Below are 101,892 nucleotides of genomic sequence, written 5' to 3'. Positions count from 1 at the left end.
CTGGTGCACGAGCAGGGTGGCGTCGCCACCGTCGTCCAGGATCATGTTCGGGCCGCCGGTGGGAGTGTTGGGCCAGGTCAGGGCCTGTTCCGTGCACCACCAGTACTCTTCGAGGCTTTCGCCCTTCCAGGCGAAGACCGGGACACCGCTCGGGTTCTCGGGCGTGCCCTCGGGGCCGACGGCGACGGCTGCCGCCGCGTGGTCCTGGGTGGAGAAGATGTTGCAGGACGCCCAGCGGACCTCGGCGCCGAGGGCGACCAGGGTCTCGATGAGGACGGCGGTCTGCACGGTCATGTGCAGCGAGCCGGTGACCCGGGCGCCGGCCAGCGGCTGCGTGGCGGCGTATTCGCTGCGCAGCGACATCAGGCCGGGCATCTCGTGCTCGGCGAGGGTGATCTCCTTGCGGCCGAAGGCGGCAAGGGAGAGGTCCGCGACCTTGAAGTCGGTGGCGGTAGTGGTCATGCGGGCTGCTCCTCGGTGCGATCGAGGCGGACAGGGATGTGGCGCGGCGGCAGGGCGGCGGGCACGACCGGTTGCGGGCGTACCTGTCCCCTAGCGGCAGCGCAATCCGTCGGAGGCCCTCTCTCCCTCGGCCGGTCAACCTGGGGCGACCGCCCGACCGCCATCAGCAGCGACGTCTGGCTCGGTACGAATCTACACCGGTCCGCTGATCGGCCGCAGTTCCTGAGGTCAGCGGCCGCCGGGCGTCTGGTCGGGGTCGGGGCCGGCCGCGGCCGCGGCTTCGCTGTAGATGTCGGGTTCGAGGTAGATCACGCGGGCGAAGGGTTCCGCGGCGCGGATGCGTTCCTCGGCGGCGTCGATGGCGCGGGCCACCTCGGTGGCGGTGTCGTCGTGGTCGACCGCGATCTTGGCGGCGACCAGCAGTTCCTCCGGGCCCAGGTGCAGGGTGCGCATGTGGATGATGCGGGTGACGGTGTCGCCGTCGAGCATGGCCGCGCGGATGCGGGCGAGGGATTCGGGCCCCGCGCCCTCGCCGAGCAGCAGGGACTTCGTCTCGGCGGCCAGGACGAGGGCGATGCAGATCAGCAGGGTGCCGATGCACAGGGTGCCGATGCCGTCCCAGACCCCGCTGTCGGTGGCCAGCGAGATGCCGACACCGAGCAGGGCGAGGGCGAGGCCGATCAGGGCGCCGAAGTCCTCAAGCAGGACGATCGGGAGTTCCGGCGCCTTGGCGCGGCGGATGAATTCGGCCCAGGAGAGCGTGCCGCGGGTGTGGTTGGACTCCTTGATGGCGGTGCGGAAGGAGAAGCCCTCGGCGCCGATGGCGAAGATCAGAACGCCGACCGGCCAGTACCAGTGGTCGATGGCGTGCGGGTGGCGGATCTTCTCATAGCCCTCGTAGAGGGCGAACATGCCGCCGACCGAGAAGAGGACGATCGAGACGAGGAAGGCGTAGATGTACCTTTCCCTGCCGTAGCCGAAGGGGTGTTCCTCGGTGGCCGCCTGCTTGGCCTTCTTGCCCCCGATGAGGAGCAGGCCCTGGTTGCCGGAGTCGGCGAGGGAGTGCACGCCCTCCGCGAGCATCGAGGAGGAGCCGCTGAACGCGAATGCCACGAACTTCGCGGCGGCGATGGCGAGGTTGGCGCTCAGTGCCGCGACGATCGCCCTGGTTCCGCCTGAGGCGCTCATATGTGCTGGGTGTCCCTTCCGTCGGCCCTGGCGGCTGCCTCGCCATGGCGGGCGTTGCGGTCGGACATTCTTGCAGCCCGGATCGCGGTCGGTGAGTCAGGCCGCCACGGTGGCACGGAAGACGGTGCCTTCGCCGATGAGTTCGCTGCGTTCGCCGGCCGGGATCCAGCAGGATTCGCCCCGGTCGAGGGTCAGCGCGGTGCCGTCCTCGGCGCGCAACGAGGCCTGGCCGGCGGTGCACAGCAGGATCTGCGGGGTGCCCGGGTCGAGGGTGCGGGGGTCGGCGCCGGGGGCCAGGACGTAGCGGGAGAGCCGGAATTCGTCGATCGGGGCGGCGTACACCTCCTCACCGTCGGGGGCGGCCTCGGGGCGCAGGACGCCGGGGTCGCCGGCCTCGAAGCGGACGACGCGCAGGAGTTCGGGGACGTCGATGTGCTTGGGGGTGAGGCCGCAGCGCAGCACGTTGTCGGAGTTGGCCATGATCTCGACCCCGAGGCCGTCGAGGTAGGCGTGCGGGACGCCGGCGCCGAGGTAGAGGGCTTCTCCGGGCTGCAGCCGCACGTAGTTGAGCAGCATCGCGGCGATGACGCCGCGGTCGCCGGGGAAGCTGTGGGCGGCCTTGGCGTAGGCGGCGTAGTCGGCCGCGTGCGGGGTGTCGGGGGTGGCGGCCAGCCGGGCCGCGGCTTCGGCGGCGGCCTGGACGGTGTCGGCCATCGCGGCGGGTTCGGCGCCCAGGACGGCGGCGAGGACCTCGCGCAGCGCCCGGTCCTCAGGATGGGCGCGGAGGATGTCGGCGTAGGGGGCGAGCGTGCCGACCCCGAGCGCGTCGATGAGGTCGGCGGCCTCGGTGGGCCGCCGGAAGCCGCACAGCCCGTCGAAGGGGGTGAGGGCGACGATCATCTCGGGCTTGTGGTTGGCGTCCCGGTAGTTGCGGTCCGGGGCGTCGAGGGGGGTGCCGCGGGCTTGCTCGTCGGCGTATCCGGCCCTGGCCTGGGCGAGGTCGGGGTGGACCTGCACGGACAGCGGTGCGCCGGCGGCGAGCACCTTGAACAGGAAGGGCAGCCGCGGGCCGAAGCGCTTGACGGTGGCGTCACCGAGTTCCGCGGTGGGGTCGGCGTCGATGAGGGTGTCGAGCGGGACGGGCCCGGCGCCGCGGTCCACCCGGGAGGGTGCGCCGGGGTGGGCGCCCATCCACAGTTCGGCCTGGGGTTCGCCGGTGGGCGGGGTGCCGAGGAGTTCGGGGATGGCGGTGGTGGAGCCCCAGGCGTAGGGGCGCACGGTGTTGAGGAGGCGGTTCATGCCGGTCAGGGTCTCTCGGTCGAGGCGACAGCCAGGTAAACGGCGGCGAAGTCGGTCAGGGCGAGGAGTTCCGCCGCGATGTGCAGATCGCTGCCGCCGGGGGCGGCGATCTCGCTGAGCGGGGTGTCGTGCGCGTAGGCCTGTTCGCGGGCGGCGGGTGCCGCGGAGCCGGGCTGGTCGGGGGCTTCCTGGAACAGCACGATGCGCATCCGCAGGCCGTCGGATTCCTCGACGCGGTCGCGGAAGAAGTCGTCGGGGTCCGCGGTGTGGGCGTGCACCCCGGCCTGGAGCGGGCCGTGGGCGGCCAGGGCGGCGGGCAGTTCGGCGCTCAGCGCGGGGCGGCCGGCCCGGGCGGCCAACACGGTCGCGAAGCGGCGGGCCGCGGCGGCGGCGACCCGGCCCTGGCTCCACAACAGCGGGAGGGCGTCGTCGAGTTCCGCGGCGAGGGTCTTGGCGGGGTTGGTGTAGGTGGCGACCGCCGGTCCGCAGCGGGTGGCCACCTCGTCCAGGGTGTCGGCGAGCGCGTGCAGTTCGCTGCTCGGCGCGGTCAGCAGCCCGAGCCGGCCGGTCAGGGCGAGCAGCGGGGTGAGCAGTGCCCAGAAGGCGCCGGTGTCGGCCGCGGTGTCGGCGGTGCCGTTGCCCTCCGGCGCGGCGAAGGGCAGGGCGAGGCCGCGGACCTGGGCGACGGCTTCGGCCAGCGGCGCCTTGGCCGGGGTGACGGCGGCGGCGGTGCAGCCGCGGCGGTAGGCCTGCTCGACCAGGTCGGTGAGGCCCTGCTCGGTGCCGTGCGGCGAGATCAGGAGGAGCAGGTCGAGCGACCCGACCCAGCCCGGCAGCGTCCAGCGCGCCTGTTGCGCGGTGGGGCCGGTCGGGGTGAGCAGTTCGACGGGGCAGCTGCCGGAGTCGAGCGCGGTCAGCACGTCGGCGACCGCGGTCGCGTCGGGCCCGCTGCCGGCCACCAGGAGCGTGCGGGGCCGGCCGTCGGGCTGCAGGCCGGTGACGCCCGCTTCCTCCGCGAGCCGCAGTGCGGTGCGGACCCGGGCGCCGGAGGCGGCGACACCGCGGAGCAGTCCGCGGCTGTCGGCGCGTGCGAGCCTTTCCGGGTCCTCCAGCAGCGACTCGTCGAACAATGCGACCTCCGGTCGTGACGTCGTGGGGCGCGGTCGGACGGGGTCCGGGTGCGGTGGCTCTGTGGTGCGGTCGGCAGGTCAGCCGGGGCGGCGGGCCTCGTCGACCAGCAGCACCGGGATGTCGTCCTTGACCGGGTAGGCCAGGCCGCAGCTGTCGGAGGTGCAGACGAGCTCCGCGGCGTCCACGTCCTCGCGCAGCGGGGCGTGGCAGGCCGGGCAGGCGAGGATCTCCAGAAGGCTGGGTTCGACAAGCGGCATGAGCGGTGTCCTCCGGGCGGTGTGCGGCGGGTGGCCCCGGCCGCCTGTGCGTGCCAGCCTATCGCCGCGTCCGGCGCCGGGTCACAGGGCGGGTGGCGGGCCCTGGCTGCGGGCGGGCGCCCGGCCGGGGCGGGGTCCCGGCGGCAGGCGCGGGGTCAGCCGCGGACGAGGGCGAGGACCTGGTCGCGGATGCGGGCGACGGCGTCGTCGTCGGCGGCCTCGACGTTGAGCCGCAGCAGCGGTTCTGTGTTGGAGGCCCGCAGGTTGAACCACCAGTCGGCGGCGGTGACGGTGAGCCCGTCGAGGTCGTCGAAGGTGACGCCGGGCCGCCCGTCGAAAGCGGCGCGGACCGCCGCGGTGCGCCCGGCCTGGTCGGCGACGGTGCTGTTGATCTCGCCGGAGGAGGCGTAGCGGTCGTAGCCGGCGACGAGCGCCGACAGCGGGCCGTCCTGGCGGCCGAGGGCGGCCAGCAGGTGCAGTGCGGCGAGCATGCCGGTGTCGGCGTTCCAGAAGTCGCGGAAGTAGTAGTGGGCGGAGTGTTCGCCGCCGAAGACCGCGCCGGTGGCCGCCATCTCCTGCTTGATGAAGGAGTGCCCGACCCGGGTGCGCACCGGGATGCCGCCGTGCTCCTTGACGACCTCGGGCACCGCGCGCGAGGTGATCAGGTTGTGGATGACCGTGGCGCCGGGGTGCGCCGCCAGCTCGCGGGCGGCGACCAGCGCGGTGACCGCGGACGGCGGCACTCCCTCGCCGCGCTCGTCGACGGCGAAGCAGCGGTCGGCGTCGCCGTCGAAGGCCAGGCCGAGGTCGGCGCCGGTCTCGCGCACCCGGGCCTGCAGGTCGACCAGGTTCCTGGGGTCGAGCGGGTTGGCCTCGTGGTTGGGGAAGGTGCCGTCGAGTTCGAAGTACATCGGCACCAGGTCGACCGGCAGGCCGGCCAGCACGGTCGGCACGGTGTGCCCGCCCATGCCGTTGCCGGCGTCGACCACGACCTTCAGCGGCCGCATCCCCGACAGGTCCACCAACGAGCGCAGGCAGTCGGCGTAGTCGCCGAGCACGTCGCGGTCGCCGATGGTGCCGGGGGTGACCGCGGCGGCCGGGACGCCGGTCTCCAGCCATTTCTCGGCCAGCGCGCGGATGTCGGCGAGACCGGTGTCCTGGCCGACGGGTGCCGCGCCGGCCCGGCACATCTTGATGCCGTTGTACTGCGCCGGGTTGTGGCTCGCGGTGAACATGGCGCCGGGCAGGCCGAGCCGTCCGCTGGCGAAGTACAGCTCGTCGGTGGAGCACAGCCCGATACGGGTGACGTGCGCGCCGCGGGAGGCGGCGCCGCGGGCGAAGGCGTCGCACAGGCCAGGGGACGAGGGCCGCATGTCGTGGCCGACGACGACGGCGTCGGCCCCGGTGACGGTGGCGAAGGCCGCGCCGAAGATCTCGGCGAGCGGGGCGTCCCACTGATCGGGTACGACTCCGCGGACGTCGTAGGCCTTGACCAGCTGCGACAAATCGGCCACTGCACACCTCTGCTGTACGGGGTCGCGGAGTTCGGACGGAAGGGCGCGGCAATCGGCTGCGGTTCCGGGCCACAACCTACCCCGGGCGGGCACGTGCCCGTCCGGTACGGGTGGCAGCCGGAAAGTGCGGGGTGCCGCTCGGGCAGGAGCCGGTCCTGACCGGGGCCCTACTCGGGCGAGCGCAGTACCCGCAGGTGGCCGCGGCGGGCGACTTCCATCGGGTCGATGTCACGGGCGCCGGGCCGGCTGCGTTGCTGCGGGCGGGCGGCCTCGCGTACCGCGTTGGCCAGCGCCTCCAGGTCGTCACCGCTGGGCCGCACGGGACCGGTGTCGACGGCGAGCCTGACCACTTCCCAGCCGCGGGGTGCGGTCAGCCGCTCGGAGTGCTCGGAGCACAGGTCGTAGCAGTGCGGTTCCGCGTAGGTGGCGAGGGGGCCGAGGACGGCGGTGGAGTCCGCGTAGACGTACGTCAGCGTCGCGACGGCGGGGCGGCCGCAAGCGGTGCGCGAACAGCGACGTACAGGGCTCACGAGGTTGGACGGTACCGCACTCTTGAGCGGGCCGCGACGACTCTCCGCAGGCTCACCCGGTCGTGTCGTCCGAGGGCCGCTTTCCGGTGCCGCACCTCGGTCGTGGCGTCGACCTGCGGCGATGCGGGGCAGTTGGCGGTACGTACCAAAGCGGCGTGTGCGGTCATGACGGCGGCACGTGACGCGTTCGCTCGCCAGGTGGCGCGTTTCCGTCGTATCTGTGGCCGGATGCGGTCTGAAACTCGGCGCGGGATGACGATAAAGGGGCGGCGTTCACGCGGGTCGCGACACTCCTGCGGGGCGGGAGCTAGGCTCACGCTGATGGACAGCTCGGCACCACCTCCCTCCGACCCGCGTCCACGACACCGTGACCGGCACGGCCGTGGCATGCGTGGCCCCATCGCGCCGCCGCAGGTGCCGCTCGCGGTCAGCCGAGCGGACGCCTTCGACGACCTGGTCAGGGATGCCGCCGACCGGCTGGAGCGGCGCTGGCCGCAGCTGGCCGACGTGGAATTCGCGGTGCAGGAGGTGCCCTGGCCGCAGGACGCGACCGCCGACGGCGACGCGGTGCCGCTGGGGCGGCTGGTGGGGGCTGGCAAGGGGCGGCCCAGCCGGATCGTGGTCTACCGGCGGCCGGTGGAGATCCGGGCCAAGAGCCGGGACGAGCGGGCGCTGCTGGTCCACGAGGTGGTGGTCGAGCAGGTCGCCGAGCTCCTCGGCCTGTCGCCGGAGAACGTCGACCCGAAGTACGGCGAGGACTGACGCCTCCCGGCGCCCGTCCCCGCCCCGGTCTCCCGCAGGCAGCCTTCCGCTACTTGTTGAGGATCGTCAGGTCGGAACCGGCCTGCGGCACCTCGACCATGCCCCGGTCGTCCGGCATCGGCTGGATGGTGAACATCGGCACGCCGCCCAGCGGCAGCGACAGCATCCGTGAGGCGTAGAGGGTGCCGCCGGAGAGCCGTTCCACCGTCACCGCATACGCGCCCTTGCTCCCGGAGGGCGGCGGCGGCTGCAGGGACATGGTGGAACCCGCCTTGACGATGACGGTCCTGTTCACCGTGGTGCCGCCGGACGCGCCCGGCGACGAGCTGATCTTCACCCTGGCGTCCTTGCCGACGGCGATCAGGGCGAGGGTCGAGGCCTCGTCGCGGTTGTCCGCGACGGTGGCCCTGGTGTCGATCGACGGCGTCGCCGGCAGGAAGGCCATCTCCTGCTTGGTGCCCTTGCCGCGGGTGATCCGCAGCCCCACCACGACCGGTACGGGGGAATGCACGCTGCTCGATCCGACGACCAGCGAACCGGCGTCGTCCTTGGTGATGTCCCCGAGGTCGGCGGTCGCGGTCATCCCCGCCTTGACGTGCAGCGTGTCGTGGCCGGCCGGGGAGATCAGCCCGGTGGAGGTGGCGAGCTTCAGCGTCAGGTCGGCGTCGTCGGAGCCGGTCGCGTAGGCCACCAGGTGCACCGCGGAGGCGTCGGCCGGGATGCCCGGCATGACCAGCGAGGTGGCGGGGTCGGCGGCGGGCGGCAGCCAGTCCGTGCCGGTCTTGGCGTCGGTGGCCTGGACGGCGGCGCCGACCCGGCCGCTGCGTACCACGACGTGCACGGTCAGGTCGGCGACCTTGTCGGCGACCAGCGTGGACAGCAGCACCGGCTTGGCGCCCTTGCCCGGGACGGTGATGCCGTCGCCTGTCGACGCCTTGAGCAGGCCGTCCTTGCCGTACAGCTCGATGTCGACGACGGCCGGGGCCTCGTCGGGGTCCACCAGGTGCAGATAGTCCTGGCGGCCGGTCGCGGTGCTCGCGCCCGGGAACCAGAACTCGCTGTCCGGGGTGATGCAGGAGGTGCCGAGCACCCCGCGCCCCGGTCCCGAGTCCACCACGGTGGTCTGCTGGACCGTCCAGCCCGGTGCCAGCGGCCCGTCGGCGGTGCCGATCAGGGCGGGTGCGTCGGGGTCGTCGGTCGTGGCGGTGGCGCCCTTGCCTGCCTCCTTGAGCGGCGCGAGCGGCTTGGCCCTGCCCGCGGTCGGGACCAGTTGCGCGCTGCCCGCGGCGCCGCTGTCCACGCCCGACATCAGCGGGGTGAACGAGGTGTAGGTGGTGTCGGCGAACTCCGACGAAGAGGGCGCGGGGCACACCACGGTGCTGCGCTGGACCGGCAGCCGGGTCACCGCGCCCGTGGGAGCGGCGGCCGAGTCGCTGCCGCCGCCCATGGTCGCGGCCCCGGTCAGCACGGCGAGCACGACGACGGCGCCGCCCAGGGAGAGGGTGCTGCGGTTCACTGGTGGTCGCTCCCGTCGCGGCGCTGGTCGCCTTCTGCGTAGTACGCCCCGGCGTCGCCGTATGCCGCGGGGTCGGTGTAGCCGCCCTGGTCGACGTAGGGCGCCTGGTCGCCGTATCCGGTGACCGTCCCGTCGTGCGGTGCCTGTTGCCCCTGCTGCGCGTAGGGGTCGTAGCCGGGCTGCGGCGGGACGTAGCCGTACTGGTCGCCGTAGCCGCCCTGCTGGTCGTAGCCGCCCTGTCCCGCGGGGTAGGGCTGCTGCTCCCACTGCTGGTCGGGGTAGGGCGCGTAATACGGGTCCGCGCCCTGTCCGGCGTCGGGGGCCGGGACCGCGTAGGGGTCGTAGCCGCCCTCCGCGGGGTCGTAGCCGGTCTCGGGCTGCTCGTAGGCCGTGCCCACCGGGTCGAAGGGGTCGGGCTGCTGCTCCAGGTCGCCCGCGGCCACGTCGGCGCCGTCCGGCTGGGTGCCGCTCGCGGCCGCCTCGGCGTCCGCGGCGGCCTGCAGGCGGCGGGCCCTGCGGCCTTCCCCGCCGGCCTGGGCGGGGATGTCGGCGGCCACCGCGCCTTCGGCCTCCGGGAGGTCGTCGTCGACCTCGCGGCGGCGGCCCGGCAGCGCGAGCACGATCGTGACGAGCAGCAGCAGGGCCTGCACGCCCAGCCAGCCGATGTGGGTGACGGGCTCCTTGAAGGTGACGTCGAGGCGTCCGCCGGAGGCGGGCAGCTCGAAGCCCTGCGCCCAGCCGTCGACCGTGGTGGGCGTCAGCCGGGTCCCGCCGAGGGTGGCCTGCCAGTCGCCCGACGCGGTGTCGGCGAGCCGCAGCACCCGGCCCTGCGGTCCTGCGGGCAGCGTGGTGTGCGCCTCGATGCGACCGGAGGGGACCGCGACGGGCTTGGCGCCCTTGGCGGTGATCATCATCCGGGAGACGGTGGTGTCCACCCGCCACAGTTCGCTGCCGTCGGCCTGGCTGACCCGGGACAGGCCCGGGGTGCTGTCCATGACGCGGCCCAGGGCGCGGGGCGCGCCCTTCTGCGCGAGGACGTAGCGGACCGCGTATCCGGCGAGCCGGCTGCCCTGGTCGGCGCCGGAGCCCGCCACCAGGTTGGCGACGAGGGTGTCCAGGTCGGCGTCGCCCGGGGACTGCGCGGCGAGTTCGGCGTCACCTATGCGGACGCCGGCGCCGCGCACCAGGGCGTAGGCGACATGGCCGTCGGTACCGCTGAGGACCAGGGTGCGGGCCTGGTCGCCGCTGGTGCTCTCCTCGGCGACGAAGGCCGGCACCTGCTGCGGATCGCGGCGGTCCAGCGGGCCTGCAGCGCCGTGCGCGACCCAGGTGAAGGCGGCGAGCAGCGGCGCGGCGGCGGCGGCCAGCGCGATCAGGCCGGCCACCGGCTGCCGCCAGCCGAATCCGCTGGCGGCGATCCGCTCGTTGGCGTTCTCCGCGCCGACCGCGGCGGCCGCGAGCAGGGCGAGGCCGTAGACGAGCGTGGCCGGTCCCGCCCAGGCCTTGCCGTTCTCGATGCCGGCGAAGAGCAGGCCGGTCGCGGCCACCGTCCAGGCGGCGAGGATCGCCGTGCGGCGGGTGTCGCGCAGCAGCGCGGCGAGCGCGGCAAGCAGCAGGCCGACCAGCAGCACTCCGCCGGAGGCCTTGGGGCCGCCGGGGCTCAGCAGCAGCAGGTCGACGCCGGAGGCGCCCTTGGTGCCGTAGGGCAGGCCCACTTCGTGCAGCAGCCGTCCGGGGTGCGAAAGCAGCGTCAGCGACCAGGGCGCGAGCAGCACGATCGGGGTGACGACCAGCGCGGCGAACCGCAGCAGCTGCGGTACGAGCAGCGCGCCGCGGCCGGTGGCCATCCGCCAGGCAAGGGTCGCCGCGGCGAGGACCAGGGCGATGGGCCAGGTGATCGGGGTGAAGGCGGTGGTGAAGGTGAGCATCAGGGCCAGCGCCCAGGTGGCGCGCCAGCCGGGCCGGGCGCCGCGGTCCAGTGCGGCCGCGCCGAGCTGGAGCCCGGCGGAGGCGACCGCGGCGCGGGCCATCAGCGGCAGCAGGATGGCCAGCACGGCGGTGCCGAGCCTGCCGGTCGCCAGGGCGCCGGTCGCGGCCGGCAGGAAGGCGTAGGCGACCGAGGCCCAGGCGCGCAGCAGCCGCGACTCGACCAGCGGGCGGGACGCGAAGTAGGCGGTGAAGCCGGCCAGCGGCACCGAGGCGACCAGCAGCAGGGTCAAGGTGAGGCCGGTGGAGCCGAACAGCACGGTCGAGAACAGCCCGAGAACGGCCAGATACGGCGGCGCGGACTCGGTGCCGCCGGCGCCGAGGGCGTGCCAGCTGCCGGCGTAGCTGCTCCACAGGTCGGAGGCGCCGGGGTCGGCGGGCAGCAGGGCGCCGCCGGCCAGCGCGCCGCCGCCGAGCAGCGAGCGGCAGGCGGCGAGCGAGACGATCAGCAGCACCGCGAAGAGGACAGGACCCGGTTTGCGGGCGATCCGCTTGAGGCGGGCGAACTGCTCGATCTCCAGGAACTCGCCGCTGTCGTCCTCGCCGGGCCCCGACTCGACGGCCCCGCCGTGGCGTCCGGCCGCCGCGGAGGCGGCGTCGGCGCGGCCGGAGAGGTTGCTGACGACCTGGTCGACGGTGGCCCGCACGGTCGCGCCGGGCGGCGGGAAGAGCGGGCGCAGTTCGGAGGGGGCGACGGCGCCGGCGCCGCGCCGGCGGCGGGCCCCGAGCAGCCGGCCGGGGCGCAGCAGGACGCCGAGCAGGCCGACGATCTCGTCGACGGCCTGGCCCGGCACCTTGCCGACGAGGTAGGCGAGGGTCCGCAGCAGCGTGCCGAGGACGATGCGGAGGGCCACGTACGGCAGCAGCGGGCCGCGGGTGTTGGCCAGCAGCGTGTAGACGGCGCCGGACTTGTCGACCCGGTGCGGGTTGACGGCGGAGCGGCCGGCGCAGTCGACGGGGCGGCGCTCGCGGGAGGCGGCCTCGGCGTGCCAGAGCACGGCGTCCGGGGCGACGAGTACGGTGTGGCCCGCCGCGTGGGCGCGCCAGCAGAAGTCCACGTCGTCGCGCATGAGGGGCAGCCGGCGGTCGAAGCCGCCCAGTTCCTCCCACACGTCGCGGCGGACGAGCATGCCGGCGGACGACACCGACAGGACCGGGCGCACCTGGTCGTGCTGGCCCTGGTCCTGCTCGCGGCGTTCCAGCGCGGTCCAGCGGCGGCCGCTGCGGGCGATGCTGACGCCGACTTCGAGCAGCTGCCTGCGGTCGTACCAGCTGCGCAGCTTGGGGCCGACGATCGCCGCGGACGGCGAGCTGTCGGCGACCCGCAGCAGGCCGGCGAGGGCGCCGGGGTCCGGCTCGCAGTCGTCGTGCAGCAGCCACAGCCACTGCACGGGTTCGCCGTGCGGCTGGTCGGGCTCGTCGTAGGAGTCGTCGTTCCAGCTGCGGCTGACGGGGTCCCAGCCGCTGCGGCGGGCCAGGTACGGCAGCTGGTCCGCGGTGAGCGGCGCGGCGGCGCGGGCGGCCTCCTCGACGGCGGCGCCGAAGCTCGTACGGCGGGCCAGGTGGAGGACGCGCTGGTCGCCGAGTGATTCGGCGAGCAGCCGGGCGGAGTCGTCGGCGCTGCCGGTGTCGGCGGCGATGACGTCCTGGACCGGGCGGTCCTGGGCGAGCAGCCCTGCGAGGGACTTGGGCAGCCAGCGCGCCCCGTCGTGCGCTACCAGCACGGCGGTGACGACATGGCGCGGGAACTCAGGGATGCCGGCCGGGTGGGCGGCCGGTGCTGGGCTGTTCACGGACATCGAGGTTCGGGCCCCGGTTCGCTGGACTGCGGTGGACGCTGGCGCCCGCTCGCGGCGGGGGTTGCATCTCGGACGGCCCCCCACACTAACGGCTTACGCGGACACCACCGCCCTGACGTGTGCCCGGTGTGAGAACAACAGCAGCCCGCCGGCCGTGTCGGGGGACGCGGCGGGCGGGCTGCGAGGCGGGCGCGCGGCGGGTGGCCGGCGGTCCGGCGGCCGCTGGTCAGGGGGCCGGCCGGGGTCCCGGGTGGATGTCGTGACGGGGTCAGACGACGCCCTTCTTCAGGCGGCGGCGCTCCCTTTCCGACAGGCCGCCCCAGATACCGAAGCGTTCGTCGTTGGCGAGGGCGTATTCAAGGCAGTCGGAGCGGACTTCGCAGGCGAGGCAGACCTTTTTCGCCTCGCGTGTGGAACCGCCCTTTTCGGGGAAGAACGACTCGGGGTCGGTCTGCGCACACAGCGCGCGCTCCTGCCAGCCGAGTTCCTCGTCGGCCTCTTCGGCCAGCAGCAACTGGAACTGCTCGGTCATGCGCGCCCCTCGTCTGTCGTGCTTCCCCGTGATGTGGGCCGTCACCATGTGCGGCTGAACGACACGAGTGAAATTACAAGTGCGCCGATCCGGGCCAGTCAAGCCGGGATCTGCTATTGGGTCCGTTATTCACTCCGCTGAACCAAGGGGTGACGGAAAGTGTTCTTATCGGCCTAAAAGCCTGGAACCGTCAACCGTGGTCCGGTCGGCCCACCGCTCACACCTCGTCAGACGCTGCGGCGACATGCCGCGTTCCGCCCGTACGGATGAAGCGTTGTGGATCACATTTCGATCACAGAAACACGCATCGAGGGGGAACGGTCGGACGCGTGCGCGACGTCGTTCTGCGCGGCGCACGGGCGCTCCCATCTCGGTGCGTCAGGTAAGCGGAATGCTGCGGTGTACGGATGTGGCTGCACCTATCCGCACATCTCTGCGCACAAACCTTTCAGCAACTCGCCGTGCCGGATCAGGTGAAAGAAGACCGACATAACGGACTTCCAGTTGACACGGGCTCGCCTGAACCGGTCTGCTGGTGCTCATGCCCGTCGAGCATCACGCGCCCTACCGGACCCGCCGTCGCGAGTCCTGCTGCGTCGCGCTCGCACAGAGCTGTTGTTGTCCCTGCCGCTGTCGCTGAGCCCCCTGCTCGGGACCCGTCCTTCCGGTCCCGGCACCGCCCGCCACTCGCGCACACCCCCAGGGACACACCTTCATGTACTCCGACGTCTCCATCGCCGGTGACCCGCTCGCCCTGCCCCACCTCCTCCCCCCGGTGCCGCAACACCCGGCCACCGTGGCGGAGTTCGCCGGACTCGCCCGCTCCATCGCCGCCGACCACGGGCGGTGGGCCCCCCTGGTGCGCTACGACGCCACCACCCGCTGGTACGCCCGCCTGCAGACCGGCCCCGGCTACGAGGTGTGGCTGCTCAGCTGGCTCCCCGGCCAGAGCAGCGGCCTCCACGACCACGGCGGTTCGTCGGGCGTGCTCACCGTCCTGCGGGGCGCGCTGCGCGAACGCGCGCTCGGCTCGCACGGCGAGACCGTCCGCGGCCTCGCCGGCGGCGGCCAGCGCGCCTTCGCACCCGGCTACGTGCACGAGGTCGTCAATGACAGCCTGGAGCCCGCGGTCAGCCTGCACGTGTACTTCCCCGGCCTCACCGAGATGACGCCGCACGCCTGCACCTCCCCCGCGAGGGCGGCGGCCGAGGTCCCGGCGCGCTCGGCGAGGTAGCCGCACGGCGGGGAGCGGCCGCAGGGGCCGCCTCAGCGGCTGACAGACTGGGACCCATGCGAATCGTGGTTCTGGCCGGAGGAATCGGCGGGGCGCGCTTTCTGCGCGGCTTGCTGGCAGCGGCGCCGGAGGCGGAGATCACCGTCATCGGCAACACCGGAGACGACATCCATCTGTTCGGCTTGAAGGTCTGCCCCGACCTCGACACCGTGATGTACACGCTGGGCGGCGGCATCCACGAGGAGCAGGGCTGGGGCCGGGCCGAGGAGACCTTCACCGTGAAGGAGGAGCTGGCCGCGTACGGGGTCGGACCCGAGTGGTTCGGCCTGGGCGACCGGGACTTCGCCACCCATATCGTGCGGACCCAGATGCTGGCCGCCGGCTATCCGCTCAGCGCCGTCACCGAAGCGCTGTGCGCCCGCTGGAATCCCGGCGTCCGGCTGATCCCGATGTCGGACGACCGGATCGAGACCCATGTGCTGGTCGAGACCGGCGGCGAGCGCAAGGCGATCCACTTCCAGGAATATTGGGTACGGCTGCGCGCCGCGGTCCCGGCGCACGCCGTCGTACCGGTCGGGGCCGAGGCCGCCAAGCCCGCGCCCGGGGTGCTCGAAGCGATCGGCGCGGCCGACGTCATCGTCTTCCCCCCGTCCAATCCGGTGGTGAGCATCGGCACGATCCTGGCCGTGCCGGGGGTGCGCGAGGCGATCGCCGAGGCAGGGGTGCCGGTCGTGGGCCTGTCACCGATCGTCGGCGACGCACCGGTGCGCGGCATGGCGGACAAGGTGCTGGCCGCGGTCGGCGTGGAGTCCACCGCCGCCGCGGTCGCCGCGCACTACGGCTCGGGGCTGCTCGACGGCTGGCTGGTGGACACCGTCGACGCGGGCGCCGTCGAGGAGGTCGAGGCGGCCGGCATCCGCTGCCGGGCGGTCCCGCTGCTGATGACCGGCCTCGACGCCACCACCCGCATGGCGCAGGAGGCGCTGACGCTGGCCGAGGAGGTGCGCGCGTGAGCGCGGCACGCTTCGAGGTCTTCGCCCCCGAGGGCATCGGCGAGGTGCAGCCCGGCGCGGACCTCGGCAAGCTCATCGCCGCCACCGGGGTCGAGCTGGCCGACGGCGACGTCCTGCTGGTCACCTCCAAGATCGTCAGCAAGGCCGAGGGCCGGCTGATCCGCGCCGACGACCGGGAGGCCGCGATCGACGCCGAGGCCGTACGGCTGGTGGCGCGCCGCGGGCCGACCAGGATCGTCGAGACCCGGCACGGCTTCGTGATGGCCGCGGCCGGCGTCGACGCGTCCAACACCGCGCCCGGCACCGTCCTGCTGCTGCCCGAGGACCCCGACGGCTCCGCCCGCCGGATCAGGGCGGCGCTGCGCGACGACCTCGGCGTCAATGTCGGGGTCGTCGTCACCGACACCTTCGGCCGGCCGTGGCGCGAAGGGCTCACAGACGTGGCGATCGGCGCCGCCGGGGTGGCCGTGCTCGACGACCTGCGCGGCGGGCAGGACTCCCACGGCAATCCGCTGCAGATGACCGTGACCGCCACCGCAGACGAGCTGGCCGCGGCCGGCGACCTGGTCAAGGGCAAGGCGACCGGCCGCCCGGTCGCCGTGGTCCGCGGCCTGCCCGGCGTGGTACTCCCCCGGGACACCGATGACGCGGCCGACCCCGGGGCCAGGGCGCTGGTGCGCAGGGCCGCCGACGACATGTTCCGGCTCGGCACGTCGGAGGCCGTACGGGAGGCGGTGTCGCTGCGGCGCACCGTGCGCGACTTCACCGGCGAGCCGGTGGACCCCGCGGCCGTACGGCGGGCCGTCGCCCTCGCGGTGACCGCGCCCGCGCCGCACCACACCACGCCCTGGCGTTTCGTGCTGCTGGAGACGCCCGAGGTGCGCGAGCGGCTGCTCGACGCCATGCGTGACGCCTGGGCGGCGGACCTGCGGCGGGACGGCTTCTCCGAGGAGAGCGTCAGCAAGCGGCTGCGGCGCGGCGACGTCCTGCGCCGGGCGCCGTATCTCGCGGTGCCCTGCCTGGTCGCCGACGGCTCCCACAGCTACCCCGACGCCCGGCGGGCGGCGGCGGAACGCGAGATGTTCGTGGTCGCCGCCGGCGCCGGGGTGCAGAACTTCCTGGTCGCGCTGGCCGGCGAGCAGCTCGGCTCCGCCTGGGTGTCGTCCACGATGTTCTGCCGGGACGCGGTGCGCGCGGTGCTCGACCTGCCGCCGAACTGGGACCCGATGGGCGCGGTGGCCATCGGCCGCCCGGCCTCCACGCCACCGCCGCGGGCGCCGCGCGGGGCGGACGCCTTCATCGCGGTGCGCTGAGGTGCCCTGGCCGGCGGCCTGCGCCGGCCAGCGGTCCCCCGGGCAGCGCGGCCAGCGCCCGGGCGGGCCGGGCGGATCAGGAGTGGCGGGTCGGCGGGTTCGGGGCGAGGCGGGGCCCGTGCCGGGGCGGGCTCGGGGCGGCCAGCAGGATCAGCCTGGCGGCCCGGTGGCGCTGGCCCGCGTAAGGGGCGAGCAGGTCGAGCATCGTGGCGTCGTCGGACCGCCGCGCGCCGGTCAGCGCGTAGCCGATGTGGTGCGGCAGGTGCAGGTCGCCGACCGTGACCGCGTCCGGGGCGCCATGGCTGCGCTGCAGCGTCTCCGCGGCCGTCCACGGGCCTATGCCGGTCACGGTCTGCAGCCGGGTCGCCGCCTCCTGCGCGGGCAGCGACGTCAGCGCGTCCAGCCTGCCGCCCAGGCGCACCGCCCGCATCACCGTGGACGCCCGCTTGTCGTCCACGCCGGCGCAGTGCCAGTCCCACGACGGCACCCGCGCCCACCCGCGCGCGTCGGGCATCACCCGCATCCGGTCGGCGGGACCGGGCGCCGGCTCGCCGTGCTGGAGCAGCAGCAGCCGCCAGGCGCGATAGGCCTCCGTCGTGGTCACCTTCTGTTCGAGCACCGAGGGGATCAGCGCCTCGAGTACGAGCCCGGTCCTGGTCAGCCGCAGGCCCGGATGGCGCCGGTGCGCCGCGTGCACGACGCGGTGCCGCGGGGTGAACGCCGACGGGTCGTCGTCGCCGCCCAGCAGCGCGGGCAGCGCGTCGAGCAGCCACTCCGCGCCAGGACCCCACGCCTCGGCCTCCAGGGCCGCCGCGCTGCCCCGCAGCCGCAGGGTGCCGGCGCCCGCGGGCGTACGGCTGGCCCGCCACACCGTGCCGTCGGCGTCGACCCGGAACGCCGGGTCGCCCGGGCCGCGGCGCAGCGGCATGAGCGTCCGGCGGACGTCCAGCGGGCCTTGCGGGGTCCAGGTGCGGATACGGCCCCGCTCCGGCCGGGGGGCGGGGATCCCGCCGGTGAGGCGCGGTCGAGGTGTGGGCACCCGCACGAGGGTAGTCGCCGCGGTCCGCGGGCCGGCCGGTAGCCTGGCCGGCGTGACCTCACCCGCCCTGGACACCCCCGCCGGCCTGCTCGCCTCCGCCCTGCGCGGCGACCCCGGGCGGCCGCTGATCACCTTCTACGACGACGCCACGGGTGAGCGGGTCGAACTGTCGGTCGCCACCTTCGCGAACTGGGTGGCGAAGACCGCGAATCTGCTCCAGGACGAGTTGGGGGCGCAGCCCGGCGACCGGCTCGCGCTGCTGCTGCCCGCGCACTGGCAGACGGCCGTGTGGCTGCTGGCCGGCTTCTCCACCGGCGTGGTGGTCGCGCCCGGCGCGGACCCCGCGTCGGCCGACCTGGTCGTCAGCGGCCCCGACACGCTGGAGCAGGCGCGGGCCTGCGGCGGCGAGCGGGTGGCGTTGGCGCTGCGCCCGCTGGGCGGACGCTTCCCGCAGGCGCCTGCGGGCTTCGTCGACTACGCCGTCGAGGTGCCCGGGCAGGGCGACCGCTTCGTGCCGTACGCGCCGGTCGGGGCGGGCTCGCCGGCGCTCGAACTCGCCGGCGAGGGCACGATGACCGCCGGGGCGGTGGTGGAGCGTGCCGTCGCCGCGGCCGAGGCGTACCGGCTGGCGCCGGGGGCGCGGGTGCTGTCCCGGCTCCCCTTCGACGACTGGACCGGCCTGGCGGCCGGGCTCTTCGCACCGCTGGCGGTGGGCGGGTCGGCGGTGCTGTGCCGGAACGCTGCGGCTTTGAGTGCCGAAGGCCTCGCGGCGCGTGAGGCGACTGAGCGGGTCACCCTCACGGTGTAGCCGGCTTTCCCGGTCGGCGCCCGGGGGTTGTCGCGCGGTTCCTCGCGCCCCTGACGGGGTGCCACTTGCGGTGGGCTTCGGCCTCCCCGCCGTCGGGGCTTGTCGCGCAGTTCCCCCCCTCAGGGGGTGCCACTTGCGGTGGGCGGCCTCCCCGCCCTTGGGGTTGCGCGCGCGGTTCCCCGCGCCCCTGAGGGGGTGCCCCCTTGGCGTGAGCCTTCGGCCTCCGCGGCGTCGTGGCTTGTCGCGCCGTTCCTCGCGCCCCTGACGGGGTGCCACTTGCGGTGGGCTTTCAGCCTCCGCGCCGTTGGGGTTGCGCGCGCAGTTCCCCGCGCCCCTGAGGGGGTGCCCCCTGGCGTGAGCTTTCGGCCTCCCCGCCGTTGGGGCTTGTCGGGGTGGGGAGGCAACCAAGCGGCGGAATCGACTGTCTGAACGAGTGGCGTGCGGGCAGACGAGCTCGGGGCGCCGCACGGATGAGGGATGGGCGGAGACGTGACGACGTCAGCAGAGCCTCCGGAGGAGGAACCTACGGATCCGGTGCCGCCGCAGCGGAACTACCGGTGGCTCAAGATACTTTCGGCGGCCACCGCCCTGCTCGTGCTGGCGCTGGCCGGTGGCATCTGGTTCCTGTACCACCGGCTCGACGGCAACATCACCACGGACAGGACGACCGAGACCGAGCTGAAGGTGCACGCGTCGGAGCGGCCGACGGAGGGGCCGACGTCGGCGGAGAACATCCTGCTGCTGGGTTCGGACAACCGCGGTGACGGCAACGAGAAGTACGGCGAGGACAGCGGCACGCAGCGCTCGGACACCGCGATCCTGCTGCACCTCGCCGCGGACCGGCACAGTGCGACGGCGATGAGCATCCCGCGCGACCTGATGGCGCACGTGCCGAGCTGCGCCAAGCCCGGCGGGGGCAAGACCGAGCCGCGGTTCGAGCAGTTCAACTGGGCGTTCGAGTTCGGCGGCGCCGCCTGCACGATCCGCACGGTCGAGGACATGACCGGGATCCGGATCGACCATCACCTGATCGTGGACTTCTCCGGGTTCAAGAAGATCGTGAACGCCGTCAACGGCGTCGACGTGTGCCTGGCCGAGCCGGTGCACGACACGAAGGCGCATCTCGATCTGCCGGCCGGGCGCCAGACGCTGAACGGCGAGCAGGCACTCGGCTACGTACGGGCCAGGCACGGCTTCGGCGACGGCAGCGACACCGAGCGCATGGACCGCCAGCAGGGCTTCCTCGGCTCGCTGTTCTCCAAGGTCAGCAGCAACGGGGTGCTGCTCAACCCGACGAAGGTCTACCCGGTGCTGTCCGCCGCGACCTCCTCGCTGACCGCGGACCCCGGCCTGGACTCGCTCAGCGAGCTGTACGGCCTGGCGCGGGACATCCAGCGGATCCCCGCCGGGCAGCTGCGCTTCCTGACCGTGCCGCGGGAGCAGTACACGCAGGACCACAACCGCGACCAGCTGGTGCAGCCCGACGCCGACCGGCTCTTCGCGGCGCTGCGCGACGACGCGGCGGTGGCCGTGACGCCGGACGGGCACCCGGACAGCGGGAAGCCGGGCGCCACCGGCACCCCGGCCCCGGGCGGTACGAAAAACACTCCGGCACCCACCTACCGGGGGACGACCGCCGATGCCGACATCTGCGGCAATGCCTGATGAACTATGGTGAGCCCTCCGCCAGCACCGTGGATGGAGGGGCCGATCGACCGTGGACACCGAGGAGTCCGGCTACGTCGACCCGGCCGACCAGTGGGTCCTTGACCCGGTGACCGGCCGGTACGAGCTGCGTCTTGACGCGCCGTCGGAGCCGGTGCAGGTGTCTGCGCCGCCCGATCCCGTACCGGCGCGGCCGGCGAGGGCGGCCCCCGTTCGCACGCCGGCCGCCCGCGGTGGCCGCGGCGGGCGGCGGGCCGCCGCCCCGGCCGCGGGTTCGCGCCGCCGCAAGGCCAAGCCACACAGGCCGCCCGCCGTGACGTGGGGCGTCGGGGCGACCTGCGCCGTGCTGGTCGCGGGGGTGATCGCGGGGATCGTCGCGCAGCGGCAGGGCGACGGTCCCGCGATCCACACCGTCGACGTCGGGGCCGCCGGCAGCAAGGACCCGGTGCACGCCGGTGCGATGAACGTCCTGGTGCTCAGCAGCAAGCCCACCGACGCCGCCGTCCTGCTCCACCTGGCCGCGGACCGCGGCAACGCGACGGCGCTGGGCATCCCGCCGGCACTGGTGACCGACATCCCCGACTGCCCGGTCGGGGGCGCCACGGTCAAGGGCGCCTCCGGGCAGCCGTTCTCCGCCGCGCTGACCGGGCGCGGCCCCGGCTGCGCGCTGCGGGCGGCCAAGCAGCTCACCGGGCTGCCGGTGGACCATGTGGTGCTGGTCGACTACGCGGCGGCGAAGGCCGCGTCGAGCGGGGTCACGTCCGCGGACCTGTGCGTGGACCGCACCCTGGCCGACCCGCGGACCCTGACGGCGCTGGCACGTACCGCTCCTTCCACGCTCACCACGGACACCCCGATCGGCACGCAGAAGGCGCTGGGCGCGCTCGCCGACGCCATGGGCACCGCCGATCCGGCGCATGTGACCTTCGTGACGGTGCCGGTCAAGAGCGGCGCCACACCGCCGGTCGCCGACACGGCCAAGGCCGCGCAGCTGTACGCCCTGATGGCGCACGACGTGTCGCTGTCCCCCGACCACCCGCCGGCGGTCGATCCGAAGCTGGTCGGCCCGAGGGCGACCCATCACGACACCCGGGTGCTGATCTACAACGGCACCGGGGTCTTCGGCGCCTCGCAGGACGTGCTGGGCTGGTTGCAGAACGCCCAGGGCGCCGACCGCACCACCAACGGCGGCGACGCCCATGGCAGGGCGGCGAGAACCACCCTGCAGTACGCGCCGAACCAGGCCGACCAGGCCCGCTCGCTGGCCGCCATGATGGGCCTGCCCGCCTCCGCGCTGATCCCCGGCACGAAGGACGCGGCGCCACGGGCGAACATGACGCTGACCCTGGGCGCCGACTTCACCGCGCCCGGCGTCCCGGTGGCCCCGCCCACCACACCGCCCAAGGGCGTGACCCTGACACCCGCGACCGGCGTCCACTGCTGAGCACCGCGGTATCCGCCGGCGGTCCCGGAGCCGGGCTCCGTGGCAAAGCATGGTGAAAGCCTGCTGAAAAACCGCACCAATTGCGGTGGGAATTGAGGGCTTTGTCCGGCTACAGCGGGGTGAATCCCCTGGGATCGCGTATCGGCGACGGATCGGGCGACTACTGTAAGCGATCCGACGGTTACCGGATGGAGGACCCGAGCGACCGTGGACACGCAAGGCCGAGACGACATCGATCCGGCGGACCAGTGGGTCCTCGACCCGGCGACCGGCAGCTACCGGCTACGGCAGGACCAGACGCGGACCGGCGGACTGCCGCGGCAGACCACCCGGGGCGCCACCGACGCCGTTCCCCCGCCCCGGGGCCGCCGTACGGCCGGCGCCGGCTGTCCACCCGGCCGCCGGAAGGGCAGGCCGGTCAGGACGCCGGGCAGGGGGCCGTCCCGGCGCAGGAAGGCGCTGCTGTGGACCGCGGGCTCGATGGGCCTGGTCCTGGTCGCGGTCGGCGTCGGCGGCTACCTGGTCTACGAGCACTTCAACGGCAACCTCACCACGGTGGACGTCGGCGACGCGGGCAGCAAGAACGTCGTCGGCAAGGGTCCGGTCAACCTGCTGGTGATCGGCACCGACAGCCGCCAGGGTCTGGGCGGCCGCTACGGGGACGCGGACAACGTCGGGCACGCGGACACCACGATCCTCTTCCACGTGTCGGCCGACCGCACCAACGCCACCGCGATGAGCATCCCGCGGGACATCGTCACGAGCATCCCGGCCTGCCCGACCGTGGGCGAGGACGGCGCGACCACGACGATCCCCGGCATCCCCGCCGGACTGACCACGCCGAAGTTCAACGAGAGCCTGGGGGTGGGCGGGCGCGACCCGGGCTGCACCATGCGGGCCGTCACCGCGCTGACCGGGATCTCGGTGGACCACTTCATGATGGTCGACTTCGAGGCGGTCAAGGCGCTGTCGACGGCGGTCGGCGGGGTCGACATGTGCCTCGCCAGGCCGCTGGTGGACCCCAAGTCGCACCTGGACCTGTCCGCGGGTCAGCACCGGATCGAGGGTGAGCAGGCGCTGGAGTTCGTCAGGACCCGGCACGCGCTGCGCAACCAGAGCGACCTGGACCGGATCAAGCTGCAGCAGCGGTTCATCGGCGCGATGATCCGCAAGATCAAGTCCAGCGGCACCCTGACCAACCCCAGGAAGCTCTTCTCCCTGGCGGACACCGCGACCCGGGCGCTGACCGTGGACAGCGCGATCGGCAGCGTCTCGAAACTGAGCAGCCTGGCCAAGGACATCAGCAAGGTCGACGCCAAGCACATCACCTTCACCACCCTGCCGGTGGTCGACAACCCCAACGAGAAGGTGCACGCCACCGTGGTGGTCGACCAGGGCAGGGCGCAGCGGCTGTTCACGCTGATCAAGGACGACGTCTCGCTCAGCGGGCGCAGGAAGCGGCCGCGGAGCGAGACCCGGCTGCGCGGCCCGAGGGCGGCGGCCGGCGACGTCCGGGTGCGGGTACTCAACGGCAGCGGCATCCTCGGCGCCGCCCGCGGCACGGTGGCCTGGCTGCGCGACACCCAGGGTGTCGGCGCCCCCGCCAATGGCGGCAACGCCCCGGCTCCGGCCGCGCGGACCACCCTGGTCTACACCCGGGAACAGGCCGACCAGGCGCGTGCGCTGGCCGCGATGATGGGCCTGCCGGGCTCGGCCCTCAGGCCGTCGTCCGGCAGCGGGGGCGCCCCGGGGGCGGACATGGCGCTCACCCTGGGTGCGGACTTCACCCGGGCCGGTGTGCCGATCGCGGACCCCGACGCGGACCCCGACGACCTGGACAGGACAGAGGCGGACAATTCCTCCTGCGTGAGCTGACTCACGAAACCTCCCGGTGATCCACGTCGTGTTAAGTCGAGGCCGCGGAATGCAACTCCGCGCGGCTGACGGCCGTCTGACAGGAGGACGGCCGAGGTTCGGCCGAAGCAGGGGGAGGGTTCCTGATGCGGGACGGGGCAATGGGAGGTGGCCAGGGGGCCGCACCTGACCATGGTGACCTCGGCTGGGACGACGGGCTCCACCGGGACGACGCGCGCCCGTACGCCCCGGGGGCGCCGGGCCGGGGGAGCGGCCAGGTGCCGGGGCCCAGAAGCCCGCACGGGGGCGGGGACGGCCCCGACCCGATATCCGGCGGACCTGGCGCGGGCGGCGCCGACACCCGCGGCGCGCGGCACGGCGGCGGCGGGCACGGCGGGGGACACGGCGGCGGCCACCGCAGGGGCGGCCGGCGGCAGCAGCGCCCCCGCCGGCGCAAGGCGCTGCGCTGGGTGGCGATCGTGGCCGCGGTCGGCGTCCTGGGGACGGCGGGGGCCGCGTACGGCTACTACGAGTACCTGTCCGGCAAGATCCGCAAGGGCGAGCGGGTCAGCGGCAACACGACGGTGGCCAAGCCGAAGGCGAACGCCAACGGCACCACGGCGATGAACATCCTGATCCTCGGCTCCGACAGCCGGCTCAGCGCGGACGACAAGAAGCTCGGCGGCGCCGCCGACAGCGGGGGCGCCCGGGCCGACGTGATCATGATCGCCCACCTGTCCGCGGACCGCAGCAACATGTCGGTGGTGAGCATCCCGCGCGACACCCGGGTGGACATCCCGCAGTGCGAGGACCCCAAGACGCACCACCTCTACCCCAAGACCAACACCATCATCAACGCCTCGCTGGGCCGCGGCGGCCCGGGCTGCACGCTGGCGACGGTGCAGAACCTCACCAACGTCTACATCGACCACTGGCTGATGATCGACTTCTCCGGCGTGGTGGAGATGGCGGACGTGCTCGGCGGCGTCCAGGTGTGCGTCGAGCACAGCGTGTGGGACCGCCCCACCAAGTACATCAAGCACGGCGGCTCCGGGCTGAAGCTCCCCAAGGGCAAGAGCATCATCAAGGACAAGCAGGCCCTGCAGTGGCTGCGCACCCGTGACGCCTTCGGCGACGACTCCGGCCGGGCCAAGGCCCAGCACATGTACATGAGCTCGCTGATCCGCACCCTGCGCAGCCAGAACCTCTTCACCAACCCGGCCCGGCTGAACAAGATCGCCACCACGGCGATGGGCGCCTTCGAGGTCTCCTCGGAGATCGGCACCCCGAAGAAGCTCTACAACCTCGGCATGGAGCTCAAGAGCATCCCGCCGTCCCGGATGACGATGCTGACGATGCCGCACGACGCCGACCCGCAGGACGAGAACGCCCACTACGTGCCCGCCGCGTCGGCCGGCACGGTGTGGGCGCTGATGCGCAACGACGTGGCCATGGACGCGGACGGCAAGGCCAAGCCCCCGGGGTCGGCGAGCTCGTCGCCGAAGCCGAGCACTCCCTCCGGACCGCCCGCCGCGGCCGCCGCGACGATCCCGGTCACCGTGGTGAACGGCACCGCGGGCACTGCGGCCAACCCGGCGGTGCCGCACCGTGCCACCGACATCGCCACGGCGCTGAAGACCGCGGGCTTCACCAAGGCCGAGCCCAGCCAGACCTCCGCGCCCAGCCCGGGCACGTCGGTGGTCTACCCGGCGGCCTCCGGTGACCAGGGCAGGGCCGACGCCACCTCGGTGGCCAAGGCGCTGAAGATCCCGGTGAGCAACGTGAAGCCGTCCACCACGACGCAGGCCCTCACCGTGACCGTCGGCGCGGACTGGAAGTCGGGCACCGACTACAGCGCGACGCTGCCGAAGGCGGGCGGTGTGCCGAAGAACGCCGACGCCATGAACGGCGCCGACACCACCGGCTGCATGCCCATCCAGCCGATCTACCGCTGGGCGGGCTGACCGGCCCGCGTCACCCACCGCGGCAGCAGGGGTCCGCCGGAGCTTCCGGCGGACCCCTGCTGGCGGGTACGGCTGCGACCTGACGCTGCGGCTACCAGCGTACGGTCACACGTCGGCGGGCGCCGACTCCGCCGCGGCCGCCTGGACGGCGGGGCGGCGGCTGGCGATGACCGTACGGGCGAGCGAGCGCGGGCTGGTCAGGAAGCCGTAGCCCCAGCACATGTGCATGGTGGCCAGCGCGAGCGGGATCCGCAGCCGGGCGCCGGCGCCCAGGCCGCGGCCGGCCGGCAGCGAGCCGACGGTGATGCCGGCGAGGTAGGCCGCCGGCACCAACAGCGCCCACGGCGTCAGCGCGGCGCCGACGACGATGCCCACCGCGTTGGCCAGCAGGGCGCCGGGCGCCGCCAGATACCGCAGGTTGACCGAGCCGCGGTGGTAGCGGGTCACCACCCGGCGCCACCGGCCGTAGTCCTTGTACTGCTTGGCCAGGGTGCGCACGCTCGGCCGCGGCCGGTAGGAGACCTTGAGCTCGGGCGAGAACCAGATGAGGTGCCCGGCCTCGCGGATCCGGTAGTTCAGCTCCCAGTCCTGGGCGCGGACGAACTCGATGTTGTAGCCGCCCTGCTGTTCCAGCACCTCGCGGCGGAAGACACCGAGATAGACGGTGTCGGCGGGCGCGGCCGCGCCACCGGTGTGGAAGGCGGCGTTGCCGACCCCTATCTTGGCGGTCATCGCCGCGGCGACCGCCTTCTCCCAGGCGTTCTCACCCTCGGCGTGCATGATGCCGCCGACGTTCGCCGCGCCGGTCTCGTCCAGCAGGCGGACGGCCGTGGCGATGTAGTCCGGCGAGAGCATGCCGTGGCCGTCGACCCGCACCACCACCGGATGGCGGGAGGCGTTGATCGCGGCGTTCAGCGCGGCGGGCGTGCGCCCGGTGGGGTTGGGCACCGTATGGACCCGGGGGTCCTCGGCGACCAGCTCGGCCGCGATCGCGTCGGTCCGGTCCTTGGAGGGACCGAGCGCGATGACGACTTCCAGCTCGCCCGGATAGTCCTGTTCCAGGATGTGCCGGACGGAGTTACGCAGGTGGCGCTCCTCATTGAGCACCGGCATGATCACGGAGACGGCCGGGAGCGCGGAGTCATTGGCGGCGTTCATTGCGGGAAACGTTACCGCCAATGGGGGACCCCAGCGCGTGGGGGCAAGGCTGACAGTCCTATTTGTCTCTAGCCTGAACGGGTCTGCCTGCCTGCACCACTGCGGAGGGAATCCCGTGCCGCTGACCAGCCGACGTCCCGTCAGCCCACAACGGCCGCAGCCAGGGCGACGGCCGGCGCCCGGCCGGCGCCCGCCGATCCGGCTGAGCACCAGGATCGTCGGCGGGGTCGCGCTGCTGGTGATCACCGCCAGCGGCATCGGCCACGCGGTGGTGACCGGGGTGAACGGGGCGATCGGCCGGGTCGACGCCTTCGGCGGCATGCAGGGCCGCCCCGACGGCAGCAAGGGCACGAATTTCCTGCTGGTCGGCACCGACGGGCGGGAGGATCTCGCCCCGGCGGAGAAGAAGCTCTACCACCTGGGCGGGGCGCCCTGCCACTGCACGGACACGATCATGCTGGTCCATCTCTCGCAGGACCACGCGCGGGCCAGCGTCGTCAGCATCCCGCGCGACACGTACGTGCTGCTGCCCGCGAGGCCCGTGCCGGCCGGCGCGACCGCGGCCGCCAAGGCCGCGGGGAAGGCCGCCGCCGCGCCCACCGCGAAGCCCGGCGCGAAGGGCGCGGCGACGCCCGCCGCCGCGACCCGGCCCGCCAAGCTCAACCAGGCCTACGCGCTGGGCGGCCCCAAGCTCACCGTGCAGACCGTCGAGCAGCTGACCGGCGTCCACATCGACCACTACCTGGAAGTGGACTTCACCAGCTTCATGAAGACCGTCGACGTGATCGGCGGCGTCCCGGTCTGCACCTCCCGGCCGCTGAAGGACTCCTACAGCGGGCTGAACCTGCCGGTCGGCACCACGACCCTGAACGGCGGCCAGGCGCTGCAGTACGTACGCTCCCGGCATCTGGACCCGGCCGCCGACCTGGGGCGGATGCAGCGCCAGCAGCGCTTCCTGGCCCAGGTCATCCACAAGGTCACCAGCGGCGGCATGCTCGGCGACCCGCTGCGGCTCCGCAGGGCCGTCTCCACCGTGCTCGGCTCGGTCCGCGCCGACCAGGGCCTGGACAGCAAGGACATGCTCACCCTGGCCCGCGCCATGAAGGGCTTCTCGCCCGCCTCGTCGGAGTTCGCCTCGGTGCCGCTGAGCGACAACAGCGTGAACGTCCACGGGGTGGGCTCCACCGTGAAGTGGGACGCGCTGAAGGCCGGCCGGCTGTGGGCGACCATCCGCGCCGACAAGCCGCTCACCGCCCCGCGCCCGACGCCCACCGGCAGCCCCGCACCGGCGCGCGTGCCCGTCGCGGTCGACCCGGCGAGGATCCGGGTACGGGTCGAGAACGGCACCGCCGTCGGCGGGCTCGCCGCGGACACCCAGCAGGCGCTGCGCGCCACTGGCTTCGTCACCACCGGCACCCCGACCACCGCGCGCCGGCACGTGCCGCACACGGTCATCCGCTACGACCCGCGCTGGGACACCTCGGCGAAGGCGCTGGCCGTGGCGCTGCCGGGGGCGCAGCTGGTGCCGGCGGCCAAGCAGGGCCCGGTGATGCGCGTCACGCTCGGCCCGGACTTCACCACCGTCCGGGTGAAGCCGGTCGCAGCGCCGCTGCCGGACCCGGGGACGCGGCCGGAGGAGGGCGCGCTCACCGGCGACCAGGTCGGCTGCCCCTGAGACCGCGAGCCGTTCCGGGGGGCCGGGCGGGACGGCGCCCCGGACGCGGGCGCGGTCAGTCGTGCAGGCCCTCGGCTGCCCGCTCCCTGCGCAGCGCCAGGATCGCCCGGCGGCGGGCCAGCCGGTGCGTGCGGCGGATCTGGGCCTCCTGCCAGCGCCGCCGGTCCTGGGCGGTCTCCGGCAGGACGGGCGGCACCCGGCGCGGGCGGCCCTCGGCGTCCACCGCCACGAAGACCAGATAGGCGCTCGCCACCTGCTTGGCGGGCCGCCCCGCCTCGTTCCAGCGCTCGGCGACCACCCGGACGCCGACCTCCATGGAGGTCTTCCCCGTCCAGTTGACCTGGGCCTTGACCTGGAGCAGGTCGCCGACCCTGACCGGTTCGAGGAAGGCCATCTCGTCCATGGCGCCGGTCACCGCGGGACCCTCGCAGTGCCGCCCCGCGACCGCCCCGGCGGCGTCGTCCACCAGTTTCATCACGACGCCGCCGTGCACGGTGCCCAGCAGATTGGTGTCGTGGGCGCTCATGATGTGCGAGAGGGTGATCCGGGCGGCGGACGTCGGCTTGCCCGGGATCACCGGGAGCTGCGGGATGTCCGGGGCTTCCTGGGCCTCTGGCACGGCGGACGTTCCGGGGGTGCCGGAACCTGCGGATGATTCGATCATGACAGCCACTTTATGTCCGTTACGAAACCGCTGCGGCCGGTGGCCGAATGCATCGGGTCTGCTACAGAACCGCCCTGGATTCAAGGTCCCACGCCGTGGCCGGGCACACTGACGGACATGAACGGTTGGAGCGATGACACCGAGCAGCGCAGGCTCTCCGAGCCTCCGCTGCCCCCAGAACTGTCGCCGCGCCGGGCCGCTGCCTCGGGTGGAGTCCCGCCGCAGCCCACTCGACGCCCCGCCCCGGGCGACCGCCTGCCGCCCGGCGCCATCCCGCAGCCCGGCGGCGGATCGGGCGACGGCTACGGCCCGCCGGTCACCGGCGGCCCCGGCGGTCGCGGACCGCGCACCCCGCGCTGGAGCACCCGCAGGAAGATCGGCTACACGGCGCTCGGCCTGGTCGTGGTGCTGCTCGTGGTGTCCGTGTCGACCTACTTCTGGGCCGACTCCAAGGTGCGGCGCGAGGTCGACCTGAGCAAGGTCGAGGACCGCCCGGCGACCGGCAAGGGCACCAACTACCTGATCGTCGGCTCGGACAGCCGTGAGGGGCTGACCAAGCAGGACGAGAAGGACCTGCACACCGGTGCCGCCGCGGGCCAGCGCACCGACTCGATGATGATCCTGCACACCGGCAGCAACGGCAGCACGATGATGAGCCTGCCGCGTGACTCCTACGTGACCATCCCGGCCTTCACCGGGCAGCAGTCGCACAAGCGGTACGCGGCCTCCACGCACAAGCTGAACCGTGCCTACGCCGACGGCGGCCCCGAGCTGCTGACCAGGACCATCGAGTACAACACCGGCATCCACATCGACCACTACGCCGAGATCGGCTTCGCGGGCTTCGTGAACCTGGTCAACGCGCTCGGCGGCGTGAACATGTGCCTGGACAAGCCGCTGCACGACAAGGCGTCCGGCGCGGACTTCGCCGCGGGCTGCACGAAGATGAACGGCCAGCAGTCGCTCGCCTTCGTCCGGCAGCGCCACCAGGAGGCCGACCAGGACCTGGGCCGGATGCGCAACCAGCAGAAGTTCCTGTCGACGCTGGCGCACCAGGCGGCCTCGCCCTCCACCGTGCTCAACCCGTTCAAGCTCTACCCGGTGATCGGCTCGGGCCTCGACACGCTCATCGTGGACAAGGACATGAGCCTGCGGAACCTCGCGTCGATGTTCTGGGCCATGAAGGGCGTCACCGGCGGCAGCGGAAACTCCATCACCGTGCCGATAGCCAGCGCCAACTACCAGACCCCGAACGACGGCGACGCCGTGAAGTGGGACATGACCAAGGCCAAGACGCTCTTCGGTCAGCTCAAGGACGACGACAAGGTCACCGTCACCAAGTAGTGCCGGGCGCCCGCCGCGCAACGCCGGACGGCCCCGGCTCCCCCGCGATCACGCGGTGGGAGCCGGGGCCGTCCGGCGTGTGGCGCCCCTCGGCCGTGAACGTCAGTGACGTCCGGCGGGGTTGCGGCGGCGCAGCATGAAGACCGTGCCGCCGCCGGCGGCCAGGAGCACTGCCGCGACACCGGCGATCATGCCGGTGTTGCTGCCGCCACCGGTCTCGGCGAGGTCGGACGTACCGCCGGCCGGCGAGGGCGCGTTGGTGTCGTCGACAGCCGCAGCCGGGCTGGTGGTGGACGGGGACGGAGCGGCCGTCGTGGGCGACGTCTCCGGCGTGGTGGGCGTCGACGACGGGGTCGTCGGCGTCGAGGACGGCGTCGGAGCGGTGCACGCCTCGGCCGGCGTGGTCACCCCGCCCTTGATGTCCTGGTCGACGATCGGCTTCTTGTTCGGCTGGCCGGCCGTCACGTGCACGGTGTACGTCGTGCTGGGCTTCCAGGCGACGTCGATGGAGATCGTGACGCCCTCGGCAGTCGGGTGGTCGATCGAGCCGGAGCCGACCTGGGCACCGTTGTCGAGGATCGTCACGGTCGCGGGCGTACCCGAGCCGTCCTTGTCCGTGATGCTGATCGTGGTCTTGCCTGTGGCCTGGTCACAGACGGGGGTGGCGGCGAAGTCGCCGATGCTGCACGCGAACGCGCTGCCTGCAACGCCCAACGCAAGAGCGGCTGCGGCGGAGGCAACGCCGATGGAACGCACCGCAAATGCGGTACGGCGGTTTATGGACACGTCTTCCCTTCACGGGATCGGATCACAAGCGGAAAGGGCCGGTCAGCGGACGCGAAGGCCCCCCGCCCCGCTGATGACCCTCACACCTCTACAAGCCCCCGCGTCTGCTTGTCAATTGATCGCAAACCGACCATTACACGACCCCACACGCACAAAGAGCACCCGCTCCGGGTGCTCTTCGCGCGGCGGTGTTACAGAGTTGCTACGCGGGCAGGTTGCGCGCCATGACGATCCGTTGGACCTGGTTGGTGCCCTCGTAGATCTGGGTGATCTTGGCGTCGCGCATCATCCGCTCGACCGGATAGTCGCGTGTGTACCCGTATCCGCCCAGGAGTTGGACCGCGTCGGTGGTGACCGACATGGCCACGTCCGAGGCGTAGCACTTGGCGGCGGCGCCGAAGAAGGTCAGGTCGGCGTCGGAGCGCTCCGACCTGGCCGCGGCGGCGTAGGTGAGCTGGCGGGCGGCCTCCAGCTTCATGGCCATGTCGGCCAGCATGAACTGGATGCCCTGGAATTCGGCGATGGCCTTGCCGAACTGCCTGCGCTCGGCGACGTATCCCTTGGCGTAGTCCAGCGCGCCCTGGGCGATGCCGATGGCCTGGGCGGCGATGGTGACGCGGGTGTGGTCCAGGGTCTTCATCGCGGTGGCGAAGCCGGTGCCCTCCTCGCCGATGATGCGGTCGGCGGGGATGCGGACGTCGTCGAGGTAGACCTCGCGGGTGGGCGAGCCCTTGATGCCGAGCTTCCTCTCCGGGGCGCCGAAGGACACGCCCTCGTCGCCCTTCTCCACCACGAAGGCGGAGATGCCCCTGGAGCGCTTGTCGGGGTCGGTGACCGCCATGACGGTGTAGAAGTCGGAGACCCCCGCGTTGGTGATCCAGCGCTTGACGCCGTTGAGCACGTAGAAGTCGCCGTCGCGTATCGCCCGGGTCTTCATGCCCGCCGCGTCCGAGCCCGCCTCCGGCTCGGACAGCGCGTAGGAGAACATCCCCTCCTTGCGGGCGAGCGCGCCCAGATACTTCGTCTTGAGCGCCTCCGAGCCGGACAGCTGCACCGGGAGCGAGCCGAGCTTGTTGACCGCGGGGATCAGCGAGGAGGACGCGCAGACCCGGGCGACCTCCTCGATCACGATGACGGTGGACAGCGCGTCGGCGCCCGAGCCGTCGTAGGCCTCGGGGACGTGCACCGCGTGCAGGTCGTTGGCCTCCAGCGCGTCGCGCGCCTCCTGCGGGAAGCGGCCCTGCTCGTCCACCTCGGCGGCGAAGGGGGCGATCTTCGCCTCGGCGAGGGAGCGCACGGCGTCCCGCAGCATGTCGTGCTCTTCGGAGGTCCGGAAAAGGTCGAAGTCGGAGGATCCGGCCACAGAGTCTCACTCCCGATGCTAACTACCGTTAAGTAACCGTACAATCCTAGGGCCGCGCCCATGATCCGGCGTACGTGACGTTCCCGACAGCACGGCCTGAGGCGGCCGCCCCGCGCCGACTATGCTCTCCCGCATGCCTCTCAAGCTCACCGTCATCGGCACCGGCTACCTCGGCGCCACCCATGCCGCCGCCATGGCAGAACTCGGCTTCGACGTACTCGGGCTCGACATCGAGCCGCGGAAGATCGAGATGCTGTCGCAGGGCCGGGTGCCGATGTTCGAGCCGGGCCTTGAGGAGCTGCTTGCCAAGCATGTGGCGGGGATCGAGGGGTCCACCGGTCGGCTGCGCTTCACCCGGTCCTGGGAGGAGGTCGCGGACTTCGGCGACGTGCACTTCGTGTGCGTCAACACCCCGCAGAAGCAGGGCGAATACGCCTGCGACATGAGTTACGTCGACCGCGCCTTCACGGCGCTCGCCCCGCACCTGCGGCGGCCCGCGCTGGTGGTCGGCAAGTCCACCGTGCCGGTGGGCAGCGCGACCCGGCTGGCGGCGCTGCTGGCCGAGCTGGCGCCGGCGGGCGCGGAGGCGGAGCTGGCGTGGAATCCGGAGTTCCTGCGCGAGGGCTTCGCGGTGCAGGACACGCTGCGCCCGGACCGGATCGTGGTGGGCGTGACCAGCGAGCGCGCGGAGACCCTGCTGCGGGAGGTCTACGCCACGCCCGTCGCCCAGGGTACGCCGTTCATCGTGGCCGACTACCCGACCGCCGAGCTGGTCAAGACCGCGGCGAACGCCTTCCTTGCCACCAAGATCTCCTTCGTCAACGCCATGGCCGAGGTCAGCGAGGCGGCCGGCGGCGACGTGGCCAAGCTCGCCGAGGCGATCGGCTACGACGACCGGATCGGCCACAAGTTCCTGCGGGCCGGCATCGGCTTCGGCGGCGGCTGCCTGCCCAAGGACATCCGCGCCTTCATGGCCAGGGCCGGCGAGCTGGGGGCCGACCAGGCGCTGACCTTCCTGCGCGAGGTCGACTCGATCAACATGCGGCGCCGCACCCACATGGTGGAGATGGCCCGCGAGGCGCTGGGCGGCGGCTTCCTCGGCCGCCGGGTCGCCGTGCTCGGCGCGACCTTCAAGCCGGACTCCGACGACGTACGGGACTCCCCCGCGCTCAACGTGGCCGGCCAGATCCAGCTCCAGGGCGGCCAGGTCACCGTCTACGACCCCAAGGGCATGGACAACGCCCGCTCGCTCTTCCCCACCCTCGGCTACGCGCCCAGCGCCCTGGACGCGGTCCGCGGCGCCGACATAGTGCTGCATCTCACCGAGTGGCGCGAGTTCCGCGAGCTGGACCCGGCCGTGCTGGCCGACGTCGCCCGCGGCCGCGCGGTGCTCGACGGGCGCAACGCCCTCGACCCGGCGCTGTGGCGCAAGGCGGGCTGGACGTACCGCGCGATGGGCCGCCCGCAGGCCTAGCGCGGCGCGCCGGGGTCAGCCCGGCTGCGGCAGGCCGGCCCTGCCGTTCTTCCGGTAGGTCCGCATCTTCGCCCGGCTGCCGCAGATCGCCATCGTGCACCAGCGGCTGCGGCCCGCCGGGCTGCGGTCGTAGTAGACCCAGCGGCAGGTGTCGGCGGCGCACGCCTTGAGGCGCTGCCAGCTGCCGTCCACCGTCGCCTGGGCGATGGCCGCGGCGACCGCGGCGGTGAGTTCGGCCGCGCCGGTGAGCCCGTCGGCGGGGCGTACGGCGGCGGCGCCCTCGGCGTCGACGGCCAGCCGCAGCGGCGCGGCCGCCAGCAGCCGGTCGAGGGCCGCGACGGCGGCGGCAGGGACGCCGGGGCCCGCGTGGGCGGTGCAGGCGTCCCGCAGGGCCTCGCGCAGGGTCAGGACGTCCGCCAGCGCGTCCTGGTCGAATCCGCGCCCCGACAGGCCCTTCCCGCGCGCCCAGCCGGCCGCCTCCGCGGCGGTCCGCAGGTCGTCGCTGCCGCCCTCCAGGTCCACGGTGTTGACCAGGTCCTGGACGAGCCGCAGCGGTTCGGGCGCGGGATCGCGTACTCCGGGCTGCTCCACTCTTGCCACGTTACCGCTGCCCCGGGATGATGAAGTAACGGTTACCGCCAGCCCCCACCAAGCCGGTAACGCCACCCGACGAGAGGACTTACCATGATCGGCCGGCTGAGCGCCGTCGTTCTCGACTGTCCCGACCCCGCCGCCCTCGCCGCGTTCTACGCCGAGCTGGTGGGCGGCACCGTCGAGGCCGACGACGGGACCTGGGTGGACCTCGACCGGGCGGACGGCCAGAAGCTGTCCTTCCAGCTCGCCCCCGCGCACCGGGCGCCCGTCTGGCCCGACCCGGAGCGCCCGCAGCAGTTCCACCTGGACATCGCGGTGCAGCGCGCCGAGATGGACGACGCGGAGAAGCAGGTGCTCGCGCTCGGCGCGACCCTGCTGGAGGGCGACCTCGACGGCACCCGCAACTGGCGGGTCTACGCCGACCCGGCCGGTCACCCCTTCTGCCTCTGCGCCTGCTGAGCGGCGGCCGGCCCGCCGCCCAGCAGGGGCGGCGGGTCAGCCGGCCGGCAGGGGCGGCGGGTCAGCCGGCCGGCAGGGGCGGCGGGTCAGCCGGCCGGCAGCACCATCACCGACGGGCCGCTCTTGAGCCGGATCGCGGCGGCCGCCGACTCCGCGTCGCGCAGCACCCGCACCGCGTTGTGCCAGGTCAGCTTGGCGAGGTCGGCGTCGGACCAGCCGCGGCGCAGCAGCTCGGCGATCAGGTTCGGATAGCCGGCCACGTCGTCCAGGCCCGCGGGCGTGAAGGCCGTGCCGTCGAAGTCGCCGCCCAGCCCGATGTGGTCGACGCCGGCCACCTCGCGCATGTGGTCCAGGTGGTCGGCGACGGTCGCCGCGGTGGCGACCGGCCGCGGGTGCGCCGCCTCGTACGCCCGCTGGACGGCCATCCCCTCGGGGGTGGTGTCCAGGTGGTGCAGGCCGTGCGCGCGCATGTTGACGTCGGCCGCCCCGGTCCACTCGATGGCGGCGGGCAGGATGAACTTCGGCACGAAGGTGGCCATGGCCACGCCCCCGTTGGCGGGCAGCCGGGCGAGCACGTCGTCGGGGACGTTGCGCACGTGGTCGCAGACCGCGCGGGCCGAGGAGTGCGAGAAGAGCACCGGCGCCTCGGCCACCCGCAGCGCGTCGCGCATGGTGTCGGCGGAGACGTGCGAGAGGTCCACCAGCATGCCCAGCCGGTTCATCTCCCTGACGACCTCCTCGCCGAAGGCGGTCAGGCCGCCCGCGGCGGGCTGGTCGGTGGCGGAGTCGGCCCAGGGGGTGTTGTCGTTGTGGGTGAGCGTCATGTAGCGCACCCCGAGGTCGTAGAAGGCGCGCAGGACGGCGAGCGAGCCGTCGATGCTGTGGCCGCCCTCGGCGCCCATCAGCGAGGCGATACGGCCTCTGCCGCGGGCTTCCTCCATGTCGTCGGCGGTCAGCGCGAGCGCGAGGTCGTCCGGGTGGCGCTCGGTCAGCCGGCGGACGACGTCGATCTGCTCCAGGGTCGCGGTGACCGCGTCCGCGCCCGTCAGCTCCACCGACACGTAGACCGACCAGAACTGGCCCCCGACGCCGCCGGCCCGCAGCCGCGGGATGTCGGTGTGCAGCCGGTCGCTCTGGTCGGCCGCGATGTCGAGCCGGTCCAGGTCGTAGGCGACCTGCTTGCGCAGCGCCCACGGCAGGTCGTTGTGCCCGTCGACGACGGGATGGGCGGCGAGCAGGTCGCGGGCCCGGGCGAGGAGGTCCATGCAGGCCAGCCTATGCGGCGGTGCCCCTCGCGAAGGCGCCGTACGGGGCGGCGCCTTCGCGGTGCGGGCGGACTACTTGGCGAAGCCGAAGCCCGCCGCCCCGGTGACCTTGGCGCGCAGCCGCCGGCCCTTCTCGGTGGCCTGCTCGTTGAGCGAGGCCTGGAACTCCCGCATCCGCGCCCGCAGCTCCGGATCGTGCGCGGCCAGGATGCGGACCGCCAGCAGACCGGCGTTGCGCGCCCCGGCCACCGAGACGGTGGCGACCGGCACACCGGCCGGCATCTGCACGATGGACAGCAGCGAGTCCATGCCGTCGAGGTACTTCAGCGGCACCGGCACCCCGATGACCGGCAGCGGGGTGACGGACGCGAGCATGCCCGGCAGGTGGGCGGCGCCGCCGGCGCCCGCGATGACCGCCTTGAGCCCGCGGTCCGCGGCCTGCTCGCCGTAGGCGATCATCTCGTGCGGCATCCGGTGCGCGGAGACGACGTCGACCTCGAAGGTGACGTCGAACTCCTGCAGCGCGTCGGCCGCGGCCTCCATCACCGGCCAGTCGGAGTCCGACCCCATGACGATGCCGACCGCGGGTGCGGCCGCCGCCTCGCGCGCGTCACTCATCGATCGTCCCTCGCAGGTAGTCGGCCGCGTGACGGGCGCGCTCGCGCACGCCGGGCAGGTCGTCGCCGTAGGTGGTGACATGGCCGACCTTGCGGCCGGGCTTCACGTCCTTGCCGTACATGTGGATCTTCAGCCCGGGGTCGCGGGCCATGCAGTGCAGATAGCCGGCGTACATGTCGGGGTAGTCGCCGCCGAGCACGTTGGCCATCACCGTCCAGGGGGCCCGCGGCCGCGGGTCGCCCAGCGGCAGGTCGAGCACCGCCCGCAGGTGGTTGGCGAACTGCGAGGTGGCGGCGCCGTCGATGGTCCAGTGGCCGCTGTTGTGCGGGCGCATGGCCAGCTCGTTGACCAGGATGCGGCCGTCGGCGGTCTCGAACAGCTCGACCGCCAGGTGGCCGACGACGCCCAGCTCGCGGGCCACCGTCAGCGCCAGGCGCTGCGCCTTCGCGGAGAGCGCCTCTGACAGGCCGGGCGCGGGCGCGATCACCGTGTCGCACACGCCGTCGACCTGCACCGACTCCACCACCGGATACGCCACCGCCTGGCCGTGCGGCGAGCGCACCACGTTCGCGGCCAGCTCGCGCACGAAGTCGACCTTCTCCTCGGCGAGCACCGCCACACCGGCGCGGAAGGCGTCGGCCGCGTCCGCCTCGGCGCGCACGAACCACACGCCCTTGCCGTCGTAGCCGCCGCGCACGGTCTTGAGGACCAGCGGGTATCCCCCGGTCTCCGCGGCGAAGCGGGAGACGTCCGCCGGGTCGGCGACGATCCGGTTGCGCGGGCAGGGCACGCCGATCTCGGCCAGCCTGGCCCGCATCACGCCCTTGTCCTGGGCGTGCACCAGGGCGTCCGGCCCCGGGCGTACCGCGATGCCCTCCGCCTCCAGGGCGCGCAGGTGCTCGGTCGGCACGTGCTCGTGGTCGAAGGTGATCACGTCGCAGCCCCGGGCGAAGGCCCGCAGGGTGTCGAGGTCGCGGTAGTCGCCGACGGTGACGTCGGCGACGACCTGCGCCGCCGAGTCCTGCGCGGTGTCACTGAGAATCCTGAACCTGATGCCGAGCGGGATGCCCGCCTGGTGGGTCATACGGGCGAGCTGGCCGCCGCCGACCATGCCGACTACGGGGAATGTCACGTTTTTTCCTGCCGGTGGTACACGGGGGCCGGTCCCCCGGTGATGGCTCTACCAGGGTATCGGCCGGACGGCCGGAGTAACGCCGGGCGGCCCCCCGGCGACTTCCGGGGGCCGGTTAGCATGAGGGACACCGAAAACCCGCTTCCCGGCAACCTGCGCCATCGTCCCCGCCACCCACAGACAGGGCCCCAGCGATCACCATGACCGGAATCCACGCCCTGCGGGCCAAGCTGGCCCTGATGTACCGCGAGATCGCGAAGTTCGGGGCGGTGGGCGGGGTCGGCGTCCTGGTCAACATCGGGGTGTTCAACCTGGTCCGGCACAACACCGGGCTGCAGACGGTACGCGCCAGCGTGCTGGCGACGCTGGTGTCCATCGCGTTCAACTACGTCGGGTTCCGCTACTTCACCTACCGGGACCGCGACAAGGCCGGCCGCACCAGGGAGCTCGGGCTCTTCCTGGTCTTCAGCTGCGTCGGCCTGGTGATCGAGAACGGCGTGCTGTTCGTGGCGACGTACGGCTTCGACTGGGACAGCCAGCTGCAGAGCAACGTGTTCAAATTCCTCGGCATCGGCGTGGCGACGCTGTTCCGCTTCTGGTCGTACCGCACCTGGGTCTTCCGGGCGCTCCCGGCGGGGGGCGCGGTGGAGCAGGCCGAGGCGTTCCTGGCCACCGACGGCGGCGCGCCCGAGGACCAGGGCAAGCCCAAGAGGGCCGGCGTCGAGCGGCGCGGCTGATCAGCTCACGATGTCCTCGCGGGGTGGCGGTGGCGGCTGCATCTCCCGGGCGAGGAAGAGCGCGAAGACCGGCGGGTGCTGCTGGAGCAGTTCCAGCCGTCCGCCGTCGGCCTCGGCCAGGTCGCGGGCGAGCGCCAGGCCGAGACCGGTGGAGTTGCGGCCGCTGACCGTGCGCTCGAAGACCCGCGCACCCAGGTCGGGCGGCACCCCGCGGCCCTCGTCGGTGACCTCGACCACCGCCTGGTTGCCGGTCACCCGGGTCCGCAGGCCCACCGTGCCCGAGCCGTGCATCAGCGCGTTCTCGATCAGCGTGGCCAGCACCTGCGCGACCGCGCCCGGGGTGCCGACCGCCCGCAGCGCGGGGGTGCCGGAGCGGACGATGGCCCGGCCCTCGTTCTGATACGCCGGGCGCCACTCCTCGACCTGCTGCTTGATCACCTCGTCGAGGTCGAAGTAGACCGCCGAGCCGGTCCGCGGGTCCCGCGCGTTGGTCAGCAGCCGCTGCACCACGTCGGTCAGCCGCTCGACCTGGCCGAGCGCGATCGTCGCCTCCTCCTTGACCGTCTCCTGGTCGTCGGTCGCCACGATCTCCTCCAGCCGCATCGACAGCGCGGTCAGCGGGGTCCGCAGCTGGTGCGAGGCGTCCGAGGCGAGCCGGCGCTCCGCGGTGAGCATCCGGCCGATCCGTTCCGCGCTGGCGTCCAGCACGTCGGCGATCCGGTCGAGCTCGGGCACGCCGTAGCGGCGGTGGCGGGGGCGCGGGTCGCCGGAGCCGAGGCGTTCCGCGGTCGCGGCGAGGTCGCTGAGCGGGCTGGCCAGCCGTCTGGCCTGGCGTACGGCCAGGCCCACCGCGGCCAGCACGGCGAGCAGCGCGACGGCCAGGATCACCAGCAGATTGCGGCCGATCTCCTCGCTGACGGTGGAGCGCGGCTGCTCCACGGTGACCGACTCGCCGTGGTCGCCGCGCTGGGTGGAGGTGATGGCCTTGCCCTTGGGGCGGCTGCCGAGGGTGACCTGCGCACGGCCCGGCACCCGCACCACGGCGTAGCGGTCGGCGGCGATCTGCCGGTCCAGGCCCTTGGCGTCGACGCTCTCCCCGGCCAGGATGCGGTTTTCCACGATACCGACCAGCCGCACCGCCTCGGACTCGACGCCGTCGCGGGCGCTGCTCTCGATGGTCCTGCTCTCCACGAAGATCAGGGACAGCCCGAAGACAGCGATGACGACGAGCACCACGGCGAGCGTGGAGGAGATCAGGCGGCGGCGCACGGCGTGGGCGGGTCAGTTCTTCTCGAACCGGAAACCGACTCCGCGCACGGTGGAGATGTACCGCGGGTTGGCCGCGTCGTCGCCGAGCTTCTTGCGCAGCCAGGAGATGTGCATGTCCAGCGTCTTGGTGGAGGACCACCAGGTGGTGTCCCACACCTCGCGCATCAGCTGCTCGCGGGTGACGACCCGGCCCGCGTCCCGCACCAGCACCCGCAGCAGGTCGAACTCCTTCGCGGTGAGCTGTAGTTCGTCGTCGCCCATCCAGGCCCGGTGCGACTCGACGTCGATCCGCACCCCGTGGGTGGAGGGCTGCGCGGGCTCGGTGGTGCCGCGCCGCAGCAGGGCGCGCACCCGGGCCAGCAGCTCGGCGAGCCGGAAGGGCTTGGTCACGTAGTCGTCCGCGCCGGCGTCCAGGCCGACGACGGTGTCGACCTCGTCGGCGCGGGCGGTCAGCACCAGCACCGGGAAGGTGTGGCCCTCGGTGCGGATCCGCCGGCACACGTCGAGGCCGTCCATCCCGGGCAGGCCCAGGTCCAGCACCACCAGGTCGACGGCGCCAAGCAGCGCCGCCTCCAGCGCGGTGGGTCCGTCCTCGCGCACCTCGACCTCGTACCCCTCGCGGCGCAGTGCGCGCGCGAGGGGTTCCGAGATGGATGCGTCGTCCTCGGCCAGAAGTACGCGGGTCATGGGCTTGATGGTAGTCCGCACCCCCGGGGTGCGAGGTGGTGGTACGCCACTGTCGGTCCACGCCCCCCGGGCCGTCACGCGCCGCCGCTCCGGCGGCCCCCCGCGGTCAGGACAGCGGCCAGGGACGGGCGGTCGCGCCCAGCCTGTTCCAGGCGTTGATGACGGTGATCGCCCAGATGAGTTCGGCCAGCTCCTTGTCGTCGAACTGCGCGGCGGCGCGGGCGAAGACGTCGTCCCCGACCTGCCCGTCGGCGAGCCGGGTCACGGCCTCGGTCAGCTCCAGGCCGGCCCGCTCGCGTGCGGTGAAGAACGGGGTCTCGCGCCACACCGGCAGCGCGTGGAGGCGGCGTTCGCTCTCGCCGCCCTCCCGGGCGTCCCGCGTGTGGGTGTCCACGCAGTAGGCGCAGCCGTTCAGCTGGGAGGCGCGGGCGCGGACCAGTTCCAGCAGCGGCGCTTCCAGGCTGACGTCACGGGCGGCGGCGTCCAGCGCGTTCATGGCGCGGTTGACGTGCGGGACGAGCTTGTCCACGGCGAGGCGGACGGCGGGGACGACGAGGTCCTGGTCGGTGGCGGCTGCGGGGGTCGCGACAGCGGTGGTCTCAGTGCTCATGACTGCGAGGCTATGCAGCGAGTGGATCGTGGGTAAGGTCCACTTTCATGGACGATTCCTGGCCCACTTCGCCCGCGGCGGCCGCGGAGGAACACCGGGAGACCGGTGTCGACCTGCACCTCGACCTGCCGCCCGGCACCTCGCACGGCCGCCGGGCGGCCCTGGAGCGGGCGCTGCGCGACGCCGTGCGCCGCGGGCGGCTCGCCCCGGGCAGCCGGCTGCCGTCCAGCCGCCGGCTGGCCGCCGAGACCGGGCTGTCCCGCGGCACGGTCAAGGCCGCTTACGACCAGCTCACCGCCGAGGGCTATCTGACGGCCCGCCAGGGCTCCGGCACGGTGGTGGCCGACCGCCCGCAAGGGGCGTCGCCCCCGGCGCCCGGCCGTTCCGCGGCCGCCCGCCCGCCGCGCCACGACCTGCGCCCCGGCAGCCCGGACGTCACCTTCTTCCCGGCCTCCGGCTGGCTGCGTGCCGCCCGCCGCGCGCTGGCGGCGGTCCCGTCCGCGGCCTTCGACTACGGCGACCCGCGCGGCACGCTCCAGCTGCGGACCGCGCTGGCGGAATACCTCGGCAGAACCCGCGGGGTGGTCGCGGAGCCGGACCGGATCGTCGTCGTCTCCGGTTACGTGCAGGGCCTCGCGCTGCTGACCCGGGTGCTGGGCGAGGCACGGGGTAGCGGGCCGGTGGTCGGCATGGAGGACCCCGGGCTGCCCTTCCACCGCGAGGTGGTGCGGCGGGCGGGCGGCACGGTGGTGCCGGTGCCGGTGGACGAGCGGGGCGCGGGCGCGGATCTGCCGGAGCTGGACGCGGTGGTGCTCACCCCGGCACACCAGTACCCGACCGGGGTCCCGCTGCACCCCGCCCGCCGCCACGCGCTCACCGCGTGGGCGCGGGCGAGCGGCGGCATCCTGGTCGAGGACGACTACGACGGCGAATTCCGTTACGACAGGCAGCCGGTGGGCGCCTTGCAGGGCACCGCTCCCGACCAGGTGGTCTACCTCGGCACCGCGTCCAAGACGCTGGGGCCCGCGCTGCGGCTCGGCTGGATGGTGCTGCCGCCGCGCCTGGTGCGGCCGGTCGCGGAGGCGAAGCTCTACAGCGACTACCACACGGGCGCTGTGGGCCAGTTGACGCTGGCCGAGCTGATCGCCGAGCACGGCTACGACCGGCACGTCCGGGCTGCCCGGCTGCGCTACCGGCGCCGCCGCGACCTGCTGGTCGAGCGGCTGGCCGGCCCCGCGGGGCGCCCGGGGGTCGAGGTGCGCGGGATCGCGGCCGGCCTCCAGGCGCTGGTGAGCCTGCCGGCGGAGGGTCCCGACGAGGCGGCGGCACTGCGGCTGGCGGCGGCCGAAGGGCTCGCCGTCGGCGCGCTGGGCGGGCACTGGCACACCCCGGACGGCGCGGCCGGCCGCCCGCAGGGCCTGATCGTCGGCTACGCCACACCCGGCGAGGGGGGTTACCCCGCGGCCCTCGCCGCGCTCACCCGGGTACTGCGGGCCTGACCCGGCACCGCCGGCCTGCGAACAGACCGGCGCCCGCACGCGGACCTGATGGCGTACGGGCGAGGGCGCGGCGCGGGGCCGCTGGCGCGAGGGCTGAGCCTCAGGACGGTGCGGCGAGTTCCGCCCAGACCGTCTTGCCCGGCTGGTCGCCGTGGCGGATGACGCCCCAGTCGAGGCACAGGCGCTGGACTATGAACATGCCGTGGCCGCCCGGGCGGCCGGCCCGGTGCGGGGTACGGGGTGCGGGTTCACCGGCGCCGCTGTCGACCACTTCGAGGCGAAGGGACTTGGGGCTGCGGCGCAGCCGCAGTTCCTCGGGGCCGCCGGCGTGCAGGCAGGCGTTGGTGACCAGTTCGGACACCACGAGCAGCACGTCCTCGGCCGCGGCCTTGCGGTCGGCCGTGGCGGCGGGCAGCCAGCCCCAGTCACGGAGTGCCTGCCGGGTGAAGTCCCTCGCGCGCGGCACGATGCCGCTCTCGCCGGTGAGCTGGAGCCGTCGTGCCGACTCCGGTTCGACCGACTCGGTCTCGCCGTTGGCGGCGGGCTCGCCCGATTCCGGGCCACGGTCATCCGCGGCGAAGGGCCGGGTGGTGCTCATCTAGGCCTCACCTCACGGATGTACGACTGGGTCCGACCTTCTTCTGCCCGAAGGATCTCCCGGAACACGTCCGGGCGACCACGAAACCTCGGGTGCCGCGCGGCACCCTTCACGCCTCCCGCCCCCGTCACCATCCGGCTACTCCCGGAGTGCCTGGTCAAGGGTGTCGTGCAGGGTGAAGACCGCGTCCGCGCCGGTGATCTCCAGCACCCGGGCGACGGTCGGCCGCATTGCGGCCAGGTGCACTCCGCCGCCGCCGGCCTCGGCCCGCAGCCGCGCGCTGAGCAGGACGTTGAGCCCTGTCGAGTCGCAGAACTCCAACTGCGAGCAGTCGACCACCAGCCGGTTCGCACCACCGTCGAGGGCGGCGTCGAGCGGTCCGCTCAACAGGTCCGCCGTGTGATGGTCGAGTTCACCCGCCGGCGTGAAGACCGCGGTGTGGCCATGCTGCGCGACCTCGACGTGCAACCGGCCGAGACCGGCTGTGTCGACCGCTTCGCGGTCCATTCGCACTCCTTAGCCCTTCGTGCCGACGCGGTTCCAGACATTACGCGTTTCGCAGGTACGAGGGTAGTCGTCATGATGCCGTAGCCGTGCGGTCACGAAGCGCAGCCGGCGGCCGTTCTCACTCACGATCACATGTCGGATACGTCATGTGAACGAGGAAATGGGGTAAAACGCCCATGGCGCCCCCAGAACTTGCGACGCCCCCGGCAACAGGCGTAGGGGTGGAGGTACGGCATTGGCACAGCCAACCGCCGCTCGAAAGGGAGGACCATATGGCACCCCGGCTCGGCCTGGAGCACCACCACCATGCGCTGGAGCAGTTCGAGGGGCTTGAGGGGCTCCCGGAGATTCCCCCCTACGACGAGATCGGGCCGGTCGACGCGCGTGCCCTGTCCAAGACCCTCTTCGCCCGCCTGCACGGCCTGGAGGAGGGTACCGAGGAGTACGCCTACGTCCGCAACACGCTGGTCGAGCTCAACCTCGCCCTGGTGAAGTTCGCCGCCTCCCGGTTCCGCACCCGCAGCGAGCCGATGGAGGACATCATCCAGGTCGGCACGATCGGCCTGATCAAGGCGATCGACCGGTTCGAGCTGAGCCGCGGGGTCGAGTTCCCGACCTTCGCGATGCCGACGATCGTCGGCGAGGTCAAGCGGTTCTTCCGCGACACCAGCTGGTCGGTACGCGTTCCGCGGCGGCTGCAGGAGCTGCGGCTCGACCTGGCGAAGGCCGGCGACGAGCTGGCCCAGCAGCTGGACCGCACGCCGACCGTCCGCGAGCTGGCCGCCCGGCTCGACCTGCCGGAGGACGAGGTCATCGAGGGCATGGCCGCGAGCAACGCCTACACGGCCAGCTCGCTGGACGCCCAGCCCGCCGAGGACGACCCGGAGGGCGCGCTCGCCGACCGGATCGGCTACGAGGACCACGACCTGGAAGGCGTCGAGTACGTCGAGTCGCTCAAGCCGCTGATCGCCGGGCTGCCGCAGCGCGACCGGGCCATCCTCTCGCTGCGCTTCGTCGGCAATCTCACACAGGCCGAGATCGGCGACGAGCTGGGCATCTCGCAGATGCACGTGTCGCGGCTGCTCACCCGGACGCTGTCACGGCTGCGCCGCGGCCTGCTCGTCGAGGAGTAGTTCGCTGGTGCCGCGGAACTCGCGCAGCACACCGTCCTTCCACACCGCCGCCGCCAGGGGCACCCCCGGGCGGTAGGCCAGGTGCACGTGGCTCGGCGCGTCGAGCAGCAGCAGGTCGGCGCGGGCACCCGGGGTGATCCGGCCGATGTCCCTGCGGCGCAGCGCCTGCGCGCCGCCGTAGGTGGCGGCGTGCACCGCCTCGTCGGGGGTCATCCCCATGTCGCGGACCGCCACGGCGACGCAGAACGGCATGGACGTGGTGAAGGACGATCCGGGGTTGCAGTCGGTGGACAGCGCCACCGTCGCGCCGGCGTCGAGCAGCCGGCGGGCGTCGGGATAGCGGGCCCGGGTGGAGAACTCGGCGCCCGGCAGCAGCGTCGCCACGGTGGTGTCCGCGGCGCTCGCCAGCGCGTCGACGTCGGAGCCGGTCAGGTGGGTGCAGTGGTCGGCGGAGGCCGCGCCCAGCTCGACGGCGAGCTGCACACCGGGGCCGGGGCCGAGCTGGTTGGCGTGCACCCGGGCGATCAGGCCGCGGGACATCCCCGCGGTGAGCACCGCGCGCGCCTGGTCGCCGTCGAAGGCGCCGCGCTCGCAGAAGACGTCGACCCAGCGGGCGTGCGGGGCGCAGGCGTCCAGCATCGCGCCGGTGACCAGGGCGACGTATCCGGCCGGGTCGTCGGCGAACTCCGGGGCGACGACGTGCGCGCCGAGATAGGTGACCTCGTCGGTGTGCCGGGCGGCGATCTCCAGGGCGCGGGCCTCGTCGTAAGTGGTCAGGCCGTAACCCGACTTGGTCTCCTGGGTGGTGGTGCCCTGCCTGAGCGCCTCGGCCAGGAGGCGGGTGAGGGTGGCGTCGATCTCCGCGTCGGTGGCCGCGCGGGTGGCCTCGACCGTGGTGCGGATGCCGCCGGCGCTGTAGGGGCGGCCGGACATCCGGGCGGCGAATTCGGCGCTGCGGTCGCCGGCGAAGAGCAGGTGGGAGTGGGAGTCGACGAAGCCGGGCAGCAGCGTGCGGCCGCCCGCGTCGACCCGGTTGTCAGTGGGGGGTGCTTCGCTGGACTCACCGATCCAGGCGACGCGGTCGCCGTCGATGACGACGGCCGCGGGGCCCTGGATCAGCCCGAGGGGGGCACTGCCGGCTGCGGAGAGGGAGGGATCGTTGGTGACCAGGCTGCCGATGTGGGTGATGACCGTGCTGGTCGTCTTGCCGGTCGTCGTCATCGTTCGCGCCTTCGCTGGCCGGTGTCGGGGGGCCGGACCGGGGCCGGGGCGCGGACGGGGGGACGCGCCCGGCCCCGGCGCCGGGTCAGGGGTGGGGGTCAGGGGCGCAGGGCGCCGATCGCGGCGGCCAGCGCCGCGGGCACGTCCTGGACCAGCTGGTGCTGCCCGTCCCGGACGATCTGCCGGCCGCCCACCACGGTGTGGCGTACGTCGGCCGCCGTCGCCGCGAATACCGCGGTCTCGCCGGCCAGCCGGGCCGGCGGCCCCGCGGTGCGTACGGAGTCCAGCGCGACCGTGGTGAAGTCGGCGAGCGCGCCCGCCTCCAGCCGGCCCGCGTCGGGCCAGCCGAGGCTCGCGTGGCCGTCCTCGGTGGCCGCCCGCAGCAGCTGGGCCGCGGTCCAGTGGCCGCGGGTCCTGGCCCGCAGCCGCTCGTTGAGCTCCACCGCCCGCGCCTCCTCGAAGAGGTCGATGACGGCGTGGCTGTCGCTGCCCAGGCTCATCCGGCAGCCGGCGCGGCGCAGTTGCGGCGCCGGGCCGATGCCGTCGGCCAGGTCCCGCTCGGTGGTGGGGCACATGCAGACGGTGCTGCCCGCGCCGCCGAGCAGCGCGATGTCGCCGGCGGTCAGGTGGGTGGCGTGCACGGCGGTCGTGTTGCGCCGCCAGAAGCCCGAGTCGGACAGCAGCCGGGTCGGGCTCCGGCCGTGCAGCGCGAGGCAGGCGTCGTTCTCCGCGGTCTGCTCCGACAGGTGGACGTGGGCGGGCACCTCGGCGGTGCGCTCGGCGAAGACCCGGTAGCCGTCGCGGTCGGAGAAGGCCCGCACCGAGTGCACGGCCGCGCCGACCTTGGCGTGTCCCTCGCCCTTGAGCTGCGACCAGCGGTCGTACCAGCGGTCGGCGGTGCCGTCGCCGAAGCGCAGCTGCGGCCCTTCCAGCGGGCGGTGGCCGGTGCGGGTGAAACCGCCGTGCAGGTAGGCGGTGTCCAGCAGCGTGATCCGGATACCGGCCTCGCCGGCGGCCGCGATCAGCGCCTCGCCCATCGCGTTGGGGTTGTCGTAGGGCGTGCCGTCGAGCTGGTGGTGCAGGTAGTGGAATTCGCCGACGCCGGTGATGCCGGCCAGCGCCATCTCGGCGTAGACGGCGCGGGCGAGGGTGAAGTAGCTGTCCGGGTCGAGGGCCGTCGCGACGTCGTACATGACGTCGCGCCAGCTCCAGAAGGACGTCGGCGCCGACAGCGCGCCTGCGGCCCGCCCGGCGCCGGGGCGCGCGACGGCTCCCGGGTCCGAGCCGATCTGCGCGCTGCCACGGAGTGCCCGGTGGAAGGCGTGGCTGTGGGCGTTGGCCAGGCCGGGCAGGGTCAGGCCGCGCAGCACCACGGCGTCGGCGGGCGGGTGTTCTACTCCAGCGCGGACCTCGGCGATCCGGTCGTCGGCCACGGTCAGGACGATGCCCGGTTCGGCGTGTGTGCCGAGCCAGGCGTGTTCCAGCCAGTACGTCACCTGCACGCGAGACCTTCCAATACGTCGGCGAGCGCGGACACTCCGGCGAGACAGTCGTCCTCGGCCGCGCTTTCTGCCGGGGAGTGCGAGACGCCGGTGGGGTTGCGTACGAACAGCATGGCGGTCGGAACGGCCGCGGAGAGGATTCCGGCGTCGTGTCCCGCGCCCGTCGGCAGGACGGGTGCAGGCGCACCCGCTCCGAGCAGGGCGGCAATCCGATCGCGCAGGTCATGGGCGAATTCCACCACCGGGGTGAACGACTCGCGGACGACCCGCACATCGACCCCGTCGCGGGCGCCGCGCTCCCTGGCCGCCAGCTCGATCGAGGCCACCAGCCCGGCCAGCGTGTCCTCGTCCGCGGCCCGCGAATCCAGCCAGCCGCGGACCAGCGAGGCGATGGCGTTGACGCCGTTGGGCTCCACCGCGACCTTGCCGAAGGTCGCCAGCGCGCCCGCCAGCCGGGCCTTCTTCCTGGCGGCGAGCACCGTGATGGCGTAGGTGAGCATCGGGTCGTGGCGGTCCTGGAGCCGGGTGGTGCCCGCGTGGTTGGCCTCGCCGCGGAAGTCGAAGCGCCAGCGGCCGTGCGGCCAGATCGCCGAGGCGACACCGACCGGCCGGCCGAGCAGGTCCAGGGCCCGGCCCTGCTCGACATGCAGCTCGACGAAGGCGCCGACGCGGGCCAGCCGTTCGGGGTCGGGGCCGATCGCGTCCGGGTCCTGCCCGGCCTTCTCCATCGCCCGGGCGAGGCTGACACCGTCGGCGTCGAGCAGCTCCCTGGCGTCCCGCGGGGTCAGGCCGCCCGCGGTCAGCCGGGAGCCGACGCAGGCCAGGCCGAAGCGGGCGCCCTCCTCGTCCACGAAGTTGACGACTCCCAGCGGCCGCGCCGGGCGGGCGCCGCGGTCGCGCAGCTCGTCGAGGGCGGCGAAGGACGAGACCACGCCGAGCGGCCCGTCGAAGGCGCCCCCGTCGGGGACGGAGTCCAGGTGGGAGCCGGTGACGACGGCGTCGCCCGCCGCGGGATCGCCGAGCCAGGCCCACTGGTTGCCGTTGCGGTCCGTCTCGTAGGCCAGGCCGCGGTCCTCGGCCTGCGCGCGGAACCACTCCCGGCAGTCCGCGTCGGCCGGCGTCCAGGCGTAGCGGCGGTAGCCGCCGGACCCGGCGTGCCGGCCGATCGGGGCCAGCTCCCGCCACATCGCGGCGAAGCCGGCCCCCGCAGCGGTGTCGGTCACGAGGATTCCCGCATCGGGATCCGGACGTCCCGCTCGGCGGCGACCTCGGCGGCCCGGTCGTAGCCGGCGTCGACATGGCGGATGACGCCCATACCGGGGTCGTTGGTGAGCACCCGGCGGATCTTCTCCCCTGCCAGCGCGGTGCCGTCGGCGACGGTGACCTGGCCGGCGTGGATGCTGCGGCCGATGCCGACGCCGCCGCCATGGTGGATCGAGACCCAGGAGGCACCGGAGGCGACGTTGACCATGGCGTTGAGCAGCGGCCAGTCGGCGATGGCGTCGGAGCCGTCGAGCATCGCCTCGGTCTCCCGGTAGGGGGAGGCGACGGACCCGGCGTCGAGGTGGTCGCGGCCGATCACGATCGGCGCCTTCAGCGTGCCGTCGGCGACCATCTCGTTGAACCGCTCGCCCGCCCGGTCGCGTTCGCCGTAGCCGAGCCAGCAGATCCGGGCGGGCAGGCCCTGGAACTGGACGCGCTCGCCGGCCAGCTTGATCCAGCGGGCCAGCGACTCGTTCTCCGGGAAGAGGTCGAGGATGGCGCGGTCGGTGTGGTGGATGTCGGCGGGGTCGCCGGACAGCGCCGCCCAGCGGAAGGGGCCCTTGCCCTCGCTGAACAGCGGGCGGATGTAGGCCGGGACGAAGCCGGGGAAGGCGAAGGCCCGCTCGTAGCCGGCGAGCTGCGCCTCGCCGCGGATGGAGTTGCCGTAGTCGAAGACCTCGGCGCCGGCGTCCTGGAAGCCGACCATCGCCTCCACGTGCCGGGCCATCGACTCGCGGGCGCGCTGGGTGAATTCAGCGGGCTTGGCGGCGGCGTATTCGGCCATGTCGGCGTGCTCGACGCCGAGCGGGAGGTAGGCCAGCGGGTCGTGGGCCGACGTCTGGTCGGTGACGATGTCGATGGGCGCCCCCATGGCGAGCAGCTGCGGCACCAGCTCGGCCGCGTTGCCCAGGACGCCGATGGACAGCGGGCGGCGGGCGTCGCGGGCCTCGGTGGCCAGCCGCAGCGCGTGGTCGAGGGAGTCGGCGCGCACGTCGAGGTAGCGGTGCTCGATCCGGCGTTCGATGGCCCGCGGGTCGACGTCGACGCAGAGGGCCACGCCGCCGTTCATGGTGACGGCGAGCGGCTGGGCGCCGCCCATGCCGCCGAGCCCGGCGGTCAGGGTGATCGTGCCGGCCAGCGAGCCGTCGAAGCGCTTGGCGGCGACCGCGGCGAAGGTCTCGTAGGTGCCCTGCAGGATGCCCTGGGTGCCGATGTAGATCCACGAGCCCGCGGTCATCTGGCCGTACATCGTCAGGCCAAGCGCTTCGAGGCGGCGGAACTCCTCCCAGGTGGCCCAGTCGCCGACCAGGTTGGAGTTGGCGATCAGCACGCGGGGCGCCCACTCGTGGGTCTGCATGACGCCGACCGGGCGGCCGGACTGGACGAGCATCGTCTCGTCCTGCTTCAGGCCGCGCAGGGTGCGGACCATCGCGTCGAAGGAGTTCCAGTCGCGGGCGGCCTTGCCGGTGCCGCCGTAGACGACGAGCTTGTCGGGGTGCTCGGCCACCTCGGGGTCGAGGTTGTTCTGCAGCATGCGCAGCGCGGCTTCCTGCTGCCAGCCCAGGGCGCTCAGTTCCGTACCGCGCGGCGCGCGTACCGGCCTCGGTCCCGTCATCGGTGCGGCCTCCTCGTCATGGCATTGGATATTCACATCCTGGCCAGCTGAATAGCCCTAGTCAACAAGGCCGCGCCTCGCGGGCCGGGGCGGCGCGGTCGCGGTGGCGGCCCGCCCGGCCGGGATGGTGGGATGGCCTGCATGACGGACGAGGCGGCGGTACGCAGGGACGACGCGCTGCGCAGGGCGGTGGAGATCGGCCTGGTCAGCGAGGCAGAACCGGTCGTCGGGCTGCTGGACATCGCCGGCATCCGGCGGGCGGCGACCTCCCTGCACGCGGCCTTCGCCACCCCCGGGGTGGCCGTCCAGCACACCTTCGCGGTCAAGGCCGCGGCCCTGGTGCCGGTGCTGGCGCTGCTCGGGCAGTACGGCCTCGGCGCGGAGGTGGCCAGCCCCGGCGAGCTGGCGCTGGCCCGCGCCGCCGGCATCCCGCCGGAACGCACCGTGCTGGACTCGCCCGCCAAGACCACCGCGGAACTGCGCGAGGCGCTGGCGCTGGGTATCGCCGTCAACGCCGACAACCCGCAGGAGATCGCCAGGATCGACGCGCTGCTGGCGGCCGCGCCCTCCGCCTCGCCCATCGGGCTGCGGGTCAACCCGCAGGTCGGCGGCGGCAGCATCGACGCGATGAGCACCGCGACCACCACCTCCAAATTCGGCGTGGCGCTCCGCGACCCGGGCGCCGAGGACTGGGTGCTGCGCACCTACGCCGAGCGGCCCTGGCTGAACCGCCTGCACACCCACACCGGGTCCCAGGGCGTGCCGCTGCCGCTGATGGCCGCCGGGGTCAGGGCCGCCTACGACCTGGCGGAGCGGATCAACGCCGCCGTCGGCCGCCGGCAGGTCACCGTGCTGGACATCGGCGGGGGCCTGCCGGTCAACTTCGGCTCCGACGCCATCACACCCGGCTTCGGCGACTACGCCGGCCTGCTGCGCGCCACCGTCCCCGGGCTCTTCGACGGGCGCTACGGCATCGTGACCGAATTCGGCCGCGCGCTGCTCGCCAAGCACGGCACCGTCCTCGCCCGGGTCGAGTACGCCAAGTCCGCCGGCGGCCGGCCGATCGCGGTCAGCCACGCCGGTGCGCAGGTCGCCACCCGCACCGTCTTCGCGCCGGACGCCTGGCCGCTGCGGGTCCTCGCCCTGGACCCGGCGGGCCGCCGCAAGAGCGGCGACCCGGTGGTCCAGGACGTGGCGGGACCCTGCTGCTTCGCCGGCGACCTCGTCGCCCGCGGCCGGGCGCTGCCCCGGCTGGACGCCGGCGACCATGTCGCGCTGCTGGACACCGGCGCCTACTACTTCTCGACGCACTTCGCCTACAACTCGCTGCCCCGGCCTGCCGTCTGGGCCTACACCGCGGCCCGCGGCGCGGCGCCCCCCTTCGCCGCGGTCCGGCCGCCGCAGACCCTCGCCGACCTCCTCGCGGAGAGCGGCGCGGGACTGCCGCCGCTGGTCCCCTGAGCCGGTGTCAGGCCCGGGCCGGGCGCCCTGACCTGCGGCGGGCGCCGCCGGGGGCGGCGTCGCCCGCGGCTATGCCGGTGAGCTGGTAGGCGGCCGGGTCGCCGTCGGGGCGGATCCACAGCAGCGCGTCCTTGCCCCGTTCGATCCTGGCCAGCCGCAGCGACCTGGCGAACAGCCCGGCACCGACACCGCCGAGGAGCATGCCGCCCGCGCAGGGCAGCAGCAGCGAGGAGGCGGCCGCGACGACGAAGGCGGCCGCCAGCCACCACCGGCGGCGGCGCAGCCAGGTGCGCGCGGTCACCTTGCGGTCCTGCAGGAAGACCGACTTCGCCGCCTTGGTCGCTGCCCGGGCGCGGGCGGTGTGCCGGCCGCCGCGTATCAGGAACGCGGCCACCGCCGCGATGACGAAGAGCGCCGCACCGGCCAGCACGCCGATCCGCCGCCCGGTCGGACTGAACGTCACCGCCGTCCCGGGTACGGCCGCGACGACTCCCAGCCACCACAGCCAGGTCCCCGCCGTCCGTACCGTCACCGCCACCCGCGCCAATGTGTAGGCCCCGCGCACCACGTCGCGCCTCCTCCTCCGCCGTGCCCAGGGCACGGCATCGCCTGACAAGTGCTGGGGAGGCTACTTCGGAATTCTCAGATTTTCGTTAAGACGTACGGATTCCGGTCGCCATCCGGCCACCGCACGGACCGGCGCCCGGTCACCGCAACGGGCCGGCGCGTGGTCACCGCACGGTCAGGACCCGGCCGCTCCACGGACCGGCACCCGGTCACTCAACCGTCAGGCGCGTGGCCACCCCACCGTCAGGCGCCCGGTCACTCCACGAAGATCCCGCGGGCCGCGGCCTGCGCGTCGAACTCCTCGAGCCGCGCCTGCGCCTCCGGCAGCGCGTCGCACATCGACTCCAGCAGCGCCCGGCCGAGCAGCATCGGCGCGCACGCGGTGTCGAACGCCAGCCCGGTCCCGACGGCGGCCGGCAGCAGCAGGTCGCTGTGCGCGGCGACCGGCGCGAACGCGCTGTCGGCGACGGTGACCACGGTCAGCCCCGCCCCCCGCGCGTGGGCCAGCGCGTCGATCACCTCCCGGGGGTGCCGGGGCAGCGCGAAGCACAGCAGCGCGCCCGCCCCGGCCCGCACCACCGCGTCGATCCGGTCGGCGAGCATCGTGCCGCCCTCGTCCAGCAGCCGCACGTCCGGGTGGACCTTGGCCGCGAAGTAGGCGAAGCCGCGCGCCTGCGCCCCGGCCGCGCGCAGCCCGAGCACCGGCAGCGGCACAGAGCCGGCGAGCAGCGCACCGGCGCGGGCGACCGGCGCCGGGTCGGCGAGCAGCGCGGCCAGATGCCGCAGATTCTCGATCTCGGCGTGCACCGCCTGCTGGTACTCGTTGCAGGCCGCGGTCTCCGGTGCGGCGGAGGCGGGCGCCACCTCGCGCAGATGCCGGCGCAGCGCCGGGTAGCCGTCGAAGCCGAGCGCCACCGCGAACCGGGTCACCGACGGCTGGCTGACGCCCGCGAGTTCGGCCACCTCCACGCTGGACAGGAACGGGGCGTCGGCGGCCCTGCGCACCAGGCTGTGCGCGATCCTGCGCTGGGTGGGGGTCAGCCGGTGCGCCTCGAAGAGCTTCAGCAGCCGGCCCGCGGCGCCGCCGCCCGCGGTCCCGTTCTCGCCCCCGGCCCCGTTGCTCATCGCCGTCCCCTCCCTGACCCCGTCCACCGGCACTTATTCACTCGCCCAAGACTCTGCATGACGGTATGCAATTCGGGCAAGAGCCGCGACCATGCCCGTGACAACCGGCAGGGCCGGACAGGTGATCGACACCTGTCCGGCCCTGTGGACGTCCCGGCCGCGGCCGGGAACCCGCGGCTCAGCGCTGCTGGGACGGATCCAGCTCCGGGTCACGCGGTCCGCCGGGGCCGTACGGTCCGCCGACACCGGCCGTGACCTCGGGAGCGGCCGCGGGCGGCTCGGTGGCCCGGTCGGCGTGTCCGGGCCACCAGGCGGCGTGGCCGATCAGCGCGGTGAGGCTCGGCGTGAAGAACATCGCCATCACGAAGGCGGCCATCACGATGCCGAAGGCGACCGCGAAGCCCATCTGCGTGAGGAAGGCGTTCCCCGAGAGCATCAGCGTGCCGAAGGTCGCCGCCAGGATCAGGCCGGCCGCGCCGATCGTCGGACCGGCGTGCCGCAGCGCCATGCTCGCCGCCTCCCGCGGGTCGCGGCCCTCCTTGGCCTCTTCTCTGAGCCGGGCGATCATCAGGATGTTGTAGTCCGTGCCGATGGCTACCACGAACAGATACATGATGATCGGCAGCAGGAAGATCAGCCCGTCGCCGCGGCCGAAGATCAGCACCGTCGTGCCGAGCGTCGCGCCGAAGCCGAGGCCGACCGACGCGATCAGGTACCAGGGCGCGACCACGCTGCGCAGCAGCAGCCCCAGGATCAGCATGATGAGCACCGCGGCGACCGGGAAGACCGTGCGGTAGTCGTGGTTCACCGCCGCGTTGATGTCCTTGAAGATCGACGATGAGCCGCCGACGAAGGCCTCGCTCCCGGGCGGCGCGTTGTCGTGCGCGACCGTCCTGACGTCGCCGACCGCCTTGATCGCCCGGTCGCTGGCGGACTCGTACTTGAGCGTGACGGTGAAGTTGGCCGTGGTGCCGGCCTTGTTCAGGTCGGTCTTCTGGTTGAAGGTGACCTCCGCGACGCCGTCGGCCCCGCGCAGCTTGTCGGCGTACGCGCCGAAGTCGGCCTTCAGCGGCTTGTCGCCGGTGCTGGTGAGGTAGACGTTGGTCGGCTCGGCCGCGCCCGCGGAGTAGCCCTTGGACAGGGTGTCCTGGACGACCATCGACTCCTTGGTCTTCGGGATCGAGCCGGACGCCAGGTCGTAGGACGCCTTGTAGCCCAGGGTGCCGAGTGCGAGCAGCACCATCACCAGGCCGGAGACGATCGCCACCATCCCGGACCTGCGGCCGACCAGCCTGCCGATGGCGGCGAAGCGGGTGCCGGTGGGCTCCTGGTGCCACTTCTTGCCCGGCCAGAACAGTGCCCGCGGCGGGATCAGCGAGCAGATCGCCGGGAAGAGTGTCAGGCCGGCCACCAGCGTCACGGCGACCAGGATGGCCAGCGCCGGGCCGAGCTGGGTGAGGAAGCCCAGGGTGGACAGCGCCAGGGCGCAGAAGGCGATGATCACCGCGCCGGCCGCCGAGGCGATGGCCTCGCCGACCCGGGTGACGCTGTTGATCATCGCTTCCTTGGGTTCGTCACCCGCCCGCAGCCGTTCCCGGTAGCGGAACATCAGGAAGAGGAAGTAGTCGGTGCCGACGCCGAGGACCACCACGATCAGCAGCGCGGAGATCGAGCTGTTGGCCTGGAGTCCGAAGACCTTGGTCGCGTCGGCGATGAGCGCGTTGGCGACGGTGAAGACCACGCCGAGCAGCAGCACAAGGGGCATGATCGCCACCAGTGGCGAGCGGAAGATGATCAGCAGCGTGACGATGATGATCAGCAGGGAGCCGAACAGCGCCACCGCGTCGGAGGTCTTGCCCGCGTCCTGCTGGTCGAGGTTCTGCGCCGCCTGACCGCCGACCTGCACCTTCAGTCCGGTGCCCTTGGCCAGCGCCGTGGAGTCGTCACGCAGCGCCTTGGCCGCGTCGGCCTGCTTGGGCTGGCCCTGCGACTCCTTGTCCATCTGCACCAGCGCGGTCTGGAACCTGCCGTCCTTGGACGGGGTGCCGTCGGTCACCTTCTGGACCTGGTCGATCTTCTTCTGACCGAGTCCGGTGGTGATCTTGGCGATGTCGGCCTTGTCGGCCGCCGTCAGCCTGCCCTGGTCGGCGCGCTGGTAGAGCACGATCGCGGACGGGGTGAAGGCCGAGGGGAAGGCCTTCTCCTGCAGGTCCATGGCCTTGATGGATTCGTAACTGCTGGGCAGGAAGCTGCTCTCGTCGCTGTTGGACGGCAGGCTGGGCGCCGTCGCGATGATCGCGACCGCCGCGATCAGCCACGCGACGATGGTCCATACGGGATGGCGGACGACTGTGCGTCCAATGCGGTGGAACATGCGGTGCTGCCTCCATGGCAGGACGTATCACCGCCACCCTTCGGAGCGGGACCGGGGTATTGGCGACCCGGGCGGTCGGGGTGGACCGCCCGGTGGGTACGGGCATCGTTGTCTGAGGCAACAGCTTACTTGCCGCCCGGCTAGGAGCAAGTCCGGGGTCCGGCGGCCGGCGGTCCGCGGCGGACCGCCGGACCACCAGGTCCGCGCCCCTACCCCTATCCCGGTCAGGCCGGGGGCAGCAACCGCTTTTGCGGCTTGCCCATGGCGTTGCGCGGCAGTTCGGCCAGGAAGCGGACCCTGCGCGGCCGCTTGTGGACCGACAGCCGGGCGGCCACGAAGTCGGTCAGCTCCGCGGCGCTCACCCCGTCGGCCACCACGTAGGCGACGATCTCCTGCCCCAGATCCGGATGCGGCGCCCCGACGACGGCCGCCTCCCGTACCGCCGGATGGTCGAGCAGGGCGTTCTCCACCTCGCCCGCCCCGATCCGGTACCCGCCGGACTTGATCAGGTCGGTCGAGGCCCGCCCGACAATCCGGTGGGTGCCGTCCGCCTCGATCGCCGCGATGTCGCCGGTACGGAACCAGCCGTCCGCGGTGTACGCCGCCGCCGTCGCCTCCGGCCGCCCCAGATAGCCGTCGAAGAGGGTGGGGCCTTTCACCTGGAGTTCACCGACGCCGTCGGCGGGGTCGGCGATCCGGGTGGCGATCCCGGGCAGCGCGGTGCCGACCGCGCCCGGCCTGCGCGCGCCCGCCGCCCGGGCGCTGACGGTGATCAGTGTCTCCGTCATGCCGTATCGCTCCACCGGCTCGTGGCCGGTCAGCGCCCGCAGGTCGCGGAAGACCGGGGCGGGCAGCGGCGCGCTGCCCGACACCAGCAGCCTGGCCCCGGCCAGCGCCCTGGCGGCGGCCTCGTCGCGCGCCACCCGGTGCCAGACGGTGGGCACCCCGAAGTAGAGGCTGCCACCGGCCGCCGCGTAGGCCTGCGGGGTGGGCCTGCCGGTGTGCACCAGCCGACTGCCGGTGCGCAGGGCGCCCAGCACGCCGAGCACCAGGCCGTGCACGTGGAACAGCGGCAGTCCGTGGACCAGGGTGTCGTCCGCCGTCCATTGCCACGCCTGCGCCACTGCGTCGAGGTCGGCCGCGATCGCCGCCCGCGAGATCAGCACGCCCTTGGGCGGCCCGGTCGTGCCGGAGGTGTAGAGCACCAGGGCGGCGCCCTTGAACGGCGCCCGGTCCGTACGCCCCCGCGCCGCGTCCGTGCCCGGCGCGGGGACGTGGGCGCGTTCCGCGAAGTCCACCGCCAGCACCTCGGCGCCGGAATCGCGCAGGATGTGCTCGCTCTCGGCGGGGCCGGCGTCCGGCGCCAGCGGCACCACGGGCACGCCGGCGAGCAGCCCGCCGACCACCGCGGCGACCGTCTCCAGGGACGCGGTGGCACTGACCGCGAAGGCCTGCGCCCCCGCCACCCGCCGGGCGACCGCGCCTGCCGCCCCCAGCAGGTCCTCGTACGAGCACTTCCGCCCGTCGACTGTCAGCGCGTCCGCCCGGTCGGCGCCCCCCTGAAGGGCGGTCAGCAGCGGTACGTCGGCCATGGCTGGACCTCCTGGGAACGGCTGGCCCCCGGGCGGAATCGGGGGCTAACCCCAGTGTCACCCACGGTCCGGCCTCTCTACCGTGGGCCCATGGACGCCCGCGACCCGGAACTCAGCAAAGAACTCTCCGCCACCTTGCAGGCCCGCAAGGACCTCGGAGCGGAGTACGAGTCTGAACTCGTCGACTCGTTCCTGGAGAAGGTGACAGAGCGCGTCGACAGTCGTGTGGAGCAGCGCGTGCGCCGCGAACTCGCGCAGCAGCAGACGTCGTCCGCCCGCGCCGACCGCCGGCCGATCGGCCCGCCGCAGGCCAGTGCCCGTTTCGCCCGCTACGGATTCGCCGGCGTCACCCTGGTCCTGGCGATCCCGCTGTCGGCCATCGGCGCGGTGAACGCCCACACGCCTGGGCTGTTCATCACCTGGGCCGGCATCGTGGGGGTGAATCTCGCGCAGGGGCTGAGCAGCGCCTGGTCGAGATCCCGCCACGACGACGACTGACGGGCGGTCAGGCGGCCGGGGCGCCCCGGCGGCGGATCGCCGGGGCCGCGGACGCGCAAAGGTCCGCGCACAGGTTGATCGCGGGGACCGCCGCACCCCCGGAGCGAGTCCGGAGGGCGGGACGACGGCGGTCCCCGCGAGGGACGCGGGCCGGGTCAGGACCGGGCTTGCGCGTCCGGGTCACCAGGGAGTCCGGGAGCCGCTCCGGAAGTCCTTGGCGCCGTTGGTGTGCCGTCCGGGCCGGCTGATCGCCCGCCCTTTCGACATCACCCAATGTGCCGGACGCTTGTTAAGCCCGTGCTGCGCGTACGTGTCGCGGGTGTACCAGTTCCGCGAATCCCCGCCGCCGCGGCGCGCGGGCCCCGGCCGGGTGAATCCCCCCACGCCGCGGGCCCGGCCCGGCCGTGGTCCGGCTCAGGCGCCGTTGTGCCCGGCCAGGAAGGCCAGCAGGTCCTGGCGGCTGACCACACCGGTCGGCTTGCCCTCGACCAGCACGATCGCCGCGTCCGCGCCCTCCAGCACGGCCATCAGACCGGCGACCGGCTCGCCGGAGCCGACCTGCGGCAGCGGCGGGCACAGGTGCTTGTCCAGCGGGTCGTCCAGGGTCGCGCGCTTGCTGAACAGCGCGTGCAGCAGGTCACGCTCCACGATCGAGCCGATCACCTCGGCGGCCATCACGTCGGGGTGGCCGGCGCCCGGCTTGACCACCGGCATCTGGGAGACGCCGTATTCGCGCAGCACGTCGATCGCCTGCCCGACCGTCTCGTCGGGGTGCATGTGGACCAGCTGCGGCATGTCGCCGTCCTTGTGCGCGAGGACGTCGGAGACCCGCGGCTCGCCCTCGCCCTCGTCCAGGAAGCCGTGCGAGCTCATCCAGACGTCGCTGAAGATCTTCGACAGGTAGCCGCGGCCGCTGTCCGGCAGCAGGACGACGACCACGTCGTCGGGGCCGAGCCGCTCGGCGACCTTCAGCGCCGCCACCACCGCCATCCCGCAGGAGCCGCCGACCAGCAGGCCCTCCTCGCGGGCCAGCCGCCGGGTCATCTGGAAGGAGTCCTTGTCGGAGACGGCCACGATCTCGTCGGCGACCTCCCGGTCGTAGGCGGTCGGCCAGAAGTCCTCGCCGACGCCCTCGACCAGATACGGCCGCCCCGAGCCGCCGCTGTAGACCGAGCCCTCCGGGTCGGCGCCGACGACCTGCACCCGGCCCTCGCTGACGTCCTTGAGGTAGCGGCCGGTGCCCGAGATGGTGCCGCCGGTGCCGACGCCCGCCACGAAGTGGGTGATCCGGCCCTCGGTCTGCTGCCACAGCTCCGGCCCGGTGGACTCGTAGTGCGACAGCGGGTTGTTCGGGTTGCTGTACTGGTCGGGCTTCCAGGCGTTCGGGGTCTCCTCCACCAGGCGGTCGGAGACGTTGTAGTACGAGTCCGGGTGCCCGGGGTCGACGGCCGTCGGGCAGACGACGACCTCGGCACCGTAGGCCCGCAGGACGTTGATTTTGTCCGTGGAGACCTTGTCTGGGCACACGAAGATGCAGTGGTACCCCTTGCGCTGCGCGACCAGGGCCAGGCCCACGCCGGTGTTGCCGGAGGTCGGCTCGACGATGGTGCCGCCGGGCTTGAGCTCGCCGCTGCGTTCCGCGGCCTCGATCATGCGCAGCGCGATGCGGTCCTTCACAGAACCGCCGGGATTGAAGTATTCGACCTTGGCCAGGACCGTCGCCTGGATGCCCTCGGTCACACTGTTGAGCTTCACCAGCGGGGTGTTGCCGACGAGGCTGATCATCGAGTCGTGAAACTGCACCGTAGTGTCTCCGGGTTCTCCGTGATGGTGGGGTCAGCCTAGGTGCTGCCCGCGGACCGCAGCGAAACGCGGACGTTGCGGACACCGTTGACGTTGTCAGGGAGGTCGTTCGGGGCAACAAGGTGTTGTACCGGCTCGTACACAGGAGGTGAGCGGACTCGATGTCGAGGGTGAGGGTGGCACGGCGGATTGCGACCGCGGCGGCGTTCGGCAGCGGCGGGATCAGCCTGCTGGGCGGGGCCGCGGTCGGTCTGGTGCTTGCGGAGGTCCGGATGGCCAAGCGGGTGGTGGGCGGTTCGGAGGACGTCCCCCCGCGGGCCGACGGCCGGTACGGGTCCGCGTTTGCGCGCCCCGGCGGCGGGCCGCCGCTGCGGCTGGTCTTCCTCGGTGACTCCACGGCCGCGGGGCAGGGCGTGCACCGGGCCAGGGAGACCCCCGGCGCGCTGCTCGCCTCGGGTCTGGCGGCGGTCGCGGAACGGCCGGTGAAGCTGGTGAACGTGGCGCAGCCGGGCGCGCAGTCCGACGACCTGCCCCGCCAGGTGGCGCTGGTCCTCGACGAGGCGCCGCCGCCCGACGTGGCGGTGATCATGATCGGCGCCAACGACGTCACCCACCGCATGCCGCCCGCCGCCTCGGTGCGGCTGCTGTCCGACGCGGTGCGCAGGCTGCGCGCGGCCGGCGTGGAGGTGATCGTCGGCACCTGCCCGGACCTCGGCTCCGTCGAGCCGGTCTACCAGCCGCTGCGCTGGCTGGCCCGCCGGATGAGCCGGCAGCTGGCCGCTGCGCAGACCATCGCGGTGGTCGGCGTGGGCGGCCGTACGGTCTCGCTCGGCGACCTGCTGGGGCCGGAGTTCGAGGCCAGGCCGCGCGAGCTGTTCGGCCCGGACAACTTCCATCCCTCCGCCGAGGGGTACGCGACCGCCGCCATGGCCGTGCTGCCGACGCTGTGCGCCGCGCTCGGCGTGTGGCCGCAGACCGACGAGCGGCCGGACGTGCGGCGCGGCGAGGGCTTCCTGCCGGTCGCGCAGGCCGCGGCGGAGGCGGCCGCCGAGGGCGGCACCGAGGTCACCGCGGCGCGGGACGCCGAGTCGGGTCCGCGCGGGCGCTGGGCGCTCATCAAGCGGCGCAGGCGGCGGCTGCTGGCCGAGGAGCACCCGGAGCAGGACGCCGCGGACACCGCGGCCGAGGAGCGGGCCGCGCACCGGTCGGCGTAGCTGCCGCGGTGCGGGGTACGGGCGTAGCATCGTCGGGTAAGCAAGCGCTCAGAAAGTAGCCCGCGTCACAGCGGTCCGCTGGTGACCCGCCGCGATACCTGCGGGTGACTTTCCAGCGGGTCCGTGGCCGCGGGTCCGGCGTCCTGATGGCCAGGGCGCCGAACCCGCGGGGGACGCCCGGTCACGGAACCGCCGCACCACGACCCACGCACCACGACCCACGCACCACGCCCGCCCGCAGCTAGCCGAGGAGTGTCGCGATGCCAGAAGCCGTCATCGTCTCAGCCGCCCGTTCGCCCATCGGTCGCGCCTTCAAGGGGTCGCTCCAGGAGCTGCGCCCCGACGACCTGGCCGCCACGATCATCAGCACCGCGCTCGCCAAGGTGCCGCAGCTCGATCCGCACGACATCGACGACCTGATGCTGGGCTGCGGCCTGCCGGGCGGCGAGCAGGGCTTCAACCTGGGCCGGATCGTCGCGGTGCAGATGGGCATGGACCACCTGCCGGGCTGCACCGTCACCCGGTACTGCTCCTCGTCGCTGCAGACGACCCGGATGGCACTGCACGCCATCAGGGCCGGCGAGGGCGACGTCTTCATCTCGGCGGGTGTCGAGATGGTGTCGCGCTTCACCAAGGGCAACTCCGACAGCCTGCCCGACACGATGAACCCGGTGTTCGGCGAGGCCTTCGCGCGTACGGCGGCGCGCGCCGAGCAGAGCGGCGCCGACTGGCACGACCCGCGCGAGGACGGCCTGCTGCCGGACGCGTACATCGCGATGGGGCAGACCGCGGAGAATCTGGCGGCGCTCAAGGGCATCACGCGGCAGGACCAGGACGAGTTCGGCGTGCGGTCGCAGAATCTGGCCGAGAAAGCGCTGCAGAACGGCTTCTGGGAGCGCGAGATCACCCCGGTGACGCTGCCTGACGGCACCGTGGTGGCCACGGACGACGGCCCGCGGGCAGGGGTGACCCTGGAGGGCGTCCAGGGCCTCAAGCCGGTCTTCAGGCCCGACGGCACCGTGACCGCGGGCAACTGCTGCCCGCTCAACGACGGCGCCGCCGCACTGGTCGTCATGTCGGACACCAAGGCGCGGGAGTTGGGCGTCACCCCGCTGGCCCGGGTGGTCTCCACCGGCGTGTCCGGGCTCTCCCCGGAGATCATGGGCTACGGCCCGGTGGCGGCCTCGCAGCAGGCGCTGCGGCGGGCCGGGATGTCGATCGGCGACATCGACCTGGTCGAGATCAACGAGGCCTTCGCCGCGCAGGTCATCCCGTCCTACCGCGACCTGGGCATCGACCTCGACCGGCTGAACGTCAACGGCGGCGCCATCGCGGTCGGCCACCCGTTCGGCATGACCGGCGCGCGCATCACCGGGACCCTCATCAACAGCCTGCAGTTCCACGACAAGCAGTTCGGCCTGGAGACCATGTGCGTCGGCGGCGGCCAGGGCATGGCGATGGTGATCGAGCGGCTTTCGTGACCCTCCGCCAACAGCCGACTCCGTAACGCGGGATTGTGACGCAAGTCGCAACCAAATCGCCCCCGGGATGTGATTTTCCCTGGGGGCGGTGCATTGGTGCAGGTCAGACGCCACATACAAAAACCGGACAGTCTCCCAGACCCGCCCAAGCCATGACTTTCCGCACTGCAAAGGCCACGGGTTTAGCGGCACAGTGAGGTGAGGGGGAGTTTCGTCCGCCGTTCAGGTGGGCATTGCTCGGGTCGCGTCAGTCGGGAGAACGTCAGTGAGTGCCAACTTCACCGTCCTGCTGGTCGCCGCGGGTCTCGCCGTGGCGGCAGGCTCCGCCGCTCTGCTCACCGCCCGTGGCGTACGCCGCGAGCTGTCCGCACTGCGCCAGGACCTGGCCGGCCTGCGCCTGCCCGAGCAGCGCGCGGCGGCCGGCGAGATCAGGACCGCGGTGGCCGACGCCCTCGCCGACGAGCGGGAGCGCGAACTCGCCGAGGCCCGCGCCTTCTGGGCCGAGCAGGAGGCCCGCGAGAGCGCCGGCGAGACCACCCTCTTCCGCGGCGGCCTGACCGGCGGCGGCACCGACGGCGTGCTGCCCGGCAACGACTACGAGGTGCCCCCGGTCCTGCCCTTCCTGCCCCGGCAGGCCGACTTCGCCGGGCTCGACGCGGGCTACGACGCCGGACTCGAAGCCGACACCGCGGAGGCGCCCGAGGCCACGCTGCCCGCGCCGGGCGCGATCCCGCACCCGTCGGGCCCGGACTTCGCGCCGTCCCCTGTCGTCGCCTCGCAGGACCAGACCGCCGACCGGCTGGCCGACCTCGCCGACGCCCGCGTGCCGCTCTCCGACGTCCGCCCCGGCCCGCTCGGCACGCTCGACGTCTACGTCTTCGCCGACGGCACCACGCTGTGCATGACGCCGGGTCACCGGGAGACCGCGCTGCGGCTGTGCGACGCCCTGGACCGCGGCGACGTCCCGGTGCTGCGCGGCGGTTCCGCGATAGCCGGCGCCTACGCGCTGACCTTCGCCTTCGGCGAGGAGAGCGTCTACGTGCTCGCCGACCGGGTGGTCGCCTCGCTCTGAGCGGCCCTACGCCCGGCGCTGGTCGACGGCCCTGGCCGCCCGCGCCACCCGCTCGCGCGCCTGGGCCAACAGCTCCCGGTGCTCCGGCAGCCGCGTCACCGCGACGAGCTCCCGCCCGGCCAGCACGAGTTGGTCGCCCACCACGAAGACGCCGTCGTCGGGCATCACGTACGGCTCGCGACCGGGGAACTCCAGCAGCTGCGCCTCGCGGTCGAGCCAGCGCGCCAGCTCCAGGCCGGCGGCCGCGGCGCCCTCCTGGAGCCTGCGCTGCGGAAGCGCCCGCAGGCGCCCCGCGAGGCGCTCGACGGCGGCGGTGAGATCGGTGTGCGGATCCTGGTCGGGATCGGTGCGCTCCGGCATGACGTGACCCTACCGGGGTACGGGAGTCACCCTCGCACCCATATCCGCACGTCCGCGATGGTTGCCAACGACCGGCCTCTCGGGCACGGTGGGGTGACCGGACCACATACCGGAGGCGCCGATGTCCCAAACGCACTTCTCCGAGGAAACCCACCGGAATCTGCTCGACCGCATCCCGCACTGCACCGGCCGCGAGGTGAGCGACTGGCTGTCCGCCCTCGACGACGGCCCGTCGTTCTTCCGCTTCGACGACAAGGTCAGCTGGCTCCGCTCGGAGCACGACCTCTCCTACGGACACGCCAAGGCCATCGTCCACGAGTACGACCTGCGGCGGGCCGCGCGCAATCTGCTCTGACCCCGCCCCACCCCCACACGACGCCGACGGGCGGCCGGGAAGCGTCGCTTCCCGGCCGCCCGTTGAGCGGTCGCGGCTTGTGGACGGTCAGTCGCGGAGGATCGCGATCAGCCGCAGCAGCTCCAGGTAGATCCACACCAGTGACAGCGTCAGCCCGAAGGCGGCCAGCCAGCTCTCCTGGCGCGGGGCCCCGCCCCGGATGCCGTCCTCGACCTGCTTGAAGTCCAGCGACAGGAAGAACGCGCCCAGTGCGATGCCGAGCAGGCAGAAGACGATGCCGAGCGCGCCGGTGCGCAGCCCCAGCCCGTCGGCGTTGCCGAAGGCGGCGAAGAGCAGGTTCACCAGCATCGCCAGCACGAAGCCGACGGCGACGGCCAGTCCGATCCGCTGGTAGCGGGCGGTGACGCGGATGATCCGCGCCCGGTAGGCGACGAGCATGCCGGCGAAGACCGCCATGGTGCCGAGCACCGCCTGGACCGGGGCACCTTGCCACGCCTCGTTGTAGATCCGGCTGATTGCCCCGAGGAAGACCCCCTCGAAGAGGGCGTAGCCGAGGATCAGGGCGGGTACGGGCGTGCGCTTGAACGCCTGCACCATGGCCAGCACGAACGCGATCAGGGCCGCGCCCACCGCCAGGCCGTAGTTGTCGGGCAGCGCGACCCAGCCGAGCACCGCGCCGACCGCGACGGTGCCGAGCGTCATGCCCGTACGCCTGACGACGTCCTCGATCGTCATCGTGCCGGCCGGCGCGGCGACGGCGGCGGGCGCGGCGTACGCCTGCTCGAAGCCTACGGCGGTCAGCGGCTGCCCCTGGTCGTAGGGATTGCGCGGGGCCTGCGCGTACGGGTTGCCGCCCTGCCGGACACCGCCGGGCACACCCTGGGCGCCGCGGGCGCCCTGCGACTCGAAGCCGGCGTAGTCGTTCCCGTGGGTGAAACCCCGCCGGGAGAGGACCGGGTTGCTGCTCCTCATTTCGCTCCTCCATGGCCGCGTCCTGCAGCTCTTCGTCAAGAGTAATGGCCTGGCAAAAAATCGGCCTTCCCCACGGCAGTGATCTTCCCCGGTTGCCGAATCGCACGCGGCCGGCACCCGGACGCCGCCCGCATGCGCGAGGAGCGGCGCCACGTCCGGCGCGATTCATGGTGGACGGTGGCGCTCCGGCGCGGTATCACTGAAGAGTGCAGACGAACATGCGTTCGAACACCAGGGAGCAGGCCATGCCACGCCCCGACCACACCCGCGCCCTGCACGCGGCGCTGCTGACCGCGGCCCGCGGTCTGCCCGTCATCCCGCTGTCCCGGACGAAGCTGCCCGCCGTCCGGTCCCCGCACCGCGACGAGCCGCGCTCGGCGGTCATGTGCCGCGGCGAGTGCGGCAGGCCCGGGCACGGCGTGCACGACGCGACCACCGACCCGGCGCGTATACGCGCGCTGTTCGCGGTGGCGCCCTGGGCCACCGGCTACGGCGTGGCCTGCGGGCGCGGGCCGCACCATCTGATCGGCCTCGACCTCGACGTCAAGCACGGGGCCGACGGGATCGGCGCGCTGCGCGTGCTGGCCGGGACCCACGGCTTCACGGTGCCCGACACCGTCACCGTGCTCACCCCGAGCGGCGGCCGCCACCTGTGGCTGACGGCGCCGGGTCCGGTCCCCAACTCGGCGGGCAGGCTCGCCCCCGGCATCGACGTGCGCGGCGAGGGCGGCTACGTGGTCGGCCCGGGTTCGCGCACGGTGGCGGGCCGCTACCTGCTGGCCCCCGGCGGCGCGGACCGCCCGCTGGCCGCCGCGCCGGCCGTGCTGCTGCGGCTCGCCGTCCCCCCGCCCGCGCCCTACGAGCGGCAGGCCCGGCACGCGGCAGGGCCGCGGCACCCCGCCGAGAAGCGGGCCGCGGCCCTGGTGCGGTTCGTGCTGGATTCGCACGAAGGCGAGCGCAACGGGCGGCTGTTCTGGGCCGCCTGCCGTGCCTACGACGCCGGCCTCGGCGACGTCCTGGCGCCGGCCCTGGTGACGGCCGCGGTGCACACCGGTCTGACCGAGCGGGAGGCCGCCGCCACCGTGGCGTCGGCCGGACGGCTCAGGGCCGCCCCGCACGGATGATGCGGGACGGCCGGCTCTCATCGGGCCGCCGCGGGAGCGGTCGGCGGCGGCCGGCGGACACGGTCAGGCGAGGACGCGCTGGTGCAGCGCGGTGACCGCCTTGCGGGCCGAGCTGAACGCCCCGTGCTGCCAGGCGTCCATGTAGCTGAGCCAGTCGCCGGCGAAGTAGACGTGCCCGGTGGGCTCGTTGAGCGGCTTGTACCGGGCGTGGTCGGGGCCGCCGGGGGTGCTGTGCCAGGCCGCCTCCTGGTAGGGGAACTGCCGCCAGTGGTGGGAGAAGGACGTGGCCAGCTCGCTGCGGTACTTCTCCCCGTAGATCTTCACGCCCGCCGCCACGGCACGGGCCTCGCGGTCCTTGGGGCTGAGCAGCGCGTAGGAGTCCGCGTGGGAGCCGGTGTTGTAGTAGCCGATCATCACACCGCGCTCGCCGTGGAAGCCGTAGGACGGGTGCCAGATGTGGGTGACGTCGAGGTCGGTCTCGGTGATGCCGCCGTAGATCCGGTGGTCGGTCTCCCACCAGCGGGAACGGTATTCCAGGCCGATCTTGCCCGCCGAGGAGGGAGTGATGGCCTGCAGCGCGGTCTGCACGTCCGCGCCGAGGTTGTGCGGGACCTTCGCGAGGATGTTCGGCGGCATCGCGGCCACGCAGTAGTCGGCGTCGATGACCCTGGTGCGGCCGCTCTGGGTGTAGGTCACGCTGACGCCGTGCGCCTTGTCGGTGACCTGGGTGACCGCGCAGCCGGTGCGGACCTTGTGGGTGCCGATCGCCCGGGCCAGCGCGTGCGGGATACGGTCCATGCCGCCGACCGGCTGGAACATCAGCATGGCCTGGTCGAATTCGAACTCGAAGGCGAAATAGCGGCCGACCCCGGTGGCGAAGATCTCCGAGGCGCTGGGCACATCGGCGTTCACCACACCGGGAGTACCGGCGGCGGCCGGCCAGACGGAATAGCCGCGGCGCGAACTTCCGGTGTAATCCAGCGTGTTTCCCAGGTCGCCGTAGTCCTTGAGGAACTCCATCAGGCGTTCCCGGTCGGCGGCCGTCAGCGCCTGGTCAAGGGCTCCCTGGTCGGAGGCCTTGGCCAGCAGCTCGGTCACGTAGCCGAAGACGTCGGCCTTGGCGGCGCGGTAGCGCATCGGCGCGGTCATGCCGGCCGACTCGTTGTAGAGGTAGGTGTCGGCGTTGACGTTGGTGAAGACCTCGATGGGCACGCCGAGTTCACGGCAGTAGTCGAGGGTGACCATCCACTGGGCGATCCGCGCGGGGCCGGCGTTCATGTACTGGCCGTCGGAGAAGCGCGCGGTCTGCTTGTTGCCGTACAGGTCGGTGGTCCTGTCACCGCCTCTGACCGTGAAGTTGCGGCCGCCCGGCCGGTCGCGGGCTTCCAGGATCGTGCAGTCGTAGCCCGCCTTGCCGAGCTCGTAGGCGGTGGTCAGGCCGGCTATGCCGCCGCCGAGCACGACCACCTTGGCCGCGGCCCTCCCGGTGAGGCTGAAGTCCCCCGGGCGCGGGGCCCGGAAGGCCGCCTCGCGGGACGCCGCCTCGGCGGTGGGGGTGAGGCCGAGCGCCCCCATGGTGGCGAGCATCGCGCCCGCCCCGCCCGTCGCGCCGACGGCGCGCAGAAAGGCACGTCGATTGAGCTGGGTCATCTGTCATGTCCCCTTTCGCTGCTGGCGCAGGGGACTTTCGCAGCGCCGCGTTACGCGTGATCGCTCGGCACATGTCACCGAGGTAAGGGGAACCTCCGCCCGGCGCCCACTACAGGGGGCCGGGACCTGCGGGTGAGCCGGGCGGCCGGCCGCGAACGGCGGGCCGCAGCACGGCGGATGACGGCGCGTGACAGGACGCCGTACGGTGTGGTGCGTGTGGTGCGGCAAAGCCGGTGCTCCCACGGTGTGCCCGCGTCACCCGGCGTTCGCGGGCGCTGCGCGCCCTTCCCGCCCTTCTCACGGACCAGCCACCCTGGGGGTGAGTGCCCGGAGCCGGACTTGAACCGGCACGCCCACGACGGGGCAGCGAGGTTTAAGCTCGCCGTGTCTGCGTTCCACCATCCGGGCCGGCGGGGCGCAGAGAAAAGCGTATCGGGGACGGCGGATCCGAACAGGGCGTCCCACTTGTCATGTTGTCTTATTTTAGGGGTTACTGACGGCCCATCAGCGGTCCTGCAGTGCAAGCCAGGCTGCCCAGGCCGTCAACCCCGCGTCCACAGTTGCCCCGCACAAGTGACGTGAAATCGCTCCCCCAACCGCGACAAACGCGCCAACACGGCCCTTCCGGTGGCGCGTCCAGGCCACACCCCCGGAGCCGGTCGAACAACCGGCCCTGGGACGGCCACCCGACGCGGGCCAGGCGGGATTCCTCAGACACGGCCCTACGACAGCCACCCGCCGCGGGTCGGCGGCATGCCGGAGGTGCCGTCCGGGTCGGTGCGGACCGCGAGCACCTGGTTGACGCCGATCCGGTTGCGCTCGAACGACAGCGCGGACGCCGCCATGTACAGCCGCCAGACCCTGGCCCGGCCGACGGTGGTCGCGCGGGCGGCCTCGTCCCAGTGCGCCTCCAGATTCGCCACCCAGGCCCGCAGCGTGCGCCCGTAGTGCTCGCGCAGCGCCTCCACGTCCCGCACCTCGAAGCCGGCGTCTTCCAGCCGCGCCACGGTCGCGCCGACCGGGGACAGCTCGCCGTCGGGGAAGACGTAGCGGTCGATGAACTCGTCGATGCGGTAGGCCCTCTCGTCGCGCAGCGGCCGCCGGGCGATCTGGTGGTTGAGCAGCCGGCCGCCGGGGAGCAGCAGGTCGTAGAGCGTGCGGGCGTACTCCAGATAGCGCTCGGTGCCGACGTGCTCGGCCATCCCGATGGACGAGATCGCGTCGTACGGTCCGTCGGCGACGTCGCGGTAGTCCTGCACCCGGATCTCGATCCGGCCCGCCAGGCCGGCCTCGGCGACACGCTTGCGGGCGAAGGCCGCCTGCTCCACGGACAGGGTGATGCCGGTGGCCCGCACCCCGTAGTGCTCTGCCGCGTGCATCACCATCGAGCCCCAGCCGCAGCCGACGTCCAGCAGCCGCTGTCCCTCCCGCAGGCTCAGCTTGCGGCAGACCAGGTCGAGCTTGGCGCGCTGCGCCTCCTCCAACGTGGTGTCCTTCTCCGGCCACACGGCGCAGGAGTAGACCATGCTCGGGCCGAGCACCAGCCCGTAGAAGTCGTTGCCCACGTCGTAGTGGTGGGCGATGGCCGCCTTGTCCCGGCGCCTGCTGTGGGCGATACCGGCGCGCCGGCGGACCTCCTCGGGCGGCGGCGAGGGGGGCAGGCCGGGTCCCGCGAGCGCCAGGGCCTCGCGGGCGAGGCGGTAGCTTCCGGGGTCGCGCAGCACTTCGGCGAGGCGGCGGGCGGCCCCTACCGTGCCGCCGCCGGGCGCCGGATCCGGCTCGCCCCGCTCCCACAGCAGCCCGGAGAGCCGGTCGAGCGCCTCGTAGAGGTCGCCCTCCACCGTGAGGTCGCCGGCCACCCAGGCACGGGTCAGGCCCAGCTCCCCCGGTCGCCACAGCAGCCGGCGCAGGGCGCGGCGCCGGCGCAGGACCAGGACGGGTGCGCCGGCCGGCCCGGCCTCACTGCCGTCCCAGGCGCGCACGCGCAGCGGGAGCGGTCTGGAGAGGGCGTGTTCGGCGAGTTCGAAGATGCGATGAGCCGCGTCAGCCATGCATCCGAGCCTACGACTGAAAACCGCCGTTGACCCGTAAATCTACGTTGCGGATACACGCACTTCGCCCGGACGGCGGTTGCCGAAGGGTCCGGGGACGCCGTAAGGGCGCCCGCACCACGGATGGCGGGCGCCCTCACGGCGTTGTACGGGGTGCGGCGCGGGCCGCGGCGTCAGGCGGCGCCGGCCTTCTCGGTCTCGGCGGCCTTGGGCTGCTGGGCCACGACCGGAGCCGGGGCGGGGCGGGCCGCCTCGTAGAACTCCTCGCGGGGGTTCTCGATGGCGCCGAGGGAGACGACCTCGCGCTTGAGGAACATCCCGAGGGTCCAGTCGGCGAACACCCGGATCTTGCGGTTCCAGGTCGGCACCGCCATGCCGTGGTAGCCGCGGTGCATGTACCACGCGAGGCGGCCCTTGACCTTGATCCTGGCCTTGCCGACCACGATCATCGCCACGCCCTTGTGCAGGCCGAGCCCGGCGACGGCACCCTTGTTGGCGTGCTTGTACTCCTGCTGCGGGAAGCCGCGCAGCCCGGAGATCACGTTGTCGCCGAGCACCTTGGCCTGGCGCAGCGCGTGCTGGGCGTTCGGCGGGCACCAGGCGCCCTCGCCCGCGGCGAGGTCCGGCACCTGGGCGTTGTCGCCGGCGGCCCAGATGTAGTCGGTGCCGCGCACCTGGAGCGTCGGGACGGTGTCCACGTGGCCGCGCGGGCCGAGCGGCAGGCCGAACTTGGCCAGCGCCGGGTTCGGCTTGACGCCGGCCGTCCACACGATGGTGGAGGCGTCGACCTCCAGGCCGTTGGCCAGGATCACGTGCTTGTCCACGCAGGAGGTCATCGAGGTGCTGAGGTAGACCTCGATGCCGCGCTCCTGCAGGTGCTCAAGACCCCACTTGCCCAGCTGCGGACCGACCTCGGGAAGGATCTTGTCGGCGGCGTCGACCAGGATGAAGCGCATGTCCTCGCGCTTCACGTTCGGGTAGTACGCGGCCGCGTCGCGCGCCATGTCCTCGACCTCGCCGATGGTCTCCGCGCCCGCGAAGCCGCCGCCGATGAAGACGAAGGTCAGCGCCTTGCGGCGGACGTCCTCGTCGGTCGTGGAGTCGGCCTTGTCCAGCTGCTCCAGCACGTGGTTGCGCAGGCCGATCGCCTCCTCGACACCCTTCATGCCGATGCCGTTCTCGGCCAGGCCGGGGATCGGGAAGGTCCGGGAGACCGCGCCGAGCGCGATCACCAGGTAGTCGAAGGGAAGCTGGTAGGACTCGCCGACCAGCGGCTCGACCGTGGCGACCTTGCGGTCCTGGTCGATGTCGGCGACCCGCCCGGTCAGCACCTCGGCCCCGGGCAGCACGCGCCGCAGCGGGACGACGACGTGACGCGGGGAGATGCTGCCTGCTGCCGTCTCGGGAAGGAAGGGCTGGTACGTCATGTACGAGCGCGGGTCGACGACCGTGACGGTCGCCTCGCCGTACCGCATCTTCTTCATGATGCGACGCGCCGCGTACAGGCCGACGTAACCGCCGCCTACTACGAGGATCCGTGGACGCTCCGTGGTGCTCATGGCATCGAGTATCCAGCACCTGCAGGGGGGTACCTCGTGAGCCCCTTCACAAGGATGTGGACACCCTGTGCTACCCTGCCCGGTTTCGCGACCAGGCACGACGCGGTCCGTGACCGCCGCGACCCGCCCGGCACCCCCGTCCTGGGCGCTGATCAGCGCGGATCATGCGGTGTTCGGCGGCCGGGCGGACAGCTGTCACACCCCCGAAACACGCCGCCGCCAGGGATTCAGCGGGCTGGGCGGGCCCACGCCTGGGAAAATTGGGCCGCTGGGCGGGAACTTCATGTGAAGAGTTTCACAAAGCTTTTTCCGCGGGCCCGTCGGCGGCCGCGAAGGCGATGCCGTCGAGGATGTCGTGCTCGCTCACCACGACCTCGTCGGCCCCGGTGTGCTCCATGATCCGCAGCAGCACCAGGGCGCCCGCGCCGATCACGTCGACCCGCCCCTCGTGCATCACCGGGATGGCCGCGCGCTCGGCGTGGGTGGCCGCGAGCAGCCGCCCGGTGACCGTCCTGACCTGGGCGAGGCTGATCCTGGCGTGGTGGATCGCCACGGGGTCGTAGGCGGGCAGTGCCAGCGCGACCGCGGCGACCGTGGTGACCGAGCCGGCCAGGCCGACGAGCGTACGGGCACGGTCCATGGGGACGGTGCGGGACGCCTCGGCGAGCGCCGCGTCGATGTCGGCGGTCATCGCGGCGACGGTCGCCGGCGTCGGCGGGTCGACCGGCCCGCCGTCCCGCACGATGTGACGCTCCGTCAACCTGACGCAGCCGATGTCCACCGACCGTGCCGCCGTCACCGCGTCGGCGCCGAGCACGAACTCCGTCGACCCGCCGCCGATGTCGACCACCAGATACGGCGTCAGCAGGTCCTGGCGCCCGGCCAGTTCACGGGTGGCCCCGGCGAAGGACAGCGCCGCCTCCTGGTCGCCCGTGATCACCTCGGGCTCCACGCCCAGCAGGTCCACCACGCCCCGCACGAAGTCGTGACGGTTCTCCGCGTCCCGCGACGCGGAGGTGGCGACGAAGCGGACGCGGGACGCCGGGACGCCGTGCTCCCTGATCACCTCGGCGTATTCGCGGCAGGCGGCGAAGGTGCGCTCCAGCGCCTCGGGCGCCAGCCGTCCGGTGCGGTCCACGCCCTGGCCGAGCCGGACGATCCGCATCCGCCGGTCCAGGTCCTTCAGCGTGCCGGTCGCCGGGTCCACGTCGGCGACCAGCAGCCGGATCGAGTTGGTGCCGCAGTCGACGGCGGCGACGCGGGTCGTCATGAGGTCTCCTCGGTCGATCCGGTGCCGGTGGTGCCGGTGCCGGTGCTGCCGGTGCTTCGGGTGTCCCGGGGGGCCGCGGCGCCGGCTGGTTCGGCTGCTTCTGCTGCGTCGGCTGCTTCTGCGTCCTGCCGCAACGGGACGCACGGCCCCTTGGCCCACCAGTCCGGCAGCATCGCCAGCGCCTCGTCGCCCAGCGGGTTGACGCCGGGGCCCGCCGCCAGGGCGTGGCCGACCAGCACGTGCAGGCACTTGACCCGGTCGGGCATGCCGCCCGCGCTGGGGAAGCCGTCGAGCACCTCGACGGCGTCCCGGCGCGCGATGTAGTCCTCGTGGGCGGCCCGGTAGGCGGTCGCGAGCTCCGCGTCCTCGGCCAGGCGCGCGGTCATCGTCTTCATCACGCCCTCCGCCTCCAGCGTGCCGATCGCCGAGGCGGCGCGCGGGCACGTCAGGTAGTACAGCGTCGGGAAGGGCGTGCCGTCCTCCAGCCGGGGCTGCGTCTCGACCACGTCGGGATTGCCGCACGGGCAGCGGTGCGCGACCGCGCGCAGCCCCCGCGGCGGGCGGCCGAGCTGCGCCTGGACGGCGGCGGCGTCCGCCGGGCTGACGGGGGTGGGATTCTGCTGGGAGGTGTTCATGTGCCGTTCTGTGTCTGGTGGCCGTCTCTGGATCTGTGCCCGGTCGGCAGGGCGGTGGTCACGGGCGGCGGGGCGGTGCGGCGCGCTCCGTCCGCCCGTCGCTCACTGCCGTGGCGGTGCCGCCGCGTCGGCGTGGTCCACGCCGTCCCACAGGTTCGCGTACCAGGGCCGGTGCGCGGCCGCGGCCGCCTGGCCGCCGTCGTCGCCGGGGCTGCCGGCGCTCTTGCGCTTCGCCCCCGCCGCGCCCTGCGTGTCGCCGGTGGGCGCTGGACTGGCCACGGAGTAGCCGTTCTCACCCGGCATCACATAGTGCAGCTGCTTGCGGGCCTGGGTGCGGACGTACTCCGGGTCCTGCCAGCGTGCCTTCTGCTCGCGCAGCTGCTCCACCTTCTGGTGCGCCTGCTGCGCCTCGCGGCGCTGGTCGGCGATGTCCGAACGCTGCGCGATGTACTGCCGCATCGGATAGGCGAGGGCGATCACCAGGGCGCACAGCACCAGCGCGAGCAGCGCCGCGCGTCCGGTGAGCTTGTTGCGGCGGGCCGGGCGCCGGGCCGCGGCGGCACGATAGACCCGCGCGTGCGCCTCCTGCCCGATGGCCTTGAGCCGGGCCGCGGTGGAGAACCGGTCGGACCCCACGCCGTCGCTCCCCTCGTACGTCCGGCAGGACGCACGCACGTCCTGCGGGACCGAACATACTGCCCCGTCCGTCCGTACGCCGGTACGTCCCCGCCCGCGGTGAGGAACCGGGGGCGGGGACGCACCGGCGCGGGGGCGCTCCCCCGGCCGCCTCGGCCCTGCCGTGCGGCGCCGGCCGTACCGCGTACGGCCGTGCGGTGTCAGTCCTTGAAGCGCGGGAAGGCGCTGCGGCCGGCGTAGACCGCGGCGTCGTCGAGGATCTCCTCGATACGCAGCAGCTGGTTGTACTTCGCGACGCGCTCGGAGCGGGCCGGGGCGCCGGTCTTGATCTGGCCGCAGTTGGTGGCGACGGCCAGGTCGGCGATCGTGACGTCCTCGGTCTCGCCGGAGCGGTGCGACATCATGCACTTGTAGCCGCTGCGCTGGGCCAGCTCGACGGCGTCCAGCGTCTCGGTCAGCGAGCCGATCTGGTTGACCTTCACCAGCAGCGCGTTGGCCGTGGCGTTGTCGATGCCCTTCTGCAGGCGCTCCGGGTTGGTGACGAACAGGTCGTCGCCGACGATCTGCACCTTGGCGCCGAGGCGGTCGGTCAGCACCTTCCAGCCGGCCCAGTCGTCCTCGAACAGCGGGTCCTCGATGGAGACCAGCGGGTAGGCGGCGACCAGCTCCTCGTAGTACTCGGTCATCTCGGCGGCTGAGCGCTGCTTGCCCTCGAACGCGTAGGTGCCGTCCTTGTAGAACTCGGAGGCGGCCACGTCCAGGGCGAGCGCGATGTCCTGGCCGGGGGTGTAGCCGGCCTGCTTGATCGCTTCGATGATCAGGTCGAGGGCGTCGCGGTTGGAGCCGAGGTTCGGCGCGAAACCGCCCTCGTCGCCCAGACCCGTGGACAGGCCGCGGGTCTTGAGCACGCCCTTGAGGGTGTGGTAGACCTCGGCGCCCCAGCGCAGCGCCTCGGAGAAGGACTCCGCGCCGATCGGCGCGATCATGAACTCCTGGATGTCGACGTTGGAGTCCGCGTGCGACCCGCCGTTGAGGATGTTCATCATCGGGACCGGCAGCACATGGGCGTTCGGGCCGCCGAGGTAGCGGAACAGCGGCAGGTCGGAGGCCTCGGAGGCGGCGTGCGCGACCGCCAGCGACACGCCGAGGATGGCGTTGGCGCCGAGCGAGGACTTGTCGGGAGTGGCGTCCAGGTCGAACATCGCCTGGTCGATCAGCCGCTGCTCGGTGGCGTCGTAGCCGACCAGCTCCGGGCCGATCTGCTCGATCACGGCGAGGACGGCCTTCTCGACGCCCTTGCCCTGGTAGCGGTTCTTGTCGCCGTCGCGGAGTTCGAGGGCCTCGAATGCGCCGGTGGATGCGCCGGACGGCACCGCGGCGCGGCCCGTGCTGCCGTCATCGAGGCCGACCTCGACCTCGACGGTGGGGTTGCCTCGCGAGTCGAGGATTTCCCGGGCTACGACGACGTCGATGGACGGCACGTTGTCTCCTTCAGATGATGTCTTCTCGTCTTTTCCGGGACGAGCCTAACCGCCCCGGGTGCCCGTGCCGGTTCCCGGCCCGGCCCCTGAGACGGAAAACCGGCCGGGCACGCGGCGCCCCCGAGGGCGGGCCGCGTGACCGGCCGGTCGGTGAGGTTCCCGCCGGGCGGTCAGCCGAGGTACAGCTGCTGGCCCGGGTAGATCAGGTCGGCGTCCTTGACGCTGTCCTTGTTGAGCTCGAAGAGCTTGTGCCAGCCGCCCGCCACGTGGTGGCTGGCGGCGATGCGCGACAGGGTGTCGCCGGAGACGACGGTGTAGTCGCCCTTGCGGGCGGTGTGCCGCTTCCAGTCCGTGGCGGTGTGCTTGGCCGGGGTGGCCTTCTTCGCCGGGGTGGCCTTCTTCGCCGGGGTGGTGGCCTTGGCAGGCGTGGAGGTGCTTGCCGAGGACGACGAGCCGCCGGTGTTGATGTCGGGCGACGGGCCGCCCGCGGTCAGGCCGCCGGCCGACGCGCAGGACCAGGCGCCGGGGCCCTGGATGGCGAGCAGCTTCTCGGCGGCCGCGATCTGCTGGTCCTTGGTGGCCAGGTCGGCGCGGGCCGCGTACTGCAGGCCGCCGGCCGCCTCCCAGCTGGACTGCGAGAACTGCAGGCCGCCGTAGTAGCCGTTGCCGGTGTTGATCGACCAGTTGCCACCGGACTCGCACTGGGCGACGGCGTCCCAGGTGGCCACCGAGGCGGCGGACGAGGACGTGGCGCCGATCAGCGGTATGGCGATGGCGGTGCCGGCGACTCCGGCGAACGTGGCGAAACGGACCATCTTCGAGGCGCGACGGTGCTTACCCATGTGTGTGTTCCTCACCGACGCCTACGAGGTCAGCTGTCGGGTTCGGACGTGAGTTGCCCGGCCGGCACCGCGGTGTTGGACGCGGATGCCCGGCTTCACCCCGAGCCGGACCGGTGGCGTTCACGCAGCGGCGACGTGCTGTCCGCGCTGCGCGGCGTACTGCCTCTGGTCCGGCGGAAGACCGTGGGTCCCCCGCTCCTGCCTGCGGCGCTTTCGCGTCGACTGTTCCCGTGGGGGCGGCGGCAGGACTCGGCGTTCCGCTCCGGCGGGGCCCGCTGTGGCGAGCGTTTAGACGTTAAGCACAGGGGGCCCGGTTGAACAAACACTCGCGTTTCGGGCGCCAACTGCCGTCCGGGATTCGGGGAGTGGAAGAACCCGCAGGTCGGACGGCCGGAGCTCAGCAGCGAGCGAGCAGCCGGTCACAGCTCCGGAGAGAGGCTTGTCACATCGCCGCAGGGCACGGAAATACCGTACGTCCGTTTTGTCACCGGGCTTGCCCGGCACGGCTGTTCGGCCTCCCGGCAGCCGGCGTTCACCCCAGGCTGAGAATCTGTCCGGGTTTGATGAGGTTTGGATTGTCGCCGATCAGCTGGTGGTTGACGTCGTAGAGCCGGTGCCAGCCGCCCGCCACATCATGGCCGGACGCGATCCCGGACAGCGAGTCGCCTGCGCCGACCTTGTACGTACCCGGGTCCGTATCGGCGCCGGTGTCCGTATTGCCGGTGGTGACCGTGTCGTTGGCATCCGCGACGTTCGCGGTGACCGCGGAGGATTCGGTACGGGTCGCCCGGTCGGTCGCTGCCAGCGCCTCGTCGGAGGGGCTGTACGGGCGGGCGTGACGCCCGCTCCCGTCCGTGGGCGCGCTGGGGGCCGCGGGGTCGGCGGGAGCGGCCGGAGGGGTGCCGTGCGCCGTTCCGGGGTGGGCGACCGCGCTGGGCGGCACCGAGCCCGTACCGGGGTGGGCGGGCGTACTTGCCGACGGCGGCGCGGTGGTGGTCGGCGTAGCCGGATCGGCCGGCGTGGCCGGCGCCGACGGATCGGCGGGGGTGGTCGTGGGCGTGCCGGAGTCCGCGGGGGTTCCCGGGTCGGCCGGGTCGGCGGGGGTGGTCGGCGCCGGGGTCGCGGTGGCGGTGCTGCCCGGGTCCACGTCCGGCGTGCCGGTGTCCTTGAGCAGTCCTGTGCCCTTCTCGCAGCCCGGCCAGGCGTCGGGGCCGAGGTCGGCCAGGATCTTCTCGGCCACGGCTATCTGCTGCGACCGGGAGGCCAGGTCGGGCCGCGGGGCGTAGGCCGTGCCGCCGTACTGGCTCCAGGTGTCCTGGGTGATGGCGAGGCCGCCGTAGAAGCCGTTGTGCGTGTCGGCGCTCCACAGGCCGCCGGTCTCGCAGACCGCGACCTTGTCCCAGGTGCTCGCGTCCGCGGCGTGCGCGGCACCCGCGCCCGCGCCCAGCAGGGGCAGCGCCAGTCCTGCGCCGGTCGCCGCGACCGTCACCATGGCCGCTGGGGCCTGGCGGGGACGTCGGTGCCTGCCGTTCCCTGACGAGAGCATGCGGTCGCCTTTCCTCACAGCCTTTACGCGCCCGCGCGGCCCGCCGTCACCGGCAACTGCCACGCACCGTAAGGACCGGCGCGTCCCGCGAGCCGTGCGTGCCTCGCGTTGACCGCAGAACGTAGCGTTGTTGGCCCGGGGATCACAAGTCGATGTAGCGCTCGTCACGTCGGGGTCACGGCCCTGACGTGCGGTCAGTTCCGCTGTGCCGCCTCGGGCGTGAAGGCCACCGGCAGCGCCCGCAGCCCACGCATGATCAGGCCGCCGCGCCAGCGCAGGTCGGCGGGCTCGGCGGCGAGCCGCAGGTCCGGCAGCCGGGTGAGCAGCGTCGCCAGTGCGGTCCTGGCCTCCAGCCGGGCCAGCGGGGCGCCCAGGCAGTAGTGGATGCCGTGGCCGTACCCCAGATGCGGGTTGTCGGCCCGCGCGAGGTCGACCGTGTCCGGCGCGGCGAAGCGCGCCGGATCGCGGTCGGCGGCCGCAAGCACCACGAGGACCGGGTCGCCGGCCGCGACCGGCCGGCCGCCGAGGGTCAGCGCGGTGGTCGCGTAACGCCATGTCGCCAGCTCCACCGGGCCGTCGTGGCGCAGCAGTTCCTCCACCGCGCTCTCCAGCAGCGCGCTCTCGCCGCGGGCGAGGGACGCCTGCAGCTCGGCGCGCGGGCCCGGGTGCGTCAGCAGGGTGTGCATGCCGTTGCCGATGAGGTTGACCGTCGTCTCGAACCCGGCGAAGAGCAGGATGAAGGCCATCGCGGCGGCCTCGTTCTCCGTCAGGTGCTCGCCGTGGTCGCCGGCCCTGATCAGACCGGAGATCAGGTCGTCGGGCGGGCCGCCGTCCGCGCCCGCGCCCGCTCCGGCGGCCAGCTCCGCGCGCTTACGGTGGATCAGCTCGACCAGATACGCGCGCATCCGCTTGACCGAACGAGCCACACCGCCGCGCGGGCCGCCACCGTGCCGGATCATCATCCCGGCCCAGTCCCTGAAGTCGTCCTGGTCCTCGGCCGGCACCCCGAGCAGGTCGCAGATCGCGTAAATGGGCAGCGGGAAGGCGAAGTCGTGGATCAGGTCGGCCTCGCCACGCGCCGCGAAGCCGTCCACGAAACGGTCCGTCAGCTGCTGCACCCGCGGGCCGAAGCCGGCCACCCGGCGCGGGGTGAACGCCTTGGACACCAGGCGGCGCAGCCTGGTGTGGTCGGGCGGATCGATGTTGAGCAGATGCGTCATCAGGTCCGCGCTGCGCTCCCCCGGGATGCCGGTCTTGCCGCGCGCGCCGGGCGACTCCGCGTGATGCACCGGATTCTTGCTCAGCCGCGGGTCCGCCAGCGCCTCCCGGGCGTCGGCGTACCGGGTCACCAGCCAGGCCTCGACGCCACTGGGCAGCGTCGTGCGGTGCACCGGGGCGTGCTCGCGCAGCCAGGCGTACGCCGGGTAGGGGTCGGTGGCGAACTCCCAGGTGAACAGCTCGGGCATCGCGGCGGGCTCGGTCATCCCCCGACCGTACGTGACCGGCGCTACTGCTCCTGAGGGTGCTGCCCGGCCGCCCCGGTCCCGCCCCCGGCCGCCGTCGTGCCCCTCGCTTCGGCCTCCGCGGCGCGGATGGCCGCGCGGTAGCGGCGTGCGGCGTGCCGCAGCGCCGCTTCCGGGTCGATACCCTCCGCCTGGGCCGCGGCGGCCTCGGCCAGCAGATGGTCGCCGAGCGCGGTCTCGTCGCCGTCGAGCGGGACCGGCGGGGTGGCCGGCAGCGGCAGGCCCGCCTCTCGGGCACGGCCGGCGAGCTTGGCCGCGAGCGCCAGCGCGGGGGACGCCGGCGGGACGCCGTCGGTGACCGACTCGCGGGACTTCTCGACGCCCTTGAGCCGTATCCAGTTGGCCCGCACCTGCTCGGGCGTCTCGGCGATCTCGTCGCCGAAGACATGCGGGTGCCGGTGCACCAGCTTGGCCACCAGGCCGGCGGCCACGTCGTCGATCCCGAACGGCTCGTCCGGGTCGTCCTCGGCGATCACCGCGTGGAAGACCACTTGGAGAAGCACGTCGCCCAGCTCCTCGCGCACCGCGTCCCGGTCGCCCTCCTCGATCGCCTCGACCAGCTCGTACATCTCCTCGATGCCGTACTTCGCCAGCTCCTCGTGGGTGCGCTGGCTGCTCCACGGGCACTCGGCCCTGATCCGGTCCATCACCTGCACCAGGTCGAGCAGCCGCGCGCCCGGCAGATCGTAGGAACCGGGCAGCAGCTCCAGGTCGGGCATCGCGACCCGGCCCGAGCCGCCGAGCCTGGCCAGCTCGTCGGTGACGGCCCGGTCGCCCTCTCCGCCGCCCGCGGGCAGATAGACGACCGTGCGGCCGCCGGCCGTCGCCTCGGCCAGCTCGCGGCCGGTGGGCGCCGCCACCTCGACAGCCACGCCCGCCTCCCGCAGGAACGGCAACTGCGGGTGGTCGGGGTCCGCGCACAGCACCCGGTCGGCGCCGCGCAGCGTCTGCCACGCGGGCCAGGACAGCTGGCCGGGCGCCACCCGATGGCTGGTGGTGAGCAGGATCAGCCGGCCGGGGGCGCCTGCGGTGTCGTCGAGGTCGTTCACCCCTTGAACGTACCTCGCGGGTCGGACAACGGCGTCACGCCGCCGGCGCGGCCGAGCCCGGGGTCCTGGTGACCACCCACGGGTCGCTGGCGTCACCGATGATCGCCTTCTTGGCGTCCCAGGCGCCGTAGCGCGGGTTGATCTTCACGCCCAGGCCGGTCGCGGTCTTGGCGATGGCGTTCACGATCGCGGCCTGCCCGCCGTCGCTGCCCGGCTGGAAGCCCAGGTTCACGATCAGCTTGCCGACCAGCGCGTTCGTTCGGAAGAAGCTGTCGGCGCCGGCCGGGACGATGTCGTACTGCTGCAGCAGCGCCGCGTCGAGTGCCTGCTCGCTGCCGCCGAACTGCTGCAGCGCGGCCGCGTGCTGCTGCTGCACCTCGTCGTCGCTGACCGTCACCCCGGCGTCGGCGGCGGCCCGCTCGATGACGGTGTTCTGCACCAGCATGCTCAGCGTCTGGGTCGACAGCTTGCCGCCCGCCGCGACCAGCTGGGCGGCCTGCGGGGAGGCGGCCTGCGCCGCCCGCACCTCGTTGACCTTGTCCTGCAGGGTGGACACGGTGATCCGCTGCCGGCCGACCACGGCCGCGGCGCCGGGCTGCGCCGGTCCCGACCCGCACGCGGTGAGAGCGGGGGACGCCAGCAGCAGGGCGGCTGCGGCGATCGAGACGGCGGTGCGGCGGCGGACCATGGGTGCCTCCCGGCAGGGAACAAGCCTCACGATGCTGATGTGATGATCGAGCACGAGGATATTGATCCTGGGGTGCCGATAGCCAGCACTCCGGCCAACAGGATCCGCACAGCCGCCGCGGCACGTCCCGCGCCGGCCCGCCGTCCGCGGGCCGGCGGGCGGCGGATCAGCCGGTCGGCAGCTTCTCGTCGGAGCAGCCGCCCAGCACCTTGCGCATGGCGTCGCGCTCGGCTGAGGTCACCCACAGGCCGTACTTCTTCTTCACCGCGACCTGCCGCGCCACGTAGTCGCAGCGGTAGGCGGCGTTCGGCGGCAGCCAGGTGGCGGTGTCGCCGTCGCTCTTGCGCCGGTTGGTCGACGAGTCGACGGCCAGCAGGTTGAGCGGGTCGTTGGCGAAGTCCTCCCGCTTGTCGTCCTTCCACTGTGCGGCGCCCTTCTGCCAGGCGTCGGACAGGGCCACGGCATGGTCGATGTCGACCTTGCTCGCACCGCGCGTGTAGGTGATCTTCTTGCCGGTGTAGGGGTCGGCGAGCGTCCCCGACGTCACGATGCACTTCTTCGCGCCGTCCCGGAACGACGTCTGGCGCAGGTCGCGTTTGAGTATGTCGTCGCGTGTGTCGCAGTGGTTGTGGTCGGTGTCCGCCCATGCGGGACCGAAGCGGTCCCGCGAGTAACCGGTCTTCGGCGCCCGGCCCTTCACGGTCAGGTCGCCGACCGCGGCCAGGGCGCTGCCCTTGCCCGCGTGGCCGCTCGGGGCGCTCGCGCCGGAGGACGAGGAACTGCCGGTGCCCGCGTCGACCGTCGGGTCCTTGCAGCCCGCCAGGGTGCCGCCCAGGGCGACGGCGAGGGCCGCCGTGCAGACCAGGGTGCGTGCGGCCCTGGTGTTCGTGTGCGCTGTGTGCGCCATCTGCGCCTCTCAAAGGTCGTCCGGGAGTCCCGGGGCCGGGTCAGGTGGTGGCGGGTCGCCCGGCCGGGTGCGGCGGGCGATGCGAAGAACGGAAGAACATATTGTCAACTGCCTTCCCCCAGCGGCGGAGACTACGGCTCCCCGGACACCGCCACTGCCGCCGACTGCGGCGACCGGATCAATGTCGGCGTGCCGCGATCGGGACCGGCCCTCACCGTGGTCAAGCTGGTGACACCCCGAACCGGGGCGGATCGGGCGAGCCGTGGAGCATGGCGGGGCCGCCGACGCGAAGGGAGGACCCGCGCATGGACGGCGACAGGGACAGTGCGGAGGCCGTACTGCCGGCCCAGGAGTCCGGGCTGCGGGACATCGCCGCGACCGTGCCCGCACGGCGGACGGCCACCGGGCCGGCGGCCGCGCCCGCGGCGGTGCGGCGGTGGCGGCTGCCGGCCCGCCTCGACCCGTGGCTGCTGGCCACCGGCTTCCTGGCCCTCTACGCGGCGCTGTCGCTCTCGCGCTACCGCCGCATGGAGACGATGTCCTGGGACCTGGGCATCTTCGAGCAGGCGGTGCGCGGTTACGCCCATCTGCACGCACCCGTCGCCGACCTCAAGGGGCCGGGCTTCGACGTGCTCGGCGACCACTTCAGCCCGATCACCGCCCTGATCGCGCCCTTCTACCGGGTCTTCCCCACCCCGGCGACCCTGCTGGTCGCCCAGGCGCTGCTGTTCGCACTCTCGGTGGTGCCCGTGACGCGCGCCGCGGCGCACCTGCTCGACCGCGGCCGCGGGCTGGCCCTGGGCGCCGCCTACGGGCTGTCCTGGGGGGTGCAGCGGGCGGTCGACTTCGACTTCCACGAGATCGCCTTCGCCGTGCCGCTGCTGGCCTTCTCCCTCGCCGCGGTGCTGCGGCGGCGCTGGCGGACCGCGATGGGGTGGGCGGTGCCGCTGGTGCTGGTCAAGGAGGACATGGGCGCCGCGGTCGCGATGATCGGCGCGGTGGTGTGGCTGCGGGCCGGCCACGACACCGTGCGCGGCGCCAAAGGCGGCTCCTTCGTCCGCAGTTGGGCGCTCGGCCTGGCGGTCTTCGGCGCCGTCGCCTCGGCCTGGGAGGTCAGCTGGCTCATCCCGGCCTTCCACGGCCCCGGCTACGACGCCCTGAACCACATCAACGGCGACGGGTCCATCACCGCCCACGTCCCGGTGGTCACCGCGCTGCGCACGGTGCTGTGGATCCTGCTGCCGGCCGGCGGGCTGCTCGCGCTCGGTTCGCCGCTGCTGCTGGTCGTGGTGCCGACGCTCGGCTGGCGCTTCCTGTCCCACTACCCGGAGAACTGGGGCACCGCCTGGCACTACAACGCCGTGCTCATGCCGGTGGTCTTCCTCGCCGCGGTGGACCGCGCGGCGCTGCTCGGTGCCCCGGGCCGGCGCTGGGCGCCGGAGTGGCTGCGCTCCTTCGTCCGGGCGGTGCCGCCCGTCATGCTGGGCGCCGCACTCGCCCTGAGCACCCAACTGCCGCTGGCCGGGCTGACGCACCGGGTCGCCTATCAGGTCGACGCCCCGACCAGGGCCGCCAAGCGGGCCCTCGCCGCGATCCCCGACGGTGCCACGGTGGAGGCGAACGTCGGGCCGCTCAGCCGCCTGGTGCGGCGCACCACCGTCTACTGGGTCGGGCAGACCGGCGACCGGGCGCCGGATTACCTGGCGTTCGAGAACCGCTCCGACTGGCTCCAGGACCCCGTCGGCTACGCCCTGCAACTGCACCCGCAGGCCCGCTACTCACTGATCGCCGACGCCGGCGGCTACGTGGTGCTGCGGCGCGACTGAGCAGGCCGCGGCCGTGTTCCCGCCGCCCTCACGCCTGGACCTGGCCGAGCCAGGCCAGGGTCCTGCGGATCTCGGCGGGGAAGGGGTGGTGCGGGCCGTGCACGCGGTCGGCGTCGTAGAGGAGCCGGGTGAGGACGTCGCGGGCGGCCGCCGGGTCGCCGACGGACAGCAGCAGATGGGCCGTCCTGCGGCGGATGTCCAGCGGGGTGCCGGGGCTGGTGGCGGCGTACTGCTCGAAGTACGGCAGCAGCACGCGGTATTCGGACAGCGCGGCCCTGGGGTCGCCGAGCTGCTCCAGGCACTGGGCCGCCTCGTAGCGGAACTGCAGCGCCTGGCGGTCGGCGCCGCCGTACTGCGCGGCGAACTCCTCTGACAGCAGCCGCAGTTCGGGCAGCGCCCGGCGATACTGCCCGTCCTCCATCAACGTCGCCGCGTACTGCTTGCGCAGCGCGCGCAGGACCGGCGAGTGCTCGCCGTGCTTCTCCGCGGCGGCCGGGATGATGCCGCCGAGCAGGTCGACGGCCTGGGTGATCCGGCCGGCGTCAAGCAACCGCTTGACCTCGTCGACGGCCGCCGCCAGGTCGGCGCGCCGCGGCGCCTGCGCCGGCAGCGGGGGCGGCACCGGTGCGGCCACGGCGGGAGCGGGTGCCGCGGCGTGCTCGGGCCAGGGCGCCTGGGGCCGCAGGAAGGGCCGCGTCGGGTCGAGCGGCCCCGGCGCCCGGTGCGCCGAATGCGGCGGCGGAAGCAGCGCGGCCAGCTCGCGGTAGACGTCCAGCGCGCCGGCGGGCCGGTGCTCCGGGTCCTTGCCGAGCAGCCGCAGCACCAGGGACTCCAGCGGCTCGGGCACCTCCGGCCGGAACTGCCGCAGCGGCACGGGCGCCTCGTACAGGTGCCGGTGCAGCACGCCGAGCGCCGTGGTGCCGGCGAACGGCACATTGCCGCTGAGCAGTTCGTGCAGCAGCACGCCGAGCGCGTACAGGTCGGTGCGCGGGCCGACCGCGCCGCCCATCGCCTGCTCCGGCGCCATGTACGCCGGGCTGCCGATCGGCGAACCGGTGTGGGTCAGCCGGGTGGTGTCGGTGTCCATCACCGACGCCACCCCCAGGTCGAGCACCGTGATCGTGCCGTCCGGACGGACCATCACATTGCGCGGCTTGAGGTCGCGGTGGACTATCGGCACCGCGTGCACCGCCGACAGCACGGCGCACAACTGCGCCGCCACCGCCACCGCCCACGGCCACGGATACGGCTCGTGCTCTGCGAGATGGTCGCCGAGATCGGCCCCCTCCACGTACTGCATCACCAGATACAGCTCGTCGCCGTCCGCCCCCGCGTCATGGACGGTCACCAGGCCCGGGTGGTCGACCTGGGCGGTGACCCGGCACTCCCGGTCGAACCGCCGGCGCAGGTCGTCGGCGTCGTCACCGCCGGCGACCTTGTCGGGCCGCAACAGCTTCACCGCGACCCGACGGTCGAGCCGCCGGTCGTACGCCGTCCACACCTGGCCCATGCCGCCCTGGCCGATGACGGTGGACAGTTCGTACCGGCCGGCGATGAGCCGACCGATCACCGGCCCTCCTCCTTGAGGAGGTAGTCGCTCAACTCGTCCAGCTCGGCCCGCACCTGGTCGATCCGCGGCGCCGGGGACTGCCCGGACACGGGCGGCCGGGCGGGCATCGGCGTGTGGGGCGGCATCGGGGTGGGCGTCGGGGTCGGGGTCGGCGCCTGGCTCTGCATCGGCGCGGACCGGGGTATCCCGCCCTGCTCCCGACCCGCGCCCATCGGCGCGGGCACCGGGCCGTACCCGGTCGCGTACGGATTCGGCGGGTATCCGGTCGGCGTCGTGTAGCCGGCCGGCCGGGGCCCCTTGCCCCTGATGTCCATCACGAGGAAGTAGGCGGGGGTGCCGAACATGCACACCAGCACCGTCAACGTTCCCGCGTTGGACTGCCAGGTGTCGGTGTTGTCGTGGGCCAGCCCGACCAGCGTGTAGCCGACGACGATCGCGACGATGTCGATCACCATCAGCGCCCAGTCCAGCGGGTTCTTGCGCACCAGGGCAAGCCGCAGCAGCGAGCCCCACGCGAGGAAGCCGAGTGACAGCACCGGCAGAGCGGTGAAGAGCACGCGCAGCCAGAGCACGGTCGCACGCCCGGCGGGGCGGGGTTGCGGCGGGGCGATGCCGGGGCCGTACATCTGATGCTCCTGGTCGTCGAAGCGGTTGCCTGATCGAGAGCGTATCGGCCGCAACGGACACGCCGCGACGCTTCCTCCACGACCTGTGGACAACTATCCGGGACGCACCGTCCCGTCGGTCAGTCCGTCGTAGAGGCCCCGGACGAGCTGGTCGCCGAGCTGCGTGGCCTGACGCAGCGTCTCCTCGAACGCCGCCAGCGTGCGGAAGCGCTCCCCGTACCGCCGCTGGTCGGCCAGCGGCAGCCGCGGCACCTGGAGCCGACGCACGTCGAGCCTGGTGGAGGTCGAGGCGAAGCTGCTGGCCTGACGGTTGTTGGCGGTGCCGCGCAGGAACCCGGCGAGGAACCACGGGTCGAGGGCGGTGGTGTCCGGGCGCAGCAGATACACGTTGCGCCCCAGCGCGGCGCCGGCCGCGGCGCCGTCCACCACCCGGGCCACCGCGCCGCCGCCGAGGACCGGCACCACCACGTCGCCCTCCTCGACGAGCGCCGGCTCCTCGACGGTGCCGTCCGGCCGGCCCGGCGGGAGCAGCCCCGTCGGTTCGCCGCCGACGACCACGTCGTGCTCGGTCAGCACGGCGTGGCCCGCGGCCGAACCGTCCGCCGGGGCGGTGCCTCCGCCGCCAGCCCGCATCAGCAGGGCGCCGGCCCGCGCGAGTTCGCCGACGGTGGTGGTCGGCCAGCGGGCGGGCTCGCCGACCGCCGGAGGTGCGGGGGCTATCTCCGCGGTGCGGCGCAGGGTCTGCGCCAGCCGGTCACGCACCGACTCCAGCGCGGCCGCGCCCCCTTCGGCGGTGGGCGGTGGCAGATGCCGGGCCGGGGTCACGTCCACGTCGTCGTCGAGCAGCTCGATCACCGGCAGCGTCCGGTTGACCCCGGGGCGGTCAGGCACCGAGCCGTGCAGGTCGAAGCCCGCCCACGTGTCGAGAACCGCGGCGCTGACGGCGTACCAGGGCGCCTTCTCCGCGCCGTGTTCCGGTATTCCGGCGGCGTCGAAGACCAGCAGCTCCCCGGGGGGACGCCGGTCGGGGTCCGGTTTGCGCAGCACCCACAGATGCAGCGGCAGGCCGTGCGGCGGGGCCGCTCCCGCGGGCAGCGCCACGACCGCGCGCAGCGCACCCCTGCGCAGCAGGTCGGCGCGGACCCGGCGGCCGGACCGGCGGGACGCGGCGGCCGGCGGCATGAGCATCACGACGGTGCCGCCGTCGCGGACATGGGCGAGCGAGTGCTGCAGCCAGGCCAGCTCGGACTCGGTACGGGCCGGGAAGCCGTACTCCCAGCGCGGGTCGTAACCCAGCTCGTCGTGGCCCCAGTTGCGGTCGTTGAAGGGCGGGTGGCAGAGCACGGTGTCGACGGTCAGCTCGCGGTGGGCGTCCTCGCGCAGGCTGTCGCCCGAGCTCATCCGGATGCTGACGGCCGGGTCGGTGGCCATGGCGAGCCGCAGCGCGGTGAGCGAGGCGAGCTCGGGGTCGATCTCCTGCCCGTACACGGACTCGGTGGCCGAGGAGGCGCGCAGCAGCGCACCGCTGCCGCTTGCGGGGTCGAGCACGCGGCCGGGACGGTCGCCGGCGAGCGCGGCCATCAGCTCGGCCGGGCCCTGCGGGGTGAGGGTGAACTGCCGCGGGTTGGCGTCCAGATAGCGGCCGAACAGGAACTCGTAGGTCTGGGCAGGGCCGGTGTCCTGGGCGAACTTCGCGGTGGTGCGGAGCAGCGGCACGGCGTCGTCGAGGCTGTCCGGCAGGTGCACCGGGTGCTCGGGGCCGAATCGGGCGGCCAGCGCCGTCTCCATCTCGGCCGGCAGGCGGGCGGCGAGCTCGTCGTCGGTCGCGGCGGTGTAGCTGACGGAGAGCGCGGGGTCCCCCTGCATGACCATCAGCAGGGATCCGGCGATGCGCAACGCGGCCGGCACGCCGTCGGGGTGGCTGTCGGCCCGCTGCCAGAGCCGCTCGTGCGGCGGCACGGAGGGGAGCTTGCCCTGCTCGTGGAGCCAGCGCTCGACGGCCGTCAGCTCGTAGGTGGGACTGGTGTCTGAGCCACCGACGGGCCGGGGGAAGTCGTCGTGGCGTCGGCGCCAGTTGCTGACGGCGGCCCTTCCGACACCCGCCAGCCTGGCGATTCCCGCCGCTGTCACCTCACTCGCGTGCTCGGGCACGGTTTTCTCCTTCCCCCGGTTCGTCCGCGTTCGACGTGTTCGTGTGAGCGAGCATACCCAGCGATCGTGGGCGAACCCCTTCACGGCGTGAACATCACTCGTTCGAGATTTCCCGTTGACTCGGTTAACAGTCGAATGCTCTCATGGTGACAACGGTTCACAGGGCCATCGAGGCCCGCCGAACACTGGGGGGAAATCCCATGTCCAAGACGTCTCTCGTCCGGCTCGCCGCCGCAGGCACCGTCGCCGGCGTCCTCGCTGTCGGCGCGGCCGCCTGCGGTCCCGCGGACGACTCCGCCTCCTCGGCCGCCTCCGCCGGCTCGACCGGCGGCAAGGCGGGCGGCACCGCCTCGTCCGCGCCCGCGTCGGCGGCAGCCAAGAAGAAAGAGGGCAAGCCGGCGGTCAAGCCGGCCTTCAAGGGCGACGGCACCTTCCAGGTCGGCACCGACATCCAGCCCGGCACCTACAGGACCAGCGGGAACGACGACGGCATGTGCTACTGGGAGCGCGCCAAGGACGCCAAGGGCGGGACGGACTCGATCCTGGCCAACGACAACGTCACCGGCAGCAGCTACGTGACGATCAAGAAGACGGACAAGATCTTCAAGACGACCGACTGCAAGGACTGGTTCGCGGCCGGCGCCGAGAAGAGCGGTGCGCCGAAGACGTCGATGCCCGGCGACGGCATGTTCAAGGTGGGCACCGACATAGCCGCCGGCACCTACAAGACCAGCGGCGGGGACGCCTGCTACTGGGAGCGCACCAAGGACGCGCTGCACGATGTGGACTCGATAGCGGCGAACGACAACGTCACCGGGAAGGGCGTGGTCACCATCGGCAGCCGCGACGCCTACTTCAAGACCTCGGGCTGCGGCAAGTGGACGAAGACCGACTGACGCCGGCGCCGCGCCCGGCCGGCGGCTGACCGGCCGGGCGAGGAGGGCCGGGCGGGCACGGGTGGCGGTCCAAAGAGGCCGCGGGATGCCCGGGCCTCCCCACGGGTCCCGCGAGCACAGTCCCGTCCCGTATCTTTTCCGGCAGACCCCGACCCCGCTTCCTCGGGAGGACGACGATGGACAGGGCCGAGGCCGTCATACCGCAGAAGAGCGGCGAGGCCGTGCCACGCACCGCCGCACCAGGGTTGACCGCCCTTTCCGGGCTGCGGGAGCGGATCGCGGGGACGCGGCCGGATCCCTACCTGCTGGGTGCCGTCTTCTTCGTCGCCTACGTCCTGCTGTCGCTGACCCGGTATCGGCGGATGCTGACGATGTCCTGGGATCTGGGCATCTTCGAGCAGGCGGTCCGCGGCTACGCGCATCTGCAGGCGCCGACCACTGCGTTGAAGGGCCCGGGGTTCAACGCGCTCGGCGACCACTTCAGCCCGATCACGGCGCTGATCGCCCCCTTCTACCGGGTCTTCCCGACCCCGGCGACCCTGCTGGTGGCCCAGGCGCTGCTGTTCGCGCTGTCGGTGATCCCGGTCACCCGGGGCGCCGGGCTGCTGCTCGGGCGGGGCCGCGGGCTGGCCGTGGGGGTCGCGTACGGGCTGTCGTGGGGGGTGCAGCGGGCGGTCGACTTCGACTTCCACGAGGTCGCGTTCGCCATGCCGCTGCTGGCCTTCTCGCTGGAGGCGGTGCTCCGCAGGCGCTGGGCCGCGGCGATGTGGTGGGCGCTGCCACTGGTGCTGGTCAAGGAGGACATGGGCGTCACGGCCGCGGTGATCGGCGCGATCGTCTGGTGGCGCACCCGGGAGCCGGCGGAGCCGGAGACGTCCGTCCCGGCGCAGGCGGCGGGTGAGCGGCAGCCGGCCGGCACGGTCGCGGGCGACCGTGCCGGACCGGACATCACGGAGCAGGACGGGACATCGGGAGGAGGTGACCAGGTGGAGGCGCCGCTGAGCGACGCACAGCGTTACGGGCCTTGGGCGATCGGGCTGATGGGCTTCGGAGTGGCGGCGTCCGCGCTGGCACTCGGGGTGCTGATCCCCGCCTTCCACGGCCCCGGCTACGACGCGTTCAACCACATCAACGGCGACGGCACGATGACGGGGCGCATCCCGTTCGGCACCGCGGTGCGCACGCTGCTGTGGATGCTGCTGCCGACCAGCGGGCTGCTGGCGCTGCGGTCGCCGCTGATCGTGGCGGCGCTGCCGACCATCGGATGGCGGTTCCTGTCGCACTACCCGGAGAACTGGGGCACGGCCTGGCACTACAGCGCGGTGCTGATGCCGGTGATCTTCCTGGCCCTGGTGGACGCGGCGGACCGCTTCAAGCGGAGCCCGCTGCCCTGGCTGCGGTCGTACGCGTCCGGGGTGCCGGCCGCGGCGGTGGGAGCGGCGATGGTGCTGACCTTGTCACTGCCGCTGGCGTCGCTGAGCCACAGCGACACCTACAAGGTCGACGCGCGCACCAAGGCGGTGGAGAAGGTGCTTGACCTGATACCCGACGGCGCCACCGTGGAGGCGAACGTCGGGCCGATAAGCCGGCTGGTGCACCGCACCACCGTCTACTGGGTGGGCGGCGCGACCGGAGTGGTGCCGCAGTACATCGCGCTGGACAACTCCAGCGGCTGGGTGCCGGACCCGTTGACCTACGGCACGCAGCTGCATCCGGGCTCGACGTACACGGAGATAGCCAACCAGGACGGCTACGTGATCCTGCGGCGGAACTAGGCGGCGCCCGTCCGGGAGTCGGCCGCGGAGTCCACCGGGTAGTCGACGTAGGCGAAGTGGCGGCTGTCGGGGGACCAGCTGTTGACGTTGAGGCTGCCCTGGCCGCCGAAGAAGGCGACCAGGTCGCGCGGGGCGCCGCCGGCGGGGTCCAGCAGGCGCAGCACGACGTCGCGGTCGGCGGGGTGGCCCTCGGTGCCCGGCGGGAAGCTGATGTAGAGGATGTGCCGTCCGTCGGGGGAGGGATGGGGGAACCAGTTGACGCGTTCGTCACAGGTCAGCCGGGTCAACTCGGAGCCGTCGGGGCGCATCCGGAAGAGCTGGGCGTGGCCCGGGGTGGTGGCGCCGTGCTCGGAGTTGAAGAGGATCCAGTCGCCGTCCGGGGTGAATTCCGGGCCGTCGGCGGGAGCCGGGCTGTCGGTCAGCCGGGTGTCGGGACCGCCTGCGGCCGGGAGGGTGAAGATGTTGCGGTAGCCCCACTCGTCGCCGCCGTGGGGCTCGACGCCGACGTAGGACAGGGTCAGACCGTCCGGTGAGACGCCGTGCAGGAAGTGCCGGAAGGGGCCGGGGGCGCGGTCGTTGGTGACCCGGCGGGCGGGGCCGCCGGTGAAGGGCACCGCGTGGATGTGCCCGTCGCCTGCCGACAGGTAGAGGGTGGCGCCGTCCGGTGAGAGCACGTGGTCGTTGTTGGCGTCGGTGATGCCGCCGGTGTCGATGACCTCGGGCAGCACGCCGTCGCCGTGGGAGGCGTCGGCGGGGATCCGCAGCAGCAGCCCGTCCTGGTTGACGACCAGCCAGCGGCCGTCCGGGGACCAGTTCGGCGCTTCCAGGGCGCTGTCCGCGGTCTCGTGGACCAGCCGCGGCTCGCCGCCCTCGATGTCGCCGACCAGCAGCCGGGCGCGCTGCCCGGCGGCCAGCGGCCGTACGTTCGTCCCCGCACCGGTGATCGTCACGCCCGCACTGTAACCGCGGGGGAGGTGACGGTCGCCGGCCGGGGGCGAGGAGGGGCAGGGACGGCAAGGGATGGAATAGGGGGGAGAGGGACGTGCGGGGGTTACGTGTCGAGGATGGTGGTCAGGAAGTCCGCGGTCCACTGGAGCAGTTCGCGCCCCACCACCGGCTTGCCGCCGACGCGGGCGGTGGCCGGGCGGGGCACCAGGACCTGGTGGGTGGCCGGCTTGAGGACGGCGCGGGGGTGGAGCCGGGACAGCCGCAGTTCCTGCGACTCGCGCAGGTCGACCGGCCCGAAGCGGACGTTGCCGCCCTGCAGGGTGATGTCGGCGACACCGACCTTGCGGGCCAGCATCCGCAGGCCGGCCACCAGCAGCAGGTTCTCCACCGGCTCAGGCAGCGGGCCGTAGCGGTCGACCAGTTCCTCGCGGACCGCGGTGACGTCCTCGGCGGAGTTGGCGGCGGCGATGGCGCGGTAGGCCTGCAGCCGCAGCCGCTCGCCGGGGGCGTAGTCGTGCGGGACGTGGGCGTCGACCGGCAGCTCGATCTTGACCTCAAGCAGCGTCTCCTCCGGCTCACCGCCCGACTCCAGGGCCGAGCGGTAGTCGGCGACGGCCTCGCCCACCATCCGCACGTAGAGGTCGAAGCCGACCCCCGCGATATGGCCGGACTGCTCACCGCCGAGGAGGTTGCCCGCGCCGCGGATCTCCAGGTCCTTCATGGCGACGTACATGCCCGCGCCCATCTCGGTGTGCTGGGCGATGGTGGCCAGCCGCTCGTGCGCGGTCTCGGTGAGCGGCTTCTCCGGCGGGTAGAGGAAGTAGGCGTAGCCGCGTTCCCGGGAACGGCCGACCCGGCCGCGCAGCTGGTGCAGCTGGGACAGGCCGAAGGTGTCGCCGCGCTCCACGATCAGCGTGTTGGCGTTGGGGATGTCGATCCCGGACTCCACGATCGTGGTCGATACCAGCACGTCGAAGCGCTTCTCCCAGAAGTCGACCACGACCGACTCCAGGGCCGCCTCCCCCATCTGCCCGTGGGCGGTGGCGATCCGCGCCTCCGGCACGATCTCCCGCAGTCGGGCGGCCGCCCGGTCGATGGACTCGACCCGGTTGTGGATGTAGAAGACCTGGCCCTCGCGCAGCAGTTCACGCCGGATGGCGGCGCCGATCTGCTTCTCCTCGTACGGCCCGACGAAGGTCAGCACCGGGTGCCGCTCCTCGGGCGGGGTGGTGATGGTGGACATCTCCCGGATGCCGGTGACCGCCATCTCCAGGGTGCGGGGGATGGGGGTGGCGGACATGGTCAGCACGTCGACGTTGGCCCGCAGCTTCTTCAGCTGCTCCTTGTGCTCCACGCCGAAGCGCTGCTCCTCGTCCACGACGACCAGGCCGAGGTCCTTGAAGCGGGTCTCGGAGGAGAACAGCCGGTGGGTGCCGATGACGATGTCCACCGACCCGTCGAGCAGCCCTTCGAGCACCGCCTTGGCCTCGGAGTCGCTCTGGAAGCGGGACAGCGCCCGCACGTTGACCGGGAACTGCGCGTACCGCTCGGAGAAGGTGCCGAAGTGCTGCTGCACCAGCAGCGTCGTCGGCACCAGCACCGCCACCTGCTTGCCGTCCTGCACCGCCTTGAAGGCCGCTCGCACCGCGATCTCGGTCTTGCCGTAGCCGACATCGCCGCAGATCAGCCGGTCCATCGGCACGGACTTCTCCATGTCCTCCTTGACCTCGGCGATGGTGGTGAGCTGGTCGGGGGTCTCCGCGTAGGGGAAGGCGTCCTCCAGCTCGCGCTGCCAGGGGGTGTCGGGGCCGAAGGTGTAGCCGGGGGCGGCCATCCGGGCGGAGTAGAGCCTGATGAGGTCGGCGGCGATCTCCTTGACGGCCTTCTTCGCCCGCGCCTTGGTCTTCGTCCAGTCCGCGCCACCCAGCCGGTGCAGCGTCGGGGCCTCGCCACCGACGTACTTGGTGATCTGCTCCAGCTGGTCGGTGGGCACGAACAGCCGGTCGCCGGGCTGGCCGCGCTTGGCCGGGGCGTATTCGACGACCAGATACTCGCGGGTGGCGCCCTGGACGGTGCGCTGCACCATCTCCACGTAGCGGCCGACGCCGTGCTGCTCGTGCACGATGTAGTCGCCACCGGTCAGGGTGAGCGGGTCGATGGTCTTGCGGCGCCGGGACGGCATCCGCCCCATGTCCTTGGTGGAGGACCGCTGTCCCGACAGGTCGGTCTCGGTCAGCACGGCGAGCCGCAGTGCCGGGTCGATGAAGCCGTGCTCGATCGACCCGGTCGCGACATGCACCACGGAGGCGACGAGTTCGGTCAGCTCCACGTCGAGCCGGGCGGCGATGCCCTCGCCGGCCAGCACCTCCGCGACCCGGGCGGCCGGGCCGTGGCCCTCGGTGACGTAGACCGTCCGCCAGCCGTCGGCGATCCAGCCCTTGGTGTCGGCCAGCGCCCGTGCGGTGTCACCGCGGTAGAGCTCGGGGGCGCGCATCCCCAGCTGGAGGGTGTCGCCGTCCAGGTCGCCTGCCTCGTCGGCGGCGAAGGGACTCACCGACCACCACGGCACGCCCAGCTCGCGGGCCCGCTCGCGGACGTCGGCGATCGGCCACAGCGAGGCGGCGCCCAGGTCGATCGGCGCCTCGCCGCCGCCGGCCGAGGCCGCCCAGGACGCCTCCAGGAACTCCTGCGAGGTGGCCACCAGGTCGGCGGCCCTGGTGCGTACCCGTTCCGGGTCGCACACCACCGTCATCGACCCGGCGGGCAGCACGTCGAGCAGCAGCTCCATGGAGTCCACCAGCACCGGGGCCAGCGACTCCATGCCCTCGACCGCGATGCCCTCGGCGATCTTGTCCAGCAGCTCGCCCAGCTCCGGGTGCGCGAGGGCCAGCTCGGCCGCCCGCGCCCTGACGTCGTCGGTGAGCAGCAGCTCGCGGCACGGCGGCGCCCACAGGCCGTGTTCTGCGACCTCAAGCGAGCGCTGGTCGGCGACCTTGAAGTAGCGGATCTCCTCGACCTCGTCGCCCCAGAACTCCACCCGCAGCGGGTGTTCCTCGGTGGGCGGGAAGACGTCGAGGATGCCGCCGCGCACGGCGAACTCGCCGCGCTTCTCGACCAGCTCCACCCGCGCGTAGGCGGCCGCGGCCAGGCCGTCGACGATCGCGCCGAGGTCGGCGGTGGTGCCGCTGCGCAGCGCCACAGGTTCCAGGTCGCCGAGGCCCCTGACCTGCGGCTGCAGCACGGAGCGGATCGGGGCGACCACCACCTGCACCGGGCCGGCCGACGGGTCGTCGGCCCGCGGGTGCGCCAGCCGGCGCAGCACCGCGAGCCGCCGGCCCACGGTGTCGCTGCGCGGGGACAGCCGCTCGTGTGGCAGCGTCTCCCACGCCGGGAACTCCACCACGGCGTCCGGCGGCAGCATCGTGCGCAGCGCCGCCGCCAGGTCCTCGGTCTCCCGCCCGGTGGCGGTGACGGCGAGCACCGTGCGGTGCGCCTTCGCGGCCAGCGCCGCGACGGCCAGCGGGCGGGCGGCCGGCGGACCGACCAGGTCCACATGCGGCCGCGATCCGGAGACCGCGGCCTGGACCGCCTCAGCGAGGGCGCTGTCGGCGACGGCGGCGTCGACCAGACCGTTCAGACTCATACAGATTCCGTCCCGGGGGGTGCGTGAGGGGGCGCCGCCGCGCGGGCAACGCCAACCGCCCGACACGTGTCACGGGCCGGGGGGTCCTTCCAGCGTACGGCCTCCGGCCCGCCCGCACTCCCGGTACGCCTCCCCCGGGGAAGGGAGCGGCCCCGGCGACGCCGGGAGGGCGTGCCGGGGCCGGGGCGAGGTTCCGCCGCCGCGGGGCTAGTCGGTGGCGATGGCGTTCAGGACGTTCATCCGGCCCGCCCGGAAGGCGGGGAGCAGGGCGGCCAGCAGGCCGACCACGGCGGATCCGATGAAGACGGTGACGATCGTCACCCAGGGGATCTGCAGGATTCCCAGCCCCTGCGACGCCAGCACCTTCTGCCCGGTGGCGCCCCAGCCCAGGCCGAGCCCGAGGCCGACCAGCGCCCCGAAGAGGGCGATGACCACCGACTCCAGCCGGATCATCCGGCGCAGCTGGCGCCGCGACGTGCCGATCGCCCGCATGAGGCCGATCTCCCGGGTGCGTTCGACCACCGACAGGGCCAGGGTGTTCACCACGCCCAGGATGGCGACGATGATCGCGAGGCCGAGCAGCGCGTAGATCATGTAGAGCAGCTGGTTGACCTGGCTCTGGATCAGGTCCTTGTAGTCGGCCTGGTCGCGGACGTCGATCTGCGGGTAGGCCTTCACCGAGGCCTTGAGCGAGGCGTAGGCCTGCTTCTCCTTGCCGTCCACCGCCTTGCCGAACATCATGAAGTCGCCGGGCATCTTGTCCGCGGGCAGGTAGCTGCGGGCGGTGGCGATGTTGGTGAACTTCGTCCCGTGCTCGATGGTGGTGTCGTCGCTGGTGATCGCGGCGACCTTGAGGTGTGCGGGCCGGCCGCCGGTCATCAGGACGGTCAGCTCGTCGCCGAGCTTGACGCCGTTGTCCTTTGCGAAGCCCTCGGGCAGCGACATCGCGTCCTTGCCGTAGGCGTCGGCGAGCTTGCCCTGGACGGTCTTGAGCTCCAGGTCCTGCGGGTAGGTCGGGTCCGCCGCGCTCAGGTCGGTCTTGACGGTGGCGCCGGACGGCAGCGTGAGCTTGGCGTTGACGATGGTGTAGTGGGTGAAGTGCTGGATGTCCCTCGTCGCGCTCAGCGCCTTCTCGGCGGCGGGCGTCAGCGTCTGGTCGCCGTTGTTGCCGACCTGGATGATGAAGTCCGCGCCCACCGACTTGTCCAGCTGGTCGTTGGCGGAGGCCACCATGGACGAGCCGACCACCGACATGCCGGCCACCAGGGCCAGGCCGATCATCAGCGCGGAGGCGGTGGCGCCGGTACGCCGGGGGTTGCGCAGCGCGTTGCGCTCGGCGAGGCGTCCCATCGGGCCGAAGAAGCGCAGCACGACCGCGCTCACCGCGCGGACGATCACACCGGCGAGCAGCGGGCCGACGATGACGAAGCCGACCAGGGTGAGCAGCACGCCCAGGCCCAGCAGGCTGCCGCCGGAGGAGGCCTTGTCGGCCTGTCCCGCGCCGACCAGGGCCAGGGCGCCGGCCGCGCAGACCAGGACGCCGATCGCGGCGCGGATCCGTCCGGCCCTGCCGTCGGCCGGGGTGCCGGCGTCCCGCAGCGCGGCCATCGGGGAGATCTTGCCCGCCCTGCGGGCCGGGATGTAGGCGGAGACCACGGTGACGACGACGCCGATGGCCAGACCGATGATGGGCGTGGTGGCCTTGATGGTCAGCTCGGAGGTGTCGAGCTTCATGCCGACCTTGCCCATCAGGTTCATCAGCCCGATGGCCAGTCCGATGCCGCCGCCGACGCCGAGCACCGAGCCGGTGACGCCGAGCAGCACCGCCTCGATCAGCACCGATCTGTTGACCTGCCCGCGGCTGGAGCCAAGGGCCCGCATGAGCCCGATCTCCCGGGTGCGCTGGGCGACCAGCATGGAGAAGGTGTTGACGATCAGGAAGATGCCGACCAGCACGGCGATCCCGGCGAAGCCGAGCATCGCGTACTTCATGAAGTTCAGGAAGCCGCCGAGGTCGTCCTGGTCCTTCTTCTTGGTCTCGGCCGCGGTGTCGATGGTGTAGCCGCTGCCGATGGCCGCCCTGACGTTCTGCTTGAGCTGGTCGTCGGTGGTGCCGGCGGCGGCGGTGAGGCCGAAGCCGGTGTACTGCGTCGGGTTGCCGAGCAGCTTGGCCTGGGCGGTGGCGGTGTCGATGTAGACGACGGCCGCGCCGGGGTTGGTGGTCTTGAAGGTCGCGATGCCGGAGATGGCGACCTTGAAGTCGCCGGGGGCCGCGATGACCCGCAGCGTGTCACCGATCTTCAGGTGGTGCTTCTTGGCGGTGTCGGCGTCCAGCACCGCCTGGCCGGAGCCCTGCGGGAGGTGGCCGGAGGAGATCTCCACCGCCTTGGTCTCGGTCGGGTCCCAGTTGCTGACGATGGTCGGGGCGCCGGACGACGGGCTGATCTTGTCGTTCTTCGCGTCGGCGACGGTGACGTCCTGGCTGGTGACGTCGGGGTCGGACTTGGCGACGCCGGGCACGTGCAGCAGCTTCTGCTGGAGCGAGGCGGGCACCGGGTCCGGCATCCCGGTGGCCTGGGCGTCGTCCACCTTCTTGGCGCTGATGGTGACGTCGGAGGCGGTGGAGCCGAAGAGCTTGTCGAAGGTGGCGGTCATGGTGTCGGTGAAGACCAGCGTCCCGCAGACGAAGGCCACCGACAGCAGGACGGCGATCGCGGAGAGCGCCATCCTGCCCTTGTGCGCGAAGAAGTTGCGCACCGAGGTCTTGAGGACGGTCATGAGGTCCTCCCGCGCCCGTCGAAGGACTTCATCCGCTCAAGGACGGACTCGGCGGTGGGGTTGGCCATCTCGTCCACGATCCGGCCGTCGGCCAGGTAGAGGACGCGGTCGGCGTAGGAGGCGGCGACCGGGTCGTGGGTGACCATCACGATGGTCTGGCCGAGCTCGTCGACCGAGCGGCGCAGGAAGCCGAGGACTTCCGCGCCGGCCCGCGAGTCGAGGTTGCCGGTCGGCTCGTCGCCGAAGATGATCTCCGGCCGGGCGGCCAGGGCGCGGGCGACGGCCACCCGCTGCTGCTGGCCGCCGGAGAGCTGGGTCGGGCGGTGCTTGAGCCGGCCGGCCAGGCCGACGGTCTCCACGACCCGGTCGAACCACTCGCTGTCGACCTTGCGGCCCGCGATGTCCATCGGCAGCGTGATGTTCTCCGCCGCGTTGAGGGTGGGGAGCAGGTTGAAGGACTGGAAGATGAAGCCGATCTTGTCCCGGCGCAGCTGGGTGAGCTTCTTGTCCTTCATGCCGGTGATCTCGCTGTCGCCGATCCAGATACGGCCGTCGGTGACCGTGTCGAGCCCGGCGAGGCAGTGCATGAGGGTGGACTTGCCGGAACCGGAGGGGCCCATGATCGCGGTGAAGCGGCCGCGGACGATGTCCACGTCGACCGCGTCCAGCGCGACGACCCGGGTCTCGCCCGCACCGTACGACTTCGTCACCGAGCGCCCCGCAGCGGCAACAGCCGAACGTCCTCCGTTGCCCCCGGCCTTGGGAATCGTCACTGCCGTTGTCACTGTGTCTCCTGTGTCGTCGTGGATCGGGCTGCTGTGGTGTACATCAGCCTGCTGGAGTCCGCCGTGCGGCACGATGGGGAAGGTCTCCGTCTTGCTGGTGGGGGTATCCCCACCCCGCCCTATGACCGTATGGAACGCGTAAGGCCAGAACGTCATCCGCCGGTACGAACCTGGCCGCCCCCAAAGTAGGTGCCTCCCCTTAGGGGACGGCCGTGCGCGCGTCATACCGGGGTAAGGGACAGTGACCGCGCACCGGTTCCGGAGGGCCCGGAACCGGTCGCCGTCGCGCAGGCCGCGGCCGGGAAACGGTCCCGGTCGCGCGGGTCGCGGCCGGCTCAGTGCGCGGCGAGCGTGAGCCGTACGGTGCGGCCGCCGCCGATCAGGGCGGCCAGGGCCAGGTCGATGTCGGGGCCGACGTACCAGTCCCCCGCGTGGTCGATGGCGTAGACCCGGCCCTCGGCGTCGATGGCCAGCAGGGCGCCGGAGCCCGGCTCCTCGCCGAGCGGGCTGACCTCGGTCTCCAGCGCCCGGCCGAGGTCGGCGAAGGTTCGCGCCATGTGCAGGCCGAGCAGCGGGTCGACGGTGACCGCGCTGGGCGCGACCAGCCGTCCCGGCCCCGAGGCGGCCGGATACGCGAGGCCGCCGAATTCGGCCCACGCCTCGACGGCGGCCGGGAAGACGGCGTGCCGGTGCCCGGCGGGCGAGACGTGCCCGCGCAGCAGATCGGCCCAGTCCTCGGCCTGCTTGATGTCCCACCGGCCGGGCTCCCAGCCGCCGGCCCGCAGCGCGGTGTCGACGCCGACCGGGAAACGCACACTGACGGTCACGGGGCGTTCATTCCCCCTCTTCTGCCGCGGGGTCGACCGCCCGGACCCCGAAGTGCGCGAGCAGCGGCCCGCAGGAGCGGCACGGCGGGGCGTAGGCGCCGTGCGCCGGGTCGCCGTCCTCGCGTATCCGGCGGGCCGTCAGTTTCGCCCCGCGCAGCGCCTTGCGCGCCTCGCTCTGGGTCAGCGGGCGGCGCGAGGCGCGCTTGCCGCGATGGGCCTCGACCTCGGCCAGGTGCCGCGAGATGAGCACCGGTTCCGCGCACCGGCCGGTGAAGCGCTCGCGCTGGACGGCAGGCAGCGCGTCGAGGAACTCCTGCACGATCGGATGCAGGACGGGCGGCTGGTCGCCCTTGGCACCGGTGCAGGTCAGCACCTCGTCGCGGATGGACAGCGCGGCGGCCACCGCGGGCAGGATGCCGTCCCTGCGGTGCAGCAGCGGCGGGGGTCCCTCCCGGTGCCGGGGCTCGCTCCAGTTCAGCCTGGGGTCGGTGGCCCCGGCCGGCGGAAAGTGAGTTGTCATGTTTTCCGTGCATCCCTCCGTCCGCCCGCCGGGCGGCGATCCCCCGTATGTTGATCAGACTGCCAAACGCGCCACGCGATGGGAAAGCCGAACGCGTCCCCGCGCCCATTGTGTGTGGGCCATGTCACCGTCGGGTGACCGAACGCCGACACAGCAGGCACAGCGCGTACACGCCGAACACATGAACTCCCAGTCCGGAGCGCATGAAACCGCCAGGACGGGGGTCCGGGCCCCCTCGCGAGCGGCTACCCCGCGTACACGCCGCCGCACCCGGCAGCCCGGCGGTCCGCACAGCCGGGACACAGCGTCCGGCCCGGCATGGACGCGGGGCATCGGGGCGGGGAGGATCGACAGTCGGCCCGCGCCCGCGGGTCCCCCCACACCGCCGAACCAGGGAATGTGACCTCGATGCACAAGACCCGGCTCCGTCTGGCCGCGGCAGCGCTCCCCGCACTGCTGCTCGCCGCCGCCTGCTCGTCCTCCTCCGATGCGCCGGACTCCACCAAGGCCCCGGACGGCACCGCGACCGTGCTCAGCGGCAAGGCGCCGCTGACCACCGCGCAACTCAGCAAGGCCCTGGTCACCGACTCCGACGTGCCCGGCTGGACCATCCAGCCGTCGCAGACCGCCGACTCCTCCGACACCTCGACGCTGACCGCGGACAAGCCGGCCTGCCAGCCGCTGGCCGACATCACCAGCAGCAATCCGACGATCCACCGGATGGCGTTCATCGGCGCGGCCTTCGCCAAGACCACCGCGACCACCAGTGCCACCCCCGACGTGATCAACCAGATGCTGGTCGCCAGCCACGCGCCGGGCGACGCGAAGAAGGTGATCGACTCGGTGCGGACCGCGCTGGCCGGCTGCACGAGCTTCACCGCCACCGACAGCACGGGGACGAAGACGCCCTTCACCATCAGCAAGGGGCCGGCGGTGCCGACCGGCGACGCGTCGGTGTCCTATCTGATGACCGACACGGCGGACAAGAAGACCGGTGCCGCGCTGGTGGCCGTCGTGCAGACCGGCGACACCGTGACCGCGTATCTGTCGGTGAAGTCCAGCGGCGGCGCGGGCCCGCTGCCCATCGACGTGGCGCGCAAGCAGAGCGAGAAGCTCAAGGCGGCGCTCGCGGCCAGGAAGTAGCCCGCGGCGGCGCCGCAGCCCGTCGGACAGGCGGGCCTGCTGTGAGCAGCCCCACAGCGGAAGGGGCGGCCCGGTTGCCGTAAAGT

84 protein-coding genes, 1 tRNA gene and 1 riboswitch (1 of these 86 only partly in view) are annotated in these 101,892 nt (G+C 73.1%); of the genes, 27 read left to right on the top strand and 58 right to left on the bottom strand.

The genetic code is table 11. The features are described from left to right. The 7 genes from ahcY to OG702_RS23330 form a co-directional block, all read right to left on the bottom strand. Positions 1-462, bottom strand: partial view of an adenosylhomocysteinase gene (gene ahcY, locus OG702_RS23360; protein ID WP_327290883.1) — the 5' end (the start) only. Its footprint begins 990 nt before the window's first position; the window shows 462 of its 1,452 coding nt (coding positions 1-462); its start codon is at positions 460-462; its stop codon lies beyond the left edge, outside the window. A 228-nt stretch (positions 463-690) separates the two neighbouring features. Further along, positions 691-1,650: a cation diffusion facilitator family transporter gene (locus OG702_RS23355; RefSeq protein WP_327290882.1), complete on the bottom strand. Its 960-nt coding sequence runs from the start codon at positions 1,648-1,650 to the stop codon at positions 691-693. A 96-nt stretch (positions 1,651-1,746) separates the two neighbouring features. Beyond that, positions 1,747-2,949, bottom strand: a complete 1,203-nt coding sequence (manA, locus tag OG702_RS23350) for a mannose-6-phosphate isomerase, class I (RefSeq protein WP_327290881.1) — start codon at positions 2,947-2,949, stop codon at positions 1,747-1,749. Between the two features lie 5 nt (positions 2,950-2,954). Continuing rightward, positions 2,955-4,079 (bottom strand): SIS domain-containing protein, encoded by a 1,125-nt coding sequence (locus OG702_RS23345; RefSeq protein ID WP_327290880.1) that lies wholly within the window; start codon positions 4,077-4,079, stop codon positions 2,955-2,957. Positions 4,080-4,157: 78 nt separating this feature from the next. Continuing rightward, complete coding sequence (locus OG702_RS23340; RefSeq protein WP_327290879.1) at positions 4,158-4,337, bottom strand: Trm112 family protein; 180 nt, start codon at positions 4,335-4,337, stop codon at positions 4,158-4,160. Positions 4,338-4,492: 155 nt separating this feature from the next. After that, positions 4,493-5,851, bottom strand: coding sequence for a phosphomannomutase/phosphoglucomutase (locus OG702_RS23335; RefSeq protein WP_327290878.1), 1,359 nt, complete (start codon positions 5,849-5,851; stop codon positions 4,493-4,495). Positions 5,852-6,018: 167 nt separating this feature from the next. After that, positions 6,019-6,381, bottom strand: coding sequence for a DUF3499 domain-containing protein (locus OG702_RS23330; protein ID WP_327290877.1), 363 nt, complete (start codon positions 6,379-6,381; stop codon positions 6,019-6,021). Between the two features lie 321 nt (positions 6,382-6,702). Between OG702_RS23330 and OG702_RS23325 the strand changes: the two genes are divergently transcribed. Then, positions 6,703-7,143, top strand: coding sequence for a metallopeptidase family protein (locus OG702_RS23325; protein WP_327290876.1), 441 nt, complete (start codon positions 6,703-6,705; stop codon positions 7,141-7,143). A 49-nt stretch (positions 7,144-7,192) separates the two neighbouring features. Here the strand turns inward: OG702_RS23325 and OG702_RS23320 are convergent, their stop codons facing one another. From OG702_RS23320 to OG702_RS23310, 3 genes are all read right to left on the bottom strand, one after another. After that, positions 7,193-8,659 carry a DUF5719 family protein gene (locus OG702_RS23320; RefSeq protein ID WP_327290875.1) on the bottom strand — a complete coding sequence of 489 codons (1,467 nt, stop codon included), beginning with the start codon at positions 8,657-8,659 and terminating at the stop codon, positions 7,193-7,195. Continuing rightward, positions 8,656-12,444, bottom strand: coding sequence for a glycosyltransferase family 2 protein (locus OG702_RS23315; RefSeq protein ID WP_327290874.1), 3,789 nt, complete (start codon positions 12,442-12,444; stop codon positions 8,656-8,658). Before OG702_RS23315 ends, OG702_RS23320 begins: the two co-directional genes overlap by 4 nt. Positions 12,445-12,712: 268 nt before the next feature. Continuing rightward, on the bottom strand, positions 12,713-12,976 hold the full coding sequence (locus tag OG702_RS23310; protein WP_031519519.1) for a WhiB family transcriptional regulator: 264 nt from the start codon (positions 12,974-12,976) through the stop codon (positions 12,713-12,715). Between the two features lie 715 nt (positions 12,977-13,691). Here OG702_RS23310 and OG702_RS23305 point away from each other — a divergent pair. From OG702_RS23305 to OG702_RS23295, 3 genes are read left to right on the top strand one after another with little or no spacing between them, the layout of a single operon-like run. Beyond that, on the top strand, positions 13,692-14,210 hold the full coding sequence (locus OG702_RS23305) for a cysteine dioxygenase (RefSeq protein WP_327290873.1): 519 nt from the start codon (positions 13,692-13,694) through the stop codon (positions 14,208-14,210). A gap of 56 nt (positions 14,211-14,266) precedes the next feature. Beyond that, complete coding sequence (gene cofD, locus OG702_RS23300; RefSeq protein ID WP_327290872.1) at positions 14,267-15,223, top strand: 2-phospho-L-lactate transferase; 957 nt, start codon at positions 14,267-14,269, stop codon at positions 15,221-15,223. Continuing rightward, a complete protein-coding gene (locus OG702_RS23295; protein ID WP_327290871.1) occupies positions 15,220-16,536 on the top strand; it encodes a coenzyme F420-0:L-glutamate ligase in 1,317 nt (438 codons plus the stop codon). The genes cofD and OG702_RS23295 overlap by 4 nt, the downstream gene beginning before the upstream one ends. A 76-nt stretch (positions 16,537-16,612) precedes the next feature. Here OG702_RS23295 and OG702_RS23290 read toward each other — a convergent pair whose 3' ends face one another. Then, positions 16,613-17,575 (bottom strand): DNA-3-methyladenine glycosylase family protein, encoded by a 963-nt coding sequence (locus OG702_RS23290; protein ID WP_442814517.1) that lies wholly within the window; start codon positions 17,573-17,575, stop codon positions 16,613-16,615. A gap of 52 nt (positions 17,576-17,627) precedes the next feature. Between OG702_RS23290 and OG702_RS23285 the strand changes: the two genes are divergently transcribed. The 5 genes from OG702_RS23285 to OG702_RS23265 all read left to right on the top strand — a co-directional run bounded on the left by OG702_RS23285 (position 17,628) and on the right by OG702_RS23265 (position 25,310). Then, positions 17,628-18,383 carry a TIGR03089 family protein gene (locus tag OG702_RS23285; protein WP_327290870.1) on the top strand — a complete coding sequence of 252 codons (756 nt, stop codon included), beginning with the start codon at positions 17,628-17,630 and terminating at the stop codon, positions 18,381-18,383. Between the two features lie 477 nt (positions 18,384-18,860). Next, positions 18,861-20,048, top strand: a complete 1,188-nt coding sequence (locus OG702_RS23280; RefSeq protein ID WP_442814516.1) for an LCP family protein — start codon at positions 18,861-18,863, stop codon at positions 20,046-20,048. 52 nt (positions 20,049-20,100) lie between these two features. Beyond that, positions 20,101-21,492, top strand: a complete 1,392-nt coding sequence (locus OG702_RS23275; protein ID WP_327290868.1) for an LCP family protein — start codon at positions 20,101-20,103, stop codon at positions 21,490-21,492. Positions 21,493-21,699: 207 nt separating this feature from the next. After that, the gene (locus OG702_RS23270; RefSeq protein WP_327290867.1) at positions 21,700-23,367 is read left to right on the top strand and encodes an LCP family protein; all 1,668 of its coding nucleotides are present in this window, start codon (positions 21,700-21,702) and stop codon (positions 23,365-23,367) included. A gap of 257 nt (positions 23,368-23,624) precedes the next feature. Next, positions 23,625-25,310: an LCP family protein gene (locus OG702_RS23265; protein WP_327290866.1), complete on the top strand. Its 1,686-nt coding sequence runs from the start codon at positions 23,625-23,627 to the stop codon at positions 25,308-25,310. A gap of 105 nt (positions 25,311-25,415) precedes the next feature. On the opposite strand, the gene OG702_RS23260 is transcribed toward OG702_RS23265, so the two are convergent. After that, positions 25,416-26,468 carry a glycosyltransferase family 2 protein gene (locus tag OG702_RS23260; RefSeq protein WP_327290865.1) on the bottom strand — a complete coding sequence of 351 codons (1,053 nt, stop codon included), beginning with the start codon at positions 26,466-26,468 and terminating at the stop codon, positions 25,416-25,418. A gap of 115 nt (positions 26,469-26,583) precedes the next feature. Here OG702_RS23260 and OG702_RS23255 point away from each other — a divergent pair, with 115 nt between their 5' ends. Then, complete coding sequence (locus tag OG702_RS23255; RefSeq protein ID WP_327290864.1) at positions 26,584-28,143, top strand: LCP family protein; 1,560 nt, start codon at positions 26,584-26,586, stop codon at positions 28,141-28,143. A gap of 55 nt (positions 28,144-28,198) precedes the next feature. On the opposite strand, the gene OG702_RS23250 is transcribed toward OG702_RS23255, so the two are convergent. Beyond that, complete coding sequence (locus OG702_RS23250) at positions 28,199-28,807, bottom strand: acyl-CoA thioesterase (protein WP_442814515.1); 609 nt, start codon at positions 28,805-28,807, stop codon at positions 28,199-28,201. A gap of 117 nt (positions 28,808-28,924) precedes the next feature. On the opposite strand from OG702_RS23250, the gene OG702_RS23245 reads away from it, so the two are divergent. Beyond that, positions 28,925-30,151 carry an LCP family protein gene (locus tag OG702_RS23245; protein ID WP_327290863.1) on the top strand — a complete coding sequence of 409 codons (1,227 nt, stop codon included), beginning with the start codon at positions 28,925-28,927 and terminating at the stop codon, positions 30,149-30,151. A 102-nt stretch (positions 30,152-30,253) separates the two neighbouring features. On the opposite strand, the gene OG702_RS23240 is transcribed toward OG702_RS23245, so the two are convergent. Continuing rightward, entirely contained in the window at positions 30,254-30,937 is a 684-nt protein-coding gene (locus OG702_RS23240; protein ID WP_327290862.1) for an LAETG motif-containing sortase-dependent surface protein, read from the bottom strand. A 202-nt stretch (positions 30,938-31,139) separates the two neighbouring features. Further along, on the bottom strand, positions 31,140-32,300 hold the full coding sequence (locus OG702_RS23235; RefSeq protein ID WP_327290861.1) for an acyl-CoA dehydrogenase family protein: 1,161 nt from the start codon (positions 32,298-32,300) through the stop codon (positions 31,140-31,142). 133 nt (positions 32,301-32,433) lie between these two features. Between OG702_RS23235 and OG702_RS23230 the strand changes: the two genes are divergently transcribed. After that, a complete protein-coding gene (locus OG702_RS23230) occupies positions 32,434-33,774 on the top strand; it encodes a UDP-glucose dehydrogenase family protein (RefSeq protein ID WP_327290860.1) in 1,341 nt (446 codons plus the stop codon). Positions 33,775-33,789: 15 nt separating this feature from the next. Here the strand turns inward: OG702_RS23230 and OG702_RS23225 are convergent, their stop codons facing one another. Continuing rightward, a complete protein-coding gene (locus OG702_RS23225; protein ID WP_327290859.1) occupies positions 33,790-34,365 on the bottom strand; it encodes a CGNR zinc finger domain-containing protein in 576 nt (191 codons plus the stop codon). A 93-nt stretch (positions 34,366-34,458) separates the two neighbouring features. Between OG702_RS23225 and OG702_RS23220 the strand changes: the two genes are divergently transcribed. Continuing rightward, a complete protein-coding gene (locus tag OG702_RS23220; protein ID WP_327290858.1) occupies positions 34,459-34,827 on the top strand; it encodes a VOC family protein in 369 nt (122 codons plus the stop codon). 86 nt (positions 34,828-34,913) lie between these two features. Here OG702_RS23220 and OG702_RS23215 read toward each other — a convergent pair whose 3' ends face one another. The 3 genes from OG702_RS23215 to OG702_RS23205 all read right to left on the bottom strand — a co-directional run bounded on the left by OG702_RS23215 (position 34,914) and on the right by OG702_RS23205 (position 37,842). After that, positions 34,914-36,092 (bottom strand): dipeptidase, encoded by a 1,179-nt coding sequence (locus OG702_RS23215; protein WP_327290857.1) that lies wholly within the window; start codon positions 36,090-36,092, stop codon positions 34,914-34,916. Positions 36,093-36,164: 72 nt separating this feature from the next. Further along, positions 36,165-36,710 (bottom strand): 5-(carboxyamino)imidazole ribonucleotide mutase, encoded by a 546-nt coding sequence (gene purE, locus OG702_RS23210; RefSeq protein WP_327290856.1) that lies wholly within the window; start codon positions 36,708-36,710, stop codon positions 36,165-36,167. Then, a complete protein-coding gene (locus tag OG702_RS23205; RefSeq protein WP_327290855.1) occupies positions 36,703-37,842 on the bottom strand; it encodes a 5-(carboxyamino)imidazole ribonucleotide synthase in 1,140 nt (379 codons plus the stop codon). Before OG702_RS23205 ends, purE begins: the two co-directional genes overlap by 8 nt. Positions 37,843-38,042: 200 nt before the next feature. Here OG702_RS23205 and OG702_RS23200 point away from each other — a divergent pair, with 200 nt between their 5' ends. Beyond that, positions 38,043-38,579, top strand: coding sequence for a GtrA family protein (locus OG702_RS23200; protein WP_327290854.1), 537 nt, complete (start codon positions 38,043-38,045; stop codon positions 38,577-38,579). On the opposite strand, the gene OG702_RS23195 is transcribed toward OG702_RS23200, so the two are convergent. From OG702_RS23195 to OG702_RS23185, 3 genes are all read right to left on the bottom strand, one after another. Then, on the bottom strand, positions 38,580-39,848 hold the full coding sequence (locus OG702_RS23195; RefSeq protein ID WP_327290853.1) for an ATP-binding protein: 1,269 nt from the start codon (positions 39,846-39,848) through the stop codon (positions 38,580-38,582). A 12-nt stretch (positions 39,849-39,860) separates the two neighbouring features. Then, positions 39,861-40,535: a response regulator transcription factor gene (locus OG702_RS23190; RefSeq protein ID WP_327290852.1), complete on the bottom strand. Its 675-nt coding sequence runs from the start codon at positions 40,533-40,535 to the stop codon at positions 39,861-39,863. A 106-nt stretch (positions 40,536-40,641) separates the two neighbouring features. Then, complete coding sequence (locus OG702_RS23185) at positions 40,642-41,145, bottom strand: carboxymuconolactone decarboxylase family protein (RefSeq protein ID WP_327290851.1); 504 nt, start codon at positions 41,143-41,145, stop codon at positions 40,642-40,644. Positions 41,146-41,192: 47 nt separating this feature from the next. Between OG702_RS23185 and pdxR the strand changes: the two genes are divergently transcribed. Continuing rightward, the gene (gene pdxR / locus OG702_RS23180) at positions 41,193-42,644 is read left to right on the top strand and encodes a MocR-like pyridoxine biosynthesis transcription factor PdxR (RefSeq protein WP_327290850.1); all 1,452 of its coding nucleotides are present in this window, start codon (positions 41,193-41,195) and stop codon (positions 42,642-42,644) included. A 100-nt stretch (positions 42,645-42,744) separates the two neighbouring features. Here pdxR and OG702_RS23175 read toward each other — a convergent pair whose 3' ends face one another. Then, entirely contained in the window at positions 42,745-43,242 is a 498-nt protein-coding gene (locus tag OG702_RS23175) for an ATP-binding protein (protein WP_327290849.1), read from the bottom strand. A gap of 138 nt (positions 43,243-43,380) precedes the next feature. Beyond that, positions 43,381-43,749 (bottom strand): STAS domain-containing protein, encoded by a 369-nt coding sequence (locus tag OG702_RS23170; protein ID WP_327290847.1) that lies wholly within the window; start codon positions 43,747-43,749, stop codon positions 43,381-43,383. A 272-nt stretch (positions 43,750-44,021) separates the two neighbouring features. Here OG702_RS23170 and OG702_RS23165 point away from each other — a divergent pair, with 272 nt between their 5' ends. Further along, positions 44,022-44,882: an RNA polymerase sigma factor SigF gene (locus OG702_RS23165; protein WP_327290846.1), complete on the top strand. Its 861-nt coding sequence runs from the start codon at positions 44,022-44,024 to the stop codon at positions 44,880-44,882. On the opposite strand, the gene hutI is transcribed toward OG702_RS23165, so the two are convergent. The 4 genes from hutI to hutU form a co-directional block, all read right to left on the bottom strand. Continuing rightward, positions 44,847-46,103, bottom strand: coding sequence for an imidazolonepropionase (gene hutI / locus OG702_RS23160; RefSeq protein WP_327290845.1), 1,257 nt, complete (start codon positions 46,101-46,103; stop codon positions 44,847-44,849). The two genes, OG702_RS23165 and hutI, sit on opposite strands and share 36 nt — an antisense overlap. Before the next feature lie 98 nt (positions 46,104-46,201). Further along, positions 46,202-47,605 carry a formimidoylglutamate deiminase gene (locus OG702_RS23155; RefSeq protein WP_327290844.1) on the bottom strand — a complete coding sequence of 468 codons (1,404 nt, stop codon included), beginning with the start codon at positions 47,603-47,605 and terminating at the stop codon, positions 46,202-46,204. Further along, positions 47,596-48,792: an allantoate amidohydrolase gene (locus OG702_RS23150; protein WP_327293336.1), complete on the bottom strand. Its 1,197-nt coding sequence runs from the start codon at positions 48,790-48,792 to the stop codon at positions 47,596-47,598. The genes OG702_RS23155 and OG702_RS23150 overlap by 10 nt, the downstream gene beginning before the upstream one ends. 32 nt (positions 48,793-48,824) lie before the next feature. Further along, the gene (gene hutU / locus OG702_RS23145; RefSeq protein ID WP_327290842.1) at positions 48,825-50,483 is read right to left on the bottom strand and encodes a urocanate hydratase; all 1,659 of its coding nucleotides are present in this window, start codon (positions 50,481-50,483) and stop codon (positions 48,825-48,827) included. A 141-nt stretch (positions 50,484-50,624) separates the two neighbouring features. On the opposite strand from hutU, the gene OG702_RS23140 reads away from it, so the two are divergent. Then, a complete protein-coding gene (locus OG702_RS23140; protein WP_327290841.1) occupies positions 50,625-51,944 on the top strand; it encodes a diaminopimelate decarboxylase in 1,320 nt (439 codons plus the stop codon). A 7-nt stretch (positions 51,945-51,951) separates the two neighbouring features. Here the strand turns inward: OG702_RS23140 and OG702_RS23135 are convergent, their stop codons facing one another. From OG702_RS23135 to OG702_RS23120, 4 genes are all read right to left on the bottom strand, one after another. Beyond that, positions 51,952-52,512, bottom strand: a complete 561-nt coding sequence (locus OG702_RS23135) for a hypothetical protein (protein ID WP_327290840.1) — start codon at positions 52,510-52,512, stop codon at positions 51,952-51,954. Positions 52,513-52,766: 254 nt separating this feature from the next. Continuing rightward, positions 52,767-53,636, bottom strand: coding sequence for a MurR/RpiR family transcriptional regulator (locus OG702_RS23130; protein ID WP_327290839.1), 870 nt, complete (start codon positions 53,634-53,636; stop codon positions 52,767-52,769). Positions 53,637-53,814: 178 nt separating this feature from the next. After that, positions 53,815-56,010 carry an MMPL family transporter gene (locus OG702_RS23125; protein ID WP_327290838.1) on the bottom strand — a complete coding sequence of 732 codons (2,196 nt, stop codon included), beginning with the start codon at positions 56,008-56,010 and terminating at the stop codon, positions 53,815-53,817. Between the two features lie 224 nt (positions 56,011-56,234). After that, positions 56,235-57,602 (bottom strand): AMP-binding protein, encoded by a 1,368-nt coding sequence (locus tag OG702_RS23120; RefSeq protein ID WP_327290837.1) that lies wholly within the window; start codon positions 57,600-57,602, stop codon positions 56,235-56,237. A gap of 90 nt (positions 57,603-57,692) precedes the next feature. Between OG702_RS23120 and OG702_RS23115 the strand changes: the two genes are divergently transcribed. Next, complete coding sequence (locus OG702_RS23115; protein WP_327290836.1) at positions 57,693-58,100, top strand: hypothetical protein; 408 nt, start codon at positions 57,693-57,695, stop codon at positions 58,098-58,100. Positions 58,101-58,514: 414 nt separating this feature from the next. Here the strand turns inward: OG702_RS23115 and OG702_RS23110 are convergent, their stop codons facing one another. Then, on the bottom strand, positions 58,515-59,903 hold the full coding sequence (locus OG702_RS23110) for a cystathionine beta-synthase (RefSeq protein ID WP_327290835.1): 1,389 nt from the start codon (positions 59,901-59,903) through the stop codon (positions 58,515-58,517). Between the two features lie 161 nt (positions 59,904-60,064). On the opposite strand from OG702_RS23110, the gene OG702_RS23105 reads away from it, so the two are divergent. The 3 genes from OG702_RS23105 (at position 60,065) to OG702_RS23095 (ending at position 63,670) form a co-directional block, all read left to right on the top strand. After that, positions 60,065-61,117, top strand: a complete 1,053-nt coding sequence (locus OG702_RS23105) for an SGNH/GDSL hydrolase family protein (protein WP_327290834.1) — start codon at positions 60,065-60,067, stop codon at positions 61,115-61,117. Positions 61,118-61,377: 260 nt separating this feature from the next. Next, entirely contained in the window at positions 61,378-62,598 is a 1,221-nt protein-coding gene (locus OG702_RS23100; protein ID WP_327290833.1) for an acetyl-CoA C-acetyltransferase, read from the top strand. 265 nt (positions 62,599-62,863) lie between these two features. Next, positions 62,864-63,670 carry a hypothetical protein gene (locus OG702_RS23095; RefSeq protein WP_327290831.1) on the top strand — a complete coding sequence of 269 codons (807 nt, stop codon included), beginning with the start codon at positions 62,864-62,866 and terminating at the stop codon, positions 63,668-63,670. Between the two features lie 6 nt (positions 63,671-63,676). Here the strand turns inward: OG702_RS23095 and OG702_RS23090 are convergent, their stop codons facing one another. Then, positions 63,677-64,030 carry a hypothetical protein gene (locus tag OG702_RS23090; RefSeq protein ID WP_327290830.1) on the bottom strand — a complete coding sequence of 118 codons (354 nt, stop codon included), beginning with the start codon at positions 64,028-64,030 and terminating at the stop codon, positions 63,677-63,679. Positions 64,031-64,151: 121 nt separating this feature from the next. Here OG702_RS23090 and OG702_RS23085 point away from each other — a divergent pair, with 121 nt between their 5' ends. Next, positions 64,152-64,385, top strand: coding sequence for a DUF4287 domain-containing protein (locus OG702_RS23085; RefSeq protein WP_327290829.1), 234 nt, complete (start codon positions 64,152-64,154; stop codon positions 64,383-64,385). 87 nt (positions 64,386-64,472) lie between these two features. Here the strand turns inward: OG702_RS23085 and OG702_RS23080 are convergent, their stop codons facing one another. After that, positions 64,473-65,357: a Bax inhibitor-1/YccA family protein gene (locus tag OG702_RS23080; RefSeq protein ID WP_327290828.1), complete on the bottom strand. Its 885-nt coding sequence runs from the start codon at positions 65,355-65,357 to the stop codon at positions 64,473-64,475. A 245-nt stretch (positions 65,358-65,602) separates the two neighbouring features. On the opposite strand from OG702_RS23080, the gene OG702_RS23075 reads away from it, so the two are divergent. Further along, on the top strand, positions 65,603-66,481 hold the full coding sequence (locus tag OG702_RS23075; RefSeq protein ID WP_327290827.1) for a bifunctional DNA primase/polymerase: 879 nt from the start codon (positions 65,603-65,605) through the stop codon (positions 66,479-66,481). A 63-nt stretch (positions 66,482-66,544) separates the two neighbouring features. On the opposite strand, the gene OG702_RS23070 is transcribed toward OG702_RS23075, so the two are convergent. From OG702_RS23070 to OG702_RS23005, 14 genes are all read right to left on the bottom strand, one after another. After that, positions 66,545-68,131, bottom strand: a complete 1,587-nt coding sequence (locus tag OG702_RS23070) for a flavin monoamine oxidase family protein (RefSeq protein ID WP_327290826.1) — start codon at positions 68,129-68,131, stop codon at positions 66,545-66,547. Positions 68,132-68,455: 324 nt separating this feature from the next. Continuing rightward, positions 68,456-68,539: transfer RNA gene (locus OG702_RS23065), tRNA-Leu, on the bottom strand. Between the two features lie 314 nt (positions 68,540-68,853). After that, positions 68,854-70,182: a cyclopropane-fatty-acyl-phospholipid synthase family protein gene (locus OG702_RS23060; RefSeq protein WP_327290825.1), complete on the bottom strand. Its 1,329-nt coding sequence runs from the start codon at positions 70,180-70,182 to the stop codon at positions 68,854-68,856. Between the two features lie 173 nt (positions 70,183-70,355). Then, entirely contained in the window at positions 70,356-71,741 is a 1,386-nt protein-coding gene (locus OG702_RS23055) for an NAD(P)/FAD-dependent oxidoreductase (protein ID WP_327290824.1), read from the bottom strand. A gap of 295 nt (positions 71,742-72,036) precedes the next feature. After that, the gene (locus OG702_RS23050) at positions 72,037-73,011 is read right to left on the bottom strand and encodes a Ppx/GppA phosphatase family protein (protein WP_327290822.1); all 975 of its coding nucleotides are present in this window, start codon (positions 73,009-73,011) and stop codon (positions 72,037-72,039) included. Further along, a complete protein-coding gene (locus tag OG702_RS23045; RefSeq protein ID WP_442814730.1) occupies positions 73,008-73,679 on the bottom strand; it encodes a DUF501 domain-containing protein in 672 nt (223 codons plus the stop codon). Before OG702_RS23045 ends, OG702_RS23050 begins: the two co-directional genes overlap by 4 nt. Positions 73,680-73,748: 69 nt before the next feature. Next, positions 73,749-74,282, bottom strand: coding sequence for an FtsB family cell division protein (locus OG702_RS23040; RefSeq protein ID WP_327290818.1), 534 nt, complete (start codon positions 74,280-74,282; stop codon positions 73,749-73,751). A 200-nt stretch (positions 74,283-74,482) separates the two neighbouring features. After that, the gene (gene eno, locus OG702_RS23035; protein ID WP_327290817.1) at positions 74,483-75,763 is read right to left on the bottom strand and encodes a phosphopyruvate hydratase; all 1,281 of its coding nucleotides are present in this window, start codon (positions 75,761-75,763) and stop codon (positions 74,483-74,485) included. A 170-nt stretch (positions 75,764-75,933) separates the two neighbouring features. Continuing rightward, positions 75,934-76,605 (bottom strand): transglycosylase family protein, encoded by a 672-nt coding sequence (locus OG702_RS23030; protein ID WP_327290816.1) that lies wholly within the window; start codon positions 76,603-76,605, stop codon positions 75,934-75,936. Between the two features lie 3 nt (positions 76,606-76,608). Further along, a riboswitch (cyclic di-AMP (ydaO/yuaA leader) is annotated at positions 76,609-76,748 on the bottom strand. A gap of 389 nt (positions 76,749-77,137) precedes the next feature. Next, positions 77,138-78,151, bottom strand: coding sequence for a transglycosylase family protein (locus OG702_RS23025; RefSeq protein ID WP_327290815.1), 1,014 nt, complete (start codon positions 78,149-78,151; stop codon positions 77,138-77,140). A gap of 194 nt (positions 78,152-78,345) precedes the next feature. After that, the gene (locus OG702_RS23020) at positions 78,346-79,635 is read right to left on the bottom strand and encodes a cytochrome P450 family protein (RefSeq protein ID WP_327290814.1); all 1,290 of its coding nucleotides are present in this window, start codon (positions 79,633-79,635) and stop codon (positions 78,346-78,348) included. Positions 79,636-79,658: 23 nt separating this feature from the next. After that, positions 79,659-80,723 carry a nucleoside triphosphate pyrophosphohydrolase gene (locus OG702_RS23015; protein ID WP_327290813.1) on the bottom strand — a complete coding sequence of 355 codons (1,065 nt, stop codon included), beginning with the start codon at positions 80,721-80,723 and terminating at the stop codon, positions 79,659-79,661. A gap of 34 nt (positions 80,724-80,757) precedes the next feature. Continuing rightward, the gene (locus tag OG702_RS23010) at positions 80,758-81,411 is read right to left on the bottom strand and encodes a SurA N-terminal domain-containing protein (protein ID WP_327290812.1); all 654 of its coding nucleotides are present in this window, start codon (positions 81,409-81,411) and stop codon (positions 80,758-80,760) included. 166 nt (positions 81,412-81,577) lie between these two features. Next, on the bottom strand, positions 81,578-82,318 hold the full coding sequence (locus tag OG702_RS23005; RefSeq protein ID WP_327290811.1) for an HNH endonuclease family protein: 741 nt from the start codon (positions 82,316-82,318) through the stop codon (positions 81,578-81,580). Positions 82,319-82,623: 305 nt separating this feature from the next. Between OG702_RS23005 and OG702_RS23000 the strand changes: the two genes are divergently transcribed. Continuing rightward, on the top strand, positions 82,624-84,144 hold the full coding sequence (locus OG702_RS23000; RefSeq protein ID WP_327290810.1) for a DUF2079 domain-containing protein: 1,521 nt from the start codon (positions 82,624-82,626) through the stop codon (positions 84,142-84,144). Between the two features lie 28 nt (positions 84,145-84,172). Here the strand turns inward: OG702_RS23000 and OG702_RS22995 are convergent, their stop codons facing one another. The 3 genes from OG702_RS22995 to OG702_RS22985 all read right to left on the bottom strand — a co-directional run bounded on the left by OG702_RS22995 (position 84,173) and on the right by OG702_RS22985 (position 88,491). Further along, on the bottom strand, positions 84,173-85,714 hold the full coding sequence (locus OG702_RS22995) for a serine/threonine-protein kinase (protein WP_327290809.1): 1,542 nt from the start codon (positions 85,712-85,714) through the stop codon (positions 84,173-84,175). After that, complete coding sequence (locus OG702_RS22990) at positions 85,711-86,340, bottom strand: hypothetical protein (RefSeq protein ID WP_327290808.1); 630 nt, start codon at positions 86,338-86,340, stop codon at positions 85,711-85,713. The genes OG702_RS22995 and OG702_RS22990 overlap by 4 nt, the downstream gene beginning before the upstream one ends. 93 nt (positions 86,341-86,433) lie before the next feature. Next, positions 86,434-88,491 carry an N-6 DNA methylase gene (locus OG702_RS22985; protein ID WP_327290807.1) on the bottom strand — a complete coding sequence of 686 codons (2,058 nt, stop codon included), beginning with the start codon at positions 88,489-88,491 and terminating at the stop codon, positions 86,434-86,436. A 200-nt stretch (positions 88,492-88,691) separates the two neighbouring features. On the opposite strand from OG702_RS22985, the gene OG702_RS22980 reads away from it, so the two are divergent. Together OG702_RS22980 and OG702_RS22975 are read left to right on the top strand one after the other, a co-directional pair. Continuing rightward, positions 88,692-89,387 carry a hypothetical protein gene (locus OG702_RS22980; protein ID WP_327290806.1) on the top strand — a complete coding sequence of 232 codons (696 nt, stop codon included), beginning with the start codon at positions 88,692-88,694 and terminating at the stop codon, positions 89,385-89,387. A gap of 176 nt (positions 89,388-89,563) precedes the next feature. Next, positions 89,564-91,162 carry a DUF2079 domain-containing protein gene (locus OG702_RS22975; RefSeq protein WP_442814513.1) on the top strand — a complete coding sequence of 533 codons (1,599 nt, stop codon included), beginning with the start codon at positions 89,564-89,566 and terminating at the stop codon, positions 91,160-91,162. Here OG702_RS22975 and OG702_RS22970 read toward each other — a convergent pair. The 6 genes from OG702_RS22970 to OG702_RS22945 form a co-directional block, all read right to left on the bottom strand. After that, positions 91,159-92,112 carry a TolB family protein gene (locus tag OG702_RS22970; protein ID WP_327290805.1) on the bottom strand — a complete coding sequence of 318 codons (954 nt, stop codon included), beginning with the start codon at positions 92,110-92,112 and terminating at the stop codon, positions 91,159-91,161. The two genes, OG702_RS22975 and OG702_RS22970, sit on opposite strands and share 4 nt — an antisense overlap. A gap of 101 nt (positions 92,113-92,213) precedes the next feature. Continuing rightward, positions 92,214-95,753: a transcription-repair coupling factor gene (gene mfd / locus OG702_RS22965; protein ID WP_327290804.1), complete on the bottom strand. Its 3,540-nt coding sequence runs from the start codon at positions 95,751-95,753 to the stop codon at positions 92,214-92,216. 207 nt (positions 95,754-95,960) lie between these two features. Beyond that, on the bottom strand, positions 95,961-98,531 hold the full coding sequence (locus tag OG702_RS22960; protein WP_327290803.1) for an ABC transporter permease: 2,571 nt from the start codon (positions 98,529-98,531) through the stop codon (positions 95,961-95,963). Continuing rightward, on the bottom strand, positions 98,528-99,316 hold the full coding sequence (locus tag OG702_RS22955) for an ABC transporter ATP-binding protein (protein ID WP_327290802.1): 789 nt from the start codon (positions 99,314-99,316) through the stop codon (positions 98,528-98,530). Before OG702_RS22955 ends, OG702_RS22960 begins: the two co-directional genes overlap by 4 nt. 335 nt (positions 99,317-99,651) lie before the next feature. Then, positions 99,652-100,143: an SUKH-3 domain-containing protein gene (locus OG702_RS22950; RefSeq protein WP_327290801.1), complete on the bottom strand. Its 492-nt coding sequence runs from the start codon at positions 100,141-100,143 to the stop codon at positions 99,652-99,654. Positions 100,144-100,150: 7 nt separating this feature from the next. Then, positions 100,151-100,663, bottom strand: coding sequence for a YwqJ-related putative deaminase (locus tag OG702_RS22945; protein WP_327290800.1), 513 nt, complete (start codon positions 100,661-100,663; stop codon positions 100,151-100,153). Between the two features lie 408 nt (positions 100,664-101,071). On the opposite strand from OG702_RS22945, the gene OG702_RS22940 reads away from it, so the two are divergent. After that, the gene (locus OG702_RS22940) at positions 101,072-101,806 is read left to right on the top strand and encodes a sensor domain-containing protein (protein WP_327290799.1); all 735 of its coding nucleotides are present in this window, start codon (positions 101,072-101,074) and stop codon (positions 101,804-101,806) included. The last annotated feature ends 86 nt before the right edge of the window (positions 101,807-101,892 follow it).

The organism is Streptomyces sp. NBC_01198 (assembly GCF_036010485.1).
Taxonomy (GTDB): Bacteria; Actinomycetota; Actinomycetes; order Streptomycetales; family Streptomycetaceae; genus Actinacidiphila.
This window is presented reverse-complemented; position numbering and strand designations above follow the sequence as displayed.

Excerpts from the sequence above, each read along its gene's own strand:
- OG702_RS23340 (WP_327290879.1), bottom strand. The coding sequence starts at position 4,337 with ATGCCGCTTGTCGAACCCAGCCTTCTGGAGATCCTCGCCTGCCCGGCC.
- OG702_RS23170 (WP_327290847.1), bottom strand. The coding sequence starts at position 43,749 with ATGGACCGCGAAGCGGTCGACACAGCCGGTCTCGGCCGGTTGCACGTC.
- OG702_RS23150 (WP_327293336.1), bottom strand. The coding sequence starts at position 48,792 with ATGTGGCGGGAGCTGGCCCCGATCGGCCGGCACGCCGGGTCCGGCGGC.
- OG702_RS23175 (WP_327290849.1), bottom strand. The coding sequence starts at position 43,242 with ATGAGCACCACCCGGCCCTTCGCCGCGGATGACCGTGGCCCGGAATCG.
- OG702_RS22975 (WP_442814513.1), top strand. The coding sequence starts at position 89,564 with ATGGACAGGGCCGAGGCCGTCATACCGCAGAAGAGCGGCGAGGCCGTG.
- OG702_RS23185 (WP_327290851.1), bottom strand. The coding sequence starts at position 41,145 with ATGAGCACTGAGACCACCGCTGTCGCGACCCCCGCAGCCGCCACCGAC.
- OG702_RS23105 (WP_327290834.1), top strand. The coding sequence starts at position 60,065 with ATGTCGAGGGTGAGGGTGGCACGGCGGATTGCGACCGCGGCGGCGTTC.
- OG702_RS23085 (WP_327290829.1), top strand. The coding sequence starts at position 64,152 with ATGTCCCAAACGCACTTCTCCGAGGAAACCCACCGGAATCTGCTCGAC.
- OG702_RS23075 (WP_327290827.1), top strand. The coding sequence starts at position 65,603 with ATGCCACGCCCCGACCACACCCGCGCCCTGCACGCGGCGCTGCTGACC.
- OG702_RS23000 (WP_327290810.1), top strand. The coding sequence starts at position 82,624 with ATGGACGGCGACAGGGACAGTGCGGAGGCCGTACTGCCGGCCCAGGAG.
- hutI (WP_327290845.1), bottom strand. The coding sequence starts at position 46,103 with ATGACGACGACCGGCAAGACGACCAGCACGGTCATCACCCACATCGGC.
- manA (WP_327290881.1), bottom strand. The coding sequence starts at position 2,949 with ATGAACCGCCTCCTCAACACCGTGCGCCCCTACGCCTGGGGCTCCACC.
- OG702_RS23100 (WP_327290833.1), top strand. The coding sequence starts at position 61,378 with ATGCCAGAAGCCGTCATCGTCTCAGCCGCCCGTTCGCCCATCGGTCGC.
- OG702_RS23310 (WP_031519519.1), bottom strand. The coding sequence starts at position 12,976 with ATGACCGAGCAGTTCCAGTTGCTGCTGGCCGAAGAGGCCGACGAGGAA.
- OG702_RS23165 (WP_327290846.1), top strand. The coding sequence starts at position 44,022 with ATGGCACCCCGGCTCGGCCTGGAGCACCACCACCATGCGCTGGAGCAG.
- OG702_RS23070 (WP_327290826.1), bottom strand. The coding sequence starts at position 68,131 with ATGACCCAGCTCAATCGACGTGCCTTTCTGCGCGCCGTCGGCGCGACG.
- OG702_RS22940 (WP_327290799.1), top strand. The coding sequence starts at position 101,072 with ATGCACAAGACCCGGCTCCGTCTGGCCGCGGCAGCGCTCCCCGCACTG.
- purE (WP_327290856.1), bottom strand. The coding sequence starts at position 36,710 with ATGAGTGACGCGCGCGAGGCGGCGGCCGCACCCGCGGTCGGCATCGTC.
- OG702_RS23025 (WP_327290815.1), bottom strand. The coding sequence starts at position 78,151 with ATGCTCTCGTCAGGGAACGGCAGGCACCGACGTCCCCGCCAGGCCCCA.
- cofD (WP_327290872.1), top strand. The coding sequence starts at position 14,267 with ATGCGAATCGTGGTTCTGGCCGGAGGAATCGGCGGGGCGCGCTTTCTG.
- OG702_RS23050 (WP_327290822.1), bottom strand. The coding sequence starts at position 73,011 with ATGACGACCCGCGTCGCCGCCGTCGACTGCGGCACCAACTCGATCCGG.
- OG702_RS23200 (WP_327290854.1), top strand. The coding sequence starts at position 38,043 with ATGACCGGAATCCACGCCCTGCGGGCCAAGCTGGCCCTGATGTACCGC.
- OG702_RS23130 (WP_327290839.1), bottom strand. The coding sequence starts at position 53,636 with ATGAGCAACGGGGCCGGGGGCGAGAACGGGACCGCGGGCGGCGGCGCC.
- OG702_RS23215 (WP_327290857.1), bottom strand. The coding sequence starts at position 36,092 with ATGGACCTCCTCGCCCGGGCCCGCGACCTGCTCGCCGCCCATCCCGTC.
- OG702_RS23355 (WP_327290882.1), bottom strand. The coding sequence starts at position 1,650 with ATGAGCGCCTCAGGCGGAACCAGGGCGATCGTCGCGGCACTGAGCGCC.
- OG702_RS22990 (WP_327290808.1), bottom strand. The coding sequence starts at position 86,340 with ATGTACGGCCCCGGCATCGCCCCGCCGCAACCCCGCCCCGCCGGGCGT.
- OG702_RS23120 (WP_327290837.1), bottom strand. The coding sequence starts at position 57,602 with ATGGCCGACGTACCGCTGCTGACCGCCCTTCAGGGGGGCGCCGACCGG.
- OG702_RS23005 (WP_327290811.1), bottom strand. The coding sequence starts at position 82,318 with ATGGCGCACACAGCGCACACGAACACCAGGGCCGCACGCACCCTGGTC.
- OG702_RS23125 (WP_327290838.1), bottom strand. The coding sequence starts at position 56,010 with ATGTTCCACCGCATTGGACGCACAGTCGTCCGCCATCCCGTATGGACC.
- OG702_RS22960 (WP_327290803.1), bottom strand. The coding sequence starts at position 98,531 with ATGACCGTCCTCAAGACCTCGGTGCGCAACTTCTTCGCGCACAAGGGC.
- OG702_RS23260 (WP_327290865.1), bottom strand. The coding sequence starts at position 26,468 with ATGAACGCCGCCAATGACTCCGCGCTCCCGGCCGTCTCCGTGATCATG.
- OG702_RS23245 (WP_327290863.1), top strand. The coding sequence starts at position 28,925 with ATGAACGGTTGGAGCGATGACACCGAGCAGCGCAGGCTCTCCGAGCCT.
- OG702_RS23315 (WP_327290874.1), bottom strand. The coding sequence starts at position 12,444 with ATGTCCGTGAACAGCCCAGCACCGGCCGCCCACCCGGCCGGCATCCCT.
- hutU (WP_327290842.1), bottom strand. The coding sequence starts at position 50,483 with ATGACGGGACCGAGGCCGGTACGCGCGCCGCGCGGTACGGAACTGAGC.
- OG702_RS23080 (WP_327290828.1), bottom strand. The coding sequence starts at position 65,357 with ATGAGGAGCAGCAACCCGGTCCTCTCCCGGCGGGGTTTCACCCACGGG.
- OG702_RS23020 (WP_327290814.1), bottom strand. The coding sequence starts at position 79,635 with ATGACCGAGCCCGCCGCGATGCCCGAGCTGTTCACCTGGGAGTTCGCC.
- pdxR (WP_327290850.1), top strand. The coding sequence starts at position 41,193 with ATGGACGATTCCTGGCCCACTTCGCCCGCGGCGGCCGCGGAGGAACAC.
- OG702_RS23115 (WP_327290836.1), top strand. The coding sequence starts at position 57,693 with ATGGACGCCCGCGACCCGGAACTCAGCAAAGAACTCTCCGCCACCTTG.
- OG702_RS23280 (WP_442814516.1), top strand. The coding sequence starts at position 18,861 with ATGGGCGGAGACGTGACGACGTCAGCAGAGCCTCCGGAGGAGGAACCT.
- OG702_RS23220 (WP_327290858.1), top strand. The coding sequence starts at position 34,459 with ATGATCGGCCGGCTGAGCGCCGTCGTTCTCGACTGTCCCGACCCCGCC.
- OG702_RS22945 (WP_327290800.1), bottom strand. The coding sequence starts at position 100,663 with ATGACAACTCACTTTCCGCCGGCCGGGGCCACCGACCCCAGGCTGAAC.
- OG702_RS23010 (WP_327290812.1), bottom strand. The coding sequence starts at position 81,411 with ATGGTCCGCCGCCGCACCGCCGTCTCGATCGCCGCAGCCGCCCTGCTG.
- mfd (WP_327290804.1), bottom strand. The coding sequence starts at position 95,753 with ATGAGTCTGAACGGTCTGGTCGACGCCGCCGTCGCCGACAGCGCCCTC.
- OG702_RS22980 (WP_327290806.1), top strand. The coding sequence starts at position 88,692 with ATGTCCAAGACGTCTCTCGTCCGGCTCGCCGCCGCAGGCACCGTCGCC.
- OG702_RS23190 (WP_327290852.1), bottom strand. The coding sequence starts at position 40,535 with ATGACCCGCGTACTTCTGGCCGAGGACGACGCATCCATCTCGGAACCC.
- OG702_RS23325 (WP_327290876.1), top strand. The coding sequence starts at position 6,703 with ATGGACAGCTCGGCACCACCTCCCTCCGACCCGCGTCCACGACACCGT.
- OG702_RS23060 (WP_327290825.1), bottom strand. The coding sequence starts at position 70,182 with ATGGCTGACGCGGCTCATCGCATCTTCGAACTCGCCGAACACGCCCTC.
- OG702_RS23230 (WP_327290860.1), top strand. The coding sequence starts at position 32,434 with ATGCCTCTCAAGCTCACCGTCATCGGCACCGGCTACCTCGGCGCCACC.
- OG702_RS23305 (WP_327290873.1), top strand. The coding sequence starts at position 13,692 with ATGTACTCCGACGTCTCCATCGCCGGTGACCCGCTCGCCCTGCCCCAC.
- OG702_RS23250 (WP_442814515.1), bottom strand. The coding sequence starts at position 28,807 with ATGATCGAATCATCCGCAGGTTCCGGCACCCCCGGAACGTCCGCCGTG.
- OG702_RS23140 (WP_327290841.1), top strand. The coding sequence starts at position 50,625 with ATGACGGACGAGGCGGCGGTACGCAGGGACGACGCGCTGCGCAGGGCG.
- OG702_RS23030 (WP_327290816.1), bottom strand. The coding sequence starts at position 76,605 with ATGGGTAAGCACCGTCGCGCCTCGAAGATGGTCCGTTTCGCCACGTTC.
- OG702_RS23090 (WP_327290830.1), bottom strand. The coding sequence starts at position 64,030 with ATGCCGGAGCGCACCGATCCCGACCAGGATCCGCACACCGATCTCACC.
- OG702_RS23055 (WP_327290824.1), bottom strand. The coding sequence starts at position 71,741 with ATGAGCACCACGGAGCGTCCACGGATCCTCGTAGTAGGCGGCGGTTAC.